We start from the raw sequence: 115,343 nt of genomic DNA on the forward strand, positions 1-115,343 counted from the left end.
CGATTACTCCCAGGCACAAATCGTGCGCATAAACGGAGGCGCCGGTGATGACCTGCTTCGCGCTTTTATATCGGGCAACAACAACTCGATCGTGATGTCGGGTGGGGCCGGTCGCGACACCTATGAGTTCCAGTCAGGCAATGCTGCTTATGGACTGACAGTCACCGACTTCGCCACCGGAGCCGGCGGCGATCTGATCAACGTCGACGAACTGCTCGACCATAGCGCGTCCAATGGCCTCGGCTATCAGGGCGGCAATCCGTTCGGCTCCGCCAACGGCTACCTGCGCCTGATCCAGGACGGCAAGAATACCCTGCTCCAATACGACGAAGACGGCGCCGTCGGCACTCAATACACCTGGCACACCGCAATCACTCTGCAAAACGTGCTGGCAACAGCATTGAGCGCCGATAACTTTACCAATGGCATAAAACCGGACGGCACAGCTGTTCCAGGCTTGAATGTCGTCGGCACCGATGAGTCGGAAAGGCTTGCAGGAAGCAACTTCAACGACACCATTCTGGGCGGCAAAGGCAGCGACACAATCCTGGGCAGTGGCGGCAACGACTGGATCGTGGGCGGTGATGAAGGCGGCCCATGGGGTGGCGACTCCATCCAGGGCGGAGCCGGCAACGACACTATTTTCGGCGGCAGCGGTAACGATTACTACCTGAACGGCGATGCTGGCAACGACAGCATCGATGGTGGCGCCGGGGATGACATTTTTTACGTCAAAAGCGGGGAAGGCAACGATACCCTGCTCGGCGGCGCCGGCAACGATACCTTTGAAGTCCAGATTTACGATTACTCCCAGGCACAAATCGTGCGCATAAACGGAGGCGCCGGTGATGACCTGCTTCGCGCTTTTATATCGGGCAACAACAACTCGATCGTGATGTCGGGTGGGGCCGGCCGCGACACCTATGAGTTCCAGTCAGGCAATGCTGCTTATCGACTGACAGTCACCGACTTCGCCGCCGGAGCAGGCGGCGACCTGATCAACGTCGACGCACTGCTCGACCATAGCGCAGCCAATGGTCTCGGCTATCAGGGCGGTAATCCGTTCGACTCCGCCAACGGCTACCTGCGCCTGATTCAGAGCGGCAACAATACCCTTCTCCAGTACGACGAAGACGGCGCCGCTGGCACTCAATACACCTGGCACACTGCAATCACTCTGCAAAATGTCCTGGCCACAGCCGTCGACAGCAGCAACTTCAAAGGTCTATCAATCGAAGGCACAGCCAAAGCCGATACCCTGACCGGCGGCTTCGGAGACGACGTCCTTAACGGCGGCCAGGGTGCCGACTCCATGACCGGCGGTCTCGGCAACGACATTTATTACGTCGACAACATCAGCGATGTAGTCATCGAGAAGCTCAACGAAGGCACTGACACGGTGCTCTCCACGGTCAGCGACTACACCCTGTCGGCCAATGTCGAGAACGGCCGCATCACGACCGGCAACGCAGCCAACCTCACCGGCAACAGCCTGAACAACGTGATCTACGCGGGCACCGGCAATAACAAACTGTCTGGCGGTGCAGGCACCGATACCCTTTCGTATCTGTACGGCGTCACCGGCAACAACGGCGTGAAAGTCAGCCTGGCCAGCGCCGTCGCGCAAGTCACGGCGGGCTCTGGCACCGATACCCTCGCCGGCTTCGAGAACCTGACCGGCTCGCGCAATAACGACAGCCTCACCGGTTCCAGCGGTAATAACGTGCTGGATGGCGGGCTGGGTAGCGACACCCTCGTTGGCGGCGCAGGCGACGATACCTACGTGATCGATAGCAGCGCCGACGTCATCATTGAAAACGCCGGTGCCGGCATCGATACGGTTAACGTGTCGTTCAGCGGCTACACGCTGGGCGCCAACATCGAGCATGGCCGTATCAGCACCACGGCCGCCGCCAATATCACTGGCAACAGCCTCAGCAACACGCTTTATGCGGGCGCGGGCAATAACGTCATCATGGGTGGCACCGGCACAGAGATCGACACTGCCTCCTATGCCGATGCCGCAAGCGCGGTCCGGGTCAACCTGGCGATCACTACCGGCCAGGCCACGCTGGGGTCCGGCACAGATACCCTGATCAACATCGAGAACCTCACCGGCTCGAATTTCAACGACACGCTGACCGGCAGTGCCGGCAACAACGTACTCGATGGCGGCGCCGGCAATGACAGCATGGCCGGTGGTGCTGGCAACGATATTTACTATGTGCGCCAGAACGCCGATGTGGTCACCGAAGCCGTCGGGGCAGGCACCGACACCGTGTACAGCTACACGAGCAGCTACACGCTGAGCGCCAACGTCGAGAATGGCCGCATCTTCACTACAACCGCCTCGAATCTGTACGGCAACGCTCTGAACAACGTCATCCATGCCGGCGCTGGCAATAACGTTCTGGCCGGCGCCGCCGGCATCGACACGCTGTCTTATCTGTACGGCATTACCGGCAGCAACGGAGTGAAGGTCAGCCTGGCAGTCACCACAGCGCAGGCTACTGGAGGCTCCGGCTCCGACATCCTTTCCGGCTTTGAAAACCTGACAGGCTCCGGCAACAACGACAGCCTCACCGGCTCCAGCGGCAATAACGTGCTGGATGGCGGCCTGGGCAATGACACGCTGATCGGCGGTGCCGGCGACGACACCTATGTGATCAACAGCAGCAGCGATGTCATCATCGAGAAAGCCGGCGAAGGCACCGACACGGTCAACGTACAGTTCAGTGGCTACACCTTGGGCGCCAATATCGAGAACGGCCGCATCAGCACCACGGCAGCCGCCGACATCACCGGCAACAGCCTCAGCAACACCCTGTATGCCGGCGCGGGCAACAACGTCATCATTGGCGGCACCGGCAAGGAAATCGACACGGTTTCTTATGCCGGCGCCGGTAGCGCAGTAAAAGTCAGCCTGGCGATTACTACGGCCCAGGCCACGCTGGGCTCGGGCACCGATACGCTGGTGAATATCGAAAACCTCACTGGCTCGAACTTCAACGACATCCTGACCGGCAGCGCCGGCAGCAACGTGCTCAACGGCGGCACAGGCAACGACAGCCTGTCGGGCGGCGATGGCAACGACACGCTGATCGGTGGTGCCGGCAAGGACACTCTGGCAGGCGGCGCCGGCAACGACGTTTTCGACTTCAATGCGGCCTCCGAAACAGGCATCACCAGCGCCACCTGGGATGTCATTTCAGGCTTTGTTCGCGGTCAGGACAAGATCGACCTGTCGACCATAGACGCCAACACCGCGACCCTCACCAACGATGCTTTCGACTCGTTGATCGTAGGTGCTGCGTTCTCGGGCCGCTTCACGTCGGTGGGCGATCTGTATTTCGACAACAAGGCGCAGGTGCTCTATGGCAACATCGATGCCGACGCAGAGGCCGAGTTCGCGATACAACTGCTTGGCGTGCCCACCTTGAGCACGACCGATCTGGTTCTCTGACTTACCTTGCACCCGGGAAGATGATCAATTAATGCGCTACCTCTTCATTCACCAGAACTTCCCCGGCCAGTTTCGCCATGTCGCCAAGGCGCTGGCCGAAGGTCTGGAAAACGAAGTGGTTGCCCTCGGCGAGACGTCCAACCTCAAGGCCCGGGGCGTCTTGCACCCGCGCATTCGCCTGTTGGGCTATGAGCGCGGGGCCGGCGGGCACAAGCAGACCCATCACTACCTGCAAGACTTCGAAGGGCACGTACGCCGTGGACAAAGCATTGTCCGGGTGCTGTTGAAACTGCGCGATGACGAAGGCTGGCAGCCGGATGTCATCGTCGCCCATCCCGGCTGGGGAGAAGGTCTGTTTCTGAAAGACGTTTTCCCTCAGGCGCGGATCATTCAGTACTTCGAGTACTACTACCACGGCACGGGAGGCGATGTCGGTTTCGACCCGCAATTCCCCAGCAGCCTGGATGACCGGCTGCGCGTTCGCCTCAAGAACAGTACCCAGTTGCACAGCCTGATCGGCTGCGATCAGGGCATCTCGCCCACCCGCTGGCAGCAATCGCGCTACCCGGCGGAGCTGCAACACAAGATCGACGTCATCCATGAAGGCATCGATACCCAAGTCGTCAAACCCGACCCTGACGCCTGGGTCGACATCAATGGCCAGCGGTTCCAGCCGGGCGATGAGATCGTGACCTATATCGCCCGCAATCTGGAGCCGTACCGCGGATTCCACACCTTCATGCGCAGCCTGCCCAGGCTTCAGGCGCTGCGGCCAAACGCCCGAATCATCCTTGTCGGCGGCGACGGCGTAAGCTACGGCGAACGCCTGCCCGAAGGCCAGACTTACCGAAAACGCTACTGCGCCGAGGTGCAGGACAAGGTCGACTGGAGCCGGGTGTTCTTCGTCGGCACACTGTCCTATGCCGACTATCTGAAGATCCTGCAGATCTCGGCAGCGCATATCTACCTGACCTATCCCTTCGTGCTCTCGTGGTCGATGCTCGAAGCCATGGCCGCCGGCTGCCTGCTGATAGCGTCCGACACTGCGCCGGTCACGGAGGTTATCGAAGACGGCATCAACGGCCTGCTCGTCGACTTCTTCGACCATGAACGGCTGGCCGACAGAGTCGCCGAAGTGCTTGCCGATCCAGCCCGGTACCAAGCGCTGCGCAACACTGCGCGAACGACCATCGTCGAACGCTATGACCTCAAAAGCGTTTGTCTGCCACAGATACTGGATAAATTGCGCGGGTAGCGTGGCCCTTACGCCCCCGCCCAATCCCCCGTATCGGCAAACCGTTCCACCAGAAAATCCAGCAACGCGCGCAGTGCCACCGGCATGTGTTTGCGTGAGGCGTACACCGCATGAATACCCATGCTGGTGGGCCAGTGATCGGGCAGCAATGACACCAGCCGGCCGCTGCGAATCAGCGGCGCGACAAGATAAGTGGGCAGCAAACCGATGCCGGCATGATTGAGCACGGCCTGCATCAGGGCCACGGCATCGTTGCTGCTGATCGCGCCACTGACGCTCACGGCCAGCGGCTCGCCGTTGCGTTCGAAACGCCACAGGGCGTTGTCGTGATAAGCGTGGGTCAGGCAGTTGTGCTGCTCCAGGTCTTCGGCCCGGATCGGTGTGCCATGGCGCTTGAGGTACTGCGGCGAGGCGCAGACCCGTGAGTCGCAAGTGGCCAGGCGCCGGGCGATCAGGTGCGGGTCGATCTCGTCGCTGATGCGGATCGCCAGGTCGATGCCTTCTTCGACCAGATTGACGGTGCGGTCGAACAGTTGCAGGTCGACTTTGACCCGCGGGTAACGCACCACAAACGCCGCCACCGCCGCCGTCAGTTGAGCCTGGCCGAACGAGGTGCTGCAGGTCACACGCAATTGCCCACGCGGTTCATCTTCGGGCTGCGCGACGCAGGCCTGGATGTCTGCTGCCTGTTCCAGCAAGCGCCGGCATCTGGGCAGGACCTCGCTGCCGATGCTGGTCAGCGCCAGCCGCCGTGTGGTGCGGTGCAGCACGCGACCGCCCAGCCAGGCTTCAAGATCCTGCAGGCAGCGCGACACCACCGGGCGCGACAGCCCGAGCTTTTCAGCGGCCGCGGTCTGGCTGCCACATTCGACCACGGTGACAAACACCTGCATGGCGAGCATTCGATCCATTGATTCGTCCGTTTTGCGCAACAAACATGGCGGGAATCTAGCATTTTTCTTATCGATTACAGCAACTATCGTTTGCGCTCCCTGCATTGGAGTCCGCCATGTCCAAGTCCTTTCTTTCGCCCCTGCTCGCCAGTCTGTCCCTGAGCCTGAGCGCCAGCGTGTTTGCCGCCCAACCATTGAAAGTCGAGGCCTATAACCCAGGCCACGAAGCCATTTTTCCGGTGGCTTCGGTGCTGGTCACCGGCGAGCATGACGCCATCCTGATCGATGCCCAGTTCGGCAAGGGCCAGGCCGAGAAACTGGTAGAGAACGTGAAGCGCAGCGGCAAGCAGCTCAAGAGCATCTACATCAGCCACGGCGACCCGGACTACTATTTCGGCCTCGACACCCTGGTCGCTGCCTTCCCGAATGTCGAGGTGCTGGCCAGCGCGCCGACCGTCGAGCACATCCAGCACACCATGAAAGACAAGCTCGCTTATTGGGGTCCGAAACTGGGCGCGGATGCGCCGCGCAAGTTGATCGTGCCCAAGGTGCTCAAAGGCAACCGTCTCGAGCTGGAAGGCCAGGCGCTGGAGGTGATCGGCCTGGATGGCCCGCAGCCTGATCGCAGCTTTGTGTGGATTCCGTCGATCAAGGCCGTGGTCGGTGGCGTGGTGCTGTCGAGTAATCAGCATGTATGGATGGCCGATACCCAGAGCGCCAAGTCGCATCAGGACTGGCTGGCCACGCTGGCCACTATCGAAGGTCTCAAGCCGTCGATCATCGTGCCGGGCCATGCCCTGCCCGGCCCCCAGAGCCCGGCCGAATCGCCGGCGTTCACCGCCGACTATATCCGCATCTTCGACAAGGAAACCGCCAAAAGCAAAGACGCCAAGGCGCTGATCGAGGCCATGAAAGCGCACTACCCAGGCCTGGGTGAAGAGTCCAGCCTGGAACTGAGCGCCAAAGTGGCCAAGGGTGAAATGAGCTGGTAACCGCACACTGCTGGTAAACGCTGTACAAGCCGTTCGGGCATCCATGGCCCGAACGGTAATTTCGCTTGTATCGATCAAGGCTATTAGCCATCATTGGATTGTCCTACAAGAAAAGCTAGCCAGGCACCCTGCTTGTTCCAATCGCGAACAACACTCAAGCAGCCTTGCTCCCGGCCAAGGCCCATCCCACGGTTTCCAGTTCAGGCGTCAACTGCCTGTACGGGCGAAGCCTGTCTCATCGGTTCAATCACGGACTGCACCAGGCGCGCAGGGTTGTGCGTCGCCTGAAAACTGCCAAAAGGAAGAAGTAATGAACTTGAGAAACTTGCCAGTCGGGAAACGGGCCGCGCTCATTTTCCTGCTGTTGGGCGCGCTGGTCCTGGCCATGGGGCTGACCGCGCTGTTTCAGGCAAAAAGGATGGACACCGCGACTGATGAGGTGCGAGAGGTCTGGCTGCCGGCGGTACTCGTGCTGGGCGATATCGGTACCAATCTGGGCCGCGCCCGCGCGGTGACCTTGCGCAGCGTGCTGCAAGAGAGCCCCATCGAACGCGACAAGAATGTGGCACTGGTTCGCACCATCAATCAGAGCCTGCCCAAGGACATGAAGGCCTACGAAGACACCATTCAGGTGCCTGAAGACCGCGCCCTGTTCGACGACTTCCGCACCCGCAGCGAGCGTTACCATGACCTGCAGAAAAATGTCCTGACCGCCATAGAGAACGGCCGGCGCGATGAAGCCGTGGCGCAGATCAACGGCCCGCTGGCCGAATACGCCGACGCGATGATGACCTCGCTGAATACGCTTAGCCGTTACAACGCCGACGGCGCCATCGCCTCCTCCAGTGTCAGCAGCGATACCTTCGATGAGGCATTCGTCATTATCGTCTGTGCCTTGCTGGCCATCCTGCTGGCAATGATCGTGATCGCCATCGCCCTGACCCGCAGCATCGTCAAGCCACTGGCCGATGCCGTGAGCGTGGCCGACCGGGTGGCCGATGGCGACCTGACGCAAGACATTCAGGTCAGCGGCGCCGACGAGCCGGCGCAGTTGCTTAATGCCTTGCGCCGCATGCAACACAATCTGCGCGACACCATCGGCCAGATTGCCGCCTCCTCGGACCAACTGGCTTCGGCCTCTGAAGAGCTGCACTCAGTCACCGAGGATGCCAGCCGCGGCTTGCACCAGCAGAATGCCGAGATCGAACAGGCGGCCACCGCCGTCAACCAGATGACCACGGCCGTCGAAGAAGTCGCGAGCAATGCGGTGATCACCGCCGAGGCCTCCAGAGACGCCGACAAGGGCACCGCCGAAGGCCGCGCCAAGGTCAATCAGGCGCTGGAATCGATCCAGTATCTGGTCGCCGATGTGGTAACGACGTCCGATGAAATCGAGCAACTGGCCGGCCGGGTCAATGAGATCAGTCGGGTGCTGGATGTGATCCGCTCGATTGCCGAACAGACCAACCTGCTGGCCCTGAACGCCGCCATCGAGGCGGCACGTGCAGGGGAAGCCGGACGCGGCTTTGCCGTGGTTGCCGATGAAGTGCGGGCCCTGGCCTATCGCACCCAGCAATCGACCCAGGAAATTGCCAGCATGGTTGGCGGCATAGAGTCGGGCTCCGAGCGCGCCGTCGGTGCGATGTCCAGCAGCCGCCAGCGTGCCGACACCACGCTGGAAGTCGCGCGCGCTGCCAACGATGCACTGGCGCTGATTGCCGGGTCGATCACCTCGATCAACCAGCGCAACCTGGTGATTGCCAGCGCCTCGGAGCAGCAGGCGCAGGTGGCGCGCGAGGTCGACCGCAACCTGGTGAATATCCGTGACCTGTCGCTGCAGACATCTGCCGGCGCCAACCAGACCAGCGCCGCCAGCCAGGAGCTGTCGAGCCTGGCGGTGGGCCTGAACGCCATGGTCTCGAAATTCCGGGTCTGATCGTTTTCACTAAAGCGCTGTCAGTAATGGCAGCGCCATTTCCAGTTATGGCTTACTGCATATTCCTTCGCCGACGGTTCGCTCACGCATGTTCACTATCCGCCCTGCTTCCATTCCCTCCTGGCTGCGCCCTGTGCTGCGGCCCTTGCTGGACCCGTATCGCCGTTACCGCCACGCCCGCCTGATCCACGCCGCGCGCATTGCGGTCGGCTTGCTGGTGTCGATCCTGCTGACCAGCGGCCTGAGCCTGCCGCACGGCGAATGGGCATCGGTGACCATGCTGATCGTCATTGGCGGTTTGCAACACCACGGCAATATCCGCAAGAAATCTGTCGAGCGCGCCTACGGCACCTTGATTGGTGCGGGGTTGGGGCTGTTGGTGGTGGTGCAACAGGGCTATCTGGAAATGTCCTTGCTGACCTACTGCCTGATGTCAGTGATGTGCGGCTTCTTTGCTTACCACGCCATCGGCAAGGGCGGCTATACCGCGCTGCTGTCGGCGATCACCCTGTTCATCGTTGCCGGCCATGGCGTCAACCCGATCAGCGACGGGCTGTGGCGCACGGTGGATATCCTCATCGGTATCGCCCTGGCGCTGGCGTTTTCCTTCGCGCTGCCGCTGTATGCGGTGTTCTCCTGGCGCTACAACCTGGCCAGCGGCCTGCGCGACTGCGCCAAGGTGTATGGGCGCATCAGCCACGGCCAGTCGGTGACCGCCGACGAACACCTCAAGCTCACCGCCAGCCTCAACGCCACCATGCTGCAACTGCGCTCGCTGCTGCCGTCGGTGTCCAAGGAAGTGAAGATTTCCATGGTCGAGCTGGACACCATGCAGAGCCAGTTCCGCATGTGCCTGAGCCTGCTGGAGATTCTCGGCAATAGCCGCCCGGCCAATCCAGGGCCTGAACTCAAGGCCGCGCTGGATGCCGATTACCGCCAGAACCGTCGGCGTCTGCTGGGCATGGCGAGGGCATTGCAGACCGGCGCCACCGAACACCTCAAGCGCAACTTCGAGTCGCCCACGCCGGTGGTAATCCCCGCAGAACTGACCGGTTACCGGCTGATGACCGAGCAACTGACGCACACGCTGGAGCAGTTGCAGGCACGCCTGGACAAGACCGCGCGGCGCTGGAAGCTATGACTTGAAACGCTTCATGATCAATATGGAAAATAATTTTTGAAGCAATATTGATCCAGAATTTATATTCCATTAGTGTCGATCCCATCCCCATACAAACAACAACACGGACAGGATCACACCATGAAACGAGTCTTGCTCGGCGCCTGCGCGCTGGCCATGTCGATGGCGGCCCATGCAGAGCTGCGAATCGGCGTCACGGTCGGCAACCTCGACAACTACATTTCCTACCTCGTCGGCGCCATGCAGGATCAGGCCAGGCAGTCGCCTGACGGCGTGCGCCTGCAAGTCGAAGACTCGGCCAGCGATGTCGGCCGCCAGCTCAGCCAGGTTGAAAGCTTTATCAACCAGAAGGTCGACGCAATCATCGTCAACCCCGCCGACACCGCCGCCACCAAGCGCATCACCGACAAGGTCAAACAGGCCGGCATCCCGCTGGTGTACGTCAACAGCCGCCCCGAAGTCGACACCCTGCCCGACGGCGTGGTGTTCGTCGGCACCGACGAGCGCGCCATCGGCCGCATGCAAATGGAGTATCTGGCCGAGAAGATGAATGGCAAGGGCAACCTGGCGATCATCCTCGGCCGCCTGGCACACAGTGACACCCGCAAGCGCACCGACGGGGTCAAGGACGTGCTGGGCAAATACCCGGACATCAAGGTGGTCGAACAACAGAGCGGCGACTGGCAGCGCGACCAGGGCATGAACATCATGAACAGCTGGGTGGTGTCGGGCGAGAAGATCGACGCCGTTGCCTCCAACAACGACGAAATGGGCATCGGCGCGGCCATGGCGCTCAAGTCCGCCGGGCAATCGAATGTGCTGGTCGGCGGCATCGACGGCACGCCCGATGGTTTGATGGCGATCAAGAACAGGATGCTCACCGTCAGCGTCTTCCGCGACCCGCTGGCCATGGGCGCCAAGGCCGTCGACACCGCGTTGGCACTGGTCAGTAAACAGCCGATCCAGGGCGATGTGTGGCTCGAAACCCAGTTGGTGACGGCAGAGAATTATCAGCAGTTTGTGCGTAAGTGATCGCCGTCGGGTCGGGTAATCTCCTAACATGCATGGCCCTGTCAGGAGATGCCCTTGTCTGCCCTTCGCCCGCCTGTTCTCGATGAAATCGATCGCCAGTTGATCGCCGCCTTGCAGCTCAATGCCCGCGAGAGCGTGGCGGTGCTGGCCCGGCAACTGGGCATTGCCCGCACCACAGTGACCTCGCGCCTGGCGCGGCTGGAAAAGAGCAAGGTCATCACCGGCTACGGTGTACGCCTCGGCCAGCGGGTGGCCGATGGCGGCTTGCAGGCCTATGTCGGCATTACCGTGCAACCGCGTTCGGGCAAGGAAGTGCTGCGCAGGCTCAGCTGCCTGGCCCAGGTTCAGCAGTTGTGCGCGGTCAGTGGCGAGTTCGATTATGTGGCCTGGCTGCGCACCGACTCACCTGAACAGCTCGACCAGTTGCTCGACCTGATCGGCAGCGTCGATGGCGTCGAAAAGACCACCACCTCGATCATCCTCAGCAGCAAGGTCGACCGCAGTCAGCCGGTCTGACGGGCCTGAGATCGTCACAATGACGCGCCTCTTCGTCATATCGACGCACCATTCGACAGATCGACAACACATTGCATCTTATTAACGTGCGTGCACCTGCCTAGACTGTTTCGTATTCGTACCCGCAGTCGACCAGGGCCGTCCGTCATGAAACACACTCGCCACCGCGCAGACGTTGAAAAGCCGATCACCATGTTTGGCCCCGATTTCCCTTTTGCCTTCGACGACTGGATCACCCATCCGGCCGGGCTGGGCAGCATCCCTGCCGAGCATCACGGTAGCGAGGTGGCCATCGTCGGTGCCGGGATCGCCGGCATGGTGGCGGCTTATGAGCTGATGAAGATGGGCCTGAAGCCGGTGGTCTACGAGGCCGCACAAATGGGCGGCCGCTTGCGCTCGCAGGCGTTTGAAGGGGCAGAAGGCATCATTGCCGAGCTGGGCGGCATGCGCTTTCCGGCCTCGAGCACCGCCTTTTACCACTATGTCGACAAGCTCGGCCTGGAGACCCAGCCGTTCCCCAACCCGCTGACACCGGCCAGCGGCAGCACCGTGGTCGATCTGGAAGGCAACACCTATTACGCGCAAAGCCTCAGCGACTTGCCGGCCCTGTTTCAGGAAGTGGCCGATGCCTGGGCCGATGCACTGGAGTGCGGCGCGCAATTTGCCGCGATCCAGCAGGCAATCCGCGACCGCGACGTGCCGCGCCTCAAAGCGTTGTGGAACGAGCTGGTACCGCTGTGGGACGACCGCACCTTCTATGACTTCGTCGCCACCTCCAAGGCCTTCGCCAGACTGTCGTTCTACCACCGCGAAGTGTTCGGCCAGGTCGGCTTTGGCACCGGCGGCTGGGACTCGGACTTTCCCAACTCGATGCTGGAAATCTTTCGCGTGGTGATGACCCACTGCGATGAAAACCAGTACCTGATCGTCGGTGGCGTGCAGCAGGTGCCGCTGGGCATCTGGCGCCACGCACCGGAACGCTGCGCCCACTGGCCGGCCGGCACCAGCCTGTCGTCGCTGCACCACGGCGCGCCGCGCACCGGGGTCAAGCGTATTGCCCGCAGCGCCGACGGCCGCCTGGCCGTCACCGACAACTGGGGCGACACCCGCCAGTATGCGGCGGTGCTGACCACCTGCCAGAGCTGGCTGTTGACCACGCAGATCGAATGCGAAGAATCGCTGTTCTCGCAGAAGATGTGGATGGCCCTGGACCGCACGCGCTATATGCAGTCGTCGAAAACCTTCGTGATGGTCGACCGCCCGTTCTGGAAGGACAAAGACCCGGAAACCGGTCGCGACCTGATGAGCATGACCCTGACCGACCGCCTGACCCGCGGCACGTATCTGTTCGACAACGGCGACGACAAGCCGGGGGTTATCTGCCTGTCGTATGCGTGGATGAGCGATGCGCTGAAGATGCTGCCGCAACCGATCGACAAGCGCGTGCGCCTGGCACTCGATGCGCTGAAAAAGATCTACCCCAAGGTCGACATCGCCGCGCACATCATTGGCGACCCGATCACCGTGTCGTGGGAAGCCGACCCGAACTTCCTCGGTGCCTTCAAGGGCGCACTGCCGGGGCATTACCGCTATAACCAGCGCATGTACGCGCACTTCATGCAACAGGATCTGCCCAGCGAACAGCGCGGCATGTTCCTGGCCGGGGATGATATTTCCTGGACGCCGGCCTGGGTCGAAGGCGCAGTGCAGACCTCGCTGAATGCGGTATGGGGCATCATGACCCACTTCGGTGGCCGGACCCACGCTGACAATCCGGGGCCGGGCGATGTATTCCATGAAATCGGCCCGATTGCGCTGGGCGATTGATGTAAAGAGGTGCTTATGCGTATTGCCCTGTACCAATGCCCACCGTTGCCGCTGCAGGTCGACGCCAACCTGGCGCGCCTTGCCCGCCAGGCCGAAGCGGCCGCGCAACAAGGCGCGCAGTTGCTGGTGTGCCCGGAGATGTTCCTGACCGGCTACAACATCGGCGCGCCCGCCGTGCAACGCCTTGCTCAGTCCGCTGACGGCCCGGCGGCGCAGCAGATTGCCGATATCGCCCGAAGCACCGGCGTGGCGATTGCCTATGGCTACCCCGAGCGTGGCGAAGAAGGTGCGGTGTACAACTCAGCGCAACTGATCGACCGCCATGGCACGCGGCTGGGCAATTACCGCAAGACCCATTTGTTCGGCGAGCTGGACAAGCGCATGTTCAGCGCAGGCGGCGATCAGTTTCCGCTGATCGAGCTGAATGGCTGGCGATTGGGGCTGTTGATCTGCTACGACGTGGAGTTTCCCGAAACCGTGCGCCGTCTGGCGCTGGCAGGTGCCGACTTGATTCTGGTGCCGACAGCGAACATGGTGCCGTTCGATTTTGTCTGTGAAGTCACTGTGCGTGCGCGGGCCTTCGAGAACCAGTGCTACCTGGCCTACGTCAATTATTGTGGCAACGAAGATCAGGTGCATTACTGCGGGCTGAGCAGCCTCAACGGCCCGGACGGCAGCCGCCCGGCGCTGGCAGCCCACGATGAACAGTTGTTGATTGCCGATCTGCAGGCACACCCTATCGAAGCGGCGCGGGCACTGAATGATTATCTGGCGGATCGTCGCCCGTCGTTGTATCGGTGAAGTCAGCAACCTGATCGCCCGGCGGCACGATACTTTGCCTGAGACTACACTTTGCCTGAGGCCCGGCAATCCGCTGTTGCTTGATCATTTTTGAGGATTGCAGTGCCTGCCCGTCAATACCTGAGCGGGCACTGTGTCTGGCAGAGGAAGTCCCCATGAAACTGGGTCATGCGCACCATTCAGAACTGGATCGTACTCTCACCCCGCACTGGCATCCTGACTCTAGCCTGGAGCTGGCGCCGGATCGCAACGGCCATGTATTGCACATTCGACCCGGCGGCATGATCCGCCTGGATGACGACACAACCCGAATAGGGCATTTGGTCGATGGCCAGCGCACCGTTCAGCAGATCATCGACACCTTGCACAGCCGCTTTCCGAACCTGCCGGAAATGGGCATCGATGTCGATGAGTTCATCAGGCATGCACACGACATGCAGTGGATCGTGCTCCGTTGAGCAGACCCTGCTGATTATTTGCGGCTGGCGATGATGTACACGGCGTGGATGATGCCGGGGAAGTAGCCCAGCAGGGTCAGCAGGATATTGAGCCAGAAAGCGCCGCCGAAGCCGACTTGCAGGAACACGCCCAGTGGAGGCAGCAGGATGGCGATAATGATGCGAATGATGTCCATGGGTAAGCTCCAGATTGAAGGGCCTTGATGGCCTGTGCTCAATCGACCCTTGGCCGCTACAGGGGTTCCGTGCCTTCTGGCCTACCGCCATTATTCATTCCGGACATAAAAAACGCAGACAAAGAAAACCCCGCCGAAGCGGGGTTTTCCAGACTGTTTCCCTGACATCCATTTCTTCCCACCATCCTGGCAGGCTTCCCTACGTGTCCCTGTTATTTTGGTTGCGCATCCTGCGCGACGTCCATGTAGTTAGATTAACTTTGGATCCCTTTTTTCGGAAGAGGCTATTTGTCACCACGGCGTGTAAGCCAAAGCTTACAAAATGACAACGATTCTCAAAATCCGGTGTTCAAAACTGAGACGCCTCCAGCAGATAGAGCGATTCACTGCCGGCCCGCACCGACGCATCGAGCGAATGAATGCGCGGCAGCAGCCGGGCAAAGTAGAAGCGCGCGGTGCCCAGTTTGCTGGCGTAGAACTCATCCTGCGTCTCTTTGCCCAGCGCAGCACCCGCCATGCGTGCCCACATCCAGGCATAGGCGGTGTAGCCGAACTGATGCAGATACTCGACGGACGCCGCACCGATTTCGTTCGGGTTGTGCTGGGCGCGCTCCAGTATCCAGCGGGTCAGGTCATCGAGCTTGTCCAGCGCCGCCCGCAGCGGGTCGATGAACTCGGCAAGGCCAGTGCCTTCGCTGTCGATGAAGTGGCGTATCTCATCGGAAAACAGGCGGTACCACTCACCTTGCGAGCCGACGATCTTGCGTCCGACCAGATCCAGCGCCTGGATACCGTTGGTGCCTTCATAGATCTGGGTAATGCGCACATCGCGCACCAGCTGTTCCTGGCCCCACTCGCGAATGTAGCCGTGGCCACCCAGAACCTGTTGGCCATGCACCGTGATCTCAAGCCCAAGATCGGTCATGAAAGCCTTGGCCACCGGGGTCAATAGCGCCACCAAAGCATCAGCACGCTGGCGCTCCTGGGCATCCTCACTGTACTTGGCGATGTCCAGTTGCAGCGCGACATAGGCGGTGAATGCGCGACCGCCTTCGTTGAGCGCTTTCATGGTCAGCAGCATGCGCCGCACATCGGGATGGACGATGATCGGATCGGCGGCCTTGTCGCGATTCTGTGCGCCGGTGGGTGCGCGGCTTTGCAGGCGCTCGCGGGCATAGTCGATGGCGTTCTGGTAAGAACGCTCACCCGAGGCCAGGCCCTGAATGCCAACGCCCAGGCGCTCGTAGTTCATCATGGTGAACATCGCTGCCAAGCCCTTGTTCGGCTCGCCGATCAGGTAACCCACAGCCCCGTCGAAATTCATCACGCAGGTGGCTGAAGCCTGAATGCCCATCTTGTGTTCGATGGAGCCGCAACTGACGGCGTTACGCTCACCGAGGCTGCCGTCTTCGTTGACCAGGAACTTGGGCACCAGAAACAGCGAAATGCCCTTGGGCCCGGCCGGCGCATCGGGCAGCTTGGCCAGCACCAGATGAATGATGTTCTCGGCCAGGTCGTGTTCGCCGCCGGTGATGAAAATCTTGCTGCCGCTGATCGTGTAAATGCCATGCGCCTGAGGCTCGGCGCGGGTGCGGATAATCCCCAGGTCCGTGCCGGCGTGGGCTTCGGTCAGGCACATCGAACCGCTCCAGAGGCCGGCGTACATATTGGGCAGGTACGTGGCCTTGAGTGCTTCACTGGCGTGATTGTTAAGCGATACACAGGCCCCGGACGTCAGCATCGGGTACAGGCCGAACGCCAGGCTGGCAGAGTTGAGCATCTCTTCGACCAGCGCGCCTACCACCTTGGGCATGCCCATGCCACCGAACTCCGGGTTGCCGCCAACGCCGACCCAGCCACCTTCGGCATAGGTGCGGTACGCCTCTGGAAAACCGGCCGGGGTGGTGACGACGGTGTCATTCCAGTGGCAGCCTTCTTCGTCACCATTACGGCTCAGTGGCGCGATGCTCTTGCTGGTGACCTTGCCGGCTTCTTCAAGGATGGCATCGACGGTTTCGGTGTCGACCACCTCGGCCAGGGCCGGCAACCGGGCCCAGAGCCTGGAGACGTCGAACACTTCGTTAAGGACGAAGCGCATATCACGCAGCGGCGCTTTGTAGTCAGCCATGGCATACCTCGTGAACGGGAAGCTAGAGACATCAACAATGAAACCGGACCAGCCTCAGACCGGGTCGGAAATCGAAGAGTCCGAGTGTAGCCGAACAACTATTGCGACACATAGGGTCCTCTTGTGACTTTTATTTATAAAATAGTCACAAAAATACCAGAGCTATAAAAAAGCACGGTGCCGCAGGACGGCCCGTGCCTTGGACAAAGTGCCCCGGTTCAACTCACCGTATCGGTCACCCGCGTAGAACCGCGCTTTTGCGGCTGTCCGTAGGCAATCACGCAGTTGCGCCCGGCGCCTTTGGCGGCATACAGCGCCTGGTCGGCGGCCTTGAGCACTTCGTCGGGCGTGCGCTGTTCGGGCTGACGTTCGGCAACGCCGATACTGATGGTCACCGAAACACTGCCGGTCTGTGCGCTGCCACGGCGCAGTCGGCCCTGCTGGTCGTCCTGCGGCCGATTCTCGGGGTTACGCAACTGAATCTGATAGTTGGCGATGGTTTCGCGCACCACTTCCAGGTGTGGCATGCACTCCTCCAGCGTCTTGCCGGAGAACACGATGGCGAACTCTTCACCGCCATAACGATAGGCCTTGCCGCCGCCCTGAGTGATCTTTGAAAGTTTGCTGGCCACCAGGCGCAGCACCTGATCGCCGACATCGTGACCGTGGGTGTCGTTGAATTTCTTGAAGTGGTCCACATCGCTCATCGCCAGCACATAGTTGCGCCCCAGGCGCTGCAAACGCTCGTTGAGCGCCCGGCGCCCCGGCAGGCCGGTCAGCTCGTCGCGAAAGGCCATTTGATAGGCTTCCTGGGCGACGGCCGCGGCAATCATCAGCATCACCTGGCTGCACATGATGTTCAGGGTGAACGGCAGGATAAAGGTCTTGGGTAATGCCCAGAACAATCCCAGCAGGCCGACCAGTTGCGCGGCATGCAGCGGGCGCGGCTTGTTCAGGTATTGCCAGGTCAACACGCCGAAGGCGATCAGGAACATCACGTAGGACAACTGGATCAGGCTCATCCACGAGCCGTGCAACGCCGGCCAGCGAATGTCGGCCAGCCAGTTTTGCACCTCGATCGGGTAGCTCTGCTCCAGCCCCAATGCGACACCGCCGACCACCAGCAACACCGCCAGCCGAGCCACCAGATCCTGGAACAGATGCGTGCGCTCCTCCCAGGCCGCATACAGGCCGAACATCAGCGGCAGCAGCAGGCACATCAGGTGGAACACCACCGCCGCATCCTCGCGCACTACACCGTTGTCACGGTAGAAATCGGTCTGGGTATCGAGCAAGTAATAAGCGATGTACACCGTGACCATCAGCGCCAGTTCGCGCTGGCGGCGATACACCGCGCAATACGCACCGCCCAGCAACAGCACCAGAGTGGGCAGTACATTGAAAAGAGAAGTGAAGAACACACTCAGGTCTTTGACATAGGCCGCCGCCAGGCCACCTACGAACAGAACGGCGGCAGGCAGAAAGTGACTCAATCGTGCAGCAGATGGACGCAACAAGGGGGATGTCTCCTACTCGGCATCAGAAAATGGCCCGCATAATGGCATTGTGCCTCCGACGGGTAAGTAATGCATTCAGTAGGAACTAAATAGCCAACTAATTTCTGTAACGGCAGGGATCGGCAAAGGTTGATCGCAAAGAAGTGAAGGTTATTTAACCGATATAAAAAAGCCCCCGGTCTTGCGAGCGGGGGCTTGTGGTCAACCGGAGCCTGTCAGTAACCCAGGCCGAAGTCCTCTTCTTTCATGTCCATCAGGTTAGCTGCGCCCGACACGATGGCCGCCGCATGGGTGCGGGTGCGTGGCAGGATGCGCTGGTAGTAGAAGCGCGCCGTCTGCAACTTGGCGGTGTAGAAGGCCTCTTCCGAGGTGCCTTCAGCCAGTTTCTGTGCCGCAGCACGTGCCATGTCGGCCCAGAAGTAGGCCAGGCACACGTAGCCGGAGAACATCAGGTAATCCACCGAGGCGGCACCGACTTCTTCGCGGTCTTTCATGGCGGCCATGCCGACTTTCATCGTCAGTTCGCCCCATTCCTTGTTCAACGCAGCCAGCGGTGCGGTGAATGCGGCGATGGCTTCGTTGCCTTCGTTGGCCTGGCAGAACTTGTGGACGATTTTGGTGAAACCCTTGAGCGCCTCGCCTTGAGTCATCAGCACCTTGCGGCCCAGCAGGTCCAGCGCCTGGATACCGGTGGTGCCCTCGTACAGCATCGAGATGCGGCTGTCGCGCACGTTCTGCTCCATGCCCCATTCGGCGATGAAACCGTGACCGCCGTAGATTTGCACGCCATGGTTGGCCGCTTCGAAGCCCACCTCGGTCATGAACGCCTTGGCGATCGGGGTCATGAACGCCAACAGCGCGTCGGCGGCTTTACGCTGTTCTTCGTCCTCGCTGTATTTGACGATGTCGACCTGCTTGGCGGTGAAGTACACCATCGCGCGGGTACCTTCGGCGAAGGCCTTGATGGTCAGCAGCATGCGCCGCACATCGGGGTGAACGATGATCGGGTCGGCGGCCTTGTCAGGGGCTTTGGGGCCGGTCAGCGAGCGCATTTGCAGGCGGTCGCGGGCGTATTTCAGGCCACCCTGGAAAGCCACTTCAGCGTGCGCCAGGCCTTGCAGCGCAGTGCCCAGGCGCGCGGTGTTCATGAAGGTGAACATGCAGTTCAGGCCCTTGTTCGGCGGGCCGATCAAAAAGCCGGTCGCGCCGTCGAAGTTCATCACGCAGGTGGCGTTGCCGTGAATGCCCATCTTGTGTTCCAGCGAACCACAGGCCACGGCGTTGCGTGAACCGATGGCGCCTTGGGCGTCGGGCAGGAACTTGGGCACGATGAACAGCGAAATGCCTTTGGTGCCGGCCGGTGCATCGGGCAGACGCGCCAGCACGATATGAACGATGTTATCGGCCATGTCGTGTTCGCCGGCCGAAATGAAGATCTTGGTGCCGCTGATCTTGTAGGAGCCATCGGCCTGAGGTTCGGCCTTGGTGCGCAGCATGCCCAGGTCGGTGCCGCAGTGCGATTCGGTCAGGCACATGGTGCCGGTCCACTCACCCGACACCAGCTTGGTCAGGTACGTCTCTTGCTGCTCGGGCGTGCCGTGTTCGGAAATGGTGTTCATCGCGCCATGCGACAGGCCCGGGTACATGCCCCACGACCAGTTGGCCTCGCCGACAAGTTCGCTGATCGCCAGGCCCAGCGATTCCGGCAAGCCCTGACCGCCGTGGTCCACGTCGTGGGCCAGGCTCGGCCAGCCGCCTTCGACAAATTGCTTGTACGCCTGTTTGAAGCCGGTCGGCGTCTTCACGCCCGACTCGCTCCAGGTACAGCCTTCGGTATCACCCACACGGTTCAGCGGTGCCAGCACCTGCTCACAGAACCGCGCGCCCTCTTCAAGGATGGCGTCGACCATATCGGGGGTAGCGTCCTGGCAAGCCGGCAGGCTCTGATAGTGGGCTTCATAACCCAGCAGCTCATCACGCACGAATCGAATATCACGCAAGGGGGCCTTGTAGTCAGGCATAGCTTGTAACCTCTGCTGGTGAATCCCGAATGAATGACTGACCGGTCGTGATGGGAACGCTTTTACCGCGCTTGGCGTTGTACGCCGTCTACCGATCAAACAGATGTTTGAAACTTACGTTTACACCCGGACCTTGTCAATAGCGCATTGCCCGGCGGGCGTCTTGAACAGGCGCAAAGCCACACAGGCCGTGGCTTGCAGCCACACATACGGATGTATCAGGGAAGTCTAGACGAGGGTCGGCGGGTTGCCGGGATGAAACAGCGCGGCGATTACAGCGGACGCAGAAACGACAACGCCGTGCACAAAAGCACGGCGTTAAAGGTGAAGCGACGCAGGTGGATCAGGCGTAGGTATCGATCAGCGTACCCAGCGCTTCGCTGCTGGCACGTTGCGCCGCAACGCCCGCCTCGACCTGCGATTTGCCGGCTTCAAGCTCGACAATATTGGCAGGCAGATCGGAGCGCTGGCTGCGGTCGACCGAACGCAGGTTTTCCAGCTGGAAGTCAGAAGACTGACTGCGGCCGGACACTTCGATGTTGTTGCTGGCGATCTGGGAGGCCGCCTGATCGACACGGTTCTGCCCGACCTGAATTGCACTCAGGCCTGGATAAAGCGTGTTGTTCATGGATATTTGCATAAGCCAATCCTCAGCTCATAGAAAGCAGGGCCTATTAAAACAGGGATACCGGCAAAAGGCCTCATAAAAAGACTAATGGTAGTGGCCCCGGCAATAGGTTAAATCTTGATCAATTGGCAAAGCGCCTTGTAGATCAGTCACCTGAGCAGCGACAGCGGTTCAAGTGTCAAATAGTCGGCCACCGTTTCAGCAACAGGCTGTAACAGTCGCGGGACTTGCCCCAGGCACGGCGCCGGTAATTGCGCCACCAGCGTGGCCAGATTGTCCTCCAGCCGCGAGGTTTGGGCATCGACGATATTGGCTACCCAACCGGCCAGCACCAGACCGTCGCGGGCAATGGCCTCGGCCGTCAGCAGCGCGTGGCTGATGCAGCCCAAACGTACGCCCACCACCAGAATGACCGGCAGCTTCAGGGCAATCGCCAGGTCGGATAAATGTTCATCGCCACTCAATGGCACCCGCCAGCCGCCCGCGCCCTCGATCAGGCTGAAGTCGGCTTCACGCGCCAACAGCCGTTGCATCGGCGGCAGCAACTCAGCCACCCGCAACTCCAGCCCCGCTTCGCGCGCGGCCAGATGCGGTGCGATGGCCGGCTCGAATGCGAACGGGTTGACCTCTTCATACGCCAGTGGCGCGGTGCATTGCGCAAGCAACGCCAGGGCATCGCTGTTACGCAGGCCGTTGCCGGTAAGCTCGCAACCGGACGCCACCGGCTTGCCGGCTGCCGTGCTCAAGCCAGCACGCCGGGCCGCCTGCAACAGGCCGGCGGCGATGGTGGTCTTGCCGATATCGGTGTCGGTTCCAGCGATGAAAAAAGCAGCGCTCATACGTTTTCCACCTGACACCGAATCCGTAGGAGCGAGCGTAGAGCTCGCGAATGCTGACGTTCAGTCAACGAATATGTTGGAGCTACCGCCCCCTTCGCGAGCTTTACGCTCGCTCCTACGGTCTCTGTGTTTGCTGCACGACGGTGCGGTGCCGTGGCGGCGGGCGGCAGACTGGCATGAGCACTCATACGTTTTTTTCCAGCACGACGTAAATCACCTGATAAGTCGCAGGCAAGCCCTGATCCTGTCGAAAGCCCTCATAGGCCTCGATCAACCCGCGAATACGCTCGCGGCCAGTCAGGCCGGTGGCACGCCCTGGGTTAAGGTTATGCGCGCCCAAGGCCTTGAGTTCGTGGGTCAGGCTGCGCACGTCCGGGTAATGCAACACATGCGGGCGCACTTCAAGGCTGCGGATGCGTAAACCGCTGGCCTCGCACAGTTGCCGATAGGCGCCTTGCTCGCGGAAGCGATTGACATGCACCAGCCCGTCGACGCGCTGCCAGCTGCTGCGCAGTTCCTCCAGCGTGCCGACGCACAGGCTGGAGAATGCGAAGACGCCACCGGGGCGCAGGACACGCCGCGCCTCGCTGAGCACTGCGGCAAAGTTGGCGCACCACTGCACCGCCAGGCTGGAAAACACCAGGTCCACGCATTCATGTTGCAACGGCAAGCTCTCGGCATCGCCGGCGACAAAATGCTGCGCCCCACCTTGCGGTTGCGCGTGGCGCAGCATGCCTTCGGCGATGTCCACTGCCACGCCCTCGGCAGCCTGAAAACGTTGCCCCAGTGCGCGGCTGAAATGTCCGGTGCCGCAGCCCAGGTCCAGCCAGCGCGCCGGGTTCAGATCGGCCGGCAACTGCGCCAGCAAATGCTGACCCACCGCACGTTGCAGCTCGGCCACGCTGTCATAGCTGGCAGCCGCACGCGAGAACGAAGCGGCCACCTGTTGCTTGGCCGGCAGTCCGCCCGGCAGCGGGATAGCAGAAAGATCAGTCATCGCCCGACTCATGTAAGAAGGCCCGGATCGCCGCCGCCACACCGTGCGGGCTTTCCAGAATAAAGGCATGGCTGGCCTGTTCGATCAGGCCCACTTCGACATCCGGCAGCAGTTCCAGCAGGTCACTCGCCGCCTCTGCCGGCACAAACGCATCGTGGCCGGCAAACAGGTGCAGTTGCGGTCCGCGAAAACTCTGCAAAGCCTCGCGCGTGTCGAGCCGTTCAAGCACGCGCAAACCCTCGAGCAACGCTTCTTTGGACAGCTGCGGCGCGGCGGCCTTGAGCTGGCGCGACAGGCCGCGCGGGTCTTCGCCGCCCTGGCTGCACAGCAGGCTGAAACGCTTGAGTGTCGCGTGCGGGTCTTGCTCACAGCCGGCCAGAAATGCGGCGAAGTCAGCCTCGGGCATCGCATGCGGCCAGGCACCGCGCGGCACGAAACAGGTGTTGCTGGCCAGGGTCACAAGGCCACAGCAGCGTTCGCCGCGCCGCGCCGCCAGTTCGGCCGCGAGCATGCCGCCCAGCGACCAGCCACCCAGCCACACATCGGTTGGCAATGTGGCATCCAGTTCGTCGAGCCAAGTGTGCACATCGTCAGTGCCAGGCTGCGGCAAGGGTTCGATCTCGATGCTCAAGTGCTCGTCCAGCCCACGCAAGGCGGCGGCCAATGGCTCCAGCGGCGAAACACCCAGGCCCCAGCCGGGCAACAGCACCAGACGATTACGCATGCGTCGACTCCAGCGATTCATCCACACCCAGCAGTGGCCAGCACTGCGCCAGTACTTCCAACAATAGCTGCACTTGCTCGGGTGTGTGGGCGGCCGTCAGCGTCACCCGCAAACGCGCGCTGCCGGCCGGCACGGTCGGCGGGCGGATCGCGGTCACCAACACACCGCGTTCGCGGAGTAATTGCGACAGGCGCAAGGCGCGCCCGGCATCGCCGATCATGATCGGCTGAATCGGCGTGAAGCTGTCCATCAGGCGCAGGCCGATCTGCTCGGCGCCCTGACGAAACTGCTGGATCAACGCGGCCAGGTGCTCGCGCCGCCAATGCTCGCTGCGCAGCAGCTCCAGGCTCTTGAGCGTCGCACAGGCCAGCGCCGGTGGCTGGCTGGTGGTGTAGATATACGGCCGGGCGAACTGGATCAGCGTCTCGATCAATTCCTCGCTGCCGGCCACAAACGCCCCGGAGGTGCCGAACGCCTTGCCCAGCGTGCCGATCAACACCGGCACCTCATCGATGCCCAGGCCAAAATGCTCGACACTGCCGCCGCCGTTGGCGCCCAGCGGGCCGAAGCCGTGGGCATCGTCGACCATCAACCAGGCGCCGCGACTTTTTGCGGTGTGCGCCAGGGCCGGCAAGTCGGCGATATCGCCATCCATGCTGAACACGCCGTCGGTCACCACCAGGCCATCGCCCACCGCCTTGTCCAGCCGGGCATGCAGGCTGGCCGCGTCGTTGTGCAGATAGCGGCTGAAACGTGCGCCACTGAGCAACCCGGCATCCAGCAGCGAGGCATGATTAAGACGGTCTTCAAGCACCGAATCGCCCTGCCCGACCAAGGCGGTGACGGTGCCCAGGTTGGCCATGTAACCGTTGGAAAACAGCAACGCGCGCGGGCGCCCGGTGAATTCGGCCAGCGCTTCTTCCAGCGCGTGATGCGGGCCGCTGTGGCCGATCACCAGGTGCGACGCGCCGCCGCCCACGCCCCAGCGTTCGGCGCCGGCCTGCCAGGCTGCAATCACCTGCGGGTGGTTAGCCAGGCCCAGATAATCATTGTTGCAAAAGGTCAGCAGCGGCTGGCCGTCGACCACCGCCAGCGGGCCTTGCGGGCTTTGCAGCAACGGGCGCTGACGGTACAGCTCGGCGGCATGGCGCGCATCGAGCCGCGCACGAAGATCGAAAGACATGCTGACCTCGCGTGATCAGGCCGAAACCGCGTTGTAGAACATCGAACTGCTTTGCTGCTCGACCAGCGCCTGCTCGATGGCGGCCTGATGCACGTCGTCAGGATGCTCTTGCCCGGCTTCAGGCTGGATGCCCAGGCGGGCGAACAGCAGCATGTCCTTGTCGGCTTGCGGGTTGGCGGTGGTCAGCAGTTTTTCGCCGTAGAAAATCGAGTTGGCGCCGGCAAAGAACGCCAGGGCCTGCATCTGCTCGTTCATCGCCTCACGACCTGCCGACAGCCGCACATGGGACTTGGGCATCAGGATGCGCGCCACGGCCAGCATGCGGATGAAGTCGAACGGGTCGACGTCTTCGGCGTTTTCCAGCGGCGTGCCGGCGACCTTGACCAGCATGTTGATCGGCACCGACTCCGGGTGCTCGGGCAGGTTGGCCAGCTGGATCAAGAGACCCGCGCGGTCGTCCAGCGACTCGCCCATGCCCAGAATGCCGCCCGAGCAGATCTTCATCCCGGCATCGCGCACGTAGGCCAGGGTTTGCAGGCGCTCAGCGTACGTGCGGGTGGTGATGATGTTGCCGTAGAACTCCGGCGACGTATCGAGGTTGTGGTTGTAGTAATCCAGGCCGGCGGCGGCCAGTGCTTCGGTCTGTTCCAAGTCGAGACGGCCCAGGGTCATGCAGGTTTCCAGGCCCATGGCCTTGACGCCCTTGACCATCTCCAGCACGTACGGCATGTCCTTGGCCGACGGATGCTTCCAGGCCGCGCCCATGCAGAAACGGGTCGAACCGATGGCCTTGGCGCGCGCGGCCTCTTCCAGCACCTTTTGCACCTCCAGCAGTTTCTGCTTGTCGAGGCCGGTGTTGTAGTGGCCCGACTGCGGGCAGTACTTGCAGTCCTCGGGACAGGCGCCGGTCTTGATCGACAGCAGGGTCGACACCTGCACGCGGTTGGCGTCGAAATGAGCGCGGTGCACCGTCTGCGCCTGAAACAACAGGTCATTGAAAGGCTGCACAAACAGTGCTTTGACCTCGGCTAAAGTCCAGTCGTGACGCAGGGTAGCAGTGATGCTGGCGCTCATCGGGCGGCTCCTTGTTGAAATCCTGACGTTTAAATCGAACAGCGCGCCCGCAGCAAAGACCACAGGCGCGACACGGTTGTTCGGCTTGATTTTCGGCATAGTTAAGGAATGACAATGCCTTGTCAACCACATGAAGATGCGCAGGTTTACATCTGGTTAAAAAATAAACAGGCATGTTTATTGTGCGATGAGCCCAGCGACAGCGAGATGCCCTTATGTGTGCCGTGCGAGGCCGACCTGCCGTGGCTGCGCGGGCAATGCCTGTGCTGCGCCCTGCCGCTGCCCGGCGTTGATGGCCACTGCATCGAGTGCAGCCTGCGGCCACCGGCGTTCAGCCAGGTCGTTGCGCCATGGGAATACCGCTTTGTCGTCGACCGGCTGATCACCCGTTTCAAGCACCAGGGCCAATGGCCGTTGGGGCGGCTGCTGGCGGAACTGATGGGGCAATACCTGCAACACCGCTTCGACGAAGGTTTGCCGCGCCCCGACGTCTTGCTGCCCGTGCCGTTGGCCCGCCAGCGTTTACGCCAGCGCGGCTTCAATCAGGCGGCGATGCTGGCCGGCTGGCTGGGGCGCGATTTGAATCTGCAGGTGGATGAACAACAACTGCTGCGCATCCGCGAAACCGCGTCGCAGCAAGGCCTGGATGCCAAGACCCGCAAGCGCAACCTGGCGGGCGCCTTCGCGTTACGCGACTGCCACGCGCTGCAAGATAAACACCTGGCGGTGATCGACGATGTACTGACCACCGGCACCACCGCACAGACGCTGGCCCACCTGTTGATGCAAGCCGGCGCGCGGCGGGTCGACATCTATTGCCTGGCGCGTACACCGGCGCCGCATGCGTGAATGGCCCGTTGCCGCCAGGTTTGGCTTAGACTCAGGCGCATCCTTTGCCATCGACTGCCCGTCATGCCGCTACCGCCCTCGTTGAGCCAATACATGGTGCGCCGCCCGCAGCGCCTCGCCCTGCTGCAACACATCGCCGAGCAAGGCTCGATCACCCGCGCCGCCAAAAGCGCGGGCCTGAGTTACAAGGCCACCTGGGACGCCATCGACGAACTGAACAACCTCGCGCACCAGCCATTGGTCGAGCGCAGTGTCGGTGGCCGTGGCGGCGGCGGCGCGAAGCTGTCGCTTGAAGGCGAACGCATCCTGCGCCTTTACCTGCGCTTGCAAGCCTTGCAGGCGCAAGTGCTGGACGCTGCCGAAAACGACGCCGACCTTGACCTGCTCAGCCGCCTGACCTTGCGCACCAGCGCGCGCAACCAACTGCTCGGGCGCATCCAGAGCATCACCCGTCAGGGCAATAACGACCTGGTGCACCTGGCCTTACCGGGCGAACGCCTGATCGACGCGCAGATCACCCACGACAGCCGCCTGCGCCTGGACCTGGAGGCAGGCGTCGAAGTGGTCGCGCTGATCAAGGCCGGCTGGCTGCAACTGCTGGCGGCCGATCAACCGGCCACGCCAGGCCACAACGTCCTGCACGGTCAGATCGACACGCTGCTCGACGCCGAAGCCGGCCCCAGCGAAGTGCGCATCGTGCTGCCCAGCGGCCAGACCCTGTGCGCACTGGCCGAGGCGCAACAACTGGCGGTTCTCGGACTGACGACCGGCAGCGCCGTGCAAGTGCAGTTCGCGCCGTCGCAGGTGTTGCTCGGCACGGTGGTGTAAGCACCTGACGGCGTCATCGCAGCGACACAATTTCGTCATGCGAGTCACTTAATGTGGCAGCCACACCCGTGGAGCCGCGACGATGAAACTATTAGAAGAACACCAGTCCACCGACCTGGAAAAAATGCTCGGCCTGACCCGCCGCAGCTTCATCGGCGCCGGCGCCCTGTGCGGTGCGGCGCTGTTTCTCGGCGGCGACCTGCTGAGTCGCAGCGCACTGGCGACCGGCGTCAGTGAAGCCAACCGTACCTTGTTGGGCTTTGACGGCATCGCCACCGCGACGGCCGACAGCATCAGCCTGCCACCGGGCTACCGCGCCTCGGTGTTGATCAGTTGGGGTCAGCCATTGCACGCGGGCGGACCGGCCTTCGACGCCAGCGGCCAGGGCAGCGCCGAAGCCCAGGAAGTGCAGTTCGGCGACAACAACGACGGCATGAGCCTGTTCCCGATGCCCGGCCATCCTGACCGCGCACTGTTGGCAATCAACAACGAATACACCAACTATCGCTACTTGTACGCCCACGGCCAGGCGCCGCAGTCCGCTGAGGAAGTGCGCAAGGCGCTGGCCGCTGAAGGCGTGTCGGTGATCGAGATTTCGCATAAGAATGGCCAGTGGCAGTTCGTCCAGGATTCAAGCTTCAACCGACGCATTCACGGCAATACGCCGATCACGCTAAGCGGCCCGGCCGCCGGCCACGACTGGCTCAAGACCGCCGCCGACAGCAGCGGCCGCCATGCGCTGGGCACCTTTCAGAACTGCGCCAACGGCAAGACGCCGTGGGGCACCTACCTGACGTGCGAAGAAAACTTCACTGACTGCTTTGGCAGCAGCGATCCGCAACAAGCGTTCGACGCCGGCCTGAAACGCTACGGCGTGGTGGCGGCCAGCAAGGAGATTGGCTGGCACCCGTTCGATCCGCGCTTTGACGTGGCGAAAAACCCCAACGAGGTCAATCGCCATGGCTGGGTGGTGGAAATCGACCCGTTCGACCCTAAATCGACGCCGGTCAAACGCACTGCGCTGGGCCGCTTCAAACACGAGAACGCCGCCCTGGCCCAGACCAAGGGCGGGCGCGCGGTGGTGTACATGGGCGACGACGAGCGCGGCGAGTTCATCTACAAATTCATCAGCCGCGAAAAGATCGACACCGCCAACCCCAAGGCCAACCGCAACCTGCTCGACCACGGCACGCTGTACGTGGCGCAGTTCGACGCCGGTGACAACAACCCCGATCGCCCCAAGGGCAAAGGTCGCTGGGTCGAGCTGACGCACGGCAAGAATGGCCTGGACGCCGCCGCGGGTTTCAACAATCAGGCCGAAGTGCTGATTCATGCACGCCTCGCTGCCAGCGTGGTCAAGGCCACGCGCATGGACCGCCCGGAATGGATCGTGGTCAGCCCCAAGGACGGTCAGGTGTATTGCACCCTCACCAACAACAGCAAGCGCGGCGAAGACGGGCAACCGGTCGGCGGTCCCAATCCAAGGGCCAAGAACCAGTACGGGCAGATCCTGCGCTGGCGCGAAGCCGACGATAACGCCTCGGCCATGGAGTTTGACTGGGACCTGTTCGTGGTCGCCGGCAACCCGACCGTACACCCCGGCACGCCGCAGGCAGGCTCGGCCAACATCAACCCGCAAAACCTGTTCAACAGCCCCGACGGCCTGAGTTTCGACGCGGCCGGCAGGCTGTGGATCCAGACCGACGGCGACTCCAGCAACACCGGCGACTTTGCCGGCATGGGCAATAACCAGATGCTTTGCGCCGACCCGCACAGCGGCGAGATTCGCCGTTTTCTGGTCGGCCCGGTGGGTTGTGAAGTCACCGGCATCAGCTTTGCGCCGGACTACAAGACGATGTTCGTCGGCATCCAGCACCCCGGCGAAAACGGCGGCTCGACCTTTCCCGAGCACCAGCCGAACGGTAAACCGCGCTCATCGGTGATGGTGATCACCCGCGAGGATGGCGGCATTATCGGCGCATAGCCGGCATTATCACGGGGCTGTGGGAGGGAGCTCTGCTCGCGATGGCTGCGGTACAGACGCAGCAGATGTGCCGATTTTACTGACTTCATCGCGGGCAGAGCCCCCTCCCACAAGGTTCAGCGTCAGTCAGAAAATCTGAGAAACCGGCCTTACCTGATCGGCATTAGTCCTGCGCGCCATCCAGCCGCTGCACAAGAACGGGCAGCGCCCGGCACACCGTCTGCGTTACCATCGTCGGTCGCGCAACGGTTCGTTGCGTACAGGAGCCAGCATGTCCCATCCTTTCGCAGCCCTCACCCCCGACATGGTGCTCGATGCCGTAGAAAGCATCGGTTTTCTCAGTGACGCCCGTATCCTGGCACTCAACAGTTATGAGAACCGGGTTTATCAGGTCGGCATCGAAGACCAGGCGCCGTTGATCGCCAAGTTCTATCGCCCGCAGCGCTGGAGCAACGAGGCGATTCTGGAAGAACACAGCTTCACCGCCGAACTCGAAGGTATCGAAGTGCCGGTCGTGGCGCCGCTGGTGCATAACGGCCAGACCCTGTTCGAGCACGGCGGCTTTCGCTTCACCCTGTTCCCGCGCCGGGGTGGGCGTGCGCCGGAGCCGGGCAACCTTGATCAGCTTTATCGCCTCGGCCAGTTGCTGGGGCGCCTGCACGGGCTCGGTGCCAGCCGCGATTTCGAACATCGCGAAGCCCTGGGCGTGCAGAACTTTGGCCATGACTCGGTCAACTACCTGCTGAACAACAACTGCATCCCCCGCGCCTTGCTGCCGGCTTATGAGTCGGTCGCCCGCGACCTGCTCAAGCGTGTCGAAGACGCCTACGCCAACACCGTACACACCAATATCCGCATCCACGGCGACTGCCATCCGGGCAACATGATGTGCCGCGACGAGATGTTCCACATCGTCGACCTCGACGACTGCCGCATGGGGCCGGCGGTGCAGGATATCTGGATGATGCTGGCCGGCGACCGCCAGGAATGCCTGGGGCAACTGTCGGAACTGATGGACGGCTACAACGAATTCCACGATTTCGACCCGCGCCAACTGGCCCTCATCGAACCGCTGCGCGCCCTGCGCCTGATGCATTACAGTGCCTGGCTGGCACGGCGCTGGGATGATCCGGCGTTCCCGCACAGCTTTCCCTGGTTCGGCACCGAACGTTATTGGGGCGACCATATTCTGGCCCTGCGCGAACAGCTCTCGGCACTGCAGGAAGAACCGTTGAAGCTGTTCTGATCGCCATAGCCCCACCTCACACTGCACCACCTAATAAAGACGGCGGCACAAGGAAGCACCATGCACACTGCCAATCCGCGTCGCGGATTAATCCTGGGCCTGAGCGCCTACATCATCTGGGGTCTGTTCCCGCTCTACTTCAAGGCCATCCAATCGGTGCCGGCGCTGGAGATCATCATCCATCGCGCGCTCTGGTCGGCATTGGCCGGCTCTCTGTTGCTGATGCTGTGGAAGCATCCCGGCTGGTTCAAGGAACTGCGCGACAACCCGCAGCGCGTGGCCATCCTGGCGCTGAGCGGCACACTCATCGCCAGTAACTGGCTGATCTATGTGTGGGCCGTCAATAACGGGCGCATGCTCGAAGCCAGCCTGGGTTACTACATCAACCCGTTGATCAACGTGCTGCTCGCCCTGATCCTGCTGGGCGAGCGACTGCGGCCCATTCAATGGCTGGCGGTTGCACTGGCCGCCACCGGCGTGGCCCAGCAAGTCTGGCAGGTCGGCAGCCTGCCGTGGATCTCGCTGGCGCTGGCCCTGACCTTCGGCTTCTACGGCCTGATCCGCAAGAAAGCCCCGGTGGCGGCCTTGCCGGGGCTGGTCGTGGAAACCTGGCTGCTGGTGCCGCTGGCCCTTGGCTGGCTGCTGCTGAACCCCAACGCCGAAAGCCTGCAACCGGAAATTCTGCACAGCTCGATGATCTTCTGGCTGGCCGCAGCAGGCCCGGTCACGCTGGTACCGCTGGTGTGCTTCAACGCCGCCGCGCGGCACCTGCCGTTCGCCACCCTGGGATTTTTGCAATACGTAGGCCCGACGCTGGTCATGCTGCTGGCCGTGCTGGTGTACGGCGAGCACCTGGCCGCCAGCACACTGGTGACCTTCTGCTTTATCTGGGCCGGTCTTGCGGTGTACAGCGTCGATGCCTGGGTCAACATGCGCAGAAGAGCCTGATCAAAAAATAGCCAAACCTTTGCAGCCCTTATGGATAAAGGGCTGCAAAGGGATACCCCAAGCTTATCCACAGGCAGGTGCAGGTTAATTGTGCACAAGACCGGGAAGCTGACTGTTTTTTGACCAATTGCCGGCAAGCCTTGCGCCACGTGGCCTAGCGGGTTGATTCCCCAGGTTATCCACAGGCAGGTGCAGTAAAAGACTGGATAACCTTCAGGACGCAGCCTCCTCGCGTAACTCCAGCTCCACCATCAAATCATCCGCCAGCGTTTCCAGCCGTGCCTGCAGATCATCCAGCGTCACCGTCGCCGGCACACCCAGCACCGCTTCAGCCCGGAACATCCACTCCCCGCTCATCGGCGCGGTCATCACTTCAGTCACCAGTCGCTCGACGTTGACGCCTTGCCCAGCCAGCAAGCGGGTGATGTCGCGCACTATTCCGGGGCGATCAGTGCCCACCAGTGCCATATGAATGGGCGTCCAGGCGCTGGCAGCTTCTTCTGCGTCCTGATCTTCAGCCAGCAGCACACGAATGTCGTGGCTGGCCAGTTCGTGCAGGGCGGTGATCAGTGCATCGCGTTGTTCAAGCGGCACGCCGACACGCAAAATGCCGGCGAATTGCCCGGCCAGACGCGACATGCGGCTCTCCAGCCAGTTGCCGCCGTGCTCGGCGATGCAGTGGGCAATGCGTTCAACCTGCCCCGGTTTGTCGGGGGCAACCACGGTAACGACCAGATGATTCACAGGCGATTCCTCTTGTAGTTAAAGGCAAAAACACAGTCGGCTGACCGTAAGTAAAGGTCTGCTTGCTGGTCAGACCGGTCCGGCACGAATCCTGTACGGTTTTGCGCGGATTTCGACAATACCTCGTCAGGACGATACCAAGTCCTGCGCCCTATGTGACCAAACAGAACCGAGCGGTCGTTTGGTGACGTATTTTAGTCGCATTCTCACCCGTCAATTCATCATGTAGTATCCCTCGGCACGCACTACATAACGGGTTTCACGATAATCACGCTCCCTAATTAATCAAACGTGCCCGCAATACGGGCGCAACAGCTGAGCAGAGTGAGGCAAGGCAATGACTGAATACGTTCAAGTCGGTGATCTGCGGGTCGCCAAGGTTCTTTTCGATTTCGTGCAGAACGAAGCCGTACCCGGAACCGGCGTCGATGCGGCTGCCTTCTGGAGCGGCGCGGACGCTCTGATCCACGAACTGGCCCCCAGGAACCGCGCCCTGCTGGACAAGCGCGATGAGCTGCAAGCCAAAATCGATGCCTGGCACCAGGCGCATGCGGGCAGCTCCCATGATGCTAGCGCCTACAAGGCATTTTTGCAGGACATCGGCTACCTGCTGCCAGAACCTGCTGCGGTGCAGATCAGCACCCAGAACGTCGACGAAGAAGTCGCCAGCATGGCCGGCCCGCAATTGGTCGTGCCGGTGATGAACGCCCGCTTTGCGCTCAACGCCGCCAATGCGCGCTGGGGCTCGCTGTATGACGCGCTGTATGGCACCGATGCGATCAGCGACGAAGGCGGCGCCGAGCGCGGCAAGGGCTATAACAAGATCCGTGGCGACAAGGTCATCGCCCGGGCTAAACAGCTCCTCGACGAAGCCACGCCGCTCAATGGCGCATCCCATGCCGATGCTACGGCCTACGCGCTGGTCGATGGCAAGCTGGCCGTCACCCTTAACAACGGCACCGAAACCGGCCTGCAGGATGAAGCACAGCTGGTCGGCTTTCAGGGCGATGCCAGCGCCCCTATCGCCATTCTGCTCAAGCACAACGGCCTGCACCTGGAAATTCAGGTCGACGCCAGCAGTCAGATCGGCCAGACCGATCCCGCCGGCATCAAGGACATTCTGCTTGAAGCGGCCTTGACCACCATCATGGACTGCGAAGACTCCATCGCTGCGGTCGATGCCGACGACAAGACCGTGGTCTATCGCAACTGGCTGGGCCTGATGAAAGGCGACCTGGCCGAAACGGTCAGCAAAGGCGGCGAAACCTTTACCCGCACGCTGTACCCGGACCGCAGCTACACCACGCCAGCAGGCGGCGAAATCACCCTGCATGGCCGCTCGCTGCTGTTTATCCGCAACGTCGGCCACTTGATGACCATCGACGCGATCCTCGACAAGCACGGCAACGAAGTGCCCGAAGGCATTCTCGACGGCCTGGTCACCAGCCTGGCGGCGATTCACAACCTCAAGGGCAACACCTCGCGCAGCAACAGCCGCAGCGGCTCGGTGTACATCGTCAAACCGAAGATGCACGGCCCCGAAGAAGTGGCGTTTGCCAATGATCTGTTCGAGCGCATCGAGCAGGTGCTGGGCCTGACGCGCAACACCTTGAAAGTCGGGATCATGGACGAAGAGCGCCGTACCTCGATCAACCTCAAGGCCTGCATTCAGGCGGCCAGCGAGCGCGTGGTGTTCATCAACACCGGCTTCCTCGACCGCACCGGCGATGAAATGCACACCTCGATGGAGGCCGGCGCCATGGTGCGCAAGGCGCAGATGAAGGCCGAGAAGTGGATCGGCGCCTACGAGAATTCCAACGTCGACATCGGCCTGCGTTGTGGCCTGCAAGGCCGCGCGCAAATCGGCAAGGGTATGTGGGCCATGCCCGACCTGATGGCGTTGATGCTCGAACAGAAAATCGCCCATCCGCTGGCCGGCGCCAATACCGCATGGGTACCCTCGCCCACCGCTGCGGTGCTGCATGCCCTGCACTATCACAAGGTCGATGTGTTCGCCCGTCAGGCGGAACTGGCCCAGCGTGAACAGGCTTCGGTGGACGATATCCTGACCATCCCGCTGGCCGCCAACACCAACTGGACCCCGGAAGAGCTGCGCAACGAGCTGGACAACAATGCCCAGGGCATTCTCGGCTATGTGGTGCGCTGGATCGACCAGGGCGTGGGCTGCTCCAAGGTGCCGGACATCAACGACATCGGCCTGATGGAAGACCGCGCGACCCTGCGCATCTCCAGCCAGCACATGGCCAACTGGCTGCGCCATGGCGTGGTCAGCCGCGAGCAGGTGCTCGAAAGCCTGCAACGCATGGCTGTCGTGGTCGACCGCCAGAACGCCAACGACCCGCTCTACCGCCCGCTGGCACCGGACTTCGACAGCAACATCGCCTTCCAGGCGGCAATCGAACTGGTCATCGAAGGCACCCGCCAGCCTAACGGCTACACGGAGCCGGTGCTGCACCGCCGCCGCCGCGAGTTCAAGGCTAGCCTCGCTAACTGATTTACGTGCAAAAGACTGCGCGGTGTTCCGGACACCGCGCAGTTACCCCATCCCCAACTCCCGCTTCACCAGCTTCACCAACTGCTTGGTATTGATCGGCTTAAGCAGAAAATCCACCACGTTCAAATGCATTGCATCGATGGCATCGCGCACGCTGGCGTCGCCGGAGACGATGATGATCGGCAGCTCTGCGTCGTCCGAGCCGCGTACCTGGCGGATCAGTTCCAGTCCATCGCCCGGTGCCATGCGCAAATCGGTGATCAACAGGCCGATCGACTGGCAGCTTTGCAGCATGTGCAGGGCGCCACTGACGCCGGAGGCGGTCAGGCAACTGATGTCGTTGAGGCCGAGGATTTCAGCGAGCAGTTCGCGGGCGTCGGTGTCGTCATCGACAATCAATACCCGCTGCGGCGCATCGCAGTGCGCAGCGTGCATGACTTCATTGAGCGCCTCACGCTCTTCGTCGCTGAGAATGTCGTGGTCGATCATGGGAATCTCATCATTGCATGGACTCATTCTGCCAGCCGTTCAAGAACAACGTTTGACGCGATGCAGTCTGGCCACCGATTCGCGCCCCAGGCCTAAGACTTACGTCCAATGGGCACTGGGCAACAAGCGGCCGACCATGGCCATCAATAACAAAAAATGCGGTACACGTCATGAGTAAAGCAGATGCCTTCACCGAGGCCGGCAAAACTGCGGTGCTGCAGAACATCCACGGCACCATGCAGTTCCTGCAGAAATTCCCGCCGTTCAACCAGATGGAAAACGCCCATCTGGCGTATCTGGTGGAGCAGTGCCAACTGCGTTTTTATGCCGCCGAAGACAGCATCATCAAGCCTGCCGACGGTCCTGTAGAACACTTTTACATTGTCAAACAAGGGCGTGTGGTAGGCGAACGTCCGCATTCGGCCAGGCGCGGCACTGAAACCACCTTCGAAATCACCACGGGCGAGTGTTTTCCGCTGGCCGCCCTGCTGGGCGAACGTGCCACGCGTACCGAGCATCTGGCGGCTGAAGATACCTTTTGTCTGCAATTAAACAAACCGGCCTTTATCAAGCTGTTCGCCTTGTCGACCTGCTTTCGCGACTTTGCCTTGCGCGGGGTCAGCAGCCTGCTCGATCAGGTCAACCTGCAGGTTCAGCAGCAGGCGGCGCAAACCCTTGGCACCCAGTATTCGCTCAATACCCGGCTCGGCGAATTGGCCATGCGTCATCCGGTGATGTGCAGCGCCGACACGCCAATGCGCGAAGCGGTCAAGCTGATGCATGAACAGCAGGTCGGCAGCATCGTGATCGTCGATGAGCAACAAGCGCCGCAAGGGATTTTCACCCTGCGCGACCTGCGCGAAGCCGTCGCCGATGTGAATGCCGACTTCAGCCACGGCATTGCCCGCTTCATGAGCCCGTCGCCGTTTTACCTGAGCCCCGACGCCAGCGCCTTCGATGCAGCCATCGCCATGACCGGCCGGCACATCGCACACGTGTGCCTGGTACGCGACGGACGGTTGTGCGGCGTGGTGTCCGAGCGCGACCTGTTCTCTTTGCAACGGGTCGATCTGGTGCACCTGGCGCGCACTATCCGCAATGCACCACGTATCGAAGCGTTGGTGCATTTGCGTGGCGATATCGTGCAACTGGTCGACCGGATGCTGGCCCACGGCGCGTCGTCGACGCAGATCACCCAGATCATCACCTTGCTCAACGATCACACGGTGTGCCGGGTCATCGAGCTGACCCTGGAAGAAAAAGGCGATCCGGGCGTGCCGTTCAGCTGGCTGTGCTTCGGCAGCGAAGGCCGCCGTGAACAAACCCTGCACACCGATCAGGACAACGGCATCCTCTTCGAAGCGCAGGATGCAAGGCAGGCCGCCGAGATACGTGAGCTTCTACTGCCGATTGCCGAGCGCATCAACCAGAGCCTGGCGCTGTGCGGCTTTACCTTGTGCAAGGGCAATATCATGGCCGGCAACCCGGAGCTGTGCCTGTCGCGCAGTGAATGGGCGCGGCGCTTTTCGGCGTTTATTCGTGAAGCGACACCGGAAAACCTGCTGGCCTCAAGTATCTATTTCGACCTGCGCGTGGTCTGGGGCGATGAAAGCGGCGGCGACAGCCTGCGCCGCGGCATTCTCGATCAAGTGGCCGACAACCGCTTGTTCCAGCGCATGCTGGCCGACAACGCCCTGCGCCACCGCCCGCCGGTGGGGCGTTTCAAGGATTTCGTGCTGGCGCGTAAAGGCAGCGACAAGGACACGCTGGACCTCAAGACCGAAGGCCTGACCCCGTTCGTCGACGGCGCGCGGCTGCTGGCGCTGGCCAATGGTATTGAAGCGATCAATACCCTGGAGCGCCTGCGCCAGTTGGTGGAGCGCGAAGTCATCGACCCGCTCGACGGCGCTGCCTATGAGGAGGCTTACCATTTCATCCAGCAGACGCGCATGCAGCAGCACCAGTTGCAAAGCCGGCAGAACCTGCCGTATTCCAACCGCATCGACCCCGACACCCTGAACCATCTGGACCGGCGTATCCTGCGTGAATCGTTCCGCCAGGCCCAGCGCCTGCAAACCAGCCTGACCCTGCGATATCAGTTATGAACCTGTTCCAATGGCTACGCCCACGCAGTAGAAAAACGCCGCTGAATGACGATCAGCAACGGCGCCTGGCGGCCCTGCCGGCCTGTGCGCCGCTCAACGAGCAGCCGTTGCGCCAGCAGCGCTGGGTGGTGCTCGACCTGGAAACCAGCGGGCTGAACATGAACCGCGACCAGGTGCTGTCGATTGGCGCGGTGGTCATCGAAGACGGCGCCATCGACCTCGGTCAGCAGTTCGAATGCACCATCCAGCGCGTCGACCATCAGCTGAGCCCCGCCGTGCTGATCCATGGCCTGGCGCCCAGTGTGATCGCCGCTGGCAGTGAGCCGGTCGAGGCATTGCTGGACTTCATGGCGTTTCTGGGCGACAGCCCGGTGCTGGCCTTTCATGCACCGTTCGACCAGCACATGCTGGCCCGCGCGCTCAAGGACAGCCTGGACTACCGCTTGCAGCACCCGTTTTTCGATGTGGCCGACATCGCGCCGATGCTTTGCGAACAGGTCAACCTGCGCCAGGCCGGGCTGGACGACTGGACCCGGCATTTCGGCCTGCATGCCGAAGAGCGCCACCATGCCAGCGCCGATGCGCTGGTGACTGCCGAACTGGCGCTGATTCTGTTCAGCCACGCCCGCCGCCAACAGCTCGACAGCCCCGCGCGGCTGGAACAGGCTTTAGGCCAATGGCGCCGACGCAAACAATCCCACTCGTTCTGACCTGAAGACACGCCTGTGATGGCAGGCGACAAACGTCGATTGCCAGCGTTATGGCGCTCTGCCAGAATCGCGAATAATTCTCGTTATTTAACGCATCCGTGTTTGGGGCCTTTCGTGTCGTCAGTCCAAAACCCTCACCGCGACATCGTCGGCGCGTTGTACCGCGACCATCGCGGCTGGTTGCTGACCTGGCTGCGGCGTAATGTTGCCTGCCCGCAACGCGCCGAAGACCTCAGCCAGGACACCTTCGTGCGCCTGCTCGGCCGCGACGAACTCAAGGCTCCCAACCAGCCGCGCGCGTTTCTGGCCGCCGTCGCCAGAGGCTTGTTGTTCGACCATTTCCGCCGTGCCGCGCTGGAACAGGCCTGGCTCGACGAACTCGCGCAGTTGCCACTGGCAGAGCATCCCTCGCCGGAAGAACAACACCTGATTCTGGAAGACCTCAAGGCCATTGATGCGATACTCGCCACGCTGTCGAGCAAGGCTCGCGCCGCTTTCTTGTATAACCGCCTGGACGGCATGGCGCATGCCGAGATCGCCGAACGCCTGGGCGTTTCGGTCTCCAGAGTCCGCCAGTACCTGGCACAGGCCATGCGCCAGTGCTATGTCGCCCTGTATGGCGAGCCGACCTGAGATGAGTGTTTCTTCGCGCCCGGTCCCCGCCCACGTGCTGGAGGCGGCCATCGCCTGGCAACTGAGCCTGGACTGCGCCGCCGAAGATGCAGCCGAGCGCAAGGACTTCGCCCATTGGCTGGGCGCCTGCGAAGAACATGCGCGGGCCTGGAGCCAGCTGGGCATGGTCAACCAGCGTTTCGAGCTGCCGGCCGGCCCTGCACGGCGGGCCTTGCAGCAATCGCCCGGCACGCTGCGCAAGCGCATCGGCAAATTCGGCGGGGGGCTGGCCAGCCTGTGCCTGGCCGCAGGATTGGCGTTGTTTGTCGGCGACCGTTACCTGCCTATCGATTACTGGCTGGCCGATCAACGCACCGCCACCGGCGAACAGCGCAGCCTGCGTCTGGCCGATAACACGCTGGTGCGCCTCAACACCCACAGCGCCATCGATGTGCGTTTCGATGACAAGCAACGCCGCGTGATCCTGCGTGACGGTGAAATTCTGGTCGAGACCGCCAGCCACGATGACCCGCGCCCGTTCATCGTCGAAAGCCGTGACGGCAAGATGCGCGCACTGGGTACGCGCTTTCTGGTGCGCCGCGAAACCGAGGGCACGCGCTTGAGCGTGCTGCAATCGGCGGTGGCTGCCACTCCCCGGCGCAACACCACCGAACAGGTATTGCGCGAAGGCCAGCAGGTGCTGTTGAAAGCCGACGGGCTCGGGCCGCTGCTGACGCTGCCGGCCGGCAGCGATGCCTGGGTGCGCGGCATGCTGGTGGTCGACAACGTGCGCCTGGGCGACCTGCTCGCCGAACTCAGCCGTTACCGGCCCGGCTATCTGGGCGCCGATGAACAGGTCGCCGACCTGCGCATTACCGGCAGCTTCCCGCTGGCCGACACCGACCTGGCCCTCAAGGCGTTGCTGCCGACCCTGGCGGTGCGCATCGAACAGCACACGCCGTGGTGGACCCGCGTCGAGCCGCGCGAAGAGGCCCAGCCCGGCGCCACGGCAAAACCCTGAAACATCTTTAGCCCTGTCACTTGTGTAACCTCGTGCGGCTTAGCAACATTCAGGACTGCATCGGTCCGCCGTCGGGAACCCTTATGAAAAGCCACACCGTGCGCCGCTGGTCGTTCGTGCATACCTGGAGCAGCCTGATCTGTACGCTGTTTCTGTTGATGCTCGCCATCACCGGCCTGCCGCTGATTTTCCATCATGAAATCGATCACCTGCTCGGTGATGCACCGGCCTTTCGCGAGATGCCGGCCGACACGCCGCACCTGAACCTGCAACAACTGGTCGAGGCCGCCCAGGCGCATCGTCCAGGTGAGGTCATGCAGTACCTGGGCTGGGACGAGGACGACCCCAACGGCGTGCTGGCCATCACTGCCGCCACGGCGGGCACCGATCCCAACCTGTCGCACACCTTCGCCCTCGATGCGCGCACCGGCGAAGCGCTGGAAACGCCGTCGGCCAACGGCGGCTTCATGATGGTCATGCTGCGCCTGCATGTGGACATGTACGCCGAGCTGCCGGGCAAATTGCTGTTGGCGTTCATGGGCCTGCTGTTCGTGGTGGCGATTGTCTCGGGCACCGTGCTGTACGCGCCGTTCATGCGCAAACTGGGCTTTGCCAGCGTGCGGGTCGACAAATCGCCGCGCACCCGCTGGCTCGACCTGCACAACCTGATCGGCATCGTGACCCTGACCTGGGTGCTGGTGGTCGGCATTACCGGAGTGATCAGCGCCTGCGCCGACCTGTTGATCGCCTCATGGCGCAACGACGCGCTGGTGAGCATGATCGCGCCGTACCGCGACGCCCCGCCGCTGACCGAACGCGCCCCGGCCGATAACCTGCTGAATATCGCCCAAGCCACCGTACCGGGCATGACCCCGGACTTCATCGCCTTCCCCGGCACACGCTTTTCCAGCGAGCACCATTACGCGGTGTTCATGAAGGGCAACACGCACCTGACCTCGCACCTATGGACGCCGGTGCTGATCGACGCCAAAACCCTGAATGTCACCGCCGTGATCGCAAGGCCGTGGTACATGGACGCGCTGGCCATGTCGCAACCGCTGCATTTCGGCGACTACGGCGGCATGCCGATGAAGATTCTCTGGGCGGTGCTGGATGTGCTGACGATTATCGTGCTGGGCAGCGGCCTGTACCTGTGGTGGGTCAAGCGCCGCGCCAGCCGCGTGACGGTGCAGGTGACGGCATGAGCCAGCCCTCGACCCTGTGGAAAACCTTCGCCGCGCCGACCTGGATCGCCCTGCTCACCGCCATAGGCCTGTTCGCTGCGTTGCTCGGCGACGGCATCTGGGATGTGCCGGTGTGGCTGGGCATGGGGATTGCGGCGGTGCTCAGCATCAAGGGCCTGCTGAAACGCAAGCGGCGCTGACGCAGGCGTTGCGAACATTGCGCGGCCGTGTGCCGCTGTCTAGTCTATGGGCCTGTCCCAATCGAGGAACACGCATGTCAGCGCCCACCATGACCCTGTATTTCAATCCGGCTTCGCCGTTTGCCCGCAAGGTGGTCATTCTGCTTCATGAGACCGGGCAACTGGACAGGGTCCAGTTGCAGCCGACGGTGCTGACCCCGGTCAACCCCTCGACCGAACTCAACCATGACAACCCGGCCGGCAAGATCCCGGCGCTGCGTCTGGCCGACGGTAATATCATCCATGACAGCCGGGTGATTCTCGATTACCTCGATTACCAGCATGTCGGTAATCCGTTGATCCCCCGCGAAGGCTCGGCGCGCTGGCGGCGCCTGACCCTGGCCTCGCTGGCCGATGCCCTGCTCGATGCTGCCTTGCTGATCCGCTATGAAACTGCCCTGCGCCCCAAGGAGCTGCACTGGCCGCTGTGGCTGGACAACCAGCAGAGCAAGATCGAACGCGCCCTGGCCTATTTCGATCAGGAAGCAATCACCGAACTCAGCGCTCCACCGTTCGACATCGCCGCCATCAGCGTTGCCGCTGCGCTGGGTTATCTGGATTTCCGCCAGCCCGACCTCAACTGGCGCAGCAGCTACCCGCGCCTGGCCAACTGGTATTTCGAGGTCAGCCAACGGCCTTCGATGCAGGCCACCCAGCCCGCTTGAGTGCGCGACCTGCTGCCGGCGGCGGTGCCGGCAGCAGGTTGACGATGTGCGCCAGCAGGCATCGGGCCAGGCGCTGTTCCTGGCGCAATAACGACTCTTCTTTCATTGCGGCTCTCCGGCATCAGGCTTGGCGTTGATCCCTGGTGCAATCGAGTACCAGTCCAGTTTGCGGGTCAGCACCATGAACACGCCCAGCAGCCCGAACAGCAACAACGAGCCCATCAGCAAGGCGTAGTCTTCGGCACTCAGCAAGCCGTAGAGCAAGCCGTACAGTGCCGCCAGCCCCGCCGCAAAACCCAGCCCCTGCAGCACGCCGCGCAATACATGGCTGACATAGAAGCCGATCAGCAACACACAACCGCCCGCCGACAACAGATACGCCATGGCAAAACCCAAGTGCTCTGACAGCGACAGCAGCATCAGGTAGAACAGCGCCAGCGCGGCACCGACCAATGCATATTGCACCGGGTGCACGGCCATGCTCTTGAGCACCTCGAACAGAAAGAAGCCGGCAAAGGTCAGGGCAATGAACAGCAGCGCATATTTGATTGCCCGGTCGCTTTTCAGGTACTGATCCACCGGATCGATGAAACTCACACCAAAGCTGCGGCTTTGCAGTTCGCCGCACTGCTCGCTCAGCAGGCAACTGCTCAGCGCCTGTTCAAGGTTGGTCGAGAAGAATGTTGCCTGCCAGGTCGCGGTGAAACCTTCGGCAGAAATTTCCCGCTGGGTCGGCAGGTAGTTACCGATAAAGCTGGGGTGCGGCCAGTCGGCGGCCAGTTGTACCTGGCTGGACTTGCCAATCGGGGTGATGTTCAGCTTGCCGGTGCCTTGCAGGTTCAGGTCGAAGGCAAAGTCCAGACGTGCCGCTTGCTTGCCATCCAGCACCGGCAAATCGGCGCTGACACCCTCACCCAGGCGCGCTACCCGTGTACCGGGCTCGAACTCAAGACTCTGGCCATTGAGTTGCAGCTTCAGGGCATTTTCGATACCGCGTACATCACTGATGCCGACGGCCAGAAACGGGCGGTCAAAGCTGTAGTCTTCAAAGCCATCTTCCAGACCGAACTTCTCGGGCAACTCGAAGTGCCCCTTGATCTTGCTGTCGGCATGGAACAACCGCGCTTCATAGATTCCCCGTGCGCGCAGCTCGGTGCGTACCTTGCCATCAAGTTCGAAGCGCTCCGGCAGAAAGTACAAAGAACCGCGCTCCAGACCGGTTTCAAGATAACGCTCGTCGGTCTTCTCCCGGGTTTTCCACACCCGCACGGTCTTGCGATACGGCACCACTACCAACGGCCCGCTGACGTGCTGGCTGTAACTGGAACTGCGCGCAATATCATCCAGCACACCATCACGCTGCGCCTGCCGCTCACTGATCAGACCGCCGATCATCAACAGCGGAATCAACAACAGCAGGATCAACAACGCGATCATGCCCAACTTCATTGCCAGACTTCGATTCATGGGGACTCTCCCGTGTTTGCTATGGGGAAAGTCTGCAGGCGCCGTGTGGAGCGATGATGGGGGGAATGTGGAGATTGTGTGGGAAATGTCTGAGTGATCAGAAGTCCTTGCCTAATCAATTGGCGCGTCTGGACGGTTAGGGGATGATGCACCTCCTGACCCGGTCGGGACTTTTTCCAGGCGCCAAAAAGCAAAAACCCCGCAGCTTGGCGGGGTTCTTACTCTGGTACACGGGCACGACTGGCGCTAACCAGAAAACCCGCGTTTCGCGAGCGACGATAGTAGAAAACCAACAAGCTGACAAGGGACTTCATGCTTTCTCACCTGACCGCACCCCGCCTCAAGACGCTAGAGACGTTCTTTGTCACCAAGACTGAAAGCGACCTGTTTGGCTGCTATGCCTGGACTCAGGCCGTTGGCTCTGCATTGTTGCCGATACTTGGCGATCTGGAGGTTAGCCTGCGTAATGCCCTGCATCGGGGGTTATCACAATACTATGGCGGTATGGACAGCTTCGAATGGATGCTTAAAACGAGGCCAAATCCTGCAAATGCAAGAGCTCATACTTACTGGCACAAGCTGAAAACGAATACCTGCGACGAGGTTCAAAGAGCTGTCGACAAGATCGAAAAACGTAAGGGCAAAGGCAAGGCAAGTATTGATGACATCATTGCCAAGGTTTCATTTGGCTTTTGGGAAACGATCATCAAGGGCCTGAAGCACTCTTCGCATCCTGCGGGGATGCAGGCAAGCGTAATGAGGGTGGCTTTTCCAAACGCTCCGGATCTTGCACATACGCCTTACCGCTATTCAGCATTCGTCAATCGGATAGCCAATCTGTTGTACCAGGTACGCGATGTTCGAAACCGCATTGGCCACCACGACCAGATATGGAGAACGCCTGAGTTCGATGCTCATGGCAACCTCGGCTTCATTCCACGTCGACCACGCCAGACCATAAACAGCCTGAAGCTCTTGGCCGATAGGGTTGCCTGGCTTGCAGGGTGGATCGATCCACGCATTACTGACTACATCAAAGCATCTGATCACTGGTGGTCGCTACAAGCATTGCTGACCAAGGATGCATTGGTTGTATACCGAAAAAACAGCGGCAAGACCGGCACCTATGAAGCGGTGCTGCGCTCATCGCCGCGTCTGTGCGTTGAAGCCTGGCCTATGTGGAGCCCGCAAACGCCCAAGCGGGTGCACAAAATGAACCATCGCAGAATCACCAAAGCTGTTTACTACTGATGACTGCGCATTTTGGGCTGAAAATCTGCTTTGCAACGTAGCATCATCGTGATGGCTGACACGTCGTAAAAGCGGCCGGTGTCAGGGCAACCACACACTCACCAACACACCGCCCTCGGCATTTTCGATGCGCAATTGCCCGCCGTGCAACTGCACCACTTCGGCCACGAAGTTGAGTCCCAGCCCGGTGCTTTTGCGCCCGGTGTGCGGGCGTGGCAGCGAATAGAAGCGCTCGCATAAACGCGCCAGGGCGTAGTCGGGAATCGCCTCGCTGTGGTTGAACAGGGTCAGCTGGATGCCATCGTCCTGGCGTTCGGCGCTCAGGCGCAAGGTGCCGCCGAGCGGGGTGAAGTCCAGGGCGTTGTCGAGCAGGTTGGCCAGCGCCTGTTGCAGCAGAAAGCGCTCGCCGTGCAGACACAGCGCCCGGTCGATGCGTTGTTCAACGGTCAGTTGCAGACGCTCGAGCGCCACATTGCGGGCCCCCAGCAGTTCCTCGATCAGTGCAGCCAGCGGTATCGCCACCCGCTCTTCCAGTTCCTGGCGCTGTTCGACCATGGCCAGGTTCAGCAGCCGTTCGATCAGTTGCTGCATGCGCTGGCTTTCGTTCTGGATATTGCTCGCAAAGCGCTGGCGCTGGGGCGCGGGCATGTCGTCCTGGAGCAGTTCGGCGGCGCCGCGAATGGCCGCCAGCGGGCTTTTCAGTTCGTGGGTCAGCGTGTGTACATAGCGCTCGACATAGGCCTTGCCTTCAAGCTGGGTGCGCATGTACTCCACGGCGGTGGATAACTGCTCCAGCTCACCGCCACGGTAGTGCGGCAGCTCGGCGCGCTGGCCTTCGCTGACCGCCTGGGCATAACGGGTCAGGCGGCGCAGCGCCGAGCTGAGCCACCACGAAAACAGCGCGCCCATCAGCAAGCCCAGCACCATCAGCCCGCCGCCGTACCACAGCAGGCGGCGCTCGGCGCGGTCGACATACGGTTGCAGCGAGCTGTTGGGCTTGGCCACGGTGACCACGCCGATAATCGCGCCTTTATCGAGAATCGGTGCGCCAACGTGCATCACCGACGAGTTGGAGTCTTCGGGATCGCTGCGGGTCGAGCGCGCACCGTACTCACCGCGCAGGGTCAGGAAGACATCGTTCCAGCGCGAGTAATCCTCGCCCACGGCAAGGCCTGCCGAGTCGAGCAGCACGATGCCGCGGGCGTCGGTGACATAAATGCGGTTGTTGACCTTTTTCTTGCGCAACTCCCAGATCGTCGCCTCGGGCTCGCGCAGGCCGTAGTCCTTGAGCACCTCGTTAAAGCGGCTCTGGCCCAGCGTGCCCTTGCGCACATCGTCCTGAAAGATTTCCGCCAGCAGGTTGGCGGTGTCGACCAGGGTTTCTTCGGTCGACTGGCGCACACCGGGGCGCACTTCCTTCATCACTGTGCTGAGCACGAAATACCCGGTCAGGGCGATGAACACCGCATACACCAGAAAAATCCGGATACTCAGCGACATTCAGCTGTGCCCTGGGCTGAAGCTGTAACCGATGCCGCGATGGGTCTGGATCGGCTCCGCCTCGGCCGCCACCAGTCGCAGCTTGGCGCGCAGGCTCTTGATGTGGCTGTCGATACTGCGCTCATAGCCGGCATCGCAGGCAATGCCCAGCGCATCGAGCAATTGTTCGCGGCTGAACACCCGCTCCGGTTGCTCCAGCAGGCATTGCAACAGGCGAAACTCGTGGCGGGTCAGGCTCAGCGGCTGGCCGCGATAACTGATCTGCACGCGCTCAAGATCCAGCTGGAACAGCCCGTAGTCTGCGGCGGCAACAGGCGCTGCGGCTTCACGCGGCAGCATGCGCTTGAGAATCGCCTTGACCCGTGCGGCGACTTCACGCGGGCTGAACGGCTTGACCACATAATCGTCGGCGCCGATTTCCAGGCCCACCACGCGGTCGATTTCGGCATTGCGTGCGGTGAGGAACATCACCGGCACATCGCTGAAGCGACGCAGTTGCTTGCAGGCCTCGAAACCGGTGATGTCCGGCAGGCCGACATCGAGAATGATCAGGTCGGCCGGTGTCTGCCGCTGATGCTCTACAGCGGCCTGGCCCAGCTCCAGCCAGGCGGTGGTAAAGCCCTCGCTGTGCAGGGCATAGATCAGGGTGTCGGCAATCGCGACTTCGTCTTCGACAATCAGAATATGCGGCATGGCATCCAGGCCCGTGAGCGATGGCGAAACGGTGCGCGATTGGCCACCAATCGTCAATCAGCAATCGGGCTTGTCAGCGGTATAGCGGCGCGCCGGATTGACGGCGGCATCGAACTCGCGCAACGCCTTGGCGCCGATCAGCAGCGGATAGTTGAAGTGGCTGCGATCCACCAGGTTCACCTCCACCGTGCGCTGCTCCTTGCCCAGGCACAGTTGCAACTCGATCACCGGACGCTTGGCCGCTTCGACGCCGCCCTCGTCTTCATCGTCCTCGTCGGCACGGCCCTTGATCTTGCTGATGCGCGCCAGCTTGTGCTCGAACACCTTGTTGCTCGCGCCTTCGGTGGCCAGACGGAAGCGTACCCATTGCTCGCCGTCGCGCTTGAACAGCTCGATGTCCTTGGCCGACAACGAAGCGGTCACCGCTCCCGTGTCCATCTTGGCCTTGAAGGTCTCGCCGACCTCGGGCACCTTGATGTTCTCGTAACGACCGTAAAGGGTCGGATCGGCGGCCATGGCAGGCAACGCCAGCAGGGACAACAGCGCCAGAACAGTCTTCACGCGATGGACTCCTCACAATGTCGGCGCCCGATTGGCGCCCGGTTTTAGACAGCGCAACGGCGCTTGGTTCGCAGCCCCTGGCTTACGAAACATCTGTAAGCACCTGTGTCGTTGGCGCGTTCAGCCAGGCTATCTATCATAGGCACACCACAAACTCCCAGAGATTGCTATGCGCCGCGCCCTTACCGGCTGTTTCGTGACCCTGCTGTTGCTGATCAATACCCTGGTGCTGATCGGCCCCTTGCTGGTATTCGCCCTGTTCAAGCTGATCTTTCAAGGCAACATGCGCGACCAGTGTTCGGCCGCGGTGATGTGGATCGCCGAGACCTGGGCCGAGGTCAACAAATGGATTTTCGCCGCCACCCTGCCCACGCAGTGGGACATTCGCGGCAATGCCGATTTACGCACCGACACCTCGTATCTGGTGGTCAGCAATCACCAGTCGTGGGTGGATATTCCGGCGCTGATCCAGACCTTCAACCGGCGCACGCCGTTCTTCAAGTTCTTCCTGAAAAAGGAGCTGATCTGGGTGCCGTTCCTGGGTCTGGCCTGGTGGGCGCTGGATTACCCGTTCATGAAGCGCTACAGCAAGGCGTTTCTGGCCAGGCACCCCGAACTCAAGGGCCAGGACCTGAAAATCACCCAGGCCGCGTGCGAGCTGTTCAAGCGCCAGCCGGTGACCATCGTCAATTACCTGGAAGGCACACGCTTTACCCCGGCCAAGCATGCAGCGCAGCAATCGCCATATCAGTACCTGCTCAAGCCCAAGGCCGGCGGCGTGGCCTTCGTGCTGGCGGCGATGGGTGAACAGCTCGATGCGATTCTGGACGTGACGGTGGTGTATCCCGACGCAAAAATTCCGGGTTTCTGGGATCTGCTCTGTGGCCAGGTGCCGAAGGTAATCATCGACATCCAGACCCGCGAGCTGGCGCCTGAACTGTGGCAAGGCGACTACGAGAACGACCCGGTATTTAGGGCGAAGGTACAGGAATGGGTTAACCGGTTGTGGGTCGAGAAGGACGAGCGGATTCGCAAGATTCGCGACTGAAACGCGGTTGATTGTGGGAGGCAGCTCTGCTGGCGATCGGCTGCGTTAGCAGTCGTAAATTTTCAGCGCTTTGCAGATTTCTGTGAGCGCTTCGCACTCAATCGCGGGCAGAGCCCCCTCCCACATCAGGTATTGCAGCGCCTGAGGCGTTACGCCGCGCTAAACAGTTTGTGCGGGTCGATGACGAATTTCTTCGGTACGCCGGCATCGAACTCGCCGTAGCCGGCCGGGGCCTGATCCAGGCTGATGACCTGCACGCCCACCACATCGGCGATGTTGATACGGTCCCACATGATCGCCTGCATCAACTGGCGGTTGTACTTCATCACCGGCGTCTGCCCGGTGTGGAAGCTGTGCGACTTGGCCCAGCCCAGGCCGAAGCGGATGCTCAGGGCGCCCTGCTTGGCAGCGGCATCGACCGCACCCGGATCGTCGGTCACGTACAGGCCGGGGATACCGATCTTGCCGGCCACGCGCACCACACCCATCAACGAGTTGAGTACGGTAGCAGGCGCTTCGGCCTTGACGCCCTCGTGACCATGGCCACGCGCTTCGAAGCCCACGGCGTCAACCGCGCAATCGACTTCCGGCTCGCCCAGCAAGGCGGCAATCTGTTCGTGCAACGGGGTGTCGGTGGACAGGTCGGCAATCTCGAAGCCCTGCGCCTTGGCATGCGCCAGACGCACCGGGTTGACGTCACCGACGATCACCACCGCCGCGCCCAGCAGGCGCGCCGACGCCGCCGCAGCCAGGCCGACCGGGCCCGCCCCTGCGATGTACACCGTGCTGCCTGGGCCAACGCCGGCCGTTACGGCACCGTGGTAACCGGTGGGCAGAATGTCGGACAGGCAGGTCAGGTCGCGGATTTTCTCCATCGCGCGGTCGCGGTCCGGCAGCTTGAGCAGGTTGAAGTCGGCGTATGGCACCAGCACGTACTCGGCCTGGCCACCGACCCAGTCGCCCATGTCGACATAGCCGTAAGCGCCGCCGGGACGGGCCGGGTTGACGGTCAGGCATACGCCGGTATGTTGTTCCTTGCAGGAGCGGCACAGGCCGCAGGCGACGTTGAATGGCACCGACACCAGGTCGCCGATTTTCAGGTTCTCGACGCCGCTGCCCTTCTCGATCACCTCACCGGTAATCTCGTGCCCCAGCACCAGGCCCACCTGTGCGGTGGTACGGCCGCGCACCATGTGCTGGTCCGAGCCGCAGATATTGGTGGAGACCACCCGCAAAATAACCCCGTGCTCGATCTTGCGACCCCGCGGGTCCTGCATTTTCGGATAGTCGATCTTCTGTACTTCGACCTTGCCAGCGCCGAGATAAACCACACCGCGATTTCCAGACATGCATGTCACCTCTATTAGTTGTTGTTAACGAGGGGTGTCGCTTGCTGACAAGGATGCGCTGAATCGAGCAGGGAATTTTCAGTGACACCGCCCTCAGCTATTCCAAAAACGACAACGGCACAGATTAGTCGTTAATTGGCAGCTGAGCGCGACAACAAGATCAGAGCACCACCGTACGGTTGGCGTTGAGGAACACGCGGCGCTCGATGTGATAACCGATGGCGCGGGCCAGGGTCAGGCACTCGATGTCGCGGCCCTTGGCGATCAGGTCTTCGGGGTAATGCGCGTGGTCGACCACCTCGACGCCCTGGGCGATGATCGGGCCTTCATCCAGGTCGTTATTGATGTAGTGCGCCGTGGCACCGACCATTTTCACGCCCTTGTTATAGGCCTGATGGTACGGCTTGGCGCCCTTGAAGCCGGGCAGCAGCGAGTGGTGGATATTGATCGCCTTGCCGTCCAGCTTGCGGCACAGGTCCGGCGACAGCACTTGCATGTAGCGGGCAAGAATCACCAGCTCCGCGCCCGACTCTTCGATCACCTGCCAGACTTTGGCTTCCTGGCCGGGCTTGTCGTTGGGGTCCAGCGGAAAACAGTGATAAGGAATCGAATGCCAGGCCGCCAGCGGTTCGAGGTCGGGATGGTTGGACACCACCGCGACCACGTCCATCGACAACTGGTTGATGCGCTGGCGGTACAGCAAATCGTTGAGGCAGTGATCGGCCTTGGAGACCATGATCACCACTTTGGGCCGATAGGCCGGCGCGGTCAGCTCGAAGAGCATGCCAAAGGCGGCACCGCGTTCGGCCAGGCCTTCGCGAAAGCCGGCCTCGTCGAAGTCTTTGGGCTGGCGGAATTCGACCCGGATGAAAAAGCGGCCGGACAACCGGTCATCGAACGAATGGTGCTCGGTGACATAGCAGCCCTGCTCGAACAGATAGCGGGTCACCGCATCCACCGTGCCCAGCACGCTGGGGCAATCGGCGGTCAAAATCCATGTATCGGGGGCGCGGCTCATAAGTCATCCCTCTGGTTCAGAGCTATACAACCGTCGTAGGAGCGCGCTTGCCCGCGACTGAGCGCGAAGCGCTCACAAAAATCTATGAAACGCCACAAATTTACGACTGCTAACGCAGCCGGTCGCCGGCAAGCGGGCTCCTACAGGTCAGGCCTTGATACCCAAACCATATTCGGCGGTTGCGTCCTGCAGCCACAGCCACCAGTAGTCCGAGAAGCTGCGGCGTACCAGCAACTCCCAGGTGTCTTCGCTCGGGCGGCGGATCACCAGTTGCGACTTGGCAAACACGGTACCGACCGCCTTGCCCACCGGAAACTTGCTCGGGTGTACGTCGTAGCTGGTGGATTTTTGCAGCACCTCGCGCACGTTGGGGCCGCTCAGTTCCAGCACCGACCAGCCGCCGCTGACGTTGACGATCGCGATGTGCAGGCCGTCCAGTGCTTCGCGCAGTTTGCGCTCGGCCTCGAACTCTTCGCCGCTCGGCACGATCAGCACCCACTCATCCGGGCCCAGCCATTGCAGCGAGCGCTCGCCGTCGATCACCAGGCCCAGCGCGCCCGGCAGCTCAAGGCCCAGGGCCTTGTGCACGCCAGCGGCAAATGCCGGGTCATGGCCATCGCCACGCAGGGTCAGGTGACCCAGCAGCTTTTTCTCGCGCAGCACCACACCGGGATTGGTGTGGCCCTTGCCGACCAGCTTGTCGAAGCCTGCATGAAACAGCGGCGACTCGGCCTTGGCGCCGGTGGCTGGACGTTGTTGGTAGACGTTGACTGTAGTCATGACGCACCTGTAATCAATTCTGTTGTACGACCCAAAATGCTGCCTTTATCGTAGGACCGGCTTCAGCCGGGAAAGCCGTTATGCGGCGTCTGCTTCCCGGCTGAAGCCGGTCCTACGGTGCAGATCACTCCACGTTCTGCCGCTCGTTCTTCGGATCGAAGAACACCGAAGACACGATCTCGGCCTCAATCACGCTGCCATCGGCCAGCGGCGCATAGACCTTCTCGCCCAGGCGGTTGATGCCGCCCTTGACCACGGCCAGGGCAAACGAATAGCCCAGCGAGTTGTGCGCGTAGCTGGAGGTCACGTGACCGACCATCTTCATCGGAATCTTCTGGTTCGGGTCGAACACCAGTTGCGCGCCTTCCGGCAGCCAGCGTTTCGGGTCCACAGGCTTGAGGCCGACCAGTTGCTTGCGCTGCTCGCGCACGCAGTCTTCACGGTTCATGCCGCGCCAGCCGATCCACGAGAACGGCTTGGTGCGGCCGACGCACCAACCCATGTTCAGGTCGTCGGGGGTCATCGAAGCGTCATTGTCCTGGCCGACGATGATGAAGCCCTTCTCGGCACGCAGCACGTGCATGGTCTCGGTGCCGTACGGGGTCAGGTTGTACTTTTTGCCGGCCTCGGCAATTTTTTCCAGGACACCCATGGCGTAGTCGGCCTGAATGTTGACCTCGTACGACAGCTCGCCGGTGAACGAGATACGGAACACCCGCGCCGGCACACCGCCGACCTGGCCTTCTTTCCAGGTCATGAACGGGAACGCTTCACGGCCCAGATCGATGTCGCTCACTTCAGCCAGCAGCTTGCGGCTGTTGGGGCCCGACAGGGTCAGGGTCGCCCAGTGGTCGGTCACCGAGGTGAAGTACACCTTCAGTTCCGGCCATTCAGTCTGGTGGTACAGCTCCAGCCACTGCAGGACGCGGGCGGCGCCACCGGTAGTCGTCGTCATTACAAAATGATTGTCAGCGACGCAGGCGGTCACGCCGTCGTCGAAGACCATGCCGTCTTCCTTGCACATCAGGCCGTAACGCGCCTTGCCCACGTCGAGCTTGGTCCAGGCGTTGGTGTAGATACGGTTGAGGAACTCACGCGAATCCGGGCCCTGAATGTCAATCTTGCCCAGGGTCGAGGCGTCGAGCAGGCCGACGCTGTCGCGCACGGCCTTGCATTCGCGGGCCACGGCGGCGTGCATATCTTCACCGTTTTTCGGGAAGTACCACGGACGCTTCCACTGGCCGACGTCTTCGAATTCGGCGCCATTGCGCACATGCCAGGCATGCAGCGCGGTGAAGCGCACCGGCTCGAAGATGTGCCCACAGTGCCGACCGGCTACGGCGCCGAAGGTCACCGGCGTGTAGTTGGGACGGAACATGGTGGTGCCCATCTCGGGGATGGTCACGTTCAGCGAGCGGGCGGCGATGGCCAGGCCGTTGACGTTGCCCAGCTTGCCCTGGTCGGTGCCGAAGCCCAGCGCGGTGTAGCGCTTGACGTGCTCGACCGACTCGAAGCCTTCGCGGGTCGCCAGTTCGATGGCCGCTGCAGTCACATCGTTTTGCAGGTCGACGAATTGCTTCGGCGCGCGCGCGGTGCCCTTTTCATGCGGCACCTGGAACAGCGCCACGGTCGGCTCTTCAGTGCGGTTCACAGCCTTGGGCAATACGCCTTCGACCACCTTGAAGCCGGTTTCGCTGGCCGCACGTACGCCGCCTTCAAAGCCATCGGCCAGGGCATCGCCCAGGCTGTAGACGCCGTTTATGCCGCCGACACACACACGCTTTTGCGGTGCTTCGCCGGGCACAAAACCCAGAATGTCTTCACGCCAGACCGGCTTGCCGCCCAGGTGCGAAGCCAGGTGAACCACCGGGCTGTAGCCGCCGGAGCTGGCGATCAGGTCAGCATCGAGCCACTCGCCGGGGCTGGTGACTTTCAGGCTTTTCAGGTCGATAGCGGCGACACGGGCACCGGTCACACGCTTGCTGCCACGCGCTTCGATGACGGCGCTGGAGGTCAGGATGCGCAGGCCCTTGGCCCGTGCCTCTTCGACCAGCGAGCCACGCGGGTTATGACGCGCATCGGCGATGGCAACCACTTGCAGACCGGCATCGAGCCAGTCCAGCGCCACGCGGTAGGCGTGGTCGTTGTTGGTCGACAGCACCAGTTTCTTGCCCGGCGACACGCCATAACGGCGCACATAGGTCGAGACCGCACCGGCGAGCATGTTGCCCGGAATATCGTTGTTGGCGTAGACCAGCGGACGCTCGTGCGTACCGGTGGCCAGCACCACACGGCCGGCGCGCACACGGTGTACGCGATGACGCACCTGGCCGATCGGGGCACGGTCACCGAGGTGATCGGTGAGGCGCTCGTGAATGGTCAGGAAGTTGTGGTCGTGGTAGCCGTTGACCGTGGCGCGTGGCAACAGGATCACGTTATCCAGGCCAGCCAGTTCGGCGACCACGCTGGCGACCCAGTCGGTCGCCGGCTTGCCATCCAGGCTTTCGCGGGTGTCGAGCAGGCTGCCGCCGAACTCTTCCTGTTCGTCCGCCAGAATCACCCGCGCACCGCTGCGGCCAGCCGCCAGCGCAGCAGCGAGACCCGCCGGGCCGGCACCGACCACCAGCACATCGCAATGCTGGTTGAAGTTGTCGTAGCGGTCCGGGTCGTTCTCGACCGGCGAGCGGCCAAGGCCGGCGGCCTTGCGGATGTACTTCTCGTAGGTCATCCAGAACGACTGCGGGTACATGAAGGTTTTGTAGTAGAAGCCCGGCGGCATCAGCTTGCCGCCGACCTTGCCGAGAATCCCCATCATGTCGGTGTTGACGTTCGGCCAGCCGTTGGTGCTGGCCGCCACCAGGCCTGCATACAGCGCCTGTTGCGTGGCACGCACGTTAGGAATCTGCGTGGCTTCGGTGGCGCCCAGTTGCAGCACCGCGTTGGGCTCTTCGGCGCCGGCGGCAAAGATGCCGCGTGGTCGCGAGTACTTGAAGCTGCGGCCAATCACGTCCACGCCGTTGGCGAGCAGCGCCGAGGCCAGGGAATCGCCGGCAAAGCCTTGATAGGTCTGACCGTTGAAGGTGAAGTGCAACACCTTGCTCCGGTCGATACGGCCGCCGTTGGGCAGTCGGTTGCTCTGGCTCATACCTTGTCTCCCTCGGCCGTGAACTGTGGCTTGGCGCCAATCGGATAGGTTTCGAGAATCTCGTAGGTCACGGTGTTGCGGGTGACGTTGAAGTACTGCCGGCAGCCGGCGGCGTGGTCCCACAGTTCGTGGTGAATGCCACGCGGGTTGTCACGGAAAAACATGTACTCGCCCCATTCCTGGTCGGAGCAGGTCGCGGGGTCCAGCGGGCGCGGAATGTGCGCTTGCCCTGAAGCGTGAAATTCCTCTTCGCTGCGCAGCTCGCCACAGTGAGGACAGAAGATATAAAGCATGTTCGAAATCCCCGTATCAGTGAGCGACAGCCGCAGCGCCGTGTTCGTCGATCAGCGCACCGTTATGGAAGCGATCGATGGAGAACGGTGCAGCCAGTGGGTGCATTTCGCCTTTGGCCAGGCTGGCGGCAAACACGTTGCCCGAGCCCGGCGTGGCCTTGAAGCCGCCGGTGCCCCAGCCGCAGTTGAAGAACATGTTCGGTACCGGCGTCTTGGAGATGATCGGGCAGGCGTCCGGCGTGGTGTCGACGATGCCGCCCCACTGGCGGTTCATGCGCACCCGCGACAGCACCGGGAACATCTCGACGATGGCCTGGATCGTGTGCTCGATCACCGGGTACGAACCGCGCTGGCCGTAGCCGACCCAGCTGTCGATACCGGCACCGATCACCAGGTCGCCCTTGTCGGACTGGCTGATGTAACCGTGTACGGCGTTGGACATGATCACGCTGTCGATAATCGGCTTGATCGGCTCGGAGACCAGCGCTTGCAGCGGGTGCGATTCGATCGGCAGGCGGAAACCGGCCAGCTTGGCCATGTGCCCGGAGTTACCGGCAGTGACCACGCCGACGCGCTTGGCGCCGATGAAACCCTTGGTGGTTTCGACGCCGATGCACACGCCGTTCTGCTTGCGAAAGCCGATGACTTCAGTCTGCTGGATCAGGTCGACGCCCAGGGCGTCGGCGGCACGGGCAAAGCCCCAGGCCACGGCGTCGTGACGGGCGACGCCGCCACGGCGTTGAACGGTGGCGCCGAGGATCGGGTAACGGGTGTTCTTCGAGCAATCGAGGTACGGAATCTCGCTGGCGACCTGCTCGGTGTTGAGCAGTTCGCCGTCCACGCCATTAAGGCGGTTGGCGCTGACCCGGCGCTCCGAGTCACGGATGTCCTGCAGGGTGTGGCACAGGTTGTACACGCCGCGCTGGGAGAACATCACGTTGTAGTTCAGGTCCTGCGACAGGCCTTCCCACAGTTTCATCGCGTGTTCGTACAGGTGCGCCGATTCGTCCCACAAGTAGTTGGAGCGCACGATGGTGGTGTTACGGGCGGTGTTGCCGCCGCCCAGATAACCTTTCTCGATCACCGCCACATTGGTGATGCCGTGTTCCTTGGCCAGGTAGTAAGCGGTGGCCAGGCCATGGCCGCCACCGCCGACGATGACCACGTCGTAGACCTGTTTGGGCGTTGGCGTGCGCCACATGCGCTGCCAGTTTTCGTGGTGGCTGAAAGAGTGCTTGAGAAGGCCGAAGCCTGAGTAACGATTCATTGAGGCGACTCCTGACTCAGCGGTAAACCGGGAAATCGGCGCACAGGGCGGCCACATGGCTGGCGACATTGGCCTCGACATCGGCATCGCCGAGGTTGTCGAGGATGTCGCAGATCCAGCCGGCCAGCTCGATGCACTGGGCTTCCTTGAAGCCACGGGTGGTGACGGCCGGGGTGCCGATGCGCAGGCCCGAGGTCACGAACGGCGATTGCGGGTCGTTCGGTACGGCGTTCTTGTTGACGGTGATGTGCGCACGACCCAGGGCGGCGTCGGCGTCTTTACCGGTCAGGCCCTGACGGATCAGGCTGACCAGGAACAGGTGGTTGTCGGTCCCGCCGGACACCACGTCGTAACCGCGGTCGATGAACACCTTGGCCATCGCCTGGGCGTTATTGATCACTTGTTGCTGGTAAACCTTGAAGCCTGGCTCCAGTGCCTCTTTGAAGCACACGGCCTTGCCGGCGATGACGTGCATCAGCGGACCGCCCTGGGCGCCGGGGAATACGGCGGCGTTGAGCTTTTTCTCGATGGTTTCGTTGGCACGCGCCAGGATCAGGCCGCCCCGTGGACCGCGCAGGGTCTTGTGGGTGGTGGTGGTGACCACATCGGCGTACGGCAGCGGGTTCGGGTACAGGCCGGCAGCGACCAGACCGGCCACGTGGGCCATGTCGACGAACAACAGGGCACCGACCTTGTCGGCGATTTCACGAAAGCGCGGGAAGTCCAGGGTCTTGGAATAGGCCGAGAAACCGGCAACGATCATCTTCGGCTGGTGCTCGACGGCCAGGCGCTCGACTTCGTCGTAGTTGATCAGCCCGGTGTCGTTGTCGATGCCGTACTGCACGGCGTTGTACAGCTTGCCCGAGGACGACACTTTAGCGCCGTGGGTCAGGTGACCGCCGTGGGCCAGGCTCATGCCCAGAATCGTGTCGCCGGCTTGCAACAGGGCCAGGTAAACAGCGGAGTTGGCCGAAGAACCGGAGTGCGGCTGGACGTTGACGTAGTCGGCACCGAACAGTTGCTTGGCGCGATCGATCGCCAGTTGCTCGACCTTGTCGACGTGCTCGCAGCCACCGTAGTAGCGCTTGCCCGGATAGCCTTCGGCGTACTTGTTGGTCAGGCCACTGCCTTGCGCCTGCATCACGCGCTTGCTGGTGTAGTTCTCAGACGCGATGAGTTCGATGTGATCTTCCTGACGCTGCTCTTCGGCGTTGATCGCCGCCAGCAGCGCGTCATCGTAACCCTGGATCTGATCTTGTTTGCTGAACATCGCGTTCTCTCCAGCGGCGTCGCGGCGCCTTTCATTATGGTCAGGGCAGTGTTGAACCCTCTGGCTGCGATGGTAGGGCCGCAAGCGCCCGATCAGATGCCTGCGCACGCCACGCAAAGGCGCATTTACGACATGGATTGAACGACGTCGAACTTGGCGACTCGCCAGGCCTGCGGGTTTGTCGGTGTAAAACGGCGCAACGCCCGGTATGCCGAGCCTTTCGGCACTTGGCGAGGCGATCGGGCGGGTATTGGAAAGGGGATGTTTTGGCGGGATGAACAACGGTTCAGAGAAAGGGAATGGCGTATTCAGACAAGTGCCAGCGACGCAATACGCCGCCTGGCACCCCGTAGGAGCGCGCTTGCCCGCGACCGAGTGCGTAAGCGCTCGCAAAATCTCCGAAACGCTGCAAATTTACGGCTGGATATCTCGGAAACGCTGCAAATTTACGGCTAGATATCTCGGAAACGCTGCAAACTTACGGCTGGATATCTCGGAAACGCTGCAAATTTACGACTGCTAACGCAGCCGGTCGCGGGCAAGCGCGCTCCTACAGGGGGTTCATCCTGCAGATTTACTCACCAGGCCGTCGGCGCGGAACATCGTGCGGATGCCGCGCACCGCCTGGCGAATGCGGTCCTGATTCTCGATCAGGGCAAAGCGCACATGGTCGTCGCCGTACTCACCGAAACCGATACCCGGCGATACGCAGACCTTGGCTTCGGCCAGCAGCTTCTTGGCGAACTCCAGCGAGCCCAGGTGCGCGTAAGCCTCGGGGATTTTCGCCCAGACATACATCGAAGCCTTGGGATTCTCGACCATCCAGCCCAGCTCATGCAGGCCCTTGACCAGCACGTTGCGGCGCTGGCGATACTGCTCGGCGATGTCCAGCACGCACTGCTGGTCGCCTTCGAGCGCGGCAATGGCCGCGACCTGCAACGGCGTGAAGGTGCCGTAGTCGTGGTAGCTCTTGATCCGCGCCAGGGCGCCGACCAGTTCATGGTTACCGACCATGAAGCCGATCCGCCAGCCGGCCATGTTGTAGCTCTTGGACAGGGTGAAAAACTCCACCGCAATGTCCTTGGCGCCCGGCACCTGCATGATCGACGGCGCTTTCCAGCCGTCATAGACGATGTCGGCATAGGCCAGGTCGTGAATCACCAGCACGTCGTACTGCTTGGCCAGGGCCACCACACGCTCGAAGAAATCCAGCTCGACGCATTGCGCGGTCGGGTTGGACGGGAAGCCGAGGATCATCATCTTCGGCTTGGGAATAGAGCCACGAATGGCCTTTTCCAGTTCGGCAAAGAAATCCACGCCCGGCACCAGCGGCACCGACCGCACCTGGGCGCCGGCAATCACGGCACCGTAGATGTGAATCGGGTAGCTGGGGTTGGGCACCAGTACGGTATCGCCCTGATCGAGGGTGGCGAGCATCAGATGCGCCAGGCCCTCTTTGGAACCGATGGTGACAATGGCTTCGCTTTCCGGGTCGATGTCGACCTCGTAGCGTTTCTTGTACCAGTTGGAAATCGCCCGACGCAGGCGTGGAATGCCTTTGGAGGTGGAATAACCGTGGGTGTCTTCGCGCTGGGCGACGGTGACCAGTTTCTCGACAATGTGCGGCGGCGTAGCCCCGTCGGGGTTGCCCATGCTCAGGTCGATAATGTCCTCACCACGACGGCGAGCGGCCATTTTCAGCTCGGCGGTGATGTTGAACACATAAGGGGGGAGTCGATCGATGCGCGCAAAGCGGCGCGGCAAACCTTGGTCAGCCATGAGAATCTCGCAGACGTAAGCGCCCGGAACCGTCCGAGCGACGTTGGCCACATGAGGCAGCCTGCGCGAACGATAAGGGCGTTGATGGCAGTTTGTCTAGCGCAATGTTCCGCCATGCCCACCGGCCTACAAAACCTGGCGCAGGCACCACAGCAGCAAGAAATGCAGCGGGTAAATCGCATATGCCCAGCGCCGCATCGGCCAGACACGCCAGTGCACCTTGCGCCGCAACAGCGCAATCCCCGCCAGCGGCGCCAGCAAACACACCAGCCCGGCGCCGATCGAGACCGGATCGCCCCAGCTCATGCCGGCGAAGATATCCTGCCAGGCATTGGCAAACAGGCACACGCCGCCCGCCAGCAATGCCCAGCCGAGCGAGCGTTGTATCACCAGCAACAGCACCAGCGGCAACAGCACGCCGGCCAGGCCAAACATCAGGTGCTGTTGCAGCACGGCGGCCAGCAACAGGGCCGCCAGCGCCATGATTCGCGTGGCAACCATGCGCTGGCGCCAGCCCTGCGCAATCAACAAGCCGAGCAGCAAGGTCGGCATCACGTTGAAGATGGCTGCATCCGCCATGAACAACCGGTACGGCACCTCGGACAACAGCGCAAAGCCCAGCATCCAGCCCAGGTAGCGCCACTGCACGCGCGGCGACACTTCAGCCGCGCTACGCCGCGCCAGGTTGGCGGCAATCGCCAGGCAAAACCACGGGAACGCCAGACGCCCCGGCACATACAGAAAATCCACGGACCAGCCGACATAGCGCAGGTGATCGAGCACCATGCTCAGCATCGCCAGCCACTTGAGCAGGTCCAGCGCCCGGTTGCGTACGGGCAGAAATGGCGGGTTGGAAAGGTCCATAAAAATCCCTTAAGTCCTTTTGTATAGACAGGTACAACGACGGATGCCCGAACCCGCCTTGTTCGTTTACAGTGGGCGGCATAATCGACCACAAGGATTCGGCCATGACAGATCAGAGCCAACAGTTCGCCAGCGACAACTATTCCGGCATCTGCCCCGAAGCCTGGGCAGCCATGGAACAGGCGAACCACGGGCATCAACGGGCCTATGGCGACGATCAATGGACGGCGCGGGCCGCCGATGAATTCCGTCGTTTGTTCGAAACTGATTGCGAAGTGTTCTTCGCCTTCAATGGCACGGCGGCCAACTCGCTCGCACTCTCGGCGCTGTGCCAGAGTTATCACAGTGTCATTTGCTCGGAAACCGCCCACGTCGAAACCGACGAATGCGGCGCCCCGGAATTTTTCTCCAACGGTTCGAAATTGCTGGTCGCGCCCAGCGTCGGCGGCAAGCTGAGCCCTGAGTCGATTCGTGAAATCGCCCTCAAGCGTCAGGACATTCACTACCCCAAACCACGGGTCGTGACCCTGACCCAGGCCACCGAAGTCGGCACCGTTTATCAGCCTGAAGAACTCAAGGCGATCAGCGCCACCTGCAAGGAGCTGAACCTGCACCTGCACATGGACGGCGCACGCTTCTCCAACGCCTGCGCGCACCTAGGCTGTACGCCGGCCGAGCTGACCTGGAAATCCGGGGTCGATGTGTTGTGTTTCGGCGGGACCAAGAACGGCATGGCGGTCGGCGAGGCGATTCTGTTCTTCAACCGCGACCTGGCCGAAGACTTCGACTACCGCTGCAAACAGGCCGGCCAGCTGGCGTCCAAGATGCGTTACTTGTCGGCACCGTGGGTGGGCCTGCTGGAAAACGACGCCTGGCTCAAACACGCCCGTCACGCCAACCGCTGCGCGCAGCTGCTGGCCGAACTGGTCAAGGACGTGCAAGGCGTCGAGCTGATGTTCCCGGTGCAGGCCAACGGCGTGTTCCTGCAACTGTCGGAACCGGCCATCGCCGCCCTCACCGGGCTGGGCTGGCGCTTCTACACCTTCATCGGCAAGGGCGGCGCACGCTTCATGTGTTCATGGGACACCGAAGAAGATCGCGTGCGGCAACTGGCAGCGGATATACGCCGGGTGATGCAGGCCGGCTGATCAATTGACCGGCCAGAACCGGCGCATCAGTTCTGCGAAATGGTCCGCGAGATGGCTTCGACCGTGGCCTCGACCTGTTCCTGATAACGCGCCAGTTCGACCTTGTGCTGCTCTTTGAGCTCAAGGTGCCGCGAACACAGGTTCAGGGCCGCCAGCACCAGCAACCGGTCACCGATCAGGGCCGGGTACTGGCGCTTGGTATCGGCCAGGGATGCCTGGAGCATTGCGGCGGCCTGCAGCAGGGCCTGCTCTTCTCCGGCCGGCGCCTTGACCGAGTAGTCCTGGCCCAGGATCGAGAAGACCGTCACATCACTCGGTGAACTCATGCGCTCACGTGACTGGCGCTGGTGGCACGGTCAACCAGCGCCTGGATACGGGCGGCAGCGCTGCCTTGTTTTTCTTCCTGTTCCAGCAGATTCAATTGCAGGCTGTCGTTCTCTTCACGGGCCTGGGCCAGATCGGCACGCAGTTGCTCGGTGGTGTTTTGCAGTTGCTGATTCTGCTGCACCAGGTCGCTGACGAGTTGTTCCAACTGGCTGAGGGACGTTTCCAACATTTTGATTACTCGTGCAAGTTCCATGGGGGCACACACCATAAAGAAAAGTCAGGGTGCATGCCAGCGTTCAGGCCTTTAAAACCGGCCTTTGGCTATAAGTTGAGGCAAGACAAGATGCCTTCAAGGGCCCTTCTGACTTTGCATGAGCGTTTCGGTTCCCGCCGCAGGTCAGATCGACGACCCGGCTCGGCCTTGAGCACCGAAATTCGGTGATACTTTTTTGCCATCATTCAATGCAACCGATTGCCAGGGCGCCCGGTCAGAGATTTTGTCATCTGCAAGCCGCACGGATTGCGCCTTACGTCCTGGAAGCCCTATTTATGTCTCTACGCACTATGAACATCGCGCCACGCGCCTTCCTCGGTTTTGCCCTGATCGGCGCCCTCATGCTGATCCTCGGCGTGTTCGCCCTGACGCAAATGAGCAAGATCCGCAGCGACACGCAAATCCTGGCCAACAACAGCGTACCGACCATCAAGGCGCTGGATCGCATCAACGAGCTCACCCAGCGCATGCGCGTGATGTCCTATCGACTGATGGTCAACCGCGAGCCTGATATCCAGCAAAAAACCAAAGAGACACTGATATTGCGCAGCCAGCAGATAGAAGAGGCGCGCAAGCTGTACGAGTCGCTGATCGACGACCCGCAGGAACAGGCGATTTATAACGAGTACCTGCAACTGCTCGGCACCCACACCCGGCTTCAGGAACGCCTGCGCGATCTGTCGCAAGCCAATAACATCGACGGGCTGCAGGTGCTGCTCAACACCGAGATGATGGAAAACTCCGACCAGATCAACCAGGTGATCGCCCGCCTGGTCGAGTTCAACACCACGCAACTGAACCAGACCAACGCGCATGCCACCGAGCAATATCAGAGTGCATTCAGGCTGGTGGTCGGCCTGCTGATCGTCGCCACCTTTCTGACCCTGCTGTTCGCCTGGCTGCTGACCCGCAGCATCACCCAACCGATTGCCCAGGCCTTGAAAGCCGCCGAAACCATTGCCGAAGGCGACCTCACCCAACCCATTGAAGTGGTAGGCAGCGACGAAGCCGGCCGCCTGTTGCAGGCCATGCACACCATGCAGAGCAAACTGCGCGACACCTTGCAGCGTATTTCAGGCTCAGCCTCGCAACTGGCGTCGGCCGCCGAAGAACTCAATGCGGTGACCGACGAAAGCGCCCGCGGCCTGGGCCGGCAGAACAATGAAATCGAACAGGCTGCCACGGCGGTCAACGAAATGACCAGCGCGGTCGAAGAAGTGGCGCGCAATGCCAACGACACCTCGCAAGCCTCGCAAAATGCCACGACATCGGCCCGCGATGGCCGCGACCTGGTGCAGGAAACCGTCACCGCCATCGAACGCATGAGCCGCGACGTGCAAGGCAGCGCCGAGCAGATCAGCCAGCTGGCCGAGCAATCGCGGGACATCGGCAAGGTGCTGGATGTGATTCGCGGCCTGGCCGACCAGACCAACCTGCTGGCCCTCAACGCCGCCATCGAGGCCGCACGCGCCGGCGAAGCGGGACGCGGGTTTGCGGTGGTGGCCGATGAAGTGCGCGCGCTTGCACACCGCACCCAGCAATCGACCAGTGAAATCGAGAAGATGATCGACACCATTCAGGGCGGCACCGAACAGGCCGTCGGCGCGATGCGCAGCAGCACCGAGCGCGCCGAGTCGACGCTGAGCATCGCCAAGGGTGCTGGTCTTGCGCTGGACACCATTCATACCGCCGTGGAGCAAATCAACGAGCGCAACCTGGTGATCGCCAGCGCCGCCGAAGAACAGGCCCAGGTGGCCCGCGAAGTGGACCGCAACCTGGTGAACATCCGCGACCTGTCGACCCAGACCGCCACCGGCGCCCACCAGACCTCGGCCGCCAGCACCGAACTGTCACGCCTGGCGGTGGACCTCAACAGCATGGTGATGCGCTTTAACCTCTGACCGGTGATCCGCCTCATCCCAAAGTAGCCGGGCAGCGAGCGGATACCGATCAGTCAGACCTGTGGGAGGCAGCTCTGCTGGCGACAGGGCCATCGCGGGCAGAGCCCTCTCTCACAGGACTCTGTTTGATGCCTCAGTACTCGATACGCACATCGCTTTTCGGCACGCTGCAGCACGACAGGATGTAACCCTCGGCTTCGTCGTCTTCGGTGATGCCGCCGTTGTGTTCCATCTCGACTTCGCCGCTGAGCTTCATCACCTTGCAGGTGCCGCAGATGCCCATGCCGCAGGCCTTGGGAATCATCAGGCCCAGCTTGGCCGCCGCCGCATGCACGGTTTCGCCCGGCGTGATGCGGATGCTCTTGCCGGTGTCGGTGAACGCCACTTCGTGCAGGTCGGACACGTCGATGCTCGGTGCATCGGCCGCCTGTTCGGCATGTTCCACCGCATCGGCCTTGGCTTCGGCCGGCGTCGCGCCGAACGACTCTTCATGGTACTGGGCCATGTTGAAGCCGTTGTCCTGCAGCATGCGCTTGATGGCCGCCATGTACGGCGTCGGCCCGCAGCAGAACACTTCGCGGTCGCGGAAGTCCGGCGCCATCAGTTCCAGCATGCGGATGTTCAGGTAACCGCGATAACCGGCCCACGGCTCGCCCAGCCCGTGCTTCTCACAGATCAGGTGCAGGCTGAAGTTGTCGATCCGCGACGCCATGTGCTCCAGCTCGCGGTGATAGATGATGTCCTTGGGCGTACGGGCGCTGTGCACGAAGACCATGTCGACGTTGGCGTTGGTGTCGTAGTACCAGCGCGCCATCGACATGACCGGCGTGATGCCGACGCCGCCGCTGAGGTAAAGAATCTTCGGGTTGGGAAAATCGATCGCGTTGAACAGCCCCACCGGGCCGTGCACCGCCAGTTCCTGGCCTTCGTGCAAGGTGTCGTGCAGAAAGTTCGAGACCCTGCCGCCCGGCACGCGCTTGACGGTGATCGAAAAGCTGTACGGCACCGACGGCGCACTGGAAATGGTGTACGAGCGCATGACCGGCTGACCGTCGATCTCAAGCTCGAGGGTGACGAACTGCCCAGGCTTGAAAAAGAACATGATCGGCTGGTCGGCCATGAAGCAAAACGTGCGTACGTCCCAGGTTTCCTGAATGACTTTGACCACGCGAACCGCGTGACGACCGTTGGCCCATGTCTGGGTGTTGACCGGGTTGAGGAAGGTTTGGGACATGCTCGATCTCCACGGCCGACTGTCGGCCTTTTATGAAGCGAATTCTGCGTAACGCCCTGCCCCGCCATTTACCTATCAGCGACATTGACGTACTTACGGCGACCAGCCCCCAAAGGCATGGGCTTGCCCGTCGGGAACGGATTCGGCCATGTCGTGCATGGATAAGGTTCATGCCGCGCGCATCTCCACACTCGCGGCTAAATAGTTACGTAATACTTTCCGGCAAGAGCGACCGCAAAAGATCGCCTTGCGTGCCACGCCAACCAACCGTATTAGCCACAGCCGCGACCGCCCGAGGCGGTCTTGAGGAATCCAAAGATGGACGTCACTGCAAACCTGAGCCTGGGCGACCCACTTGAAGCAGCACGCAAGGCAACCGCCGAGATGCTGCAAAACCGCGAACGCACCTATTCGCTGCCACAGCCGTTCTATAACGACGAGCGGCTGTTCCAGATAGACATGCAGGAAATCTTCCACAAAGAGTGGTTGATCGCCGGCATGACCTGCGAGATCCCCAAGAAAGGCAACTACCTGACCTTGCAGATCGGCAACAACCCGGTGCTGGTGGTGCGTGGCCCGGACGATACGGTCAATGCGTTCCACAACGTCTGCCGCCATCGCGGCTCGCGCCTGTGTACGGCCGAAAAGGGCAAGGTCGCCAAGCTGGTGTGCCATTACCACCAGTGGACCTACGAACTGGACGGCCGCCTGCTGTACGCCGGCACCGAGATGGGCGAAGACTTCGATATGTCGAAGTTCAGCCTCAAGCCGATCAACGTCAAGACCGCCGGCGGTTACATCTTCATCAGCCTGGCGGAAAACCCGCCAGCCATCGACGAGTTCCTGGCCACCCTGCGCCACTACATGGAACCCTACGACATGGAAAACACCAAGGTGGCGGTGCAAACCACCTTGATGGAAAAGGCCAACTGGAAACTGGTGCTGGAAAACAACCGCGAGTGCTACCACTGCAGCGGCTCGCACCCTGAACTGCTCAACACCCTGCTGGAATGGGACGACACCCACGATCCGCGCGCCACTCAGTCGTTCAAGGACCATGTGGCCGAATCGGCGGCCAAGTGGGAAGCCGAGAAGATCCCGTACCTGCACGCCGGCTTCGGCCTGCGCAACCGCATCGTGCGCATGCCGCTGCTCAAGGGCACCGTGTCGATGACCATGGACGGCCAGCAAGGCTCGAAAAAGCTGATGGGCCGCATCCAGAACCCGGACCTGGGCTCGATGCGCATCTTGCACCTGCCGCATTCCTGGAACCACTGCATGGGCGATCACATCATCGTCTTCACCGTGTGGCCGATCAGCGCGCAGGAAACCATGGTCACCACCAAGTGGCTGGTGCACAAGGACGCGGTCGAAGGCGTCGACTACGACGTGGCCCGCCTGCGCGAAGTGTGGGACGCCACCAACGACCAGGACCGTCGCCTGGCCGAAGAGAACCAGCGCGGCATCAACTCCACCGCCTACCAGCCGGGTCCTTATTCCAAGACCTACGAGTTCGGCGTGGTCAACTTCATCGACTGGTACAGCGCCCGCGTACTGGAAAACCTCGGTGCAGAGCCTGCGCCGTACCTTAAAGGGGTACAGGTGCAGAGCAAGTAAACAGCTTTAGCCTTCCCCAAAGCCCGCTCCTGATTCAGGAGCGGGCTTTTTTGTGCCCTTCGTCACCTTTTGTCAAAACCTAGTATCCATACCAGTACTCACAGACTCCTGCCCTTTCTAGACTCGCTCCAAGGCCCCGTTTCGCTTTCGTGGCATCGACTACTAAAGGAAATGAGAGGTGCACTGTGAAAGGACTTCACCGGGCTACATGGTCTGCCACGATTGTTCTGGGCCTGTTGCTGGTCTGGCATGCCAATGCCGTAAATGCCGGTCGCGCCCCAAGCCTGCCGCCAACAGTACAAACGAGCAATGCACGAGCCGCCGAACAGCATGCCGGTACCTTCGAGGAGCCGCGCTTGATTGGCGAACCGGCCTTCAATGGCGCGGTCTTCTACCACGCCACAGGGCAACCGGTCGCGTTTTACATTGCCCGGTTCGACAGCACGCCCGATCAAGCCGACCCTGCATTTCCGGATACCCCGCAGACTACCGAAGCCTGGACTTATGCAGGTCAATACTCCGGCATCGGCCCGGATCTCAAAACGTTCGACGAGCCAACACGGGTCGGCGCGCTGCATCTGGCGCAGATCGAGGGCCAAAAGGCATTGCTTCGCTCGAAGATCGATGCGTTGCCCAGCCTACAGACACCCTACCCGGCTATCCCTGAAAGCAATGAATTCTGGGATTTCATCGGCTTCTTCGAACGTAGTGGCACACTCGACGAGATGAAGACCGACCGGGATCTGGTATGGCCCGGCACATTTATGCGATACGAGCCGAACGAAACCGCATATGTGGCCCTGCGAACCGGTAATCCGGTAGCTGACGGCTGGCCTGCACCCGATACCGAAGAAGGTGTCGGTTACTGGAAGTTTGCGGGAACCGATTCGGCGATTGGTACCATCTTCCCCAAGCCATGGAGCGATTTCAGTAATCACCCGGGTTCCTATTACCAACAGCAAGTCGATGCGCTGCACAGTCACTACTACACTTCCCGATTCACCGGCTACCCCGCATTACTGGGCGCGGCTTTTCCTGAAGGGGCACAGTCGAATGATTTCTGGACTTACCAGGGCCGTCATGCGGGCTCGACCGTTGATCCTAAACCGTTTGGCGAGGCCCCAGTCTCCAATGTGAGATACCGCGCACGTATCGAAGGGAAATGGGTAGAAATGTTACCCAGGTTCATCGGTACACCCTCGGTTGAAACGCCGTATCCACAAGAGCTGAAAAGCAATGAATTCTGGAGGATCGGACAGATTTCTGAGCACGCAGGCTCATTGCAGTCTCCCAAAAACGATCAGGATATCTTCACTAACCGAGGCGATATTCATGCCTTGGTCCAGAATGCCGTACAAACCATGTTTCGCTCGCTGAACTCGGGATACATGCCAGAGGACGGCTGGCAATACAGCAATACAGACAAGTGGCAGCCCTTGGGTGTTTCCATCCACGCAGGGACCGTTGCAGACCCCAAAAGTCAGGAAGAACTGACCTGGCCTGGCGCGGTACATGTCGCCACTATTGAAGGAAAGCCGGTGTATTTCCGGGCAATGGTCGAGGGTATTCCCGCCGAGCATGAGTGGCCGCTGCCAACGAGCGCCGCCAGTTCCGAACATTGGGCGCTTATTGCGCTTGTGCCGCCTCGGGGTACTTTTGAACAGCCCAGGCAGTTCGGCGATTACAGTCAGGCAGGCTCAGTGTATGTGGACAATGCCGTTGCCGGTCAGCGAGCCTGGTACATCTCCCGCTTTGAAGGATATCCCGCCGATGACATCGATAGCTTTTCCGTAGTCGGTAAGGCAGACCCGAACTGGTTTTTCGCGGGACATCATTCAGGCCTTATGACCGACCTGAAACCGTTTGATGACATCACCCGTGCCGGTGCTTTTCATGAAGCAGAAGTCAAGGGTAAGCGCGTCATGGTGCGCTCACTCATCGATGGTTGGCCAACGCCTGCCACGCCCTATCCAGATAGCCTGAACAGCAATGAGCATTGGGAAGTCATTGGTGTGTTCAAACATGCAGGTACTGCGAGCGACCTCAAGGGCAATGACGAGATGACCTGGCCTGGCGCCCTGCATATGGATGAGGCGCAACAGATTGTGTATGCGGCCAAACAGCAAGGCGAGCCGGGCCCTGAGGGCTGGGTGTATCCCGTTGGCGAAGTCGATGATGAACAATGGGCATTTGTTACATCATTGGCGGGTACTGGCACCGTCGAAGCACCGCGTGGGCGCAACGGCCTGAGTACGCCCGGAACTTTCTTTGCCGACCAGCGCGGCTTGATGCACAAGAAGCTTTATCGTTCGAAGTTTGCAGGTTTTGCCAATGACGTGGGCGCGCTCTATCCGCCAGGTAATTCGTCCAACGAGTTTTATGAATACGCTGGGGAGCATGCGGGTACCTTTGCCGATCCCAAGACCTTTAACGAGCCAACGTGGCTGGATGCGATTCATCTGACAATCCTCGACGGTCAAAAAACCTTCTTCAAATCCGGAATGGAAGGCACGCCCACTTCCGCAACGCCGTACCCTGAAACACCCGTCAGCAACCAATGGTGGAAATTGGCGTTTACCACTGATCAGGCCGGGACCTTTGCCGACCCTAAAACGATGAGCGGGCAAACATGGCCTGGGGCGATTCATCAAGACAGCATCTCAAATGAACACCGTCTGTATGCCGCTCAGCAATTGGGCGATCCCACAGTCGACCAATGGCCGGCGCCGGGTGATGGCGATAGCGCGTACTGGAAATCGCTGGGGGTCGTGCGCCACAAAGGCACATTTGCCGATCCCAAGGACTTTACCGAAGTGACGACGCAAGGACTTATCCACACCACAATCGTCGATGGCGAAGTGGTCTACTTCCGCGCGCTTGCAGAAGGCGTCCCGCAGGAAAACCAGTGGGAATATCCAGCAGCCGGAACCGATAACGAATACTGGCAATACCTGGGTAGAAATCTTCCTCAAGGTACTTGGGCCGATCCCAAGGACAATACAGGCTTTACTTGGCCGGAACGGATTCACGCTGTTCGTGTAGGCAGCAAACATCTTTATATACAAGCGAAAGTTGATGGCTTGCTGGCTGAGCATGAGTGGTCATTTCCGGAAGCCGGAGAAAATCCGTACTGGGTGGTGGTAGGAGAATCCCGGCATAGCGGTACTCTGGATGACCCCAAAGCCCAGAATGAAGTCACGTGGGAAGGTGCAATTCATATGCGCCAGGACCCGGATCGCAAAATGTATTACCAATCCAAGGTTGCCGGCAATCTCGCCAGCGGTAGCTATCCGTTGCCAGCGGCGGAGACGGGTAACAAAGAGTGGGACTATGTGGGAAGTAACGTTAATAGCGGCACCCTGGATGATCCTCATACGGGTTCAGTGTTGACGTGGCCCGGTAATGTTCACAAATCAGCCGTGGGTGCCGCAGAGATTTATTATCTGGCTCGATTTTCTGGAAACTCCGACGCTACTCATCCATTCCCTACGCAAGCAGGTACCGATAATGATGACTGGACTTATGTAGGAAAAAATTCAAAACCCGGCACCGTGCTTGCCCCCAAGGACACCTATGAGATCACCTGGCCAGGCGCTGTTCATCGGTTTGAAGTAGACGGCAAACCTTATTATGTAAGATCGAAAATAAGCGGCGTGCCACCGTTGGCGGGATGGGTGTTTCCAACCCCGCCCAATAACGATGAGAACTGGGCTCAGGCTGACATGGGTACGTATGCAGGCACGTGGGAGGAACCCAAGCCTGTAAGCGATGCAACGTGGCCAGGCGCGATTCACGTCACTAAGTTGTATGTGCAGATCGGAGAGTTCAAGGCGTTACGCAGATGGTTCTATAGATCCCAATTCTGGGGGTATACATCCGATCATGAAGGAGGCTATTCGAACCCCGAGTTTTTCCAGGATATTGGTTTTTCGTATTATGCGGGAACTCTGGAAAGTCCCAAGTACTTCGATCAGCCGACATGGGCAGGCGCCATTCATATAGACCGGAGTACACAATACCTGTTTGAAGCAAAAAAAGGCGGTGAAATGGGTATCGACGTGGGCGAACAGCCCAGCCAGCAAGTCGATAATGAGTCTTGGCATTTCCTAGGAGTCAATAGGCATGCAGGAACTCTGAAAGTACCGAAAGACTGGGACGAATACACTTGGCCTGGCCGGATACATCGCTATGAGCACGGCGGCAAAACACTGTACTTTACTGCCCGCGTCACCGGTACACCGTCGGCACATAATTGGCACTACCCAACGGATGAAAGCACTAATGATCAATGGGCATTCTATGGTGCGACAGAGCATGCCGGCACGGTGGCCGATCCGCACGAATGGAACGAAGTCACTTGGCACGGTGCAATACATAGAGTTGTGCGATCAGGAAAAACCGTTTATTTCACCGCCAAACGGGCCGGCAATAGCCAGGAAGAAAACAGGCCATATCCATCCGCTGAAGTCTCTGACGAAAACTGGACTTATCGCGCTACAGCCATTCATGACGGTACAGCCAAAGACCCAAAGGATGCGAACGAGCCAGTGTCGCCCGGCGCGATAGTACGGGTGCAACGCCCTGACGCCGCTTATTACTACACCGCGAAGATCGATGGTATTCCCCAGGGCCGCTGGGTACTACCTGAAGGAAAAAACAATAGCGAGAACTGGGACTACTACGGTGTCTCGATCCACGCTGGAACCACAGCCGACCCCAAACGATGGGATGAGGTAAGTTGGCGCGGTGCGGTTCATGTACATGAACCGCACGGAATGCGCTTGCTATTCAGTGTGGACTCCGACATAGCCGGTATACCAGCACACGACAATTGGGCCCCGATTCATGATCAGCCTTTAGATCAGCCTGAGGAGCTCGATACTTCTTCTGACACATCTGGAATGCCATCGACGCTCGCTAAAATACCAGGCTGGAAGTTCATCAGTGTCACACACACAAACGGTACCTTCGACGACCCGAAATCATTGAATGAGTGGACCAAACCAGGCCTTATTCATAGTGCCTCTGTAGCGAATCAAACCATGCTCTTTGCATCCAGATTCGACGGGCAAATGAATTATCCTCAAGGGCAACCGCCAAAAGAAGCACCCGATAAAGATGTCAGTAATCAATGGTGGACATTCGTCCGCAAGGGCCAGGGTACGCTGACTGCACCCAATGTATGGCAGGATTACTCCCACGTCGGCGATATTAACCTTCATTATTATGGTGGGCAACGACTGCTGTTCAAGGCCAAAAGAGAGGGACGTCCATCAGACGGTGGCTGGTATTACCCGAATACCGGTTCCGACAATAGTTACTGGGAGTACCTGCAAAAATCCGAAGGCACTTTTGAAGATCCGAAAGGCTGGAATGAGTGGACCCGCACGGGCGATATTCACCTTTATGAGTACGCCAACTCTACATTTTTCTTCAAAGCAAAGTTCGATGGCTATCCGAGTAAAAATAGCTGGCTTTACCCTACCACGGCCAAGGACAACAATTATTGGACCTACATGGGGCAGCATGCCGGAATCTGGCAGGACCCCAAACGCTGGTCTGAACCGACTTGGCTGGGGGCAATAAATACATACCCTGAGAAAAATCTGTTGTTTCGCTCGAACGTTACCGGAATACCCTCTGAACGTAATTGGTATTACCCGACATCAGCACAGGATAATACCTATTGGAAGACGCTGAATGTTCATAATCAGACCGCTCCTGGTATCAACGACTTGACCAAGCCGTACGATCAGTATGCGTGGGTAACGGCACACAATGCGTATCTGGATGAATTGCGGCCTCAATTGCAACGGGGGATAAGAGGTTTCATGCTGGATTTACGTATGGACGACGGTGGTACAGGCGGCACAGTGCGTATGTGCCATAAGGCAGACCCCAATGCGCGCTGTAACAGTTCAGACCCTACATTCCGTAGTGCCTTGGCCGACATATTCATTCCTTATTTAAAGCAGAATCCGCTTGCTGTAATATCACTTCAGCTGGAGTCCTACATCACGCAGGACGCCATGAAGAAAGTTATCAACAGCATTCCAGAGCTGGAAAACTATATTTATGTGCATGGAGATACAACGCACTGGCCCACCCTGGAAAATATAATAAACAGCAATAAACGCATTCTTATTTTCTCCGACCGCCAACTGCCGGGCAACTACCTTATCAATAATAAAACCGTCACTATTTATTCGTCTTCCGCGAACCAGGTCGAGAATACTTATAACCTTGGCACCACAGCAATCAGCCACGATTGGGCATGCGAGTCCCGTTACGAGCACCCGCTTTCGCTGTCCAAGACATCCACCGGGCTGAACCGTCTTTTCGTGCTCAATCAGTTTCACTCATGGGGTAGTTCCCCGGCACACGCGGGGGATATGGACAACAATCTCACCTGGCTACAGAGGCGAGTGGAACGCTACTGTGATGAACCCACAGGCGGGAAAACTCCCAATTTTCTGGCCATTGATTTCAATCAGACCGGAGACGCCTTGCCCTACGCGGCCGCCTTGTCACAAGGCGGGTTGTATTTCTACGAACGCAACAGCGCCAATCGCGACGGAGATACCGTCTGTGTGCTGCCTGGCAATCAGGGCAGCGGTGATAACGGCGTGCAATACGATCTTAAGCTCGCCGCCAAGGGCTGTGAGAACGATGAAATCCGCTCGATGGAACTGGAAGGCATTCGTGCAGGAACACGCATCGAACTGTATGACAACCCTGATGGCGATCGGCAAGATGACTTCACCTTGATTGATGTCAAACAATCGATTCCCATGGGAACACGGGTAAAAATCGACTCACTCGAAGGCTCCAGCGAAACGATTTACTATCGCAAGATAGCCTCACGCAACAATGGCCTGGACGGCAAGGTTTCACGCATCGTCGTTCGCAATACGCCTGCGGATAACGATATATCCGATGCCTTGATTGTGTTTTATGAAGGCAACAACGCCAGCCAGAACATCGTGTGCAGCGTGCCATTCAATACCCATCGCCAGTTCAAGATGGGAAGCGGCAACAATAGCTTCGGCTGTGACAATGATGAGATTCGCTCAGCGAGGATTATCAAGGCCGGCAGGGGCTCGACGTTTACAGTAACCGGCCATCCAGAAGGAAGCTTCAACCAGGGAAAAACCACAGTAACCGTAAAACGCAATATCCTCAGCCCCATCATTCTAGGTAGTTTCAACAGCAGCTTCGAGAACGCCGATATAAAAATGGAAGTTAGCAATGGCGGTAATCTGGACGGCAAGATCTCTTACGCCTATTTCGGACCGGCCGCTGAACCAGAGCCAGAGCCAGAACCTGAGCCTGAACCACCACCCGTACCAGGCGCGCCCGCAGCTCCCGCTAATGTGCGCTTTGAGAATCAATGGTGGGATCCCTTGACAATCCAATGGGATGCCAGCGCAGGCGCTGTCAAATACAAGGTCTACTACTACTTCAGAGAAATCGGAGAAACCACAGGCACTTCTTTCAGTTATCCGAGTACTAAAGGCCGCTACCATGTTGTGGCTTTCGATAGCCAGGGACGGAAATCCGGATTTTCTGCCTATCTATGGATATTTTAAAAGGGTGAAAGCCAATTACCCCCTTCTGTTCGTTTTTTGATCAGATGCCTGTACCCCTTGTAAACCAAGGGGTACAGCTGATGGCGAACATCTTATCCACAGAAACACCAACAGATTTTGGGGAAGAATGTGGATCATGCCTTTGCGCCCTGTGGAAAAAGCAGCAAACCCATGACTGACAAGGCTTAGGCCCTGTGGACAACAGATAGCGCATGCTTTTGTACGTTTTTTGATCAAAAACTTGAAGGCCTTTAAAAACAAGGGCTACAGCTGAAAGCTAACAACTTATACACAGGCACACCAACAGAGATTGTGGGCAGTTGTGGGTGGGTGCGTTGAACAGTGGATGCTTTATCCACACAAGAACGGTTGCAAAAACCCTGGCGTAAATTGATCACTAATTGACCAGAAGCCTGAAGGCCACGTAGTTCAAGGGCTACAGACACAAGCGAACACCTTATCCACAGGCAGGCGCACAGGGAATGTGTGTAAAGCGCATGGGAGCGGTGGATAAAATACTGTCGCGCCGCAAACCCGGACGTGTAGCGTGCTTGCCGGGTTTTTTACGGCAGAAAGGTAACTCAGCGAATCACCCCTTCTTCAATCAGCAGCTTCAGAATCGCCTCGGCGCCTTCTTGCGCGCTCACGTCCTTGAGCACCTTGCCTCCTCCGCCGCTGGCCTTGGCGGTAGCGGCTTTCATGCGATCGGCGCCGCTTTTGGCCTTGATCACCTTCAAACGCTTGGGGCGTGGCTTGGCCGGTTGCAGGCTGTCGCCTGTGAGTAACTCGTCACTGAGCACTTCAACCTCTTCCACACCCAGCACACCGCGCCGGGCCGGGCCGTAGGCGCTTTGCCGAGGTACAGGGCCGGAGTTATCCACCGTCGCCAGGAACGGCAGGCGCACCTTGAGCCGGCGGCGCTGGCCGCGTGGCAAGGCTTGCAGCACCAGGGCGGTGCCGTTTTCCAGCGACTCGACTTCGGCCAGACCAATCACCAGCGGCCAGCCCAGACGCTCGGCGAGCAGAAACGGCAGCATGCCCGAGCCTTCGCCGGTTTCGGCCTGGCTGCCGGTCAGGACCATTTGCACATTGCAGTCGCGGATGTACTCGGTCAGGGCCGGCAAGGCATCGCTGCCTTGCGGTTGTTCGAGGATGTGCATTTCGTCCAGGCCCATGCCCAGGTAGGCGCGTAATGCCGGTTCTTCAGGGTTGCCGGCGTGCAGCATCTGCAAGTTATCCCCAACCAGGCGCAGGCCCAGCTCGACGGCGCGAGCGTCCTGTTCGGCGCGGCGGGCGCGACCGGAGGTCGGGTGCGAGCCGACCGAGACCAGGCTGATGACCTGCAAGGCGGGTTTGTTCGTGGTCGCGGGCTTAGGCTGCATCGCGTTTATCTCCATTGCGCCAGGCATCTACGGCGGCGATCAGCGCAGCGAACACTTCGCTGCTGTCGCCGATCACCGACAGGTCGGCGCGTTTGATCATGTCGCAGCCAGGGTCCATGTTGACCGCCACCACCTTGTCGCAGGCGCCAATGCCTTGCAGGTGCTGGATGGCCCCGGAAATTCCCACGGCCATGTACACCCGGGCCGTGACCCAGGTGCCGGTCGCGCCGACCTGGCGGTCGCGGGCCATGAAGCCGTTGTCCACCGCCACCCGCGAGGCGCCTTCGGTGGCGCCCAGTGCGGCGGCGGTGCGATGGAACAGATCCCAGTCCTTGACGCCGTTGCCGCCGGAGAAGATGAACTCCGATTCGGCCATGGGAATCGCGGCCGGGTCGACGGCCACGGCGCCCAGGTCTTCGATGCGCGGCAAGCTGCGCGCCACGGTTGTGGATAACTCCACGGCCAAGGCTTCATGACGGGTCTCGCTGACCGGCTCTGCGCATTCGGCGGCAGCCAGGATCAGCCGCGCCAATGGCCGCACCAGGTCTTCGCGGCCGGCACCGGCGCGGGCGATGCACTGGCCGTCCTTGATCTGCCAGACCCGCGTGGCCGGACGCTCGCCCAGGCTGGCGGCAAAGCGTCGGCCCAGCTCGCCGCCACCGGTGCGGCTGTCGGGCAGCAGCCAGTGGCGCGGGTCGAACTGGTTATCCACAGCCCGCAGGCCTTGCACACGCTGCTCGGGTGAATAACCTTCGAATGTGTCATCGGTCAGCACCAGCAGGCGGTCAACGCCAGCGGTGTCGAATGCGCTTTCCTTATGCTCGCCAAACACCACGGCCAGCACTGCGCCGTCGCTGCCGGCCAGTTGCCGCGCCAGCCCCAGCAGGTCGCGGTCGTGGCTGCTCAGGCGGCCGCCGACCATGTCCGGCACCACGCTGATAATGAAGGCCGGCTGCGCAACGCTGTGCAGCGGCAGTTGCACTTCCACAGCGGCGCTGCGCTTGACCGCGCCGCCCTGCTGGGCGCCGCTGCGGTCGATGCGTTTGAGTCCGTTGGGGCCGATAAAACCGATGCCATGGACCTTTTTGCGCAGGACCCCGTTGGGCCCCATCCAGCGTTCCTGCACCGGTTGCATGGCGGCATGCAGCGGGTGCAGACGGTTACGGGCGATCCATTCGGCGCGTGGGTCGCGGCGGATAATGTCGCTCATCAGTGCACCTCCGCAGGTTCACGTTTGGCCTGCACCGGCTGGCGGGCCGGCGCGGCGTCGTCTTCGATCAAGACATCGGCCACCAGCTCGGCCAGGTCCTTGATCAGCGGGCGCGGTTCGACCACGCCTTCGAGCATGGCCGTGCATTGCGGGCAACCGACGGCCACCAGCTCGGCGGCGGTTTCGCGGATGTCTTCCATGCGCATGTCGGGAATCCGCTGCTTGCCAGGGATGTCGGTGATCGGCGCACCGCCGCCACCGCCGCAGCAGCGCGAGCGGAAACCGGAACGCTGCATTTCCTTGACCTCGATGCCCAGCGCACGCAGCACTTCGCGCGGCGCCTCGTATTCACCGTTGTAGCGGCCCAGATAGCACGGGTCGTGATAGGTCACGCTGCCGCCTTTGTGCTGGCCGAGATTCAGCGCGCCGGCCTGGATCAGTTCGGCGATAAAGGTGCTGTGGTGCTGCACCTGATACTCGCCGCCAAACGCACCGTATTCGTTCTTGAGCACATGGAAGCTGTGCGGGTCGCAGGTCACGATGCGCGCAAAGCGATAACGCGCCAGGGTCTGGATATTGCGCTTGGCCAGGGTCTGGAAAGTGGCTTCATCGCCCAGACGCCGGGCCACATCGCCGCTGTCGCGTTCTTCAAGGCCGAGCACGGCAAAGTCGACGCCCGCCGCCTTGAGCACTTTGACGAAGGCGCGCAGGGTGCGCTGGTTGCGCATGTCGAAGGCACCGTCGCCGACCCAGAACAGCACATCGGCGCTTTTCTTCTCGCTGAACAGGTTCAGGTTCAGGTCCGCCGCCCAGTTCAAGCGGCCACCGGGGTTGAAGCCGCCGGGGTTATCGGTGGCGATCAGGTTATCCAGCACCTCGGCGCCCTTGTTCGGCGTGGCGCCACGTTCCAGGGTCAGGTGACGACGCATGTCGACGATGGCATCGACGTGCTCGATCATCATCGGGCACTCCTCGACGCAGGCGCGGCAGGTGGTGCAGGACCACAGGGTCTCGGCGTCCACCAGGCCGTTGACGATGGGCTGGTGCGGATGACCGCCGTGTTCGCCGATGGCCTTTCCGGGGTACGGGCTGCCGGCAAATTTGGCGTCAGTGCCGCCGGCCAGGCCGACGACCATGTCCTGAATCAGCTTCTTGGGGTTCAACGGCTGGCCGGCGGCAAACGCCGGGCACGCGGCTTCGCATTTACCGCACTGCACGCAGGCGTCGAAGCCCAGCAACTGGTTCCAGGTGAAGTCCTTGGGTTTTTCCACACCCAATGGCGCTTGCGGGTCGTCCAGGTCCAGCGGCTTGAGGCCGGTCGAGCGACCGCCACCGAAGCGCTCGGCGCGGCGGTGCCAGGCCAGGTGCAAGGCACCGGCGAAGGCGTGCTTCATCGGCCCGCCCCAAGTCATGCCGAAGAACAGCTCGCTCACGCCCCACAGCACGCCCAGCGCCAGGATTGCCGCCAGCACCCAGCCGCCAAAGTCGGCAGGCAGGATGCCGGCCACCGGCAGGGTCAGCACGAAGAAGCTTGCCGAGAACGCCAGCAGGCTTTTCGGCAGGCGCATCCACGGGCCTTTGGACAACCGCGACGGCGGGTTCAGGCGCCTGCGGAAAACGAAGATCGCCCCGACGAACATCACTGCCGTCATCAACAGCAGTGCATAGCCGAGAATCTGGTTATGCAGGCCGAAACCGTGCACCAGAATCGCCAGCACGATCGACGCCACTGCACCACCGGCGGTGGCTACGTGGGTGTTGGCGATGTATTTGTCGCGGGCGACCACATGGTGCAAGTCCACCATGTAACGCTTGGGCATGGCCAGCAGGCCGCCAAGCAAATCGACTTTCGAAGCGCGGCCGTTACGCCACAGCCTGACCCGCCGCAAGGCCCCCAGGACACCAAGGCCCAGGGCGGCAAACAGCAGAATCGGAAGAATAGTGTTGAGCATTGAATTGCCCTCGTACCCGTAGGAGCGCGCTTGCCCGCGACCGGCTGCGTTAGCAGTCGTAAATTTTCAGCATTTCCGAGAATTTGCGAGCGCTTACGCACTCGGTCGCGGGCAAGCGCGCTCCTACGGGAAGGTGGTGGCCGTCAGAAATCTTTACAGAGCCTGAGCCCGTCGTAGATCGCCGCGTGGACGTTGCGTTGTGCCACGCAGTCGCCGATCCGGTACAGCAGGTAACCATCGCCCGGCTGGCTGAGGATCGGTTGCGGCGCGATGGCGAACAGGGCATCGATGTCGATCTGGCCCTTGTTGCGCGAGCCTTCCTTGAGCGCGTAGTAGATCGCCTCGTCGGGACGCACGCCGTTCTCCACAACCACCTGGTCGACCACCCGCTCCTCTTTGGCGCCGGTGTATTCGTTCTCCAGCACGGCAATCAGCTTGTCGCCTTCGCGGTAGACCTTTTCCAGCATCATGTCCCCGGTCATGATCACCTCTTTGGGGTACATGCTGCGGTAGTAGGTCGGAAAGGTCGTGCCGCCCATCGCCACGCCCGGCTTGATGTCGTCGGTGACGATCTCGACCTGGCAGCCCTTGTCGGCCAGGAAGTCCGCCGCCGACATACCGGTGAATTCACAGATGGTGTCATAGACCAGCACGCTCTTGCCCGGCGCGACCTTGCCGTCGAGGATGTCCCAGCTGCTGACCACCAGCCCTTCTTCCGAACCCCAGTGTTCGTTCTGCTCCAGGAACGGATGACCGCCCACCGCCAGCACCACGATGTCCGGGCGCAGGTCGAGAATGGTTGCCGCGTCTGCGGCGGTGCCCAGGCGCAAATCGACTTTCAGGCGCGCCAGCTCCAGTTGATACCAACGGGTAATACCGGCGATCTGGTCGCGCTGCGGTGCCTTGGAGGCCGTGGTGATCTGCCCGCCGATGGCGTCCTTCTTCTCGAACAGGGTCACGTCGTGGCCGCGCTCGGCCGACACCCGCGCCGCTTCCATACCGGCGGGACCTGCACCAACCACCACCACCTTGCGTTTCGGCCCGGTGGATTTTTCGATGATGTGCGGCACGCCCATGTATTCACGCGAGGTCGCAGCGTTCTGGATGCACAGCACGTCCAGGCCCTGGTACTGGCGGTCGATGCAGTAGTTGGCACCGACGCACTGCTTGATCTGGTCGATCTGGCCCATCTTGATCTTGGCGATCAGGTGCGGGTCGGCAATGTGCGCGCGGGTCATGCCGACCATGTCGACATAGCCGCCTTCGAGAATCCGCGTGGCCTGGTTCGGGTCCTTGATGTTCTGCGCGTGCAGCACCGGGATCTTGACCACTTCCTTGATGCCGGCCGCCAGGTGCAGGAACGGCTCCGGTGGATAACTCATGTTGGGAATGACGTTGGCCAGCGTGTTGTGCGTGTCGCAACCCGAGCCGATCACGCCGAAGAAGTCCAGCAGGCCGGTGTCGTCGTAGTACTTGGCGATCTGCTTCATGTCGTCGTGCGACAGGCCATCGGGGTGGAATTCGTCACCACAGATGCGCATGCCCACGCAGAAGTCGCGGCCGACTTCAGCGCGCACGGCCTTGAGCACTTCCATGCCGAACTTCATCCGCCCCTCGAAGCTGCCGCCCCATTCGTCGGTACGCTTGTTGACCCGCGGGCTCCAGAACTGGTCGATCATGTGCTGGTGCACCGCCGACAGCTCGATGCCGTCCAGGCCACCTTCCATCGCCCGGCGCGCAGCCTGGGCGTAGTTGCCGATGATGCGCCAGATTTCTTCGGGCTCGATGGTCTTGCAGGTCGCGCGGTGCACCGGCTCACGGATGCCCGACGGCGACATCAGGGTCGGCCAGTGATCGCCGTCCCAGCGTGAGCGACGGCCCATGTGGGTAATCTGGATCATGATCTTGGCGCCGTGCTTGTGCATGGCGTCAGCGAGGTTCTGGAAATGCGGGATGATCCGGTCGGTGGCCAGGTTGACCGACTTCCACCAGCTTTGCGGGCTGTCGATGGCGACCACCGAGGAGCCGCCACAGATGGCCAGGCCGATGCCGCCCTTGGCCTTCTCTTCGTAGTATTTGACGTAGCGTTCGGTGGTCATGCCGCCGTCGGTGGCATACACCTCGGCGTGGGCGGTACTGAGCACACGGTTACGAATGGTCAGCTTGCCGATCTGGATCGGCTGGAACATCGCTTCAAAAGCCATTTCCAAAACTCCTCAAGGCGAAAGCAGGCTGTATACGCTCGGTCTTGTATGCGAGGCCGGACCGGCCGGCCTCGCGTTGCCAGAGCTTTACTCGCCGTGCTTTCCAACGGCGCGGTTAAAGTGGTTTGACGACAAACAGACCGTCGTCATGGCCCTCTTCGGAGCCTCCATAAACCTGTTCGGCTACGGTACGGATCGAGCTGCCACGGGCGGCCAGGATCTGGTCCATGGCGCCGGCGAACCAGCCGGTGAACATGTAGTCGACCTTGCGACCGACCTTGCCGTACACGTACACGAACGCCGAGTGCTCAAGCTTGACGCTGGCAGTGCCTTTATCGAGGTCGATGTCCTGGATCTTGAACAGGCCCCAGCCGCGTTGCGACAGGCGCTTCATGTAGTGCTCGAACACCGCGACGCCTTCCAGGCCGTGGCATTCGGCTTCTTTCTCGCACCAGTGCCAGGCGGATTTGTAGCCGGCCTTGTAGAGGATTTCGGCATAGGCGTCGGCGCCCAGGACTTCTTCGATCCCGATGTGGTTGTTGACGAAGAAATGGCGCGGTACATACAGCATCGGCAGGGCATCGGATGTCCAGATACCGGTCTCGCTGTCGACTTCGATGGGCAGTTGCGGGGCGATCTTGACCATGGAAACTTGACTCCAGAAAAATTCTTGTGGTGAGGCAAACCGTTGGCTGCCTTGAAATAGAAGGTGTCAGCGCCGTACGGGCGCTTTATTCGCCCCAGACATCGCCCAGTACGCGAACCCAGTTCTCGCCCATGATCTTGCGCACCACGCTCTCGGAGTGGCCGCGCTTGAGCAGGGTCTCGGTCAGGTTGGGGAATTCGCCCACGGTGCGGATGCCCAGCGGGTTGATGATCTTGCCGAAGCTGGTCAGGCGACGGGCGTAGCCCTTGTCGTGGGTCAGGTATTCGAAGAAGTCCTGGCCGTGGCCCTGGGTGAAGTCGGTGCCGATGCCGATGGCGTCTTCGCCGACGATGTTCATGGTGTACTCGATGGCCTCGGCGTAATCGTCGATGGTCGAGTCGATGCCCTTGGCCAGGAAGGGCGCGAACATGGTGACGCCGACAAAACCGCCGTGATCGGCGATGAACTTCAGTTCTTCATCGGACTTGTTGCGCGGGTGCTCTTTAAGCCCGGACGGCAGGCAGTGGGAATAGCAGACCGGCTTTTTCGATTCGAGGATGACTTCCTCGCTGGTTTTCGAGCCCACGTGGGACAGGTCGCACATGACCCCGACGCGGTTCATTTCGGCCACGATCTCGCGACCGAAGCCCGACAGGCCGCCGTCGCGCTCGTAGCAGCCGGTGCCGACCAGGTTCTGGGTGTTGTAGCACATCTGCACAATGCCCACGCCGAGCTTCTTGAAGATCTCGACATAACCGATCTGGTCTTCATAGGCGTGCGCGTTCTGGAAGCCGAACAGGATGCCGGTCTTGCCAATTTCCTTGGCCTTGCGGATGTCGGCGGTGGTCTGCACCGGCATCACCAGGTCGCTGTTTTCGCGCATCAGCTTCATGCTGGTGCTGATGCTGTTGACCGTGGCCTGGAAGCCTTCCCACACCGACACGGTGCAGTTGGCCATGGTCAGGCCGCCCTTGCGCATGTCTTCAAACAGCTCGCGGTTCCACTTGGCGATGATCAGGCCGTCAATAACGATGCTGTCGGCGTGAAGTTCGGCTGGGCTCATCAGGCGGTCCCCTTTCTCTAGGTGCTTGCGCGCCAAATCGGCTGTCGGCGCTATTGGGGCCAGCATATGCCGCAGGCGCAGGTGAGCCGGATGCAAAAACGACAGGGGAATTGCCGAAAGCGTCAATCCGCGACAAAGGGTACTGCCCAGCCACCTGGCTGCATGGCAAACCTGTTCTTTGTCATGCGCTTGAGCCAGAATTCAGCGCATCAATGGATCGGAGCGTGATAGATGAAAACCTTTTTCCTGGGACTGGCACTGACAAGTGCCATGGCAAGCAACGCCTGGGCTGCACAGGATCCTGAAACATCCCCCTGCGATGGCGTCGACAGCGACAACCAGACCCTGGAATGCTCCATCTATAGCCGCGAGACCGCCGAGGCGCTGCTCAAGGAAAACTTCCAGAACCTGCTCAACCGGGTGCAGTCGCAGTTTGTGGCCAACAAGACCCAGTTCAACGACTTCACCAACAAGCTCAAGGACGCCCAGAAAGCCTGGGAAAAACTGCGCGACACCGACTGCGCCGTCGAAGTCTTCCCGTCGGCGGCCGGCAGCAAAGCGTTCAAAATCAGCGAAAACGACTGTATTGCGCGGATGAGCGACGAACGCTCGGAGTATCTGGAGTCGATCGCACAGGAATAATGCCGGCCCGAATGCGCTACCCTGTGGTCTTTCAACGAAAGACACAGGGCATTACATGATCATTTGCGGCGTGGAAATCAAAGGCAGCGAAGCCATTTTTGCCTTGGCGACCCGGCAGAACGACGGCATCAGCCACTTGCCACTGGCAACCCGCAAAGTGGCGCTGGCCGACGATGACGAGTCCGCCAACGTCAAGGACTTCGCCGCACGAATCGCCGCCTTCGTGCGCGAAAACGGCATCAGCCACATCGTGATCAAGAAGCGCAGCAAGAAAGGCGAATTCGCCGGCGGCCCGACGACATTCAAGATCGAGACGGTCTTTCAGTTGCTGGCCGACTGCGAGGTGACACTGCTGTCACCGCAGACCATCAATGCCCAGCACAAGAAACACGACTTCACCCTGCCCGACAGCCTGAACAAGTACCAGCATGAAGCGTTCAAGAGCGCCTGTGCCGGGCTGATGAAGAGCGTTTAAGCCCTATCGGGCCAGCCACTGCAAGGTGTAGCGCAGCGATTCTGCCAGCATCGGCCCATGGCCCAGGCCGGGAAATACCCGGTACTGCACCTGCAGGCCGGTGTTATGCGCCAGCGCCTCGGTCAGTTGCGCTGCGCTGTTCTCGTTCACCTGGCTGGTTGCCGCCCGCCCCGGCACTGCGGGCTCCTGATCGCCGCGCATCAGCAGCAGGTTCAGGGGCTGGCCTTTCAGGCGTGCGGCAAAACCTTCCTGCTCACCCAGAATCGCGCCGTCGCCCCACCACAGCGACGGGCTGGCTGCGGCGTACGACTGAAACTCGCCGGGGCGGCTCAACAGCGCATGCAAGACCAGCAGCCCGCCGTAGGAATGCCCCCACAACGCCTGCCGCTGCGCATCCACACGATAGTGGCTGGCGACCAGCGGTTTGATGCGTTGCTGCACCAGGTCGAGAAACACATCGGCGCCACCGCTGGGTTCGTTGGTCAGCGGATCGAGCTGCACCGCGGTGTCGCGCTCTGGCGTGTAATCCAGCGTGCGGGCGCTGCGGTCGATGCGCAGCGGGGTGTCGGTGCCAATCGCCACCAGCAGCGGCGCATTGCCCTTGTCCAGCTGGGCCAATAGCCCGTCATCCAGCGCGCCAACCGCGGCATTGCCATCCAGCAGATACGCCACCGGATAACCACTGGCCGGCGGCGGGCGTTTGGGCACGCCGATCCATAGACGGTAATGACGCAGGCCATCGGCCGAGTCCAGACTGTGTTGCTCGAAGCGATAAGGCAAATCCTGACGCTGCAGAATCTCGCCGTTCATTTTTTCATCCACTGCGGGCCGGGCCTGCGCACTTGAAAGGCAGGCGCACAGGGCCAGGCCGGCCACTGACAGGCGGCTCATGAGGATGCCCATCAGAACGACGCAGTCAGGCTGGTGTACAAGGTCCGCCCGGACTCGTTATAGGTCGCAGCGCCGGCGCCTTCGATATTGTTCACGCCTTGCGCGTTGCCCTCGCGGTACAGGCGCTTGTCGAACAGGTTATCGATGCCGGCCGACAGGCTGAGGTTTTTGGTCAGCTCATAAGTGCCGCTGATCCCGGCCAGCGCATACGGCGACAGCTGGTTATTGGCGGTGCCGGTGACACGATTGCCGTGGTAATCGTATTTTTTCGGCGTCTGCTTGCCGTACCAGGCCACGCTCATGCGCAGCGACAGTGCCTCGGTGACCTGCCAGTCGAGGGTCGAATTGAGTGTGTACTTGGGCGTGACCGACAGCACGTCGCCGGTTTGCTTGTTCTTCGATTGCAGCATGTAGGTGAAGTTGTTGTTCAGGTCCAGGCCATCGGCCAGCGGGATATTGAGCGTGCCTTCCAGGCCTTCGACTAGCGCCTTGGGCACATTCTCCCAGCGGAAGATATTGGCGTTGGCTGTAGTACCAAGGCCGCCGCTGGCCACATTGACCGGGGTCATGCCTGATTCGACCTTGTTCTTGTAGTCATTGCGGAAGTAGGTCAGACCGGCCACCCAGCCATTATCGCGCCACTCGATACCCAGCTCCTTGTTGACGCTGGTCTCGGCCTCAAGATCGGCATTGCCTTGCAGGTAGCAGCTGGTGGTCGAGCCGTAACAGCCCTGGCCGTTGCTGTAGAGCAGGTAGTTGGGGTTGAGCTGGTACAGGTTCGGCACTTTATAGGCACGGGCAATACCGGCCTTCAGCGTAATGGTGTCGGTCAGCACTTGCGACAGGTTGAGCGACGGGCTCCAGTTATCGCCGACGATGTCATGGTGATCGAAGCGCAGGCCGGGTGTCAGTCTGGTGCCGGGCAACAGCTCGATATTGTCCTCGACAAACAGTGAAGTAATCCGTGATGCCGATTCGGTGCTGCGATTACTGCTGGAAATACCGGGTACCGTACCGCCGGCCGTGGTGGTCTGGGTGTTGGAACTTGGATCGTCAAGCTTCTGTTCGACCCACTCGGTGCCCACGGTCAGGACATGGTCGACCCCCAGGTGCAGCGGCAGGTTGACCTCGCCATGAGCGGTCAAGGTATTGAGCCTTGTGGTGTAGACGCTGTCGTTGGCGAAGATGCCCTCGGTACCACCGGCCAGACCTTCGTTGATCCGGGTATTGCGGGTCTTTTCATACTGCACGTAGGCCAGGCTGGTGCCCAGGTCCCAGTCGCCACGATGCGTCAGTGCAAAGCTCTGGCGATACAGGCGATTGGTTTCGTGACCCAGCAGGTTCTTCACGGTGCTGTTGCTGTTGGTGTTCTGGGTATCGCCGGTGTAGATATTGCCCTGGCGGCTGAAGCCGGCTTCCAGATCAATCGTCTGCTCGGGCGACAACTTCCAGCTCAGCAAGCCGTTGAGGTCCTTGTTGCGCACGCCTTCACGCCCAGCCGGCAAGGTGCCGACCTGATTGCCGGTGCGCAGCGATTCATGGCCCTGGTTGATGTCGGCGTCGTCCGAATCGGTTTTGGCGACGTTGCCGTAAACGCGGTAGCTCAGGCTATCGGTCAGCGGGCCATTGAGGCCGAAGTTCATGCGCCGGGTGGCGCCCTCTTCGGAGTGCTGGGAAATCGAGTTGTAGACCGTGGCCGAGCCATGGGTTTCAGTGCCCGGCTTTTTGGTGATGATGTTCACCACGCCGCCCGCCGCGCCGTTACCGTAACGCGCCGCTGCAGGGCCGCGCAGCACCTCGATGCGCTCGACCTGATCGGCCGGCACCCAGTTGCTGTCGCCACGGCTGTCGCGCTCGCCGCGCCAGCCGTAACGCACAGAGTTACGACTGCTGACAGGTTTGCCATCGACCAGGATCAGGGTGTTTTCCGGGCCCATGCCACGGATGTCGATCTGGCGGTTATTGCCGCGCTGGCCGCTGCTGGAGTTACCGGTCAGGTTGACGCCCGGCATGGTGCGGATGATCTGCGACAGGTCATTTCCCGGCGGGTGCTTCTTGATGTCGTCGCGGGTGATGATCGAGACACCGGGCGCCTGCTTGACCTCCTCTTCGGCGGTGGCCAGCACCGTCTGGCTGGGCAGCTCCATTGCCGGTGCAGACGCGGCTTCATCGGCCTGCGCAGCGACGGGCAACAGGCAGCAGCCCGACAGCAGCAAGGTGGTTAACGGCAGGGGTGACAGGCGCACAGACATCAGTGATCTCCAGGAACGACAAGCGGCAGAAGGCGCAGAGGTCACAAATGATAATTAGTGGCAGTTGAGAGTAAAGCGCATTAACTTTCTAAACACAGGGCGCGGCCGGCAAGCGCATCTTCATGCTCAGCCCTTGCTCCAGCCGGCTGGCCCACAGCTGCCCGCCCTGCAACTCAATGGCTTTGCGCGCAATGCTCAACCCCAGGCCGAAACCCTGGCCGCTGCTGCCGTCGAGTCGGCGAAACGGTTCGAACATGCTTTGCAGGTCGTGCTCGGCCACGCCGGGGCCCTGATCGTCGAGGCTCAGCAGCCAATAGTTGCCTTCACGCTGGCCGCGCAGACGGATCACGCCATCGGCCGGGGAATGGCGGATGGCATTGCGCAGCAGGTTTTCCAGCGCCTGGGCGAAGCTGTTCAGGTGGATATGCACAACGCATTCGGTGCCCGGCTCGCAGACCAGCCGTGACGGCGCCCAGCCGCTCTCGAAACAGGCATCGGCGCACAGCGCTTCCCAGACCGACAGCACCATGACCTCTTCACGCGGCAGTTGCGGACACTCGGTGTCCAGCCAGGCCAGGTCCAGGCTGTCGTCGACCAGCCGCTGCATATCGTCGATCTCCCGCCCTAGCCGCTCCTGCAATTGCTCGGCGGGCAGGTGGCTGTCGCAGGCAATGCGCAAGCGCGCCAGCGGTGTGCGGATTTCATGCGACAACGCCCGGAGCATTTGCCGCTGCTGGTTCAGGCTCTGGCGCAAACGCACCGCCATATGGTCGAAGGCCTGCGCCAGTTCGCCCAGTTCGTCGCGGCGCAGGGCGACGCGGCTGCCCAGGCCGCTGTCCAGATCATCGGCACGCAGAGCGTTGGCCCGCTCGCGCAGATCGGCCAGCGGCACCACCACCAGCCGGTACAGCAACAGGCCCAGCACCAGCGCCAGCAAGGCCGGCACCACGCCGTGGGAAATCACATGGGTCCAGGGCGTCAGGCCGCCGGGCAACAGGCGTTCGGGCAATTGCAGCACCAGCCGGCCGCTTTGCGGGTGCAGGGGAAACTCGATGCTGACATACGGCAGCTCATCCTGCAGGCGCCGGCTCATGGGCCAGTCGAGCTTGCGCATATAAGTCAGGTGGCCGACCTCTTCGGCGCTCAAGGGTTGGGTGCCGAGGCTCTGCAGGCGCGCATCGAGTACTGCAAACCAGGTCTGCTCCTGCGCCATCATCTGCTCGCGCCAGCGCTCGACGGCCAGCGGGTCAGCGCCTTGCGCCAGCGTTTCAGCCTGGGCGGCGTAGCCTTCAAGCAATGCACGCTCGGGCGGGGTCAGGAAATAGGTGCTGCGCTCAAGCTTCAAACCCCAGATCCACACGGTCCAGACCAGCACCAGGCAAAAGCACACCTGTAGCAGCGCCAGCTTCCATAACAACGAATGCCGACGACGCATCATCACGTCGCCGCCCGGACCAGCACATAGCCTTGATTGCGCACGGCCTGAATCTGCACCTCGTGCGCTTCAATGGCCGTGAGCTTGCGGCGAATGTTGCACACATGCACATCCAGGCCGCGATCCAGACGGGTGTAGTTACGGTGCAGCACGTGCTGATACAGAAACGGCTTGCTCAAGGGCTGGCCGGCATGTTCCTGCAAGGTGGTCAGCAAGCGGTATTCCGACGGTGTCAGCCCTGCCGGACCGCTGCTGCCAGACACGTCTTGGGCAATCGGGTCAAAGCGCAACGCACCGCCAGCTGCCGGCGCCTGCGGCCCGCGCCGGTCCAGTGCGACACGGCGCAACAGCGCGCCGATGCGCGCATCGAGTTCGGCCAGGCTGAAGGGTTTGGGCAGATAATCGTCGGCGCCCTGGGTAAAGCCGGTAATGCGGTCCTGCTCGGCACCCAACGCCGACATCAGGATCACCGGAATCCCCTGCTGTTCACGCAAACGCGCCAACAGCTCAAGCCCGTCGAGGCCCGGCAGCATGATGTCGAGCAGCACCAGATCGAAACGCAGCGCCATCGCCTGCGCCAGCCCGGTGTCACCACGCTCGCAGGCAGTCACCTGAAAGCCCTGGCGTTGCAGGTGGTCGAGCAGCGGCAGGCGCAGTTGTTCATCGTCCTCGATCAGGAGAATGTGTACAGGCGTAGTCATGGCAGGTTCGTTGAGAGGTATTCACAGGTGCGGGAGTATTGCATCGGGGCCGGGTGCAAACAAATGAAGGCATAAAAAAACCCGCGCATGCGCGGGTTTTTCATTCAGCCAGTCAACACTCAGTTGATCTTGGCATCCAGCTCGCCGCGGGCATAACGCTCGAACATGCGGTCCAGGGAGACCGGCTTGATCTTCGAGGCGTTGCCGGCGGTGCCGAAGGCTTCGTAACGGGCGATGCACACGTCACGCATGGCCACGACGGTCTTGGCCAGGTATTTGCGCGGGTCGAACTCGGCCGGGTGCTTGGCCAGGAACTCGCGGATGGCACCGGTGGAGGCCAGGCGCAGGTCGGTGTCGATGTTGACCTTGCGCACGCCGTGCTTGATGCCTTCAACGATTTCTTCGACCGGCACACCGTAGGTTTCCTTGATGTCGCCGCCGTACTCGTTGATGATTTTCAGCCACTCTTGCGGCACCGAAGACGAGCCGTGCATCACCAGGTGGGTGTTAGGGATACGCTTGTGGATGGCCTTGATCTGCTCGATGGCCAGAATGTCGCCGGTAGGCGGCTTGGTGAACTTGTAAGCGCCGTGGCTGGTGCCGATGGCGATGGCCAGGGCATCGACCTGAGTGCGCTTGACGAAGTCGGCGGCTTCTTCAGGGTCGGTCAGCATCTGGCTGTGATCCAGAATGCCTTCGGCACCCACGCCGTCTTCTTCACCGGCCATACCGGTTTCCAGCGAACCCAGCACGCCCAGCTCACCTTCTACCGACACGCCGCAGGCGTGAGCGAAAGCCACTACGCGACGGGTGACGTCGACGTTGTAGTCGTAGCTGGCCGGCGTCTTGCCGTCTTCGCCCAGGGAGCCGTCCATCATCACCGAGCTGAAGCCCAGCTGGATCGAACGCTGGCAGATGTCAGGGCTGGTGCCGTGGTCCTGGTGCATGACCACCGGAATGTGCGGGAACTCTTCGATGGCCGCCAGGATCAGGTGACGCAGGAACGGGGCACCGGCGTATTTGCGGGCACCGGCCGAAGCCTGAACGATCACCGGGGAGTCGGTCTTGTCGGCCGCTTCCATAATGGCGCGCATCTGTTCCAGGTTGTTTACGTTGAAAGCTGGAACGCCATAGCCAAATTCGGCGGCGTGGTCCAACATCTGGCGCATGCTGATAAGTGCCATTGTCTTTTTCTCTCCCGATCGGGTCGTTAATCGTGCGAGCCTGCCCCAGTGGCGGCTGCTATTCAAGTTATGTGCGCGGACGATTTGAAACGCCCGCGCCGGACCGTGCTGCAGTTTATCTGACCTTGCAGCCACGACCGATCAAATCATTGGTGGCGGTCCAGTACACCAGACCGTCATCACCATTTTTGGCCAGCGACAATACGCCATTGCCATACAACTCGCCGATGCCACCGGGCTCGGCCTGCAGGCGAAATACCTGATCGCTCTGGTTCAGGCGCACATCCACCGCGTTGTGTGCGGCGTCGGTATAGCGCCAGTTGACCTCGGCCTTGCTGTCACACACCCAGCGGGTCCAAGGGTCAACCGTTGGCGCCGGCTTGAAGACTGTGCAACCGCCAAGCAAAACCAATGCTCCAAGAGCAATCACGCCTTTCATTCACTCTCCTGCCTGCCCGGTTTGTCGATCAAGGGCAGTGCTGTTCGTTTTTACCATCGTCAGTCGGTTCACCCGTGGCCTGGGCTTCGACCCGCTGACTGTTCTCGGTGGTCGGTACATTCACGGCTGCCGGGCTGAATACTTGACAGGCCCGGTTGCTCCCCGAACCGCTACAGCCAGACAGTACAGCGCAACTTACCAACAGCAGGGCGGCGATTTTCATGGCGAAACTCCTTTTGCTTGAAAGATATCCACCCTGTTAATGACCGCCGTGATGCCTGGATGTTGCCTGCACTCGCTCCGCCCGGATCAGCGACACCCTACATTGCCGATCTGCGGCATGAAGTCGTAACGATCCCAGAACGCCTGACCGCCACGTTTATCCACCACCTGAATCGTTTCGGCCTGCCAGCGCGCCTGATAGCAACTCAGTTGCACGGGCGCGGCCTGGCTGTCGTCCGGCTTGTCGTCGGGTGCAGGTGTTGCAGCGCAACCGGCCAGCACTCCAGCGATCAGTAATACCGGCAAGACCTTGACCATCATCGATACCTCAGGCAAAGCGGATCATTGCGCCTTGGCGCGTTGTTCAAGCACTTCGACCGCCGGCAGCACCTTGCCTTCGACGAACTCCAGGAACGCGCCGCCACCGGTGGAGATGTAGGAAATCTGCGCGCCGACGCCGTATTTGTCGATGGCCGCCAGAGTGTCACCGCCACCGGCGATCGAGAAGGCATCGCTCTCGGCAATCGCCTTGGCCAGCACTTTGGTGCCGTTGCCGAACTGGTCGAACTCGAACACGCCCACCGGGCCGTTCCACAGGATAGTCTTTGAAGATTTCAACAATTGGGCGAACTGCTCGGCGGTTTGCGGGCCGATGTCCAGAATCATGTCGTCTTCGGCCACATCGGCGACCAGCTTGATGGTCGCTTCAGCGTCTTCGGCGAAGGCCTTGGCCACCACCACATCGACCGGCAGCGGTACGCTGACCTTGGCGGCGATGGCACGGGCGGTGTCGAGCAGATCCGGTTCGTACAGCGATTTGCCGACCGGGTGCCCGGCAGCGGCCAGGAAGGTGTTGGCGATGCCGCCGCCGACGATCAGTTGATCGCAGATCGTGCTCAGGCTGTTGAGGACATCGAGCTTGGTCGACACCTTGGAGCCGGCCACGATGGCGGCCATCGGCTTTGCCGGTGCGCCCAGCGCCTTGCCCAGTGCGTCCAGCTCAGCGGCGAGCAACGGACCTGCGGCGGCAACTTTGGCGAACTTGGCCACGCCATGGGTCGAACCCTCGGCGCGGTGCGCGGTGCCGAACGCGTCCATCACGAACACGTCGCACAGGGCGGCGTACTTCTGCGCCAGCTCGTCGGCGTTCTTTTTCTCGCCCTTGTTGAAGCGCACGTTTTCGAACAGCACCACGTCGCCGGCCTTGACCTCGACGCCGTCCAGGTAGTCGGCCACCAGCGCGACTTCACGGCCCAGCGCCTTGCTCAGGTAGTCGGCGACCGGCTTGAGGCTGTTCTCGGCGGAAAATTCGCCCTCGACCGGACGGCCCAGGTGCGAGCAAACCATGACCGCAGCGCCCTTCTCCAGTGCCAGCTTGATGGTCGGCAGAGAGGCGAGAATCCGCGCATCGCTGCTGACAGCGCCATCCTTGATCGGCACGTTGAGGTCTTCGCGGATCAGTACACGCTTACCTTGCAGATCAAGGTCGGTCATCTTCAACACGGTCATGAGGCGTTCCTGTTTTTACTGTTGTGGGTCTGCAACGCGCAGAAAGTGGCCTGCAACGTCGAGCATTCGGTTGGCAAAGCCCCATTCGTTATCGAACCAGGCCAGCACGTTGACCAGCCTGGGGCCGGACACGCGGGTCTGACTCGCATCGACGATCGCCGAATGAGGGTCATGATTGAAATCGCAACTGGCGTGCGGCAACTCGGTGTAGGCCAGCAAGCCTTTGAGCGGCCCTGCGCTTGCCGCTTCGCGCAGAATGCCGTTGATCTCGACAGCATCGGTGTCGCGCGCGGTCTGCACAATGATGTCCAGGCACGAGACGTTGACCGTCGGTACACGAACCGCTTTGGCCTGAATTCGCCCCGCAAGTTCCGGAAGCAGCCGTTCGATACCGCGGGCAAGACCGGTAGACACCGGAATGATCGACTGGAAGGCCGAGCGCGTACGGCGCAGGTCTTCATGATGATAGGCGTCGATCACCGGCTGGTCGTTCATCGCCGAGTGAATCGTGGTGATGGTGATGTAATCGAGCCCCAGCGCCTGATCCAGCAAGCGCAGCAACGGTACGCTGCAGTTGGTGGTGCAGGAGGCGGCAGAAACCAGCAGCTCGCGACCGGTCAGGTCCTGCTGGTTGATGCCATAGACGATGGTGGCGTCGACATCCGCCTCGCTGGCCATCGGCTGGGAAAACAGCACCCGCGGCGCACCGGCATCGAGAAAACGCTGGCCATCGTCGCGGGTGTTGTAGACACCGGAGCATTCCAGCACCAGGTCGATGTCCAGCGCCGCCCAGTCGATGCCCTCGGGCGTCGCACTGCGCAACACGCGGATGCGGTGGTCGTTGATGTGCAGATAATCGCCTTCGACCCGCACTTCGCCGGGGAACCGGCCGTGGGTGGAGTCAAAGCGCGTCAGGTATTCGAGACTGGCCATGTCGGCCAGATCGTTGATCGCCACGACCTCAAACCCCGCCTTCGCGCCGCGCTCGCACAGGGCGCGAACGACGCAACGGCCAATGCGGCCGTAGCCGTTCAAAGCAACTTTATAAGGGCGGGGCTGGGGCATGAAGTTCTCGCAGGTGTTGCCTGGACCCATGTAGCAGCGCGCTTGCCCGCGACCGAGTGCGCTAGCGCTCGTAAAGTCTGCGAAACGCTGAAAATCTACGACTGCTAACGCAGCCGGTCGCGGGCAAGCGCGCTCCTACCGAGGATGCGCGCGGTGTTTCTTGTCAGTCTTCGAGCAGTTCTTCGGCGGTGCCCAGGATGTTTTCCAGGGTGAAGCCGAACTCTTCGAACAGCGCGGCAGCCGGTGCCGACTCACCGAAGGTGGTCATGCCGATCACGCGGCCTTCCAGGCCCACGTACTTGTACCAGTAGTCGGCATGCGCCGCCTCGATGGCGATGCGGGCGCTGACCTGCAGCGGCAGAACCGACTGCTTGTAGCCGGCGTCCTGAGACTCGAACACGCTGGTGCACGGCATCGACACCACACGGACGTTGCGGCCCTTGGCAGTCAGTGCATCGTAAGCCTGAACCGCCAGGCCGACTTCGGAACCGGTGGCAATCAGGATCAGCTCCGGCTCGCCAACGCTGTCGCGCAGGACGTAACCGCCACGAGCGATATTGGCCAGTTGCTCGGCATCGCGAGCCTGGTGCTGCAGGTTCTGACGCGAGAAGATCAGCGCCGATGGACCGTCGTTACGCTCCAGCGCGTATTTCCAGGACACAGCCGATTCGACGGCGTCGGCAGGGCGCCAGGTGTCCAGGTTCGGCGTGGTGCGCAGGCTGGTCAATTGCTCGACCGGCTGGTGCGTCGGGCCGTCTTCGCCCAGACCGATGGAGTCGTGGGTGAACACGTGGATCACGCGCTGCTTCATCAGGGCGCCCATGCGCACGGCGTTGCGGGCGTATTCCATGAAGATCAGGAAGGTCGCGCCGTACGGCACGAAACCGCCGTGCAGGGCGATACCGTTCATGATTGCGCTCTGGGCGAACTCACGCACACCGTAGTGCAGGTAGTTGCCGTTGGCGTCTTCGCCGGTGATGCTCTTGCAGCCTTTCCAGATGGTCAGGTTGGAACCGGCCAGGTCCGCCGAACCGCCCAGCAGTTCAGGCAGCAGCGGGCCGAAAGCGCCCAGCGCGTTCTGGCTGGCCTTGCGGCTGGCGATGGTCTCGCCCTTGGCATTGACGTCAGCGACGTAGGCGGCGGACTTCTCGGCAAAATCAGCCGGCAGTTCGCCGCTCATGCGACGGATGAAATCGTTGGCCAGCTCAGGGAAAGCAGCGGAGTAGGCAGCGAAACGCTGGTCCCACTCGGCTTCGGCGGCCAGGCCTTTTTCCTTGGCGTTCCACTGTGCGTAGATGTCGGCCGGGATTTCGAACGGGCCGTAGTTCCATTTCAGCGCAGCACGGGTCAGGGCGATCTCGTCGGCACCCAGTGGCGCGCCGTGGGATTCCTCTTTGCCCGACTTGTTCGGCGAACCGAAGCCAATGGTGGTCTTGCAGCAGATCAGGGTCGGCTGGGCGCTTTTGCGCGCGGTTTCGATGGCGGTCTTGATCTCGTCGGCGTCATGGCCGTCGACATTGCGGATCACCTGCCAGTTGTAGGACTCGAAACGCTTTGGCGTGTCGTCGGTGAACCAGCCTTCGACTTCGCCATCGATGGAGATGCCGTTGTCGTCGTAGAACGCGATCAGCTTGCCCAGGCCCAGAGTACCGGCCAGAGAAGCGACTTCGTGGGAAATGCCTTCCATCATGCAGCCATCACCCATGAACACGTAGGTATTGTGGTTGACGATGTCATGGCCTGGACGGTTGAACTGCGCCGCCAGGGTTCTTTCGGCAATGGCAAAACCGACAGCGTTGGCAAAACCCTGGCCCAGAGGACCGGTAGTGGTTTCAACGCCCGGCGTGTAGCCGTATTCCGGGTGGCCTGGAGTGCGGCTGTGCAGTTGACGGAAGTTCTTCAGGTCGTCGATCGACAGGTCGTAACCGGTCAGGTGCAGCAACGAATAGATGAGCATCGAACCGTGACCGTTGGACAGAATGAAACGGTCGCGGTCGGCAAACGAAGGGTTGGCCGGGTTGTGCTTGAGAAAATCACGCCACAGGACTTCGGCGATATCCGCCATACCCATGGGGGCACCCGGGTGGCCGCTGTTGGCTTTTTGCACGGCATCCATGCTCAGGGCACGAATGGCGTTGGCACGCTCACGACGGCTAGGCATCGCTGATCTCCTGGAGGGTAAAGAATGGGATCGGAAAAAAGGCGACCATTTTCCCTCAGCGACTGGCTGGGGGCAATGGAAGATAGTCACAGGGCTGCTTTTTTCCTGTCGTGCAGGCGTCATTTGCAGTCAGCACTGGCGCTTATGCCCTGATAAGCACTTGAGAATAGCGCATCGCTACCAACCGGCATCAATATCAAAACTTTTTGATATTGATCTTGCGGCGTGCCCGGTCGCTGTCTAGACTGCCGCCTCATGAATATTCGCGTGCCCGCCATCGGCCATGATGCCTGCAACGAGTTGTCCGCCCTGTGCAAAGCCGGCGGCGATCCGCTGCGCCTGAATGTTCTGCGCGCGCTGACCAACGATTCGTTCGGGGTTCTGGAGCTGGCGCAGATCTTTGCCATCGGTCAGTCGGGCATGAGCCATCACCTCAAGGTCCTGTCCCAGGCCAGGCTGGTGGCGACGCGCCGCGAAGGCAACGCCATTTTCTATCGCCGCGCCCTGCCGCACCTCGATTCGACCGGCGGTCGGTTGCATGCCGCCCTGCTTGAAGAGGTCGATGCGCTGCGCCTGCCGGTCGAGGTCAAGGCGCGGGTCGATGCCGTGCATCGCCAGCGCGCAGCGGCCAGCCAGGACTTCTTTGCGCGGGTGGCCGACAAATTCCATGCCCAGCAAGACCTGATCGCAGGCCTTGGGCAATACCGCGACAGCCTGCTGGCGTTGCTCGACAAACTGCCTTTCGGCGCCGATGCCACCGTGCTTGAAGTCGGTCCCGGCGATGGCGGATTTCTGCCTGACCTGTCGCGACGCTTTGCCCATGTCACGGCGATGGACAACAGCCCGGCCATGCTCGAACTGGCGCGCGCACTGTGCGATCGCCAGGCGCTGGGCAACGTCGAGTTGCGTCTGGCCGATGCTTTGGGCGACGCTAAAGTGCAGGTCGATTGCGTCGTATTGAACATGGTGCTTCATCATTTCGCCGCACCGGCCGATGCCATTGAACAGTTGGCCGGGCACTTGCGCCCCGGCGCCAGCCTGTTGATAACGGACTTGTGCAGCCATGACCAGAGCTGGGCCAGGGAGGCCTGTGGCGATCTCTGGTTGGGCTTTGACCAGGAAGACCTGGCCCATTGGGCCATCGCCGCGGGGCTGGTCCCCGAACAGAGCCTTTACGTGGGCTTACGCAATGGTTTCCAGATCCAGGTTCGCCATTTTCAGCGACCGTCTGGCGACACTTACCCTCGGTTAAATTCAGGAAACCCGTAGACATGAGCGAATACTCACTTTTCACCTCCGAGTCCGTGTCCGAAGGACATCCGGACAAGATTGCCGACCAGATCTCCGACGCAGTCCTGGACGCCATCATCGCTGAAGACAAGTTCGCCCGTGTCGCGGTCGAAACCCTGGTCAAGACCGGCGTTGCAATCATTGCCGGCGAAGTCACCACCTCGGCCTGGGTCGACCTGGAAGATATTGTCCGTAACGTCATCCTCGACATCGGCTACAACAGCTCCGACGTCGGCTTCGACGGCGCTACCTGCGGCGTGATGAACATCATCGGCAAACAGTCGGTGGACATCGCCCAGGGCGTTGACCGCAGCAAGCCTGAAGACCAGGGCGCCGGCGACCAGGGCCTGATGTTCGGCTTTGCCAGCAACGAAACCGACGTGCTGATGCCAGCCCCGATCACCTTCTCGCACCAACTGGTGCAGCGCCAGGCCGAAGCCCGCAAGTCCGGCCTGCTGCCGTGGCTGCGCCCGGATGCCAAGTCGCAGGTGACCTGCCGCTACGAGAACGGCAAGGTTGTCGGCGTCGACGCCATCGTCCTGTCGACCCAGCACAACCCTGACGTGTCGTACAAAGACCTGCGCGAAGGCGTGATGGAGCTGATCGTCAAGCACGTGATCCCTGCGCACCTGCTGCACAAGGACACCCAGTTCCACATCAACCCGACCGGCAACTTCATCATCGGTGGCCCGGTGGGCGACTGCGGCCTGACCGGTCGCAAGATCATCGTCGACACCTACGGCGGCATGGCCCGTCACGGCGGTGGCGCGTTCTCCGGCAAGGACCCATCGAAGGTTGACCGCTCCGCCGCCTACGCCGGTCGCTATGTGGCCAAGAACATCGTGGCCGCCGGCCTGGCCGAGCGTTGCGAGATTCAGGTCTCTTACGCCATCGGTGTTGCCCAGCCGACCTCGATCTCGCTGAACACCTTCGGCACCGGCAAGCTGTCGGACGACAAGATCATCCAGCTGGTACGCGAGCACTTCGACCTGCGCCCATACGCCATCACCACCATGCTCGACCTGCTGCACCCGATGTACAAGCAGACCGCAGCCTATGGCCACTTCGGCCGTACGCCGTACGAGATGACCGTGGGCGACGACACCTTCACCGCCTTCACCTGGGAAAAAACCGACCGCGCCGCCGCCCTGCGCGCCGCTGCCGGCCTGTAATACCCCCGCAGTACGAAAAAGCCCCGCACGAGCAATCGTGCGGGGCTTTTTGTTGTATCGCGTGTCGTTATGGCCCGCGAGCTTACTGCCGGATAAATTCAACCGGCACCGCGTCAGTCAGCCAGACGCCATTGTCGGCCTGGAAGAACCTGAATCCCGCCTGCTGCATGCGTTGGGCATCAATCTGCAATACCACGGGCTTGCCATAGCGCTGGCCGACCGACACCGCCGTTTGCTCGTCCTGCGACAGGTGTACATGGTGGCGGGAGCCGGCAATCAGGCCCTGTTCAAGAATCGACTCGAGAAAGCGCGTCGCGGTGCCGTGGTACAGCAGCGCTGGCGGGGTTTTCTCGACATGCTGAAGGTCCACGGCAGTGGTCGAGTGCCCTTGTACGGCGCGAATGCGCAGGCCGTCTTCGGAGAAGGCAAAGCGTTTCTTGTCATTGCCCTCGACCACCGCCTGGATAATTTCCAGGCTCAGTACACGACCGTCACTGGCGGCACCTGCGATCAACGCATCAAGGCTGGCCCAGCCTTCGCTGTCGAGCTGCAAGCCGATGGCTTGCGGCTCATGGCGCAATACATAGCTCAGAAACTTGCTGGTTTCAGACAGCTGCTTGCTGTTCATACATGTCCCTATCGGCACTATTGAGCCTGATGAGACCCGGTATTGCGCTGGCCGGTTCCGGTCCTACGCCCGGCGCGCCACCAGCAGCGCCGAGGCAGCACTGGCCAGCAAGCCGGCGCACACGCGGTTGAACAGTTGTTTGCTGGACGGGCGAGCGAACAGTTTGCGTGCATGCACGCCCATGGTCGCGTACAGGGCGATGGCCACGCACTCAAGCGCCAGGAACAGCGCTCCCAGCACCACGAACTGAGCCGTGACTTCCCGCGACGGGTCGACGAACTGCGGCAGGAACGCGGTAAACAGCAAGATGGCCTTGGGATTGCCGATAGCGACCAGAAACTCCTGACGCGCCAGTTTGAACAGGCTGGCCGAGCCTGCATCAACCTGCTGGTCCTCCTGGGGTCTGGCGCGCCAGAGCTGCCAGGCCAGATAGAACAGATACGCCGCGCCGACGATTTTTATCACATGAAACAACCATTCACTGGTGTGCAACACCGCCGCCAGCCCCACCGCTGCCAGGCCGATCATGATCGCGAAGGCCAGCATGCGCCCGGCACTTGCGACGCAAGAGGGAGCAAAACCGTAGCGGCTCGCATTGCTTACCGAAAGCAGATTATTCGGGCCGGGCGCCATGTTCAGCGCAAAGCAGGCGGGGATAAATACCGCCAGGGTAGTCAGGTCCATGAGGGCTCTCCTAAAGCGAAACAGCAATCTGTCATGCACACCACGAGCGCTCAAGGCACAGCCAGGCGCTTTTATCCACAGCGACTGTACTGCTGCGACACACCCGCTAACGCCTTGCAAAAGCCGGTGACCATGCCAGGCGCAGGGCATGATCAAAGCTGACTAGCCTGTCAGGCATTGTTTCCAGCAAGGATGCTTTCAATGTTGTTCATCACTCGTTTTGTCATGGGGCTGGGTCTGCTTTGCGCAAGCGCAACGGCATACGCCGTGCCCTGCCCCGACTGGAATCCTGCCAGGGCCGGGCAGGAAATCAGTGCATTGCAGACGCAAATCAGCCAGTGGGACGACAGCTATTACCGGCAGGGCGTCGCGCTGATCACCGATGAAGTCTATGACCAGACCCGGCAACGGCTGGCCAACCTGAGGCAATGCTTCAAGATGCCGGCAGAGGACGACGACAACCCGCTCAAGAGCGCTAAAGGCCCCGTCGCGCACCCGGTGGCACACACGGGCCTGACCAAGCTGGCTGACGACAAGGCTGTGGCGCAATGGCTCAACGGTCGCGAAGATCTATGGATTCAGCCCAAGGTCGACGGCGTGGCGGTCACTCTCATTTATGAACAAGGCCGACTAAGTCGCGCCATCAGCCGCGGCGACGGGGTACGCGGTCAGGACTGGACCGCTCACGCCCTGCGCATGGCGGCGATTCCCGACACATTGGCGCAACCGCTCAGCGCAGTGCTGCAAGGCGAGCTGTATTGGCGGCTGAACGATCACGTACAGGCCAGCACCGGTAGCCTTAACGCGCGCAGCAAGGTGGCCGGTGCCATGGCGCGCAAAAAACCGAGCGACGCCGAACTGGCCGGGATCGCGTTGTTTGTCTGGGACTGGCCAGACGGACCTGCGCACATTCAGGCACGTCTGGCGGGCCTTGAGGCCATGGGTTTTGCCGACAGCCTGTTTTACACCCAGCCGCTGGAAAACCTTGAAAGCGCCCGTCGCTGGCGTGAGTTCTGGTATCGCCAGCCGTTGCCCTTCGCCAGCGACGGGGTGGTGCTGCGCCAGGGCCAACGCCCCGCCGCCGAACGCTGGCAGGCCAAGGCGCCTTACTGGATTGCAGCGTGGAAATACCCGTATGCCACCGCCCTGGCCGAGGTGCGCAAGGTCAATTTCAATATTGGCCGCAGCGGCCGCATCACTCCGGTGCTGGAACTGCACCCGGTGCGCCTGGACGACCGCACCATCCGCTCGCTCAGCGTCGGCTCGCTGCAACGCTGGCACGAAATGGACATTCGTCCCGGCGACCAGATCGCCTTGAGCCTCGCCGGGCTGACCATCCCGCGTCTGGACAGCGTGGTGCTGCGCAACACCGAGCGGGTCGAGCTGCAAGTACCGGACCCCAAGGCATTTCATTCGCTCAGTTGCTGGCAGCCGACACCGGGCTGTGAAAGCCAGTTCAAGGCGCGGCTGGTCTGGTTGTCCGGCAAGCAGGGGCTGAACCTGCCAGGCGTCGGCCCTGGCACCTGGGACAAGCTGCTGGAGGCCGGACTGCTCGACAATCTGCTCGACTGGATGCCCCTTGAGGCCACTGAGCTTGTTAAGATGCCGGGCCTTGGCGAGCGCAGCAGTACTAAACTGTTCACCAGCCTGCAAAGTGCACGCGACAAGCCGTTTCAGGTCTGGCTCAAGGCCCTGGGCCTGCCGCCAGCCGGTAATGCGCAATTAGGTAATAACTGGCAATCGCTGACGTTACGCAGCGTTGAACAGTGGCAGGCAGAACCGGGTATCGGCCCCGGGCGCGCTGCGCAATTGCATGCCTTTTTTCTCGACCCGCAGGTTTTAGCGCTCAGTGACCGATTGCGCGCCTTGAGTATTGCGGGTTTTTAATACCGGGTTGTCGACCTCGCCCGGCTTTCGCAAGGAGTTTGTATGAAGCGCTTTTCCCCGTTGTTGCTGTTGCTGGCCTGCAGCATCGCGCCACCTGCGCTGCTGGCCGCCGAGACGCCGCCACCGGCCTCGGAGTGCCTGCTCAAGAGCCAGGAAATCAGTAGCAAGATTCAGCAGGCCAAGGCCGATGGCAACAAACGTCAGCAAGCCGGCCTGGAAAAGGCCCTGAGCGAAACCAATGCCAATTGCAGCGAAGCGTCGCTGGTCAAGCAGCGCGAACAGAAAGTGCTGGATGCCAAGCGCGAAGTCAGCCGCCGCCAGACCGACCTGAACCAGGCCATGACCAAGGGCGACCCGGAGAAGATCAACAAGCGCAAAGACAAGCTGGCCGAGTCGCGCAAGGAATTGCTCGATGCCCAGGCTGAACTTGAGAAAGTCCAGAACTGAGCAGGCCTTTTATCAGGCGCCCGCCGGTGGAAAGGCCGAGGCGCCGAACAGGCCGATGATCAGGCCCAGGCCGACCAGCCAGGCCAGCGAACGCAGCATGGCCAGGTCAGCCAGGTAAAAAATGATGTACAGCAGGCGGCTGGTGATGAACAGCACCGCCAGCACATCGATGGTCACCAGCTGCGCATTGCCCGCGATGTGGGCAATGATCACCGCAGCGGCAAAGCCCGGCAGAATCTCGAAGCTGTTCAGTTGCGCATTATGGGCGCGCCTTGGAAACCCTTCGAGCCGGTCGAGGAAATCACGCGGGTCATGGTTATGGCCGGCCTTGAATTTACCGCTGCCGAACTTGGCGATACCCGCACAGATGATCGGCAGGAGTATGGCGATCAACACGCACCAGAAAGCGACTGTCATTTTTCCATTCCTTCAATTGAGCTTCATCACGAACATGCCAAGTAACACCAGCGCACAAGCTAAGAGCCGGGGCCGTCCGAAAGGTTCTTTGAGGTAACGCATTCCCATGATCACCACCAGCACGACGCTGATCTCGCGCAGGGCCGCCGCCTCCGCGACCGAGCCCAGTTGCATGGCCCACAGCACCAGCGCATAGCTCAGCAACACACACAATCCGACGCTCACGCCAAGCCGCCACTGCTCGCGCCAGAACATGACGAAGGCAGGCCGTCGATAAGCGACTGCCAGTAACGGAAAGGGCCAGGCACTGATCAGCGTCAGCCAGACCAGATAATCCAGCGGCCGCGCACCCAGTTTCAGTGCCTGCCCGTCGATCCAGGTATAACTGCCGATGCACAGGCCGATCAGGCCCACGACCGGCAACATCGACCAGGGCAATCGCGCCCCGCCACCGCCCTGCCAAAGCAGGCAGACCATGCCCGCAGGAATCAGCAGGATGCCCAGAATCTGTTGGGTACTCAGGTCTTCGCCAGCGAATATCAGGGTCAGGCCCAGCACCACCAGCGGCGAAAGCCCGCGCATCAAGGGATACACCAGCCCCAGATCGCCCACCCGATAAGCCTTGATCAGCAATGCGCGATACAGCAGCTCGAACAACGCCGAGGCAATCAGCCAGGGCCAGATGGACAACGCCGGCGGCGTGACAAAACCCAGCGCCAGCAGCGCAAAGACCAGCGCTACGGCGTCCATGCTGGCGATCACCAGCAAACGCTCGCCACTGAATTTGACCAGCGTGTTCCAGACGGCGTGCAGCACGGCCGCGATCAACACCAGAGCTGTCGCCAACACACCCAATCTCCTTGTTCGGTCACCGTGCAAGACAGGCCGCGAGCATAGCCGATGAGCGGTTCAGCCGACAGACTCAGGCCGCCGTCAAGCAATCCTGTGTGGCAAAAAATTTCCTCTGTGGTGCACTATTACCGGCTCCCGGTGGTCAACGCGTGCGCTTGAACCACTGAAATGCACCCTTGATATGCAATGGATACGGACTTACGGATGCTTGAACTTGCTGCTGCTTTCATTTGCCTGACCACCCTGCTCACGTATGTGAACTACCGTTTTATCGGCCTGCCGCCGACCATCGGCGTGATGGTCACCGCCCTGCTGTTTTCCCTGCTGCTGCAGAGCCTGAGCCTGATGGGCTTTCCGGGGCTTGAGGAGCGTGTCGAGCAACTGATCGGACAGATCGATTTCGGCGACCTGCTGATGAACTGGATGCTGTCCTTCCTGCTGTTTGCCGGCGCCTTGCACGTCAACCTTGCCGACCTCAAGAGCTACCGCTGGCCCATCGGCCTGCTGGCGACTTTCGGCGTATTGATCGCCACCGTGGTCATCGGCACGCTGGCCTGGTGGATCTTTGCCCTGTTCGGCTGGCACGTCAGCTTCCTCTATTGCCTGCTGTTCGGCGCGTTGATTTCGCCGACCGACCCGATCGCCGTGCTTGGCGTGTTGCGTACCGCCAATGCCTCCAAACCGCTGAAGACCACGATTGTCGGCGAGTCGTTGTTCAACGACGGCACGGCCGTGGTGGTGTTCACCGTGCTGCTGGGCATCGCGCAACTGGGTGAAACCCCGAGCGTCGGTGAAACCGCCATGCTGTTTGCCCATGAAGCCATTGGCGGCGTGCTGTTCGGCGGCCTGATCGGCTATGCCGTGTACCTGATGATCAAGAGTATCGAGCAGCATCAGATCGAGGTCATGCTGACCCTGGCGCTGGTCATCGGCGGGTCTGCGATGGCCTCCGAACTGCACGTTTCGGCCCCCATCGCGATGGTGGTCGCCGGCCTGATCATCGGTAACCTGGGGCGCAACCTGGCGATGAACGACATGACCCGTCGTTACATGGACGGCTTTTGGGAACTGCTCGACGACATGCTCAACGCCCTGCTGTTCGCGCTGATCGGCATGGAGCTGTTGCTGCTGCCGTTCTCGTGGCTGCACTTGTTGGCGGCCGGCATGCTGGCGGTGGCCATTCTGCTGGCGCGCTTCATCACCGTGGCCCCGGCCATCGTGTTGCTGCGCCGCTGGCGCAACGTGCCGCAAGGCACCATTCGAATCCTGACCTGGGGCGGCCTGCGCGGCGGCGTGTCGGTCGCCCTGGCCCTGGCCTTGCCGCTAGGACCGGAGCGCGATGTGTTGCTGAGCATTACCTACATCGTGGTGCTGCTGTCGATCCTGTTACAAGGACTGACCATCGGCAAGCTGGTGCGCTCGGTCACCGGCCAGCCCCAGGCACCGGCTTCGGCACTCGATTCGGCGCACTGACCGAATGCATGCTAAAGCGTGCATAAATTGTGTTAAAAAAAACACCTCGGCAGACCACGGTCTGTTGAGGTTCAATCATGGCCGAGTCCGGTTAGCGCTTCGCAGGAGCCAGCATGTCCACCCACGACGAGATCGCCCCGACAGGCGGTACGCCAATGATTCCCGATCAACGCCGTGAATTGATGCTGCGCCAGTTGCGCAAGCATCAGGTGCTGAGCGTCCACCAGTTGATGGAAATGTTCGATTGCTCGCACATGACCATCCGCCGCGACATTGCCCTGCTCGAACAGGAAGGCCGCGCCTATTCGGTCAGCGGCGGCGTGCGTATTGCCAGCCAGTTGCACAGCGAGCCCAGCCACCAATCCAAGGCGGTGGTGGAATTGCCGCAGAAGCAGGCCATGGCGCAGCTGGCGGCGCAGTTGCTGCACCCGGACATGACCGTTTATCTGGACGCCGGCACCACCACACTGGAAATCGTGCCGTACATCATCGCCCTGTCGGGCATGACCGTGGTGACCAACGATTTCGGCATCGTTCATGCGCTGGCCGATGCCGGGCACGTGGATGTGATTCATACCGGCGGCCTGCTCGATCACCCCAACCTGTCCAGCGTCGGTGGCCTGGCGGCGGCGACCCTGCGCCAGCTGGCCACCGACATCGCCTTCATGTCGACCAGTTCCTGGGATTTGCAGCGCGGCACCACCACGCCCTCGGCGCTGAAGGTCGAGCTCAAGCAGGCGGCGATGCAGTCGGCATCGCGCAGCGTGCTGATCGCTGCCAGCTCCAAGTACGGCACCTTCGGCATGTACAAGATCGCGCCACTGGAGCAGTTCGACACCCTGATTACCGACACCGCCCTGGCCAGCGCGGCGGCCGACAGCATTCGCAAACAAGGCATCGAGTTGCAGCTGGCGACGGTTTAGCAGCTATTGTCTTCACCCACAAAGCCCCTTTCGAGGGGCTTTTTGCTGTGTGAACATTTGTTAATCGTAAATATCACTTCACATTAATCGTTCACTGATTCACTATCAGATTCACATTTCAGAACAATGTTAGCCGTCTGTTGGTATGACGAGCAGCGGCACAGACCGAGGATGATGCAATGACCCAATCCAATGTTGGTGTGATCGGCCTGGGCGCCATGGGCTTGGGCATTGCCCGCTCGCTGTTGCGCAATGGCTTCAACGTGCATGCCTGCGACGTGCGCAGCGAAGTGGTCCAGGCGTTCGCCGCTGAGGGCGGTGTGGCCGCGACCTCGCCTGCCGCGCTGGCCGCTGCCTGCGACATCATCATCACGGTGGTGGTCAACGCCGAACAGACTGAAACCGTATTGTTCGGTGATAACGGTGCCGTCGCTGCACTGCGTCCCGGCAGCCTGGTGATCGGTTGCGCCACCGTGGCGCCCACCTTTGCCGTCGAGCTGGGCCAGCGCCTGGCCGACCTGGGCCTGTTGTACCTCGATGCGCCGATCTCCGGCGGTGCGGCCAAGGCGGCTGCCGGCCAGATGACCATGATGACCTCGGCACCAGCCGACGCCTATGCCAAGGCCGAAGCCGTTCTGGCCGGCATGGCGGGCAAGGTCTATCGCCTGGGCAACGTCCATGGCCTGGGCTCGAAAGTCAAAATCATCAACCAGTTGCTGGCCGGCGTGCACATCGCTGCCAGCGCCGAAGCCATGGCGCTGGGCCTGCGCGAAGGCGTCGATGCCGATGCCCTGTACGAAGTGATCACCAACAGCGCCGGCAACTCGTGGATGTTCGAGAACCGCGTGCCGCACATCCTCAAGGCCGACTACACGCCGCTGTCTGCCGTGGATATTTTCGTCAAGGACCTGGGCCTGGTACTGGATACCGCCCGCGCCAGCAAATTCCCGCTGCCGCTGTCGGCCACCGCGCACCAGATGTTCATGCAGGCTTCGAGCGCCGGTTTCGGCCGTGAAGACGACTCGGCTGTGATCAAGATTTTCCCGGGCATCACCCTGCCGACCGCCAAGTCCGAGGAATAAGCGATGACCGTTAATTCCCGCCCGCTGCTGGGCTGCATCGCCGACGACTTCACCGGCGCCACGGACCTTGCCAACATGCTGGTGCGCGGCGGCATGCGCACCGTGCAGAGCATCGGTATCCCGTCGGCAGAAATGGCTGCCGGCCTGGACGCCGACGCCATCGTTATCGCCTTGAAGTCGCGTACCACGCCTTCGGCCGAGGCCGTCGAGGAATCTCTTGAGGCCCTGCAATGGCTGCGCGATCGCGGCTGCGAGCAGATTTTCTTCAAGTACTGCTCGACCTTCGACTCGACCGCAGCCGGCAATATCGGCCAGGTCAGCGACGCACTGCTTGCGCAACTGGGCAGCGACTTCACCGTGGCCTGCCCGGCCTTCCCGGAAAACGGCCGCACGATTTTCCGTGGCCACCTGTTCGTTCAGGACCAGTTGCTGAGCGAATCGGGCATGCAGAATCACCCGCTGACGCCGATGAACGACGCCAACCTGGTGCGCGTGCTGCAAGCGCAGACCAAGGGCAAGGTCGGCCTGCTGCGTTACGACACCGTGGCCAAAGGCCCGGAAGCGGTCCGTGCGCGCATCGACGAACTGCGCGCCGAAGGCGTGAGCATGGCGATTGCCGATGCCGTGTCCGACGCCGACCTGTATGTGCTGGGCGAAGCCTGCGCCGACCTGGCGCTGCTGACCGGCGGTTCGGGCCTGGCGCTGGGCCTGCCGGAAAACTTCCGCAAGGCCGGCAAACTGCGCGCCCTTGATGCCGCGCAAAAGATCGATATCGCTGGCGGCGAAGTGGTCCTGGCCGGCAGCGCCTCGGTGGCCACCAATGGTCAGGTCGCGGTGTGGCTGCAAGCCGGTCGCCCGGCCCTGCGCATCAACCCGCTGGAGCTGGCCGACGGCAAGCCTGTGGTCGAGCAGGCCATCGCCTTTGCCCGCGATGCCGGCCAGACCGTGCTGATCTATGCCACCAGCACCCCTGACGAAGTCAAAGCCGTGCAGCAGAAACTCGGCGTAGAGCGCTCCGGCGCGATGGTCGAAGAAGCGCTGGGCCAGATCGCCAAAGGCCTGCTGGACGCCGGCGTACGCCGCTTCGTGGTCGCCGGCGGCGAAACTTCCGGTGCCGTGGTTCAGGCGCTGGGCGTGCAATTGCTCAAGATCGGCGCGCAGATCGATCCAGGCGTACCGGCCACCGTCAGCGACGGCGAACAGCCGCTGGCGCTGGCCCTCAAGTCGGGCAACTTCGGCGCGCCGGACTTCTTCGCCAAGGCGCTCAAGCACCTGGCAGGAGCAGCGTGATGAGCAATGAACAAGCTCTGCGTGAAGAAATCTGCGATGCCGGTCGCTCGCTCTATGGCCGTGGCTACACGGTCGGCAGCGCCGGCAACATCAGCGCACGCCTCGACGACGGCTGGCTGATCACGCCGACCGACGCCTGCCTGGGCCGCCTGCAGCCGGACGAGATTGCCAAGGTCAACCTGCAAGGCGAATGGGTGTCGGGCAGCAAGCCGTCCAAGACCCTGGCCCTGCATCGCCAGGTCTACGACCGCAACCCGCAGGTCGGCGGCGTGGTGCACACCCACTCCACGCATTTGGTGGCCCTGACCCTGGCCGGCGTCTGGCGTGAAGACGACATCTTGCCGCCGCTGACCCCTTATCAAGTGATGAAGGTCGGGCACATTCCGCTGATCGGCTATCAACGCCCGGGCTCGCCTCTGGTGGCCGAGCGTGTGGCGCAACTGGCCAACAGCGTGCGCGGCGTGATGCTCGAGCGCCTGGGGCCGGTGATCTGGGAAAGCTCGGTGGCCAAGGCCTGCTATGCCCTGGAAGAACTCGAAGAGACCGCGCGCCTGTGGCTGATGACCAACCCCAAGCCTGCGCCGCTGTCGGACCAGGCCCTGGAAGAACTGCATCAGACGTTCGGTACGAAGTGGTAATCGCGTCTCGATAAATCCAAAACAAGCCGTACCCGCGGCTTGTGCCAACTCCGGTGCTGCCGGAACACAATAAAAACAGGAAGCAAGCATGACTCCACTAATGTTGATGCTGATTGCCGGCGCAGGTATCGCCCTGTTGCTGTTTCTGGTTCTGAAGTACAAATTCCAGCCCTTTGTCGCCCTGATGCTGGTCAGCATCATCGTGGCCCTGGTCGCCGGCGTTAAGCCTGCCGATCTGGTCGCCACGATCGAAGGCGGCATGGGTAAAACCCTCGGTCACATCGCGATCATCATTGCCCTGGGCGCGATGATCGGGCGCATCATCGAGTTGTCTGGCGGTGCCGAGGCCCTGGCCAAGACGCTGATCCAGCGCTTTGGCAACAAGCGCACGCCACTGGCGTTGACCGTGGCCGGTTTCATGGTCGGCATCCCGGTGTTCTTCGAAGTCGGGGTGATCATTCTGATGCCGCTGGCGTATGGCGTGGCCCGTGCGGCACGCAAGCCGCTGCTGATTTTCGCCCTGCCGATGTGCGCCGCCTTGCTGGCCGTGCATGCCTTCCTGCCGCCGCACCCTGGTGCCGTCGCTGCCGCCAGCCAACTGGGCGCCGATCTGGGCCGGGTACTGCTGCTGGGCATTCCGATGGTCGCGGTACTGTGCGCAATCGGCTACTTCGTGGCCGGCCGCATGACCCGCAAGACCTACCCGATGACCGACGATATCCGCGCCGAAGTCTATGGCCCGCACGTCACCAACGCCGACCTGGAAGCCTGGGCCCGCAACGACTACTCCACCGTGCGTGAAGCGTCCGACGCCAAGGAGTTCGGTGCCGAAGCCAACGCCAGCAGCCTGGCCAAGAGCCTGCCGCCAGCGCCTGCACCGGGCTTCGGTCTGATCATTGCCCTGATCCTGCTGCCGATCGTGTTGATTCTGCTTGGTACGCTGGCCACCACCATGCTGCCGGCCGGCACCCTGCTGCGCGATGTGCTGACCGTACTCGGCGCGCCGCTGGTGGCGCTGCTGATCGACACCCTGCTGTGCGCCTGGCTGCTCGGTTCGCGCCGTGGCTGGAGCCGCTCGCAAGTGTCGGACGTGATCGGCTCGGCCCTGCCGGGCGTGGCCATGGTGATCCTGATTGCCGGCGCCGGTGGCGTATTCGGCAAGGTTCTGGTCGACACCGGTATCGGTGCCGTGGTCTCTGAAGCGCTGCGCAACACCGGCCTGCCGGTCCTGGCACTGGGCTTCATCCTGACCCTGCTGCTGCGCGCCGTACAAGGTTCCACCACCGTGGCGCTGGTCACCACCGCCGGTATCCTCAGCCCGCTGATCGCGACCCTCGACCTGTCGGCCAACCACCTGGCCCTGCTGTGCCTGGCCATGGGCGGTGGCGGTCTGGCCATGTCGCACATCAACGACGCCGGCTACTGGATGTTCACCAAACTGGCCGGCCTGAACGTCGCCGACGGCTTGCGGACCTGGACCGTACTGGTCACCCTGCTGGGCACATTAGGGTTCTTGATGACCCTGGTCATGTGGCCTTTCGTCTGAGGCAGTGTGAAAGCCACCGGGTTTTCAAACCACCTCAACTGATCTTCGAAGACTGGAGTTAACATGCCTCGTTTCGCCGCCAACCTCAGCATGCTGTACCCACAGCATGACTTTCTGGATCGCTTCGCTGCCGCTGCTGCCGACGGCTTTGCGGCGGTCGAGTACCTGTTCCCGTACGACTACAGTCCCCAGGAGCTGAAAAAGCGCCTGGACGACAACGGTCTGGTACAGGCGCTGTTCAATGCCCCACCGGGCGACTGGGCAGCCGGCGAGCGCGGCATTGCCAGCCTGCCAGGACGCGAAGAAGAGTTTCGCAGCGGCGTGGCCAAGGCGCTGGAGTACGCACAAGTGCTGGGCAACGACCGCATCCACGTGATGGCCGGCTTGCTGCCCGACGAAAGCCTGCGCGAACATCACCAGGCGGTGTATCTGGAAAACCTGGCCTATGCCGCCGCACAGGCAAAGCCGTTCGGTATCACCGTGCTGATCGAGCCGATCAACACCCGCGACATGCCGGGCTTCTTCCTGAACCGTCAGGACCAGGCGCAGGCCATCGTCAAGCAGGTCGGCGCCGATAACCTCAAGGTGCAGTTCGACCTTTACCACTGCCAGATCGTCGAAGGCGACCTGACCAGCAAACTGCGCCGCGACTTTGCCGGCATCGGCCACATCCAGATCGCTGGTGTGCCGGACCGTCACGAACCGGACCTGGGCGAGCTGAACTACGCGCACCTGTTCGAGGTGATCGACCAGTTGGGCTACACCGGCTGGGTGGGCTGTGAATACCGTCCGAAAGGCGACACCAGCGAAGGCCTGGAATGGCTGCGCCGCCTCAAGGCGTAACAACCATTGCGTACGGCCGGGCGGCCTGCGTCATTCGTCGCCCGGCAGGTCGAACTGGTCCTTGATATAGCGGATTTCAGTACGGCCATGCGGCGCCGGCAGGCCGTCGTCGCCCAGGTTGACGAAGACCATCTTCTCGACAGTCAGAATGCTTTTACGGGTGATCTTGTTGCGCACCTGGCAATGCAGGGTGATCGAGGTACGACCGAACTCGGTGGCGGTGATGCCCAGTTCGATGATGTCGCCCTGGCGCGAGGCGCTGACAAAGTTGATCTCGGAGATGTACTTGGTCACCACCCGCTGGTTGCCCAGCTGGACGATGGCATAGATCGCCGCCTCTTCATCGATCCAGCGCAACAGGCTGCCACCGAACAGCGTGCCGTTGGGGTTGAGGTCTTCGGGCTTCACCCATTTGCGCGTATGAAAGTTCATGCTGTCTCCTGACATCTGACCTAAAGATGTTGCCATCATGGCAGAGCGAAACGCTCACGCCCATGCCTGCCTTTATACGACGCCCTCCTCGATTCGCCATGCCCTGGCCTGCTCCACGGTCTGTGATGTCCACAGCGTGGCCGGCAAGCGATTGCGCGACTGGTAACCGCCAATGATTGCATCCAGCGCCTGATTGACCTCGCCTGCCGTCGTGGCCTGCAACAGTTGCTGGTCGGCGCGCAGCAACAGCCCGGTATTGGCCTCGGTCTGCCAGAGCAGGTGCAGCGAAGCAAAGACCAGCACTTTTCTGATATTGCCGGCAATCACCCGGATTTCTCGCTGGCGCATCAGCACGCGCGCTGCCGCCAGCACCGGTGACTGCACAGGCACTCTGCGCCGGGTATCGAGCAGTCGCTTGAAGGCCAGCCGATCGTGGCGGTTCAGTTGCAGCGCCAGCCATTGAACATCGGCAGAAGTGGCCGCGTGTTCATCGAGCGCCGTCAGGGCCGTGGCGATGTCGCCGGTCAGTGTTATCGAGGCATGTGGATCGAGCGCTGCGATGGCGGCCTGCAGTTGTGCAAGCAGATCGTGCGCCGTGCGGCGCCACGCCAGCAGGTGCGTGGCGGCCGGCACACGTTCGACGCTGGCGAGCATGTCGTCATCCAGGCTTTGCAGCGCTTCGTGCAATGAATCGAAGTCATAGCCTTCACGCCGCCCGGCACGCTCGGCCAGGTGCTTCCTGACGGCCTGCTCCAGTTGCTGTTGCAGGTGATTTCTGATCTCCGGGCTCATGGCGAAATTCAATGTGCCGTTCAAGGCCCCCGTGAAATCGCCGCGCTCGGTGCGCAGCGGCACCACCACGGTTTGCGCCGCGAAGCTCTTGAGATTGAGGTTCTGCCATTCGCTCTGCGCCGACGCCGGCGCCCCGGCCAGCCAGTCGGTCAGCAAGGTCCTCAGCCCTCCACGACGACTGACGGCGCGGCTTTGCTCGAAGGTCAGAATCAGCATGTCGGCACCCGATAACAGGTCGATGGCCAATCCCGGATCGAGCAGTTGCGGCACCGGTGTATTGAGCAGCACGCCACCGTCCTGGAAAAAGGTCAGCTCATCGAACGCCTGAAAATCCAGGCCTTCCTGGCCCGGCTGACGAAACACCACCGGCAAGGAGGCCGACACATGTGCGGCCTGGGCGATGTCCAGATCGGGGGTCAGCGCCGCACCGAACACCACCAGCTGCGGCGCCCCGGCAAACATGGCCGTCCCGGTGATATTGAGCTGTTTGATCCGGGGAATATGCAGGTTCAGCAGCGCAAGGTCGGCGAAGGTCACCGCGCCGTCGGCCTGTAGACGCTCGCGCACGGCCAGCACATCGGCCGGGTGTGCATCGTTGATCAGCAACAGTACGGCAGCGCGGGCGGTGTCGCGGATCAGCGCCTGCAGTGGCAGCGCCTCAGTGCCGATACGCGGCAATACGCTCAGGAGCAAATGGGTAAAACTGCCAGCCGTGCCGGGCAGCACGCCTCCTGCGCGCTCACCCAGCCGGGCCAGGCTGCGTTGCAACCCGCCGACATTGACATCGCGACTGTCGAGCAGGGCCAAAAGATCAGTGCTGTCGATCAATTCATCGAATTGCCCGGCGGGCATGCCGGCGGCAATCAGCGCCGCCATGATCGCGCCGGCAGACGATCCGTGAACGGACTCAATGCCCGGCAGTACGCCCAGGTTCTCCAGTGCCGTCACCGCCCCCGAATAGGCAAAGCCCTTGGCACCGCCGCCGCTGAGAATCAGCTTGCGGATCGGCGGGCTGTCCAGTTCAAGGCGGGTGGCGCCGTTATCGCCTTGCAGAAGCGTGATGCCGCGGCTGCCCGCCTGCTCGACGATGACGCTGGCGGGCTCGATTCCTTTCGAGGGGCTGTTCACAGTGCTGCTCCTTGCGCGCGGTTGGTCGGTGTCGAGGATAAGAGCCCTCGCCTGACCGGGTGCGGTACAAGAATATTTTTATGCTGGATACACGACTCACACCGAACCGATAGAAAACCTTGGGAACATTCGCCAGCACGGCTATACTGCCACCCGATTTCAAACGGTCATTTACCCTTGATACCGTTCCCGCCACCTGTCCGAGGGGCGCTGCAGCAGGTTTTACCCTGTCAGGCTCGGATGGGGCGTTGTCTGTCAGGCTGACTCTTCAGCCGGCCGGCCTTTAACGCACAACGGCGCCCATTCGCATTTATTTGGAATGGAGACTCTTCAATGAGCGCTGCAAACACGCCCGCAGATTTCAACGACTTCAAGGTTGCCGACATTTCCCTGGCCGCATGGGGCCGCCGCGAGATCATCATCGCGGAATCCGAAATGCCTGCCCTGATGGGTCTGCGCAGCAAGTACGCTGGTGAACAACCGCTCAAGGGCGCGAAAATCATCGGCTGCATCCACATGACCATCCAGACCGCCGTGCTGATCGAAACCCTGATTGCCCTGGGTGCCGAAGTGCGCTGGTCGTCGTGCAACATCTTCTCGACTCAGGACCAGGCCGCCGCCGGTATCGCCGCCGCCGGCGTACCTGTCTTTGCCTGGAAAGGCGAGACCGAAGAAGAGTATCTGTGGTGCATCGAGCAGACCATCCTCAAGGATGGCCAGCCATGGGATGCCAACATGATCCTCGACGACGGCGGCGACCTGACCGAGATCCTGCACCACAAATACCCGCAGATGCTGGCCAGCATCCACGGCGTGACCGAAGAAACCACCACCGGCGTGCACCGTCTGCAGGACATGCTGGCCAAGGGCGAGTTGAAGATCCCGGCGATCAACGTCAACGACTCGGTCACCAAGAGCAAGAACGACAACAAATACGGCTGCCGTCACAGCCTGAACGACGCCATCAAGCGCGGCACCGACCACCTGCTGTCGGGCAAGCAAGCGCTGGTCATCGGCTACGGTGACGTGGGCAAGGGCTCGGCCCAGTCGCTGCGTCAGGAAGGCATGATCGTCAAGGTCACCGAAGTCGATCCGATCTGCGCCATGCAAGCGTGCATGGACGGTTTCGAACTGGTTTCGCCGTACATCAACGGTGAAAACGACGGCACCGAAGCCAGCGTCGACAAAGCCCTGCTGGCCAAGATCGACCTGATCGTGACCACCACCGGTAACGTCAATGTCTGCGACGCCGGCATGCTCAAGGCCCTGAAAAAGCGCGCCGTGGTGTGCAACATCGGTCACTTCGACAACGAAATCGACACCGCTTTCATGCGCAAGAACTGGGCATGGGAAGAGGTCAAGCCACAGGTACACAAGATTCACCGTACCGGCGCCGGCGCGTTCGATGCACAGAACGATGACTACCTGATCCTGTTGGCCGAAGGCCGCCTGGTGAACCTGGGTAACGCCACTGGCCACCCAAGCCGCATCATGGACGGCTCGTTCGCCAACCAGGTACTGGCGCAGATTTTCCTGTTCGACCAGAAGTTCGCCGACCTGGCACCTGCCCAGCAAGCCGAGCGCCTGACGGTAGAAGTGCTGCCCAAGAAGCTGGACGAAGAAGTCGCCCTGGAAATGGTGCGTGGCTTCGGCGGTGTCGTGACCAAACTGACCAAGACCCAGGCCGACTACATCGGCGTGACCGTCGAAGGCCCGTTCAAGCCGGACACTTACCGCTACTAAGGTCAGCCACAAGTAGCAAGCTTGAAGCTGCAAGCAAGAGCCGTTCGTGGCGTTGCTTGCAGTCGGGTTTGTCGCTTGTCGTCTTAAGGCATTTAATAGCAACACGCTTTGAGCCATGGGCTGCTGGAGTCGGCGCACTGCCTTCTTGCAGCTTGAGGCTTGAGGCTTGCCGCTGGAGCTCCCTATGAGCCAGAAACGTAGCTACAGCTTCGAGTTCTTCCCCACCAAGACCGATGCCGGGCATGAAAAACTGCTGAACGTTGCCCGCCAACTGGCAGCCTACAACCCCGATTTCTTCTCCTGCACCTACGGTGCCGGGGGCTCGACCCGTGATCGCACGCTCAACACCGTGTTGCAGCTCGAAAACGAAGTCAGGATTGCTGCCGCACCGCACCTCTCGTGCGTGGGCGACACCAAGGCCGAACTGCGCGAGCTGCTGACCCACTATAAAGACGCTGGCGTCAAACGCATTGTGGCCCTGCGCGGCGACCTGCCTTCGGGCATGGGCGTGGCCAGTGGCGACCTGCG

General features: G+C 61.3%; 96 protein-coding genes, 2 pseudogenes and 1 riboswitch (1 of these 99 running past the window's edge). Of the genes and pseudogenes, 46 read left to right on the forward strand and 52 right to left on the reverse strand.

Going from position 1 to position 115,343, the window contains the following annotated elements:
• Positions 1-22: 22 nt before the first annotated feature.
• Positions 23-3,463 carry a beta strand repeat-containing protein gene (locus tag ACYAS9_RS10925; RefSeq protein WP_463568311.1) on the forward strand — a complete coding sequence of 1,147 codons (3,441 nt, stop codon included), beginning with the start codon at positions 23-25 and terminating at the stop codon, positions 3,461-3,463.
• 31 nt (positions 3,464-3,494) lie between these two features.
• Positions 3,495-4,718 carry a glycosyltransferase family 4 protein gene (locus tag ACYAS9_RS10930; RefSeq protein WP_463568312.1) on the forward strand — a complete coding sequence of 408 codons (1,224 nt, stop codon included), beginning with the start codon at positions 3,495-3,497 and terminating at the stop codon, positions 4,716-4,718.
• 8 nt (positions 4,719-4,726) lie between these two features.
• On the opposite strand, the gene ACYAS9_RS10935 is transcribed toward ACYAS9_RS10930, so the two are convergent.
• Positions 4,727-5,629 (reverse strand): LysR family transcriptional regulator, encoded by a 903-nt coding sequence (locus tag ACYAS9_RS10935; RefSeq protein WP_463568313.1) that lies wholly within the window; start codon positions 5,627-5,629, stop codon positions 4,727-4,729.
• Positions 5,630-5,727: 98 nt separating this feature from the next.
• On the opposite strand from ACYAS9_RS10935, the gene ACYAS9_RS10940 reads away from it, so the two are divergent.
• The 9 genes and pseudogenes from ACYAS9_RS10940 (at position 5,728) to pqqD (ending at position 14,314) form a co-directional block, all read left to right on the forward strand.
• The gene (locus ACYAS9_RS10940; RefSeq protein ID WP_463568314.1) at positions 5,728-6,603 is read left to right on the forward strand and encodes an MBL fold metallo-hydrolase; all 876 of its coding nucleotides are present in this window, start codon (positions 5,728-5,730) and stop codon (positions 6,601-6,603) included.
• Positions 6,604-6,913: 310 nt separating this feature from the next.
• Positions 6,914-7,684, forward strand: a pseudogene (locus ACYAS9_RS10945) (MCP four helix bundle domain-containing protein); the annotation flags it as partial.
• On the forward strand, positions 7,676-8,539 hold the full coding sequence (locus tag ACYAS9_RS10950) for a methyl-accepting chemotaxis protein (protein WP_463568452.1): 864 nt from the start codon (positions 7,676-7,678) through the stop codon (positions 8,537-8,539). The pseudogene ACYAS9_RS10945 and the gene ACYAS9_RS10950, both read left to right, overlap by 9 nt.
• Before the next feature lie 88 nt (positions 8,540-8,627).
• Positions 8,628-9,680: an FUSC family protein gene (locus tag ACYAS9_RS10955; RefSeq protein ID WP_463568315.1), complete on the forward strand. Its 1,053-nt coding sequence runs from the start codon at positions 8,628-8,630 to the stop codon at positions 9,678-9,680.
• 120 nt (positions 9,681-9,800) lie between these two features.
• Positions 9,801-10,712 carry a substrate-binding domain-containing protein gene (locus tag ACYAS9_RS10960; protein ID WP_463568316.1) on the forward strand — a complete coding sequence of 304 codons (912 nt, stop codon included), beginning with the start codon at positions 9,801-9,803 and terminating at the stop codon, positions 10,710-10,712.
• 54 nt (positions 10,713-10,766) lie between these two features.
• Positions 10,767-11,228, forward strand: a complete 462-nt coding sequence (locus tag ACYAS9_RS10965) for an Lrp/AsnC family transcriptional regulator (RefSeq protein WP_463568317.1) — start codon at positions 10,767-10,769, stop codon at positions 11,226-11,228.
• A 147-nt stretch (positions 11,229-11,375) separates the two neighbouring features.
• Positions 11,376-13,055, forward strand: a complete 1,680-nt coding sequence (locus ACYAS9_RS10970; protein ID WP_463568318.1) for a flavin monoamine oxidase family protein — start codon at positions 11,376-11,378, stop codon at positions 13,053-13,055.
• Between the two features lie 15 nt (positions 13,056-13,070).
• Complete coding sequence (locus tag ACYAS9_RS10975) at positions 13,071-13,856, forward strand: carbon-nitrogen hydrolase family protein (protein ID WP_463568319.1); 786 nt, start codon at positions 13,071-13,073, stop codon at positions 13,854-13,856.
• Positions 13,857-14,011: 155 nt separating this feature from the next.
• Entirely contained in the window at positions 14,012-14,314 is a 303-nt protein-coding gene (gene pqqD, locus ACYAS9_RS10980; RefSeq protein WP_463568320.1) for a pyrroloquinoline quinone biosynthesis peptide chaperone PqqD, read from the forward strand.
• Between the two features lie 14 nt (positions 14,315-14,328).
• Here the strand turns inward: pqqD and ACYAS9_RS10985 are convergent, their stop codons facing one another.
• From ACYAS9_RS10985 to bioB, 10 genes are all read right to left on the reverse strand, one after another.
• On the reverse strand, positions 14,329-14,490 hold the full coding sequence (locus ACYAS9_RS10985; protein ID WP_045484381.1) for a YqaE/Pmp3 family membrane protein: 162 nt from the start codon (positions 14,488-14,490) through the stop codon (positions 14,329-14,331).
• Positions 14,491-14,839: 349 nt separating this feature from the next.
• Positions 14,840-16,618 (reverse strand): acyl-CoA dehydrogenase C-terminal domain-containing protein, encoded by a 1,779-nt coding sequence (locus ACYAS9_RS10990; RefSeq protein WP_463568321.1) that lies wholly within the window; start codon positions 16,616-16,618, stop codon positions 14,840-14,842.
• 218 nt (positions 16,619-16,836) lie between these two features.
• Positions 16,837-18,135, reverse strand: coding sequence for a GGDEF domain-containing protein (locus ACYAS9_RS10995; protein WP_463568322.1), 1,299 nt, complete (start codon positions 18,133-18,135; stop codon positions 16,837-16,839).
• A 215-nt stretch (positions 18,136-18,350) separates the two neighbouring features.
• Positions 18,351-20,156, reverse strand: a complete 1,806-nt coding sequence (locus tag ACYAS9_RS11000) for a phenylacyl-CoA dehydrogenase (protein WP_463568323.1) — start codon at positions 20,154-20,156, stop codon at positions 18,351-18,353.
• A gap of 343 nt (positions 20,157-20,499) precedes the next feature.
• Entirely contained in the window at positions 20,500-20,796 is a 297-nt protein-coding gene (locus ACYAS9_RS11005) for a pyrroloquinoline quinone biosynthesis protein PqqE (protein WP_463568324.1), read from the reverse strand.
• A 137-nt stretch (positions 20,797-20,933) separates the two neighbouring features.
• A complete protein-coding gene (gene bioD / locus ACYAS9_RS11010) occupies positions 20,934-21,623 on the reverse strand; it encodes a dethiobiotin synthase (RefSeq protein WP_463568325.1) in 690 nt (229 codons plus the stop codon).
• Between the two features lie 184 nt (positions 21,624-21,807).
• Positions 21,808-22,620 carry a malonyl-ACP O-methyltransferase BioC gene (bioC, locus tag ACYAS9_RS11015; RefSeq protein WP_463568326.1) on the reverse strand — a complete coding sequence of 271 codons (813 nt, stop codon included), beginning with the start codon at positions 22,618-22,620 and terminating at the stop codon, positions 21,808-21,810.
• Positions 22,613-23,344: an alpha/beta fold hydrolase gene (locus ACYAS9_RS11020; protein ID WP_463568327.1), complete on the reverse strand. Its 732-nt coding sequence runs from the start codon at positions 23,342-23,344 to the stop codon at positions 22,613-22,615. The genes bioC and ACYAS9_RS11020 overlap by 8 nt, the downstream gene beginning before the upstream one ends.
• Positions 23,337-24,527 (reverse strand): 8-amino-7-oxononanoate synthase, encoded by a 1,191-nt coding sequence (gene bioF, locus ACYAS9_RS11025; RefSeq protein WP_463568328.1) that lies wholly within the window; start codon positions 24,525-24,527, stop codon positions 23,337-23,339. Before bioF ends, ACYAS9_RS11020 begins: the two co-directional genes overlap by 8 nt.
• 15 nt (positions 24,528-24,542) lie before the next feature.
• Positions 24,543-25,601: a biotin synthase BioB gene (gene bioB, locus ACYAS9_RS11030; RefSeq protein ID WP_463568329.1), complete on the reverse strand. Its 1,059-nt coding sequence runs from the start codon at positions 25,599-25,601 to the stop codon at positions 24,543-24,545.
• Between the two features lie 114 nt (positions 25,602-25,715).
• Between bioB and ACYAS9_RS11035 the strand changes: the two genes are divergently transcribed.
• The 5 genes from ACYAS9_RS11035 to rarD all read left to right on the forward strand — a co-directional run bounded on the left by ACYAS9_RS11035 (position 25,716) and on the right by rarD (position 31,456).
• Positions 25,716-26,450 (forward strand): ComF family protein, encoded by a 735-nt coding sequence (locus ACYAS9_RS11035; RefSeq protein WP_463568330.1) that lies wholly within the window; start codon positions 25,716-25,718, stop codon positions 26,448-26,450.
• A gap of 63 nt (positions 26,451-26,513) precedes the next feature.
• Entirely contained in the window at positions 26,514-27,278 is a 765-nt protein-coding gene (locus tag ACYAS9_RS11040) for a TOBE domain-containing protein (protein ID WP_463568331.1), read from the forward strand.
• 82 nt (positions 27,279-27,360) lie between these two features.
• Entirely contained in the window at positions 27,361-29,262 is a 1,902-nt protein-coding gene (locus ACYAS9_RS11045; protein WP_463568332.1) for a PhoX family protein, read from the forward strand.
• Between the two features lie 271 nt (positions 29,263-29,533).
• On the forward strand, positions 29,534-30,508 hold the full coding sequence (locus ACYAS9_RS11050) for a serine/threonine protein kinase (RefSeq protein ID WP_463568333.1): 975 nt from the start codon (positions 29,534-29,536) through the stop codon (positions 30,506-30,508).
• A gap of 60 nt (positions 30,509-30,568) precedes the next feature.
• The gene (gene rarD / locus ACYAS9_RS11055; RefSeq protein WP_463568334.1) at positions 30,569-31,456 is read left to right on the forward strand and encodes an EamA family transporter RarD; all 888 of its coding nucleotides are present in this window, start codon (positions 30,569-30,571) and stop codon (positions 31,454-31,456) included.
• A gap of 213 nt (positions 31,457-31,669) precedes the next feature.
• Here rarD and ACYAS9_RS11060 read toward each other — a convergent pair whose 3' ends face one another.
• Positions 31,670-32,200 carry a glycine cleavage system transcriptional repressor gene (locus ACYAS9_RS11060; RefSeq protein WP_463568335.1) on the reverse strand — a complete coding sequence of 177 codons (531 nt, stop codon included), beginning with the start codon at positions 32,198-32,200 and terminating at the stop codon, positions 31,670-31,672.
• Between the two features lie 337 nt (positions 32,201-32,537).
• Between ACYAS9_RS11060 and ACYAS9_RS11065 the strand changes: the two genes are divergently transcribed.
• Entirely contained in the window at positions 32,538-34,715 is a 2,178-nt protein-coding gene (locus tag ACYAS9_RS11065; RefSeq protein WP_463568336.1) for a malate synthase G, read from the forward strand.
• A gap of 42 nt (positions 34,716-34,757) precedes the next feature.
• Here the strand turns inward: ACYAS9_RS11065 and ACYAS9_RS11070 are convergent, their stop codons facing one another.
• Positions 34,758-35,204 (reverse strand): response regulator, encoded by a 447-nt coding sequence (locus tag ACYAS9_RS11070; protein WP_463568337.1) that lies wholly within the window; start codon positions 35,202-35,204, stop codon positions 34,758-34,760.
• A gap of 170 nt (positions 35,205-35,374) precedes the next feature.
• On the opposite strand from ACYAS9_RS11070, the gene ACYAS9_RS11075 reads away from it, so the two are divergent.
• From ACYAS9_RS11075 to ACYAS9_RS11105, 7 genes are all read left to right on the forward strand, one after another.
• Positions 35,375-37,309: a putative nucleotidyltransferase substrate binding domain-containing protein gene (locus ACYAS9_RS11075; protein WP_463568338.1), complete on the forward strand. Its 1,935-nt coding sequence runs from the start codon at positions 35,375-35,377 to the stop codon at positions 37,307-37,309.
• A complete protein-coding gene (locus tag ACYAS9_RS11080) occupies positions 37,306-38,019 on the forward strand; it encodes a 3'-5' exonuclease (RefSeq protein WP_463568339.1) in 714 nt (237 codons plus the stop codon). The genes ACYAS9_RS11075 and ACYAS9_RS11080 overlap by 4 nt, the downstream gene beginning before the upstream one ends.
• Positions 38,020-38,133: 114 nt before the next feature.
• A complete protein-coding gene (locus tag ACYAS9_RS11085) occupies positions 38,134-38,652 on the forward strand; it encodes an RNA polymerase sigma factor (protein ID WP_463568340.1) in 519 nt (172 codons plus the stop codon).
• A 1-nt stretch (position 38,653) separates the two neighbouring features.
• A complete protein-coding gene (locus ACYAS9_RS11090; protein WP_463568341.1) occupies positions 38,654-39,652 on the forward strand; it encodes a FecR domain-containing protein in 999 nt (332 codons plus the stop codon).
• Between the two features lie 83 nt (positions 39,653-39,735).
• A complete protein-coding gene (locus ACYAS9_RS11095) occupies positions 39,736-40,857 on the forward strand; it encodes a PepSY-associated TM helix domain-containing protein (RefSeq protein ID WP_463568342.1) in 1,122 nt (373 codons plus the stop codon).
• On the forward strand, positions 40,854-41,036 hold the full coding sequence (locus ACYAS9_RS11100) for a hypothetical protein (RefSeq protein ID WP_463568343.1): 183 nt from the start codon (positions 40,854-40,856) through the stop codon (positions 41,034-41,036). Before ACYAS9_RS11095 ends, ACYAS9_RS11100 begins: the two co-directional genes overlap by 4 nt.
• 74 nt (positions 41,037-41,110) lie before the next feature.
• Positions 41,111-41,740, forward strand: coding sequence for a glutathione S-transferase family protein (locus tag ACYAS9_RS11105; protein ID WP_463568344.1), 630 nt, complete (start codon positions 41,111-41,113; stop codon positions 41,738-41,740).
• Between the two features lie 102 nt (positions 41,741-41,842).
• Here the strand turns inward: ACYAS9_RS11105 and creD are convergent, their stop codons facing one another.
• Positions 41,843-43,207 (reverse strand): cell envelope integrity protein CreD, encoded by a 1,365-nt coding sequence (gene creD / locus ACYAS9_RS11110; protein WP_463568345.1) that lies wholly within the window; start codon positions 43,205-43,207, stop codon positions 41,843-41,845.
• Positions 43,208-43,519: 312 nt separating this feature from the next.
• On the opposite strand from creD, the gene ACYAS9_RS11115 reads away from it, so the two are divergent.
• Positions 43,520-44,458, forward strand: a complete 939-nt coding sequence (locus ACYAS9_RS11115; RefSeq protein WP_463568346.1) for an Abi family protein — start codon at positions 43,520-43,522, stop codon at positions 44,456-44,458.
• An 81-nt stretch (positions 44,459-44,539) separates the two neighbouring features.
• Here ACYAS9_RS11115 and creC read toward each other — a convergent pair whose 3' ends face one another.
• Genes creC through rloA2 form a run of 3 tightly spaced genes read right to left on the reverse strand, consistent with a single transcriptional unit; the run spans position 44,540 to position 47,212 of the window.
• Entirely contained in the window at positions 44,540-45,958 is a 1,419-nt protein-coding gene (gene creC / locus ACYAS9_RS11120; protein ID WP_463568347.1) for a two-component system sensor histidine kinase CreC, read from the reverse strand.
• Entirely contained in the window at positions 45,959-46,651 is a 693-nt protein-coding gene (gene creB, locus ACYAS9_RS11125) for a two-component system response regulator CreB (RefSeq protein ID WP_463568348.1), read from the reverse strand.
• Between the two features lie 57 nt (positions 46,652-46,708).
• Positions 46,709-47,212: a retropepsin-like aspartic peptidase RloA2 gene (gene rloA2, locus ACYAS9_RS11130; protein WP_463568349.1), complete on the reverse strand. Its 504-nt coding sequence runs from the start codon at positions 47,210-47,212 to the stop codon at positions 46,709-46,711.
• 169 nt (positions 47,213-47,381) lie between these two features.
• Between rloA2 and ACYAS9_RS11135 the strand changes: the two genes are divergently transcribed.
• Complete coding sequence (locus ACYAS9_RS11135) at positions 47,382-48,260, forward strand: acyltransferase (RefSeq protein WP_463568350.1); 879 nt, start codon at positions 47,382-47,384, stop codon at positions 48,258-48,260.
• A gap of 149 nt (positions 48,261-48,409) precedes the next feature.
• Here ACYAS9_RS11135 and fdhA read toward each other — a convergent pair whose 3' ends face one another.
• From fdhA to ACYAS9_RS11180, 9 genes are all read right to left on the reverse strand, one after another.
• The gene (fdhA, locus tag ACYAS9_RS11140; protein WP_459742409.1) at positions 48,410-49,609 is read right to left on the reverse strand and encodes a formaldehyde dehydrogenase, glutathione-independent; all 1,200 of its coding nucleotides are present in this window, start codon (positions 49,607-49,609) and stop codon (positions 48,410-48,412) included.
• Positions 49,610-49,769: 160 nt separating this feature from the next.
• Positions 49,770-50,627: a formyltetrahydrofolate deformylase gene (locus tag ACYAS9_RS11145; protein ID WP_463568351.1), complete on the reverse strand. Its 858-nt coding sequence runs from the start codon at positions 50,625-50,627 to the stop codon at positions 49,770-49,772.
• 147 nt (positions 50,628-50,774) lie between these two features.
• Positions 50,775-51,407 carry a sarcosine oxidase subunit gamma gene (locus ACYAS9_RS11150; RefSeq protein ID WP_463568352.1) on the reverse strand — a complete coding sequence of 211 codons (633 nt, stop codon included), beginning with the start codon at positions 51,405-51,407 and terminating at the stop codon, positions 50,775-50,777.
• Between the two features lie 124 nt (positions 51,408-51,531).
• Entirely contained in the window at positions 51,532-54,552 is a 3,021-nt protein-coding gene (locus ACYAS9_RS11155) for a sarcosine oxidase subunit alpha (protein ID WP_463568353.1), read from the reverse strand.
• Entirely contained in the window at positions 54,549-54,845 is a 297-nt protein-coding gene (locus ACYAS9_RS11160) for a sarcosine oxidase subunit delta (protein ID WP_463568354.1), read from the reverse strand. The genes ACYAS9_RS11155 and ACYAS9_RS11160 overlap by 4 nt, the downstream gene beginning before the upstream one ends.
• A gap of 16 nt (positions 54,846-54,861) precedes the next feature.
• Positions 54,862-56,112 (reverse strand): sarcosine oxidase subunit beta family protein, encoded by a 1,251-nt coding sequence (locus ACYAS9_RS11165; protein WP_463568355.1) that lies wholly within the window; start codon positions 56,110-56,112, stop codon positions 54,862-54,864.
• A 16-nt stretch (positions 56,113-56,128) separates the two neighbouring features.
• Positions 56,129-57,382, reverse strand: a complete 1,254-nt coding sequence (gene glyA / locus ACYAS9_RS11170; protein ID WP_463568356.1) for a serine hydroxymethyltransferase — start codon at positions 57,380-57,382, stop codon at positions 56,129-56,131.
• A 561-nt stretch (positions 57,383-57,943) separates the two neighbouring features.
• Positions 57,944-59,161 (reverse strand): alanine transaminase, encoded by a 1,218-nt coding sequence (gene alaC / locus ACYAS9_RS11175; RefSeq protein ID WP_463568357.1) that lies wholly within the window; start codon positions 59,159-59,161, stop codon positions 57,944-57,946.
• A 126-nt stretch (positions 59,162-59,287) separates the two neighbouring features.
• Positions 59,288-60,025 (reverse strand): TraX family protein, encoded by a 738-nt coding sequence (locus tag ACYAS9_RS11180; RefSeq protein WP_463568358.1) that lies wholly within the window; start codon positions 60,023-60,025, stop codon positions 59,288-59,290.
• Positions 60,026-60,129: 104 nt separating this feature from the next.
• On the opposite strand from ACYAS9_RS11180, the gene ACYAS9_RS11185 reads away from it, so the two are divergent.
• On the forward strand, positions 60,130-61,173 hold the full coding sequence (locus ACYAS9_RS11185; RefSeq protein ID WP_463568359.1) for a threonine aldolase family protein: 1,044 nt from the start codon (positions 60,130-60,132) through the stop codon (positions 61,171-61,173).
• Positions 61,174-61,199: 26 nt separating this feature from the next.
• On the opposite strand, the gene ACYAS9_RS11190 is transcribed toward ACYAS9_RS11185, so the two are convergent.
• Both ACYAS9_RS11190 and ACYAS9_RS11195 read right to left on the reverse strand, forming a co-directional pair.
• On the reverse strand, positions 61,200-61,499 hold the full coding sequence (locus tag ACYAS9_RS11190) for a cell division protein ZapA (protein ID WP_463568360.1): 300 nt from the start codon (positions 61,497-61,499) through the stop codon (positions 61,200-61,202).
• A complete protein-coding gene (locus ACYAS9_RS11195; RefSeq protein WP_463568361.1) occupies positions 61,496-61,729 on the reverse strand; it encodes a hypothetical protein in 234 nt (77 codons plus the stop codon). The genes ACYAS9_RS11190 and ACYAS9_RS11195 overlap by 4 nt, the downstream gene beginning before the upstream one ends.
• 335 nt (positions 61,730-62,064) lie before the next feature.
• On the opposite strand from ACYAS9_RS11195, the pseudogene ACYAS9_RS11200 reads away from it, so the two are divergent.
• Positions 62,065-62,820: pseudogene (locus ACYAS9_RS11200) on the forward strand (MCP four helix bundle domain-containing protein); the annotation flags it as partial.
• Complete coding sequence (locus ACYAS9_RS11205) at positions 62,812-63,675, forward strand: methyl-accepting chemotaxis protein (RefSeq protein ID WP_463568453.1); 864 nt, start codon at positions 62,812-62,814, stop codon at positions 63,673-63,675. The pseudogene ACYAS9_RS11200 and the gene ACYAS9_RS11205, both read left to right, overlap by 9 nt.
• A gap of 133 nt (positions 63,676-63,808) precedes the next feature.
• Here the strand turns inward: ACYAS9_RS11205 and gbcB are convergent, their stop codons facing one another.
• Positions 63,809-64,909 carry a glycine-betaine demethylase subunit GbcB gene (gbcB, locus tag ACYAS9_RS11210; RefSeq protein WP_463568362.1) on the reverse strand — a complete coding sequence of 367 codons (1,101 nt, stop codon included), beginning with the start codon at positions 64,907-64,909 and terminating at the stop codon, positions 63,809-63,811.
• Between the two features lie 318 nt (positions 64,910-65,227).
• Between gbcB and gbcA the strand changes: the two genes are divergently transcribed.
• Together gbcA and ACYAS9_RS11220 are read left to right on the forward strand one after the other, a co-directional pair.
• A complete protein-coding gene (gbcA, locus tag ACYAS9_RS11215) occupies positions 65,228-66,526 on the forward strand; it encodes a glycine-betaine demethylase subunit GbcA (protein WP_463568363.1) in 1,299 nt (432 codons plus the stop codon).
• A 185-nt stretch (positions 66,527-66,711) separates the two neighbouring features.
• A complete protein-coding gene (locus ACYAS9_RS11220) occupies positions 66,712-74,115 on the forward strand; it encodes a PI-PLC domain-containing protein (RefSeq protein ID WP_463568364.1) in 7,404 nt (2,467 codons plus the stop codon).
• 581 nt (positions 74,116-74,696) lie between these two features.
• On the opposite strand, the gene etfB is transcribed toward ACYAS9_RS11220, so the two are convergent.
• From etfB to ACYAS9_RS11250, 6 genes are all read right to left on the reverse strand, one after another.
• On the reverse strand, positions 74,697-75,497 hold the full coding sequence (etfB, locus tag ACYAS9_RS11225; protein ID WP_463568365.1) for an electron transfer flavoprotein subunit beta: 801 nt from the start codon (positions 75,495-75,497) through the stop codon (positions 74,697-74,699).
• Positions 75,487-76,707 (reverse strand): electron transfer flavoprotein subunit alpha, encoded by a 1,221-nt coding sequence (gene etfA, locus ACYAS9_RS11230; protein ID WP_463568366.1) that lies wholly within the window; start codon positions 76,705-76,707, stop codon positions 75,487-75,489. The genes etfB and etfA overlap by 11 nt, the downstream gene beginning before the upstream one ends.
• A complete protein-coding gene (dgcB, locus tag ACYAS9_RS11235) occupies positions 76,707-78,659 on the reverse strand; it encodes a dimethylglycine demethylation protein DgcB (protein WP_463568367.1) in 1,953 nt (650 codons plus the stop codon). The genes etfA and dgcB overlap by 1 nt, the downstream gene beginning before the upstream one ends.
• Positions 78,660-78,802: 143 nt before the next feature.
• Positions 78,803-80,863: a dimethylglycine demethylation protein DgcA gene (gene dgcA, locus ACYAS9_RS11240; RefSeq protein ID WP_463568368.1), complete on the reverse strand. Its 2,061-nt coding sequence runs from the start codon at positions 80,861-80,863 to the stop codon at positions 78,803-78,805.
• A 115-nt stretch (positions 80,864-80,978) separates the two neighbouring features.
• Positions 80,979-81,509 carry a DUF5943 domain-containing protein gene (locus ACYAS9_RS11245; protein ID WP_463568369.1) on the reverse strand — a complete coding sequence of 177 codons (531 nt, stop codon included), beginning with the start codon at positions 81,507-81,509 and terminating at the stop codon, positions 80,979-80,981.
• Positions 81,510-81,594: 85 nt separating this feature from the next.
• A complete protein-coding gene (locus ACYAS9_RS11250) occupies positions 81,595-82,572 on the reverse strand; it encodes a dipeptidase (protein ID WP_463568370.1) in 978 nt (325 codons plus the stop codon).
• 231 nt (positions 82,573-82,803) lie between these two features.
• Between ACYAS9_RS11250 and ACYAS9_RS11255 the strand changes: the two genes are divergently transcribed.
• Positions 82,804-83,214, forward strand: coding sequence for a lysozyme inhibitor LprI family protein (locus ACYAS9_RS11255; protein ID WP_463568371.1), 411 nt, complete (start codon positions 82,804-82,806; stop codon positions 83,212-83,214).
• A gap of 55 nt (positions 83,215-83,269) precedes the next feature.
• Positions 83,270-83,689 carry a DUF3010 family protein gene (locus ACYAS9_RS11260; RefSeq protein WP_463568372.1) on the forward strand — a complete coding sequence of 140 codons (420 nt, stop codon included), beginning with the start codon at positions 83,270-83,272 and terminating at the stop codon, positions 83,687-83,689.
• Positions 83,690-83,692: 3 nt separating this feature from the next.
• Here the strand turns inward: ACYAS9_RS11260 and ACYAS9_RS11265 are convergent, their stop codons facing one another.
• The 11 genes from ACYAS9_RS11265 to tkt all read right to left on the reverse strand — a co-directional run bounded on the left by ACYAS9_RS11265 (position 83,693) and on the right by tkt (position 95,548).
• Complete coding sequence (locus ACYAS9_RS11265; RefSeq protein WP_463568373.1) at positions 83,693-84,580, reverse strand: alpha/beta hydrolase; 888 nt, start codon at positions 84,578-84,580, stop codon at positions 83,693-83,695.
• Positions 84,581-84,591: 11 nt separating this feature from the next.
• Positions 84,592-86,832: a TonB-dependent siderophore receptor gene (locus ACYAS9_RS11270; RefSeq protein WP_463568374.1), complete on the reverse strand. Its 2,241-nt coding sequence runs from the start codon at positions 86,830-86,832 to the stop codon at positions 84,592-84,594.
• An 88-nt stretch (positions 86,833-86,920) separates the two neighbouring features.
• Positions 86,921-88,267, reverse strand: coding sequence for a HAMP domain-containing sensor histidine kinase (locus ACYAS9_RS11275; protein WP_463568454.1), 1,347 nt, complete (start codon positions 88,265-88,267; stop codon positions 86,921-86,923).
• Positions 88,268-88,269: 2 nt separating this feature from the next.
• On the reverse strand, positions 88,270-88,968 hold the full coding sequence (locus ACYAS9_RS11280; RefSeq protein ID WP_463568375.1) for a response regulator transcription factor: 699 nt from the start codon (positions 88,966-88,968) through the stop codon (positions 88,270-88,272).
• Between the two features lie 119 nt (positions 88,969-89,087).
• Positions 89,088-90,152 (reverse strand): class II fructose-bisphosphate aldolase, encoded by a 1,065-nt coding sequence (gene fba, locus ACYAS9_RS11285; RefSeq protein WP_463568376.1) that lies wholly within the window; start codon positions 90,150-90,152, stop codon positions 89,088-89,090.
• A gap of 115 nt (positions 90,153-90,267) precedes the next feature.
• Complete coding sequence (locus tag ACYAS9_RS11290) at positions 90,268-90,591, reverse strand: MliC family protein (protein WP_463568377.1); 324 nt, start codon at positions 90,589-90,591, stop codon at positions 90,268-90,270.
• Positions 90,592-90,619: 28 nt separating this feature from the next.
• Complete coding sequence (locus ACYAS9_RS11295) at positions 90,620-90,814, reverse strand: hypothetical protein (protein WP_463568378.1); 195 nt, start codon at positions 90,812-90,814, stop codon at positions 90,620-90,622.
• Positions 90,815-90,900: 86 nt separating this feature from the next.
• A complete protein-coding gene (locus ACYAS9_RS11300) occupies positions 90,901-91,131 on the reverse strand; it encodes a putative periplasmic lipoprotein (protein ID WP_463568455.1) in 231 nt (76 codons plus the stop codon).
• 24 nt (positions 91,132-91,155) lie between these two features.
• Positions 91,156-92,322 carry a phosphoglycerate kinase gene (locus ACYAS9_RS11305; RefSeq protein WP_463568379.1) on the reverse strand — a complete coding sequence of 389 codons (1,167 nt, stop codon included), beginning with the start codon at positions 92,320-92,322 and terminating at the stop codon, positions 91,156-91,158.
• Between the two features lie 15 nt (positions 92,323-92,337).
• Positions 92,338-93,387, reverse strand: a complete 1,050-nt coding sequence (gene epd, locus ACYAS9_RS11310; RefSeq protein WP_463568380.1) for an erythrose-4-phosphate dehydrogenase — start codon at positions 93,385-93,387, stop codon at positions 92,338-92,340.
• A gap of 163 nt (positions 93,388-93,550) precedes the next feature.
• Positions 93,551-95,548: a transketolase gene (tkt, locus tag ACYAS9_RS11315; RefSeq protein WP_463568381.1), complete on the reverse strand. Its 1,998-nt coding sequence runs from the start codon at positions 95,546-95,548 to the stop codon at positions 93,551-93,553.
• A gap of 255 nt (positions 95,549-95,803) precedes the next feature.
• Here tkt and ACYAS9_RS11320 point away from each other — a divergent pair, with 255 nt between their 5' ends.
• Together ACYAS9_RS11320 and metK are read left to right on the forward strand one after the other, a co-directional pair.
• Positions 95,804-96,817 carry an ArsR/SmtB family transcription factor gene (locus ACYAS9_RS11320; RefSeq protein ID WP_463568382.1) on the forward strand — a complete coding sequence of 338 codons (1,014 nt, stop codon included), beginning with the start codon at positions 95,804-95,806 and terminating at the stop codon, positions 96,815-96,817.
• Between the two features lie 2 nt (positions 96,818-96,819).
• Positions 96,820-98,010 (forward strand): methionine adenosyltransferase, encoded by a 1,191-nt coding sequence (gene metK, locus ACYAS9_RS11325; protein WP_463568383.1) that lies wholly within the window; start codon positions 96,820-96,822, stop codon positions 98,008-98,010.
• An 82-nt stretch (positions 98,011-98,092) separates the two neighbouring features.
• On the opposite strand, the gene ACYAS9_RS11330 is transcribed toward metK, so the two are convergent.
• The gene (locus ACYAS9_RS11330; protein WP_463568384.1) at positions 98,093-98,638 is read right to left on the reverse strand and encodes an RNA 2'-phosphotransferase; all 546 of its coding nucleotides are present in this window, start codon (positions 98,636-98,638) and stop codon (positions 98,093-98,095) included.
• 63 nt (positions 98,639-98,701) lie between these two features.
• Positions 98,702-99,322, reverse strand: a complete 621-nt coding sequence (locus ACYAS9_RS11335) for a LysE family translocator (protein ID WP_463568385.1) — start codon at positions 99,320-99,322, stop codon at positions 98,702-98,704.
• 201 nt (positions 99,323-99,523) lie between these two features.
• On the opposite strand from ACYAS9_RS11335, the gene ligB reads away from it, so the two are divergent.
• On the forward strand, positions 99,524-101,209 hold the full coding sequence (ligB, locus tag ACYAS9_RS11340) for an NAD-dependent DNA ligase LigB (protein ID WP_463568386.1): 1,686 nt from the start codon (positions 99,524-99,526) through the stop codon (positions 101,207-101,209).
• A 42-nt stretch (positions 101,210-101,251) separates the two neighbouring features.
• Entirely contained in the window at positions 101,252-101,656 is a 405-nt protein-coding gene (locus tag ACYAS9_RS11345; RefSeq protein WP_463568387.1) for a DUF1090 domain-containing protein, read from the forward strand.
• A 12-nt stretch (positions 101,657-101,668) separates the two neighbouring features.
• Here ACYAS9_RS11345 and ACYAS9_RS11350 read toward each other — a convergent pair whose 3' ends face one another.
• On the reverse strand, positions 101,669-102,073 hold the full coding sequence (locus tag ACYAS9_RS11350; RefSeq protein WP_463568388.1) for an MAPEG family protein: 405 nt from the start codon (positions 102,071-102,073) through the stop codon (positions 101,669-101,671).
• 12 nt (positions 102,074-102,085) lie between these two features.
• Positions 102,086-102,922 carry an EamA family transporter gene (locus tag ACYAS9_RS11355; RefSeq protein WP_463568389.1) on the reverse strand — a complete coding sequence of 279 codons (837 nt, stop codon included), beginning with the start codon at positions 102,920-102,922 and terminating at the stop codon, positions 102,086-102,088.
• Positions 102,923-103,129: 207 nt separating this feature from the next.
• On the opposite strand from ACYAS9_RS11355, the gene ACYAS9_RS11360 reads away from it, so the two are divergent.
• From ACYAS9_RS11360 to otnI, 7 genes are all read left to right on the forward strand, one after another.
• On the forward strand, positions 103,130-104,398 hold the full coding sequence (locus ACYAS9_RS11360; RefSeq protein WP_463568390.1) for a cation:proton antiporter: 1,269 nt from the start codon (positions 103,130-103,132) through the stop codon (positions 104,396-104,398).
• 113 nt (positions 104,399-104,511) lie between these two features.
• Positions 104,512-105,321 (forward strand): DeoR/GlpR family DNA-binding transcription regulator, encoded by an 810-nt coding sequence (locus ACYAS9_RS11365; RefSeq protein WP_463568391.1) that lies wholly within the window; start codon positions 104,512-104,514, stop codon positions 105,319-105,321.
• Positions 105,322-105,500: 179 nt separating this feature from the next.
• On the forward strand, positions 105,501-106,403 hold the full coding sequence (gene ltnD, locus ACYAS9_RS11370) for an L-threonate dehydrogenase (RefSeq protein WP_463568392.1): 903 nt from the start codon (positions 105,501-105,503) through the stop codon (positions 106,401-106,403).
• Positions 106,404-106,406: 3 nt separating this feature from the next.
• Positions 106,407-107,693, forward strand: a complete 1,287-nt coding sequence (gene otnK / locus ACYAS9_RS11375) for a 3-oxo-tetronate kinase (protein WP_463568393.1) — start codon at positions 106,407-106,409, stop codon at positions 107,691-107,693.
• Positions 107,693-108,331, forward strand: a complete 639-nt coding sequence (otnC, locus tag ACYAS9_RS11380) for a 3-oxo-tetronate 4-phosphate decarboxylase (RefSeq protein ID WP_463568394.1) — start codon at positions 107,693-107,695, stop codon at positions 108,329-108,331. The genes otnK and otnC overlap by 1 nt, the downstream gene beginning before the upstream one ends.
• 88 nt (positions 108,332-108,419) lie before the next feature.
• Positions 108,420-109,877, forward strand: a complete 1,458-nt coding sequence (locus ACYAS9_RS11385; protein WP_463568395.1) for a GntT/GntP/DsdX family permease — start codon at positions 108,420-108,422, stop codon at positions 109,875-109,877.
• Between the two features lie 63 nt (positions 109,878-109,940).
• Positions 109,941-110,720: a 2-oxo-tetronate isomerase gene (gene otnI, locus ACYAS9_RS11390; protein ID WP_463568396.1), complete on the forward strand. Its 780-nt coding sequence runs from the start codon at positions 109,941-109,943 to the stop codon at positions 110,718-110,720.
• Positions 110,721-110,750: 30 nt separating this feature from the next.
• Here otnI and ACYAS9_RS11395 read toward each other — a convergent pair whose 3' ends face one another.
• Both ACYAS9_RS11395 and ACYAS9_RS11400 read right to left on the reverse strand, forming a co-directional pair.
• Positions 110,751-111,152 carry an acyl-CoA thioesterase gene (locus ACYAS9_RS11395; protein WP_463568397.1) on the reverse strand — a complete coding sequence of 134 codons (402 nt, stop codon included), beginning with the start codon at positions 111,150-111,152 and terminating at the stop codon, positions 110,751-110,753.
• A 72-nt stretch (positions 111,153-111,224) separates the two neighbouring features.
• Positions 111,225-113,072 carry a patatin-like phospholipase family protein gene (locus ACYAS9_RS11400; RefSeq protein WP_463568398.1) on the reverse strand — a complete coding sequence of 616 codons (1,848 nt, stop codon included), beginning with the start codon at positions 113,070-113,072 and terminating at the stop codon, positions 111,225-111,227.
• Between the two features lie 196 nt (positions 113,073-113,268).
• Positions 113,269-113,381, forward strand: a riboswitch (S-adenosyl-L-homocysteine riboswitch).
• A 24-nt stretch (positions 113,382-113,405) separates the two neighbouring features.
• On the opposite strand from ACYAS9_RS11400, the gene ahcY reads away from it, so the two are divergent.
• Positions 113,406-114,815 carry an adenosylhomocysteinase gene (ahcY, locus tag ACYAS9_RS11405; protein ID WP_463568399.1) on the forward strand — a complete coding sequence of 470 codons (1,410 nt, stop codon included), beginning with the start codon at positions 113,406-113,408 and terminating at the stop codon, positions 114,813-114,815.
• A 184-nt stretch (positions 114,816-114,999) separates the two neighbouring features.
• Positions 115,000-115,343, forward strand: partial view of a methylenetetrahydrofolate reductase [NAD(P)H] gene (gene metF, locus ACYAS9_RS11410; RefSeq protein WP_463568400.1) — the 5' end (the start) only. Its footprint extends 502 nt past the window's final position; the window shows 344 of its 846 coding nt (coding positions 1-344); it begins with the start codon at positions 115,000-115,002; the stop codon falls past the right edge of the window.

The organism is Pseudomonas sp. HP_08 (assembly GCF_055284095.1).

Coding starts and splice junctions, on each gene's coding strand:
- etfB (WP_463568365.1), bottom strand. CDS start 75,497: ATGCAGCCTAAGCCCGCGACCACGAACAAACCCGCCTTGCAGGTCATC.
- ACYAS9_RS11350 (WP_463568388.1), bottom strand. CDS start 102,073: ATGACAGTCGCTTTCTGGTGCGTGTTGATCGCCATACTCCTGCCGATC.
- bioB (WP_463568329.1), bottom strand. CDS start 25,601: ATGAGCGCCAGCATCACTGCTACCCTGCGTCACGACTGGACTTTAGCC.
- tkt (WP_463568381.1), bottom strand. CDS start 95,548: ATGCCTAGCCGTCGTGAGCGTGCCAACGCCATTCGTGCCCTGAGCATG.
- ACYAS9_RS11150 (WP_463568352.1), bottom strand. CDS start 51,407: ATGACTACAGTCAACGTCTACCAACAACGTCCAGCCACCGGCGCCAAG.
- gbcA (WP_463568363.1), top strand. CDS start 65,228: ATGGACGTCACTGCAAACCTGAGCCTGGGCGACCCACTTGAAGCAGCA.
- ACYAS9_RS11100 (WP_463568343.1), top strand. CDS start 40,854: ATGAGCCAGCCCTCGACCCTGTGGAAAACCTTCGCCGCGCCGACCTGG.
- ACYAS9_RS11195 (WP_463568361.1), bottom strand. CDS start 61,729: ATGTTGGAAACGTCCCTCAGCCAGTTGGAACAACTCGTCAGCGACCTG.
- ACYAS9_RS11045 (WP_463568332.1), top strand. CDS start 27,361: ATGAAACTATTAGAAGAACACCAGTCCACCGACCTGGAAAAAATGCTC.
- ACYAS9_RS11160 (WP_463568354.1), bottom strand. CDS start 54,845: ATGCTTTATATCTTCTGTCCTCACTGTGGCGAGCTGCGCAGCGAAGAG.
- ACYAS9_RS11105 (WP_463568344.1), top strand. CDS start 41,111: ATGTCAGCGCCCACCATGACCCTGTATTTCAATCCGGCTTCGCCGTTT.
- ACYAS9_RS11345 (WP_463568387.1), top strand. CDS start 101,252: ATGAAGCGCTTTTCCCCGTTGTTGCTGTTGCTGGCCTGCAGCATCGCG.
- ACYAS9_RS10960 (WP_463568316.1), top strand. CDS start 9,801: ATGAAACGAGTCTTGCTCGGCGCCTGCGCGCTGGCCATGTCGATGGCG.
- ACYAS9_RS11035 (WP_463568330.1), top strand. CDS start 25,716: ATGCCTTGTCAACCACATGAAGATGCGCAGGTTTACATCTGGTTAAAA.
- epd (WP_463568380.1), bottom strand. CDS start 93,387: ATGCCCCAGCCCCGCCCTTATAAAGTTGCTTTGAACGGCTACGGCCGC.
- ACYAS9_RS11395 (WP_463568397.1), bottom strand. CDS start 111,152: ATGAACTTTCATACGCGCAAATGGGTGAAGCCCGAAGACCTCAACCCC.
- ACYAS9_RS11360 (WP_463568390.1), top strand. CDS start 103,130: ATGCTTGAACTTGCTGCTGCTTTCATTTGCCTGACCACCCTGCTCACG.
- ACYAS9_RS11300 (WP_463568455.1), bottom strand. CDS start 91,131: ATGGTCAAGGTCTTGCCGGTATTACTGATCGCTGGAGTGCTGGCCGGT.
- ACYAS9_RS11155 (WP_463568353.1), bottom strand. CDS start 54,552: ATGAGCCAGAGCAACCGACTGCCCAACGGCGGCCGTATCGACCGGAGC.
- ACYAS9_RS10990 (WP_463568321.1), bottom strand. CDS start 16,618: ATGGCTGACTACAAAGCGCCGCTGCGTGATATGCGCTTCGTCCTTAAC.
- glyA (WP_463568356.1), bottom strand. CDS start 57,382: ATGTTCAGCAAACAAGATCAGATCCAGGGTTACGATGACGCGCTGCTG.
- ACYAS9_RS11050 (WP_463568333.1), top strand. CDS start 29,534: ATGTCCCATCCTTTCGCAGCCCTCACCCCCGACATGGTGCTCGATGCC.
- ACYAS9_RS11115 (WP_463568346.1), top strand. CDS start 43,520: ATGCTTTCTCACCTGACCGCACCCCGCCTCAAGACGCTAGAGACGTTC.
- bioC (WP_463568326.1), bottom strand. CDS start 22,620: ATGACTGATCTTTCTGCTATCCCGCTGCCGGGCGGACTGCCGGCCAAG.
- ACYAS9_RS11005 (WP_463568324.1), bottom strand. CDS start 20,796: ATGCAAATATCCATGAACAACACGCTTTATCCAGGCCTGAGTGCAATT.
- ACYAS9_RS11190 (WP_463568360.1), bottom strand. CDS start 61,499: ATGAGTTCACCGAGTGATGTGACGGTCTTCTCGATCCTGGGCCAGGAC.
- otnK (WP_463568393.1), top strand. CDS start 106,407: ATGACCGTTAATTCCCGCCCGCTGCTGGGCTGCATCGCCGACGACTTC.
- ACYAS9_RS11205 (WP_463568453.1), top strand. CDS start 62,812: ATGCAGAGCAAACTGCGCGACACCTTGCAGCGTATTTCAGGCTCAGCC.
- ACYAS9_RS11040 (WP_463568331.1), top strand. CDS start 26,514: ATGCCGCTACCGCCCTCGTTGAGCCAATACATGGTGCGCCGCCCGCAG.
- creD (WP_463568345.1), bottom strand. CDS start 43,207: ATGAATCGAAGTCTGGCAATGAAGTTGGGCATGATCGCGTTGTTGATC.
- ACYAS9_RS11165 (WP_463568355.1), bottom strand. CDS start 56,112: ATGAATCGTTACTCAGGCTTCGGCCTTCTCAAGCACTCTTTCAGCCAC.
- etfA (WP_463568366.1), bottom strand. CDS start 76,707: ATGAGCGACATTATCCGCCGCGACCCACGCGCCGAATGGATCGCCCGT.
- ACYAS9_RS11335 (WP_463568385.1), bottom strand. CDS start 99,322: ATGGACCTGACTACCCTGGCGGTATTTATCCCCGCCTGCTTTGCGCTG.
- creC (WP_463568347.1), bottom strand. CDS start 45,958: ATGTCGCTGAGTATCCGGATTTTTCTGGTGTATGCGGTGTTCATCGCC.
- dgcB (WP_463568367.1), bottom strand. CDS start 78,659: ATGCTCAACACTATTCTTCCGATTCTGCTGTTTGCCGCCCTGGGCCTT.
- ACYAS9_RS11320 (WP_463568382.1), top strand. CDS start 95,804: ATGAATATTCGCGTGCCCGCCATCGGCCATGATGCCTGCAACGAGTTG.
- ACYAS9_RS10940 (WP_463568314.1), top strand. CDS start 5,728: ATGTCCAAGTCCTTTCTTTCGCCCCTGCTCGCCAGTCTGTCCCTGAGC.
- ACYAS9_RS11365 (WP_463568391.1), top strand. CDS start 104,512: ATGTCCACCCACGACGAGATCGCCCCGACAGGCGGTACGCCAATGATT.
- ACYAS9_RS11145 (WP_463568351.1), bottom strand. CDS start 50,627: ATGAGCCGCGCCCCCGATACATGGATTTTGACCGCCGATTGCCCCAGC.
- ACYAS9_RS11000 (WP_463568323.1), bottom strand. CDS start 20,156: ATGCCTGACTACAAGGCCCCCTTGCGTGATATTCGATTCGTGCGTGAT.
- ACYAS9_RS11080 (WP_463568339.1), top strand. CDS start 37,306: ATGAACCTGTTCCAATGGCTACGCCCACGCAGTAGAAAAACGCCGCTG.
- creB (WP_463568348.1), bottom strand. CDS start 46,651: ATGCCGCATATTCTGATTGTCGAAGACGAAGTCGCGATTGCCGACACC.
- ACYAS9_RS11255 (WP_463568371.1), top strand. CDS start 82,804: ATGAAAACCTTTTTCCTGGGACTGGCACTGACAAGTGCCATGGCAAGC.
- ACYAS9_RS11245 (WP_463568369.1), bottom strand. CDS start 81,509: ATGGTCAAGATCGCCCCGCAACTGCCCATCGAAGTCGACAGCGAGACC.
- ACYAS9_RS10955 (WP_463568315.1), top strand. CDS start 8,628: ATGTTCACTATCCGCCCTGCTTCCATTCCCTCCTGGCTGCGCCCTGTG.
- ACYAS9_RS11135 (WP_463568350.1), top strand. CDS start 47,382: ATGCGCCGCGCCCTTACCGGCTGTTTCGTGACCCTGCTGTTGCTGATC.
- metK (WP_463568383.1), top strand. CDS start 96,820: ATGAGCGAATACTCACTTTTCACCTCCGAGTCCGTGTCCGAAGGACAT.
- ACYAS9_RS11385 (WP_463568395.1), top strand. CDS start 108,420: ATGACTCCACTAATGTTGATGCTGATTGCCGGCGCAGGTATCGCCCTG.
- ACYAS9_RS11090 (WP_463568341.1), top strand. CDS start 38,654: ATGAGTGTTTCTTCGCGCCCGGTCCCCGCCCACGTGCTGGAGGCGGCC.
- bioD (WP_463568325.1), bottom strand. CDS start 21,623: ATGAGCGCTGCTTTTTTCATCGCTGGAACCGACACCGATATCGGCAAG.
- ACYAS9_RS10950 (WP_463568452.1), top strand. CDS start 7,676: ATGCAACACAATCTGCGCGACACCATCGGCCAGATTGCCGCCTCCTCG.
- ACYAS9_RS11305 (WP_463568379.1), bottom strand. CDS start 92,322: ATGACCGTGTTGAAGATGACCGACCTTGATCTGCAAGGTAAGCGTGTA.
- fdhA (WP_459742409.1), bottom strand. CDS start 49,609: ATGTCTGGAAATCGCGGTGTGGTTTATCTCGGCGCTGGCAAGGTCGAA.
- ACYAS9_RS11275 (WP_463568454.1), bottom strand. CDS start 88,267: ATGCGTCGTCGGCATTCGTTGTTATGGAAGCTGGCGCTGCTACAGGTG.
- ligB (WP_463568386.1), top strand. CDS start 99,524: ATGTTGTTCATCACTCGTTTTGTCATGGGGCTGGGTCTGCTTTGCGCA.
- gbcB (WP_463568362.1), bottom strand. CDS start 64,909: ATGTCCCAAACCTTCCTCAACCCGGTCAACACCCAGACATGGGCCAAC.
- ACYAS9_RS11250 (WP_463568370.1), bottom strand. CDS start 82,572: ATGAGCCCAGCCGAACTTCACGCCGACAGCATCGTTATTGACGGCCTG.
- otnI (WP_463568396.1), top strand. CDS start 109,941: ATGCCTCGTTTCGCCGCCAACCTCAGCATGCTGTACCCACAGCATGAC.
- ACYAS9_RS11075 (WP_463568338.1), top strand. CDS start 35,375: ATGAGTAAAGCAGATGCCTTCACCGAGGCCGGCAAAACTGCGGTGCTG.
- dgcA (WP_463568368.1), bottom strand. CDS start 80,863: ATGGCTTTTGAAGCGATGTTCCAGCCGATCCAGATCGGCAAGCTGACC.
- ACYAS9_RS11290 (WP_463568377.1), bottom strand. CDS start 90,591: ATGAAAGGCGTGATTGCTCTTGGAGCATTGGTTTTGCTTGGCGGTTGC.
- ACYAS9_RS11095 (WP_463568342.1), top strand. CDS start 39,736: ATGAAAAGCCACACCGTGCGCCGCTGGTCGTTCGTGCATACCTGGAGC.
- rarD (WP_463568334.1), top strand. CDS start 30,569: ATGCACACTGCCAATCCGCGTCGCGGATTAATCCTGGGCCTGAGCGCC.
- pqqD (WP_463568320.1), top strand. CDS start 14,012: ATGAAACTGGGTCATGCGCACCATTCAGAACTGGATCGTACTCTCACC.
- ACYAS9_RS11295 (WP_463568378.1), bottom strand. CDS start 90,814: ATGAAAATCGCCGCCCTGCTGTTGGTAAGTTGCGCTGTACTGTCTGGC.
- ACYAS9_RS10985 (WP_045484381.1), bottom strand. CDS start 14,490: ATGGACATCATTCGCATCATTATCGCCATCCTGCTGCCTCCACTGGGC.
- ACYAS9_RS10975 (WP_463568319.1), top strand. CDS start 13,071: ATGCGTATTGCCCTGTACCAATGCCCACCGTTGCCGCTGCAGGTCGAC.
- ACYAS9_RS10970 (WP_463568318.1), top strand. CDS start 11,376: ATGAAACACACTCGCCACCGCGCAGACGTTGAAAAGCCGATCACCATG.
- ACYAS9_RS11065 (WP_463568336.1), top strand. CDS start 32,538: ATGACTGAATACGTTCAAGTCGGTGATCTGCGGGTCGCCAAGGTTCTT.
- ACYAS9_RS11265 (WP_463568373.1), bottom strand. CDS start 84,580: ATGAGCCGCCTGTCAGTGGCCGGCCTGGCCCTGTGCGCCTGCCTTTCA.
- ltnD (WP_463568392.1), top strand. CDS start 105,501: ATGACCCAATCCAATGTTGGTGTGATCGGCCTGGGCGCCATGGGCTTG.
- ACYAS9_RS11280 (WP_463568375.1), bottom strand. CDS start 88,968: ATGACTACGCCTGTACACATTCTCCTGATCGAGGACGATGAACAACTG.
- ACYAS9_RS11070 (WP_463568337.1), bottom strand. CDS start 35,204: ATGATCGACCACGACATTCTCAGCGACGAAGAGCGTGAGGCGCTCAAT.
- ACYAS9_RS10935 (WP_463568313.1), bottom strand. CDS start 5,629: ATGGATCGAATGCTCGCCATGCAGGTGTTTGTCACCGTGGTCGAATGT.
- ACYAS9_RS10930 (WP_463568312.1), top strand. CDS start 3,495: ATGCGCTACCTCTTCATTCACCAGAACTTCCCCGGCCAGTTTCGCCAT.
- ahcY (WP_463568399.1), top strand. CDS start 113,406: ATGAGCGCTGCAAACACGCCCGCAGATTTCAACGACTTCAAGGTTGCC.
- ACYAS9_RS11330 (WP_463568384.1), bottom strand. CDS start 98,638: ATGAACAGCAAGCAGCTGTCTGAAACCAGCAAGTTTCTGAGCTATGTA.
- alaC (WP_463568357.1), bottom strand. CDS start 59,161: ATGGCTGACCAAGGTTTGCCGCGCCGCTTTGCGCGCATCGATCGACTC.
- ACYAS9_RS11185 (WP_463568359.1), top strand. CDS start 60,130: ATGACAGATCAGAGCCAACAGTTCGCCAGCGACAACTATTCCGGCATC.
- otnC (WP_463568394.1), top strand. CDS start 107,693: ATGAGCAATGAACAAGCTCTGCGTGAAGAAATCTGCGATGCCGGTCGC.
- ACYAS9_RS11180 (WP_463568358.1), bottom strand. CDS start 60,025: ATGGACCTTTCCAACCCGCCATTTCTGCCCGTACGCAACCGGGCGCTG.
- ACYAS9_RS11260 (WP_463568372.1), top strand. CDS start 83,270: ATGATCATTTGCGGCGTGGAAATCAAAGGCAGCGAAGCCATTTTTGCC.
- ACYAS9_RS11020 (WP_463568327.1), bottom strand. CDS start 23,344: ATGCGTAATCGTCTGGTGCTGTTGCCCGGCTGGGGCCTGGGTGTTTCG.
- ACYAS9_RS11270 (WP_463568374.1), bottom strand. CDS start 86,832: ATGTCTGTGCGCCTGTCACCCCTGCCGTTAACCACCTTGCTGCTGTCG.
- fba (WP_463568376.1), bottom strand. CDS start 90,152: ATGGCACTTATCAGCATGCGCCAGATGTTGGACCACGCCGCCGAATTT.
- bioF (WP_463568328.1), bottom strand. CDS start 24,527: ATGTCTTTCGATCTTCGTGCGCGGCTCGATGCGCGCCATGCCGCCGAG.